Raw genomic sequence first — 92,066 nt, 5'->3', positions numbered from 1 at the left:
TGTACACTTTGCCCATACGATATTCCTACAAGAGTGGATTTCAGAACCAATCAGATCCTAAATCCATTCTCGCTCAAACTCACAAAATTAATCCTGACACTCCACTAGGCCATTGGACTCAGGCTGCTAAAGGCGTCATGATTTTGATTGAGCCAACTACTGCCGCCGGAGTCTTGGTTTTGACAGTGGTGATGTGTGTTGGATCTGCGTTGTTTGCTGTGCAAAAAGTGACTCGCGTAGATCCAGCGATTGTCTTTAAAGCATAAATCTTTAAAGCGTAGCTCTTTAAAGCAGCAAGGAGGCAAGCGCAGTTTGCATAACGCTTCCTAGCGGATGTGTAAGTATCTACATAGCTTTTTCTAAATATGGCTCTTCTTAAATCCCTGAGGAATGCCCTTGGGAAAGGAGGATGGAGCGATTAGACTAGAATATACTCGCTCCCACATCTGGATTTGGCCGCCCCCTAGGTGAAGCTAATTCTAGAATTCAGTTCTCCCTCTGCTTTGATGCCGCTATCGAGATTTTGACGAATGACAGCGATTGATTTTGACCGAATCCAACGACCTGGGAGCCTTTCTGCGGCTACAGTTACGCCCTGCCGCGAGTCTTTACTTCAAGATGCGTTGACCCAAAAGGCGATCGCGGCTTCTGGGGTGAGCATGATCTACCAAACGGGGACTCAAGCGTTTCATGCACTCAAGAATGTCAGCCTAACGATAAATGCAGGAGACATTCAATTACTTATGGGGCCTTCGGGATCCGGTAAGACCACTTTATTGTCAATTCTAGCAGGCATTCTCACCCCTACCGAAGGTCGTGTCTGTCTTTTAGGGGAAGAAATTACGCGGATGTCAAGTCGCCAATTGGCGGCATTTCGGTTGAACAACTTAGGGTTTGTTTTTCAGGGATTCAACCTCTTTCCTGCTCTAACCGCCCTGGAAAACGTGGAAGTCGCCCTGAATCTTAAAGGGATTAGAGGCCAAGCTGCCCGTCGCCAAGCGATGGATCTGCTGGAGCAAGTGGATTTAGGCAATAAAGCCAACAATCTGCCTCGGGATCTCTCCGGTGGGCAAAAGCAGCGGGTGGCGATCGCCCGTGCCTTGGCTGGCAATCCGAAATTGATCATGGCCGATGAACCCACTGCTTCCCTAGACTCCCAAAACGGTCAGGCTGTCATTCAGCTTCTACGGGATTTGGCGAAAGAGGGAGGAAAAACAGTGCTGATTGTGACCCATGATCCTCGTATTGTTGAAGTGGCCGATCGGGTCATTCATCTAGAAGATGGCATTCTACAAAGCTAATTTGTGATCCTGATTCCCTGAAACTTTCTAGTGAATCGGCTCGTTCTAAGGCGGGCCGCATGATTACCAGGCTGCTGACTTGTAGGATCCAGATTTCCTGCTCAAGAATAGAAAATTCTTATTTGATAGGGATTAAATTGGCTGGGGCAAGCTATTAATAATTAGGTACAACGATCAATGGTTGACTTTGTGCTCGATTGCGCCGAGGTTGTTTGATGCTGGATGCCCCACTGATTGACTTTTCCATTCCAGGATATTGCCTAGTTGAGCAGGTCTACAACGTTGCAGGCCAAGTGATTTATCGTGCAATTCGCAATCAGGATCAAGCACCCGTTCTCTTAAAGGCGATTCAGGTGGACTCGATCGCCTATTCAATCATTTATCAATTGAAGTACGAATATGAAGTGAGTCGGAAACTCAGTATTGCGGGGCTAGCTCAAGTACTCACGTTAGAAATGAGTGAGCGATGCCCCCTCTTGGTTTTGGAAGATTTAGGCGGCTATCCGCTAGCCCACTGGATCGAATCGGCTCCATGTTCGCTGGTGGAAATTCTTCAGTGGATGGTGAAGGTGGTTGAAACCTTAGGCCATCTCCACCAACAAAATATTGCCCATCGTGGTTTGGATCCCAATAGTATTCTGATTAACCCAACGACCGGTACTGTACAGCTTATTAATTTAGGGGTGAATACAGGATTACCGTTGGTTTCAGGGCGCTGGGAGGTTTCCCTGCCATTCCAGCATGCGTTAATTTATTGCTCTCCTGAACAGACGGGCCGCCTCAATCGGACTGTGGATTATCGGACGGATTTCTACTCTTTGGGTGTGACGTTATATCAAGTTTTAGCTGGACAGCCTCCTTTTGTGACGCAGGATCCCATTGAACTGGTGCATTGCCATATTGCCCGTCAACCCGTTCCGCTCCATAAACAAAATCCGGCGATCCCGATCGGCCTCTCGGAGATCGTCATGAAACTACTGGCTAAGACCGTTGAAGATCGCTACCAAAGTGCCTACGGTTTGAAAGCGGATCTGAAATATTGCCTGGAACAACTCGTAGAAACGGGGACGATTGCTGAATTTTCCCTGGGGCAGCACGATCGCTCAACTCAATTTCACTTTCCCCAAAAACGCTACGGTCGAGATCAAGAACTCACTTTACTTTTAGAATCCTTTCAGCAAGCAAGCCAAGGGCACCTGGAGTGTGTCCTCGTTTCCGGGGCGGCGGGTGTTGGCAAGTCCTTTCTGGTGCATGAACTTCAGCGATCGATTCTGCATAAACGCAGCTATTTCATCACTGGAAAATTTGACGAATTTCGCCAAGATGTTCCCTATCTTTCACTGATTCAAGCTTTTCAGGAATTGGTTCGCCAAATTCTGACCGAAAGTGATGCCCAGGTGCAGCAATGGCGAGAAAAGCTGAGCCAAGCGATCGGCAATAATAGTCAGATCCTCATTGATGTGATTCCGGAAATTGCTGTCCTTTTAGATAAAACGCCGCCTCCAGCCAAACTGGATGCCCTGGAAAGCCAAAATCGCTTTCATCTCGTCCTGCAACAATTTATTCGCATTTTTGCCCAAATAGAACATCCATTGGTGATTTTTCTAGATGATCTGCAATGGGCAGATGCGGCTTCTCTCACTCTAATACATCGTCTGTTAACGGAGCTCGATCAGGTTTCCTTGCTCATTATTGGAGCCTATCGCTCCCAGGAAATGAGGGAGGATCATCCCCTGCATTTACTCGCTTCATTGCCGATTACCCAGCCTTTGGAAATTCCTCCCCTCCATTTGTCCGAGACGGTTCAGTTGCTAGCAGATAGCTTTGGGCTGAGTCCGGAACACATGACCCCCTTGGCTGAGCTGCTGTTTAACCGAACTCAAGGCAATCCTTTCTTTCTCAACCAACTTCTAGAGTTTCTAGATAGTACGAAATTAATTACCTACGATTGCGAACAGGGTAGTTGGCAATGGGATTTAAACCGGATTCAGAACTTGGGGATCACCCAAAATGTTGTGGATCTGATGATTGACAAAATTCGGCGCTTACCAATGGCGACTCAGCAGTCCCTCAAGGTCGCCGCTTGCATTGGCAATGAATTTAGTTTGGGATTGCTAGCGGTGGTGCAGGGATGTTCACCCACTGAAATTGCCCAAACGCTTTGGGATGCCCTCCGGGAAGGACTACTATTACCCGCCAATCTGGGAGCAAATCGATCGATCGATTGGGCAATCTGGTTACTTCAGGAGCAACCCGAGGTTACTACGTTCCGCTTTTTGCACGATCGAGTGCAACAGGCAGCCTATTCCTTACTCCTACCGACCGAACGTCAAGCTTTTCACCTCAAAGTGGGACAAGTTGGACTTCGGCAAATGTTAAGTTTGCGGCAGGAAGATCAACTTTTTGAAGTTGTGAATCAACTGAATGCAGGGCGCGATCTGATCCGCACACCCGAAGAACGCTGGCAATTGGCCCACCTCAACCTAGGCGCAGGCAAAAAAGCGAAGGCTGCCGCAGCCTATGAAGCTGCCCGGAAATACTTTGCCATGGGCATTACCCTACTGCCGCTAGACAGTTGGGACCATGACTACGCCCTCACGTTTGATCTCCTCACTGAACAGTTGGAATGTGAATACCTTTGCGGTAATGGACAAGGGGCAGATGTTGTCTTTAACACATTGCTTGACCATGCCCGTAGTGATCTCGATCGGGCGGAAGTCTACGCTACTCAAATGGTGCTTTACCTCAGTCAAAATCGACGATCGGAAGCGATCACCTTGGGGCAAAGGGGTTTGATCCTACTAGGGGAGACGGTTCCACCCATCATTGATCAAGCCGTCGTTGAGGCAGAGCATGCTGACCTGAAACAGTTGTTGCAACAGTCTCTCGGAGAGCCGGACATTAGCCAGTTGGCCTTCCTGCCTCGGTCCCAAGACACTCACCATCGGGTTATCATGAAGTTGTTGCAATATTTAGCAGCGGCTTCCGTAACCCGCGATCGGAAGTTCTACCAGTGGGCTATTTTGCGCATGGTAAAACGAACCCTACGCGATGGCCTAACCGCCAATTCTGCCTATGGTTGTGTGGCCTATGGCACGATTTTGAGTGCCACCGAAGACTATGCCACTGCCCATGCCTTTGGCCAAGTTGCCTTACAGATGAGTGAACAGTTCAATTCGCTGCAAGGCATTACGCAATTTAGCTTTGGGGGATTGCTGGCTCACTGGCAATTGTCATTTCTGGACTGCCGACAATACTTACTGCGAGCCTTTCAGCAGTGTTGTGAAACCGGAGAATTTCTCTATGCCCTCTATTCGCTAGTGCTCCGGGCTGATATTACCTTGATGAGCGGGAGCAGTCTAGACAAGGGCGATCGAGATGTTCAGCAAGCCAAGGAATTTGCGACACAGCGGCGCAATTCTACGTTTATTAACGACGCGATTATTAAGCAGCAGTTTATTCGGAGTTTACGGGGAACGACCCAAGCCTACGGCAGCTTTAGTGATTCGGAAATCTCCGAGGAAGATCTGCTGAACCAGCTTCAACAGCCCAGCGAACCTCAAAACACCCTCAGTCGATACTATATTTATAAACTCCAGAGTCTTTATCTATTTGGGGAATACGAGAAGGCCCCAGCGATCGCGCAAGCTTCAGCACAGTTGGTAGATAGCCATTTTGGAGTTGCCATCGCAGTAGAGCATTATTTGTACAGTGCCCTGTTACTGGCAGCCCATTATCCCCATGCGCCCCAGCCCGAACAGCTTCAGATCTGGCAAGCTCTAGAATCCCATTGTGCTCAGGTTCAGAAATGGGCCACCCATTGCCCTAACAACTACAGTCATCGGTTACTACTAATCCAAGCTGAAATGGCGCAGCTACAGGATCAGGATTCGGATGCAACCACGCTGTACGATCGAGCAATTTCGGCGGCAAACGAACAAAGCTGTTGGTCCATTGAAGCGATCGCCTGTGAACAGGCTGCGAAATACCACCGCAAGCAAGGTCGATCTCGGCTGGCCCAATCGTATTTTCAGGATGCTTGTACTGCCTATAGCCAATGGGGAGCCTTGGCCAAAGTCATGCAACTTCGGCAGGATTGGCCACAATTGGCAGGCAGCAAACCTCAACGGGATACGGAAACCTGGTTTAGCGATCGTCTTTTCCCAGACTCATCTCAACAACCGTGGACTGCGCGATCGACCCAAACCTTAGATTGGATGACGGTGATCAAAGCCTCCCAAGCTCTGTCGAGTGAAATCGTTTTCAGCAGCCTGATGGAAAAGCTGATGAAAATTGTGATTGAAAATGCAGGGGCTGAGCGAGGACTGCTGGTGGTTCGGCGTGAGGGTGAATTGAAGATTGAGGCGGAGGGGCATGTCAACGCTCCACTCGATGGAGATGATCGGGCGGTGAGTCATTTCGTGGTCGATTGTGGCGATCGAAGAGAGGCCGATCTCAATATCACCAACAATTTCTCCCAGGAAATATCCTCAACACGGGCACTCTCAACACGGATGCCCTCCACATTAATTGCCTATGTGGAACGGACGCAAACCACGATCGTTCTGAACCATGCCGCAGTCGATGAGCGCTTCGGCAGTGATCCCTACATTCAAACGCAGCAAACCAAGTCCGTTTTATGTTTCCCGATGGTGTACCAAGGCAAGCTAACGGGGATTTTATATCTTGAAAATAATTTAACGTTGGGAGCCTTTACCCCCGATCGTCTAGCGGTCCTGAAGTTGTTGACGGCCCAAGTGGCAATTTCGATCGAAAATGCCAGTCTGTACAGTAATCTCCAGCGCTATTCCCAGGAGCTGGAACTACAAAATCAGGCCCTAGCAACCTCGCGCATGCAACTGCAAACCCAAACCCATCAGCTGGAGGAAATGCTAACGAACCTCCAGCGCACCCAAGCCCAGTTAGTCCAAACGGAGAAGCTCTCGAGCTTAGGGCAGTTGATTGCTGGCGTGGCCCACGAAATTAAAAATCCGTTGAATTTTATTGCAGGCAATATTGACTACGCTGATAACTATGTTCAGCAACTCCTACAGCTAATTCAACTGTATCAAGAATACTATCCTCAGCCAGTACAGCCAGTACAAGCTTTGATCGAAGCGATCGATTTAGACTTTCTACTGAATGACCTCAAGAAGATTTTTAGCTCAATGCAAATGGGCAGCGAACGCATTCACAATTTGGTAGTGTCGCTACGCAACTTTTCTCGCACCGATGAACAGGAGGTACAACAAGTAGACATCCATGAAGGGTTAGATGGAACCATCTTAATTCTGCAACCCCGGCTCAAGGCTACTCAGGAACGGCCTGCCATCCAACTGGAAAAACGCTATGGTGAGCTGCCGCTGGTCGAATGTTATCCCAGCCAACTGAATCAGGTGTTTATGAATTTAATTGCCAACGCGATCGATGCGATCGATGAACTCTGTCAACAGCGGACGTTTGATACCAACCGCGCGTTACCGAGTGTGATTCAGATACAAACGGAAGTGGTTGATCAGCAACACATTGCAGTTCACATTCGAGACAATGGAGCTGGCATGACCGAAGAAACTCGACAACAACTGTTTGCGCCCTTTTTTACCACGAAGCCGACAGGACAGGGAACGGGGCTGGGCCTGTCTATTAGCTACCAAATTGTGGTTGAGAAGCATCACGGCCATGTGAGCTGTGTGTCTGCGGCGAATGAAGGGGCAGAGTTTACAGTCACGATTCCCATCCGTCAGCCAGATTTGCCCCGATCGTCCATGGCATTACCCGTAGACACTCCATCTCAAACGGTGGGAAACTAGGGAGTAGCAGTCGGTGCTGTGGGGATAGCGTCAGTGGCTGGAGCGGTCACCGCAGGCGCAGGAACCATGAGAACTGGAATGGGACTGGTGTTTGTTTTTTGCAACAATTGCTGTTGTCTTGCTCGAAATGCGGCAGCGGCATCATCCACATTTTGCCGCTGTTCGATCGAGACAGCAGTTGGATCCACATTGGTTTGTCCCTGCATTGCACGGTGGATTAGGTTGAATAACCCGCTATTATCCCCGGTTCGATTACTAAAGGGATCACTCACTGTATCCGATCTAAAATCTTTTAGAGGATCCAAATCTGTTGCTGTTTGTGCCCGCAGAGATAGGCTGTTCCCCATAATCAGACCGCTGCTCAACAGGCAACCAAACATAAGACGGGCAAGATGAGGATAGGGTTTCATAGGTTTTCTGAAATAGAAACGGTGTTCAGTCAAGACGTTAGCGAGACTTTAGCAATGAGGTCTACAGTAATGAGGACTGCTGCAAGGGTGAAATTCCCACCCTCCTGATTTCTTCATTGTACTGAAGACTTGAGAGGACGAGAGGATAGACTTTCAAGAACTTGTAGGCAACGGGAATCTCTCGATTTAAGACTGGCAACTTAGGTCAGGAAGTTCCCAAGAATTTTGAGGAAATCGCCTGTTAACAACTGAAATATCTTAAAATCTGGAGATCCCTAAGTTTTACTCCCTATTAATTGCCCCTAATTGCCATACTTTCTTATCAATCTGATATTTCCTGAGCTAAATTCCCTTTTACGACTTAAGCTTCCCCTAAATTTAAGAAATTTCTCATGTAACTTTGGGGAAGTTTTATTTATGTAAAAAATGCAAAAAAGTAAATGGTGTTTCGACCTGTGAAGAGTATTTGCTTAGGGTGTGCAAAGCTGGTTACTGAACTGCTGATATGGCCTACTCCAATTCTCCTTCTGATCTTAATTCTTCCCAGAATTCCGCCCTGCATTTGTCCCCCGCGATTGTTTATCATGTCCGCAAACTTCTGCGCCAAAATTTCGATCGCCTAGAACCCGTGACCCGCCAGGTTTCTGGTGATATTGTGGATCCATTAAGTGATCTCAATCTTGTCATCGAACAACTCTGGCAAGATCAGGCGGTTATTCAATCCAAAATTGAAAATTTAGAATGTTTGAGTTTGCTGCATCAGTCTTTGAGTAGCCAGCAAACCTACCATGGGCCGCAATTGCGCCATCTCGAACATGAGATTTTTCAATTATTAGGTTTTCAGCGGATTGAGAATCAGCATTACCGAGCCACCATTCTTTTAATTGATGACTTAGAAACTGAACTGCTATTACTCTCTGCTGCCTTAAAGAAGCATTCCTACCGGGTTTTAACTGCGATGGATGGCCAAGCTGCGATCGCGATCGCCATGGCTGAACAACCCGACTTAATCATTTTGGATATTAAGCTACCGGGAATCAATGGCTATGACATTTGTACCCAATTTAAACAAAATCCGATTACGCAGGATATTCCCGTTCTCTTTATGAGTGGAATTTATGATGCTCCGGGTAAAGTCAAAGCATTTGAAGTGGGTGGCGTAGACTTTATTAGCAAGCCTTTTCAGGTTGAGGAAGTCCTTGCTCGGGTCAATCATCAATTAAATTTACGGGAATTGCAAAAACGATTGGAAGATCAAAATGTTCGGGTACAGCAGGAGCTTCAGGAACGCAGAAAGTTAGAAGAACGCTATCGTCATATGGTTGAACAATCGATCGATGGCATTTTTCAAACGGCTCCCGATGGGCATTTTCTCACTGTGAATCCAGCTCTGGCCGAAATCTATGGATACGATTCTCCTGAGGAATTAATGGCATCTATTACGGATGTGGGTACTCAGCTTTATCTTCAACCTGGACGACGGGAAGGCATCAAAACCTATCTCCAGCAGCATGGCCAAGTTTTAGGCGCAGAATCTCGGGTTCGCCGCAAGGATGGCCGCAAAATTTGGATTTCTGAAAATATTAGGGCCATCAAAGATGGTCGGGGCCAATTGCTCTATTACGAAGGAACGGTGCGCGACATTACCGAACGACGGCGTTTAGAGTCCATGATTTACCACCAGCGCAAACAGACTGAACGAATTTTGCAGAGCATTTTGCCCAAGTCGATCGCAGATCGGCTCAAGCACAGTTCACAAACGATCGCCGATAGTTTTGAAGAAGTTTCGGTTTTATTTGCAGATATTGATAACTTCACTGCATTTTCCAGCCGCATTGCTCCCACAGAACAGGTCAAGTTGTTAAATCAACTCTTTAGTGAATTCGATCGACTGGCGGAACAGTTGGGGCTGGAAAAGATTAAAACCATTCGGGATGTCTACTTTGTGGCCGCAGGGGTTCCGGAACCTAAAGCAGACCATGCGGAGGCGATCGCAGAGATGGCCTTGGGGATGCAAGCCGTGGCTGCCGCATTGCAGGAACGCTTGGGGGAACCGTTTCAAATTCGGGTAGGGATTAGTAGTGGTTCGGTGGTGGCGGGTGTCCTGGGCAAAACTAAGTTTACCTATGATCTCTGGGGAGCTCCGGTCAATCTGGCTAGCCGGATGCAATCCAACGGACTTCCTGGCAAAATCCAAGTCACCCCTGAAATCTACGATCGCCTGCACGACTGCTATTGTTTTGATCCTCGCGAGGTGATGCAGATTCAAGGGGTGGGCAAAATTATGACCTATTGGTTAACTGGGCGTAAAGCAGGATAGTCACCTGAGTAGGGTTCTAAAGCAAACAATCAGAAAAGAATCCCCAGACCAATTGCTCCTTGCCTATCCGAGCGATCGTTTAAGGAGGGGTTGAATGCTAACCAATGACAGCAGCGCAAAGCCTAACAAACCGCCGATACAGCCCAACAAAGAGACATTCCCCCAGGGGGCTTGCAGGACGATATCGCTCCAGTGCCAATGGGGATTGAGATAGAGATGGCGAATTGGTTCGATCGCGTAACTTAAGGGATTGGCAGCAGCCACGACCTGTAACCAAGTGGGCATAAAGGACAGTGGGGCGAGGGCAGTGCTGGCAAACAGCAAAGGTAAATTGACGACTAACAATACGGCAATCAGCTCAATATGGCCAGGTAGCGTGAAAGCTAATCCCAAGGACAGCGCGGTGACGGCGATGACCAGAAAGGCCAAAATGAGGAACATTAATCCCAAACCGGATAGCGTGGGAAATCCAGCCCCCAGCAGGCCACTCACCACAATAATGGCGACGGTTTGGACTAAACTCATCGTCATGATGAACAGGGCGGATGCAGCCACGATCGAGAACCGAGAAGCCAGTGGAGCCACCAGTAAACGGTTCAGAAAGCCAAATTCGCGATCGAACATGACGGGTAAACCAGAATTTAACGCTCCGGTAAAGGCCGTAAAGACAATCACACCCGCACCCAGGAATTGACCATAGTCTAGGGAGTTTCCTAGAAAATCCTGGGGGGCGTTCTGAAAGAGTGCACCAAACAAAATCAGCCACATCAATGGCTGTACCACCCCTGCGACTAACGTTGAAGGCCGACGCTTGAGTTGGATAAATAAACGCCGAGCTAAGGCAACTGTTTCCTGACCAAAGTCAAGTAGGTTAGCTGGTGGTAGAGTTGGCTGACTGGGATTGACGGGCGTCGCTGGGGAAAAAATGGACTGACTCATAGAACGATTCCTAAGAAAATTCCAGAACCCATGGTGAAAAAATACGCTGACTCAATTGGAAAATGCGCTGACTCAAACAGTGGGCAGACTGGCAAGTAATGGTTGAATAATAAACATCTCACCCATGGCTCAATCAAATTTAGACTTCAGATTTAGACCTCAGATGACGGGTTTGGTGGAATACCAGTCCACCGGAACAAGCACCAAAGATGGAACTCAGCGCCATACTGTAGGAAATGCAAGCCCAGAAACCCGTTGGAAGAACCGATTCCCGATCGCTTGGCAGCCCAGAGGTCTTGAAATGATGGTAAGCCAATAAACTCGCAATCGCCACCAATAACCAGGCGGCAAAAGACCCAAGAACTGACCACTGCTGGGCAACTTGGCGGCGGGGCGATCGACCCCCAACCGATCTACCCCCAACCACCGATCGACCCCCAACCGATCGACCCCAAAGTGAGATAAAAGTTGCCAGCAGACCCAGGATCAAGATTCCCGACAGAGGCAAAATTTGGGCAATCACCCATTCCAGGGTAAAAAAGAGCAGCAAGCCTATGAACAATGCGGTCGTTAGCCAAGTGCTTAGAGCACCCAGAAACGTGACCAACATGAGTTGATAGGTGCGTAGCGGCTGCGAGACGAGTAAGCCCACTACAAGGCCCGTCACTAAACTGGCTACACCACTCATCACAAGCATCATCCAGAGCTCGATATGTGGCATTAGGGCACTACTCAAATATCCCATTGGATCCTCAGGGATGGTGGCATACAGTCATTGTTGCCTATTTACCACCACTGTTTCTCATCTTCTGGAACCTAACCGGAAAATTGCCTAATCTTACTGACTTTAACCTTGCCGACTTTAACGCCGCATGGCTTGTTTTCGTTCTGCTTTGGGATCCCGACGGCCGATCGCGGCTAATTCCGCATCCATCAACGTTTGTCCCGTTGCCGCAAGGTACACGTCATCTAAGCTGGGTTTAGATTGCGCCAGACTAAATAATGGCAGTCCCGCTTGGTGGAGGGTCGATTGCACTAGATTCAGGGCATCGGGGCGAGAGTCTACCACTAAGTTTAAAGAATTTCCCTGTCCTGAATTAATGACGACACTGTGTATCCAAGGTAGCGTAGTCAACAATTGTTGAGCTTGTTCTGCTTCTTCGATCGCAGTAAATTCCCGCAGTTTGAGGGTAATTCGATCGCCCCCCAGTTGATGTTTCAGATGAGTAGGCGTGTCTGCTGCAATAACAGTTCCGCGATCGAGGATGGCTACACGATCAGCGAGGGCGTCTACTTCTTCCAGGTAGTGACTGGTCAGGACGATCGTCAGCCCCTGTTGTCGCAATTGCCGTAAAAATTGCCAAACCACCGTCCGACTTTCAATATCCAAACCCACGGTTGGCTCATCAAGTACTAAAACCTCGGGCTGATGCAGTAACCCCGCCGCCAGATCCAACCGCTTTTTTAGCCCCCCTGAGTAGCCGCTAATCAGTCGATCAGCCCATTCTGTCAGCCCTAATAATGCTAGAACTTCTTCAATACGTGGGGCGATGCTATGCCGAGGTAAATGGTAAAGAGCGGCCTGTAACGCCAATAATTCCCGGCCCGTCAGCAACTTATCAAGGGCGACTTCCTGGGCCACGTAACCCAGTTTTTGCCGGACACCCCGAGGATTGCTCAACGCGGAAATACCCAGGACTTCGATCGAGCCTGCATCGGGTTGCAGCAGGGTGCAAAGACAGCGAAGGGTTGTGGTTTTGCCTGCACCGTTGGGGCCTAGGATGCCAAAAATCTCCCCAGATTGGATCTCTAGGGAGACATCTTTGATCGCAGTGACTTCGCCGTAGTGTTTTTGTAAATTTTGAATGGAAATCGCGGTTGTCATGGCTTCAGTGCTATCTAGCAGTTTCCAGAGACGCTCTCTCCATTCTAGATCCCTAAGCAGAGAAGAAGGGTTGCACAAAAGCTAGGAGGGTGTGATCCAGGTGCTGCACGATCGGCAGACTGTCCACTACCATGCCTGCGCAGAGCAGCATCATATAGAGAATGGAATACTTAAACACCGATCGCGCAGTGAAATAGTCCCCTGGGGTTTGAATCAGTTCCCAGGATTTTTTCACAAACACAAGACCGAGAGCCAAGGCGATTAGGCCATAGGTTGCTCCCATTACACCCAAGGGATAGGTTAAGACCAGGGTAGTGGGAATTAAGGCCAATGTGTAATAGAGAATTTCTCGACTGGTAAATTCATTCCCTGCGACCACGGGCAGCATGGGAACTTTGACGATTGCGTAGTCTTCCCGAATCATCATTGCCAATGCCCAAAAATGAGGCGGTGTCCATAGAAAAATGATGGCAAAGAGAATCCAAGCAGTAATGCTTAAGTCTCCTGTGACCGCAGCCCAACCGACGAGGGGAGGAATTGCGCCCGCTGCTCCGCCGATCACAATATTTTGAGTGCTATAGCGTTTCAGGAAATGAGTGTAAATCAATACATAAAAAACAATGCCTGACATCGCTAAGCAAGCACTCAGCAAATTGGCAAAGGTCGCTAAGAGTCCAAAGGATAGCGTGGTTAAGATCCCCGCGAAAATTATGGCATCCCGAGGACTGACTCGACCTGAGGGTAACGGGCGGTTACGAGTGCGCTCCATGATGGTGTCAATGTCACGATCGTAGAGGCAGTTAATGGTATTCGCCGCTCCAGAAGCAAAGGCTCCACTCAATAGGGTGATCAGTGCCAACTTGGGATCGACTTGACCATGGGCTGCAATCCACATACTGCCCGCCGTCGTAATCAGAAGGAGCAAAATGATGCGGGGTTTAGTGAGTTGAATATAACTTTGGACAACTTGTCGCCAATCGCGATTGAGAGGCAGGGTCGTGAGGGTATCTTGCATAAATCCTGGCGTAAGAGAGATGAGCAAAAAATCGTTCGTTAGGAAGGAACGGAGTGCTATGGCGAGCAATCGATTGGTAAGTCTAGGAGTTGCACTGCTTTAGTCATTACTTTCAGAAATCGCATTCTGTGTGAGATATCTTGGGGTGCGCTATCTTGGTAGGCTTTGTTGGCGATCGAAGTCATTAGCGATCGGCCCGGTGATTCCTTTGCTAGGAGAACAATCGTCCAGACAGCAACAATAGAATCAATGCTGAGATGAATGGTATTGCTCCGTAAATGCAATTCTGTAAACTTAATGTCGCAAGTCCTAGATATCACAAGTCCTAGATATCACAAGTCCTAGATGTCGCAAGTCCTAGGGGCTTTGTTTGCTAACAAGCCGAGCGGTACGGAACATTGCAACCGTAAAAATCACCAAAGTTCCTAAGAGTGATGCACCAACCATTTGATGGGCCACGGTTAAGGGTTCCACCTGTAAATGTAGTCTAAAGGTCGCAACTCCTAACAGAAGTTGCATTAATAACAAAATTCCCGCCCCATGGATCACCTGCCGCAACCCCGGTGTAAGCACCTTCGAGCGCATGGCTAAAACCACTGCGACGATCGTCGCTATTGTCGCAGGGATAACACCAATGAGATGACTATTCATAACGGTGCAGAGTTGCTGCACCCCAAAGCACTGATGGAGCGCCCAGCGGGAGGCAACGAGTCCACCGAGTACACTTTGGAGATAAATACAGAGAACTGCCACTAAACCCACCCAGCGGAGCCGCTGAAATTTGTTAGCCTTCTGAAGTTCTTCTGCAAGGATCCCCTGCTCAGGAACAAAGGTCGCGCTGGGAACCAGCAACATGCCGATCGTTAAAAGAGTACTAAAAAATAACAACCCTGTCCCTAAATGAGCAGTAACAATGTCAAATCGCAGCAATTCCGTCACGGTCAATCCCCCCAGTACCCCCTGGAAGATCACAAGCCCCAAGGCAAAAGTCATTAACCAAGGAAGCCATCTGGGGCAGTCTTGGGGCTGGGATCGCCGATACCACCAAGTTCCTGCTGTGACCGCGATCGTCCCAAAGCCAATTACCGAGGCCACTAATCGATGGAACCATTCTAAAAAGACTTGTAAATTCATTTGCTGCGAAGGCAGTAGGGTGCCATAACACAGCGGCCAGTCGGGACAGGAGAGTCCTGCATTCATGACGCGAGTAGCGCTCCCTAAGGCCATTAGCCCCAACGTTGCGATCGCTAACCCAAAAACAGATCGGGTAATCCATCCTCTCTGCCCCAAGGTTTTTTTCATTGCATTATTTTTAACCAAAAGGTTTGGCTGTATCTGGTTTGTGGCTGCATCTGTCATGGCTGCATCACCTCCAACATCAAAACTACGATCCAAGATCAATCCAAAAAATTTGGCCAAGTTATTCCCGGTTTAATCCTTAAGTTTGAGCAATTTCAAAGCTTGGCTTATTTCAGAGCTTGAGCTTTGACCTTCCCCATCAATTCATCCCTTCGTTGCACCATTGTTACAAGGTCAATCACTATAAGGTCAGCTACAAGCGCTACAAGGTCAAATGTTGCGGGATAATTGTTTCAGAATGAGTCAGTACTCTCATTGGGGTAATCAACTTCTTTGATTTTAATCTGCCGGATAAGACTAAGACTTGCATCAAACCTTTAGAGAATCTTCAAAATTCTGTATTAAAAATTGAAATATTTCGTAACCATTGTTCACCGATCCTGAAGAAAAGCCTAAGGATTGCGAAGTTTCTCTACCCGATCGGAAAAGCCTGATCTACCTTAGTTAGGTAGTTATAGTTCGGTCGCTAGTGAGGCAGTCTATATAGGTTAGTTAACTATAGGTCGCCAACTTTCTATAGATAGCCAGCTAGATAGCCAACATAGGATGTCTAACATAGATGTATAGCTTACATAGCTTACATAGATCGATCGCCTAGATCGCCTAGGTAGCCAATTAGATTTAGATCGCTATAACGATTTAGATCGCTATAACTTGGATAGCTAGAATCGAGCTAGATTCAATAGCCGCGTGTGGCTTGATTTAAAAGACGCCATCGTCGCATAGGGGGAACGTATTGTGAAAATTCCGAGCCAAATCGCGACATTACTGGCTGGGATCCTGTTAACTCTTCTCAGTCTCTGGTACGGCTATAACCATCACCTATTACCGATCGCTGCTTCTGCCGAGGCGGAGCTGATTGATGATTTATTTAACGTCATGATGACGATCGGGACAGGTATCTTCATCATGGTTCAAGGGGCGTTATTGTGGGTGATATTTCGTTATCGGCGCAAACCAGGTGATGACAGTGATGCCAAGTATATTCACGGCAACATCCCCTTAGAGATTGTCTGGACTGCGATTCCAGCCATGATTGTTCTTGCCCTATCGATTTATAGTTTCGATATTTATGAACAAATGGGGGGCCTTAATCCCATGGATCATGGCAGTCACCTTGCCAGCGCCCATAGCGAAACCTCTATGGCTCCCCTATCCAATGCTGGGTCGGGCGCGGCAATCGCAGCCCCCCTAGAGACGCTGCCTGAGGTATCCACAACCGTCACTGGAAATGGAACCAAGGCCACCCTGCCGACAGGTGAAAACCCGAAAGGTGAGGACGTTGTGACCCCTGTCATTGTCCCCCCCGATGCCGTCACCCCTAAGGACGTTGTGTCTCCCGATGGGATGGCTCCTAATGTTGTGACGCCGAAAGAGGTTGCGGTTCCTGTCACCGTCCCTGCAGATGCTGTGAAGCCCAAAAATCCCACCGCTGCTCCGGCTACAATCCCTGCTCAAGATTCGGTGGTGGTCAATGTGAATGGCTTGCAGTTCGCTTGGTTATTTAACTACGAAGGAACTGATATTAGTGCTGGTGAACTCCATGTGCCCGTGGGTCGAGATGTTCGGCTCAATATTTCAGCAATGGATGTCCTGCACGCCTTCTGGGTCCCGGAATTTCGGGTCAAACAAGATGCCATTCCAGGGCGAACTGTTTCCCTCCGATTCCTACCAACGAGGGTTGGCGAGTATCCGGTCATCTGTGCTGAATTGTGTGGTGCTTACCATGGGGTCATGAAAACTAAAGTTGTGGTTGAGTCAGAGGATGCGTTCCAAGCCTGGTTAACCAGTCAGCAAGTCGCCAGTCGCCCAGAGCAAGATCCTCAAATGCAGCAGGCGATCGCGTTCCATACTGCCCATCTCGGCACTACCCATCTCAGCGAGGCCGACTACCTCGTACCCTATGCTAAAAAGCTCGGGGTGACGGTAGAGCATATCCAATCCATCCAAGCGATGCAGCAAATGCCCGATCCCCATTCATAATCCCTGGCGCAAGTTGCCGGTTTAGACCTGCTGACTGGACGAAAGAGGTACTGGCTTCAAGACTGATACTGGTTCCAATACTGACAAGCTTAGATACATACTGGCTCAGTCATACCCCCTGATCTCCCATGTCCATGATCTCCGCTGCTCCTTTCTACGATGTTCTGTAATCTATGACGATTCTCACCCCGCTCCCAGACAACACTCAACCCGCCAATTTACCGCCTCCCTCCAACTGGCGTAAGTATTTTAGTTTTAGCCATGACCACAAGGTCATCGGGATTCAATACCTCGTTACCTCCTTCTTTTTCTATTTGATCGGTGGAGCCCTTGCTGCGGCTGTTCGCACAGAACTGGCAACTCCCGCATCGGATTTTGTCAGCCCTGAACTATATAACAGTCTATTTACCCTCCATGGCACCGTTATGATCTTTCTATGGATCGTGCCTGCCACAGCGGGTTTTGTGAATTATCTTGTGCCCCTGATGATTGGTGCACGAGATATGGCGTTTCCTCGCTTGAATGCCCTCGCTTTTTGGATTATTCCTCCGGCAGGCATTTTACTCATGGCGAGCTTTTTCGTCACAGGAGGTCCTGCTGGGGCCGGTTGGACGTCCTATCCCCCCCTGAGCACGATGAGTCCCAAGGCAGGGGAATTAATTTGGATCCTCAGTGTTTTACTGCTGGGATCGTCATCTATCTTGGGAGCGGTTAACTTTGTCGTTACCATTTGGAAAATGCGTAGTCCCCAAATGGGTTGGAATGATATGCCCTTGTTCTGTTGGGCCAGTTTAGCCACCGGGATTCTGATCCTCTTGTCTACGCCCGTGTTAGCTGGGGCGCTGATCTTACTCTCCTTCGACTTGATTGTGGGGACTGCCTTTTTTAATCCCACGGGCGGCGGTGATCCGATCGTCTACCAACATATGTTCTGGTTCTATTCCCATCCGGCGGTCTACATCATGATTCTGCCGGTCTTTGGGATGATTTCGGAAATTATCCCCGTCCACGCGCGCAAACCCATCTTTGGCTACCGAGCGATCGCCTATTCCAGTTTGGCCATTTGCTTTCTGGGGCTGATTGTCTGGGCTCACCACATGTTTACCAGTGGAACCCCGCCTTGGCTGCGCATGTTTTTTATGTTCGCGACAATGGTAATCGCAGTACCAACGGGAATCAAGGTCTTTAGCTGGGTGGCAACCCTGTGGGGTGGCAAGCTAAACCTCAATAGTGCCCTTTTCTTTGCAATGGGATTTGTCTCCATGTTCGTAATTGGGGGGATTAGCGGCGTCATGCTTGCGGCGGTTCCCTTTGATATTCATGTCCACGACACTTACTTTGTCGTAGCCCATTTCCATTACGTTTTGTTTGGCGGTAGTGTCTTTGGGTTATATGCTGGGGTTTACCACTGGTTCCCTAAAATGACAGGCCGAATGATGAATGAAACGTTAGGTAAAATCCACTTTGCTCTAACCTTTATTGGATTCAACTTAACGTTCTTGCCGATGCATAAACTTGGTTTAGATGGCATGAATCGCCGCATTGCAGAATATGACCCGAAATATGCTGCGATCAATCTGATTTGCACGATCGGAACCTATATCCTCGCGGTTTCGACATTCCCCTTCTTAATCAATGCGATTTGGAGTTGGATTAAAGGTGAAAAGGCAGTCGCAAATCCCTGGAGTGGTCTGACCTTAGAATGGTCTACCAGTTCTCCGCCTCCGGAGGAAAATTTTGAGACTGACCCCGTTATTCTCTGCCATCCCTATGCCTACGGTAAACGGCCTCAAGTCCCGTCCTCTGGGACTCTTGATCCCGCTGCTGCTCCTCTGTCCACGTAATTCCAAATCCTTGAACCATGACAGGCTCAACTCTTGATTCTAGCCAAGCTGAACTAATCGTGTCTTCAGCGGAAACGGCCCACCATGCTCACCCGGATTATCGGATTACCGGGGTACTGGTTTTCCTGGTGGCGGAAGCGATGATCTTCCTTGGCTTATTTACCGCCTACCTCACTTTTCGAGCGGTGGCTCCCGTCTGGCCCCCGGAAGGCACCCCGGAGCGGGAACTGCTGTTACCGGGCATTAACACTGCCATTCTGATTGCCAGTAGCTTTGTGATTCACAATGCAGACACAGCAATTAAAAAAAATGATGTTAAGGGAATGCGTCTTTGGTTTGGCATTACTGCTGCCATGGGGGCTGTCTTTCTAGCAGGCCAGTTGTTTGAATATTTCAATCTGGAATTTGGCCTTACGACTAATCTCTATGCCAGTACGTTCTATGTACTGACTGGATTCCATGGCCTACACGTTACCTTTGGCCTACTGCTGATTCTGGCAGTTCTTTGGCGATCGCTGAAACCCGATCATTACAACAGCAAACAGCACTTTGGTATTGAAGCGGCAGAAATTTATTGGCACTTTGTCGATGTGGTTTGGATTATTTTGTTTTTATTGCTTTACATTCTGTAAGGCAGATTGAAAACCCTCCAAATTCAACGGAGGGAACTGCTGGAAAAAGCGGGGGAGTCCTTCTCTCCCGTTTTTTAATACCTATTTTTAAGACCTAGTAGATTCCCACTGGATGACAGTTTCACGACTATGGGACAGATCAATGCACTCCTGAAGTTGAGTCCTGTTACACAAATGCTTGAAGACAGAGTTCCTGTGGTACATTGACGTTGCATCTTTATGATCCATGGATTGAGCGGTTGTCTATGAATCTGCCTTTTATTCTTGATGTCATTATCGGCCTGTTTTTTGTATACCTGATCCTGAGTTTATTGGCATCGGAAATTCAGGAACTGATCACTACTTTGTTGCAATGGCGGGCAAAGCATTTGCGAGACTCGATCGAGAATTTGCTTGCAGGTGGAACCGAGTCAGCCGAAAACCAAAAAGTGAAGGCACTGGTGCAGTCTATCTATGACGATCCGCTGATTCGAGATCTCAATCAAGGGGCACGGGGACTGTGGGCCCAGGGATTTCGTAAAATCACCCAATGGATTTTTCCCAGTAATCGCACAGGCGCTTTTGGATTTAATCAAACTTCAGGGCCTTCCTACATCGCTTCAGATACCTTTGCCACAGCACTTTTAGAACGCTTGGGGATTTCCACCTTTGTGGATAAATTAATCGATGTCCGGTTGGATGAATTTATCAAACGGATTATTGGCGAAATTTCTATCAGCGACAGCACCATTACCCCTGCCGATCCATCTACTCTTGTGGGTATTTGGGACATCGCTTATGCCAGTGGAATTGACTTGACGACCTCTCGCAGTTTCCGCAGCTTAGTCGAAGATTTCTACAACGTCCAGCAGGATTATCGCAAAGGTTGTACGACTGTTCTGTTTTCTATCGATCGCCTAGCGGAAGCCCTCGATCGCTTTATTGCCAGCTACCCCGATCCACGCTCTGAAGATGTCTGTTATTTCTGCGATCGGGTCACCGCCTTCAAGCTCAACCTTTTTGGAACTAATAACGAACGCGCTATTCTGTCCGGGGGGCTCCAACCTACACTCGCCGATGTCGTGTCCTTGGCTGACAAAGGGTCTACCGTATATAAACAAGTTGCTCAACGATATACAGCTGCCACCACCCGAGCCTTAGCCATTAATGAACGGATCATGTACCAGACGGAAGCCCTCTTGCAGCAGCGGAGTGGCTTGGATATTGAGAGTATGGCGGAGCATCAGCCCTCCCAGGAAGAACGGGATATTTGCCGTGAGCAGGCCATTCGGGAATTGGATGAGGAAGAATACCAAATCTACCAGGACTATCAAGTCTATCAACGGGTGGAACAGGCATTAGATCAATTACCCAGTTCTATCCAACAGAGCTTAGCTGTCTTGGCCCGTCGTGCCCAGAACCGAGTGCAATCCACTCAAAATTCTGTGGAACATTTCCGCGAGGAAATTGCTTCGTGGTTTGATGATTCTATGAGCCGTGCCTCTGGGGTCTATAAACGCAATGCTAAAGGTGTTGCGATTATCGTCGGTATTGCAATCGCAATGTTTACTAATTCTGACACCTTTCATGTTTTTAATCGGATTGCCAGTGATGAAAGTTTGCGGAAAGTAATTACCGATCGGGCTAGCCAAATTGCCCCCTCCCCAGATAGTCGTCCCGATGCAGTGCGTCAGGATTTAGAGCGTTTAAAAGAAGATACGGAAGGAGTGCTGGCTGATATTGCTTTACCGATCAGCTGGAATCCGAGTAATTTAAGTCGTCAATTGGGTTGCCCCTACGCCCCCAGTACAACGGATTTGCAGCCGGGAGACGACAAAATTTATAGTTTGCTAACCCGAGATCAATGGAATGACTTGTATAAGGCTTGCTTAGGTATTACTTCGGTTCCAGAAAATACTTCTGTGCCACTTCAAGTGGCGCAAATGATTGGAGCTAAACCCCTCGGATTTTTCCGAATGGTATCTGGCTGGTTGATCAGTGGGATTGCCATTTCCATGGGAGCCCCCTTCTGGTTTGATCTACTGGGCAAGGTGGTCAACGTCCGGAATACGGGTGGCAAACCCAAAGACTCGAACAAAAGCTAGGGATAGGAACGGACGATCGCGGTGATTGATCGCAGTGATCTTCTGCACAACCAAGCTCAGGTTACAAGTTCCACTGCGTAACTTGCGGATGGCCAAGAAAGTTAGCATTTATCGGCAAATCTTGTCTCAGAAAGCAACCCAGCATTCGTTGTTCGCCATCCTTTGCAGCGCGATCGTCAATTTCTTGTTGCCCGCTTGGATGGCATTCCCCACGCGCATCCTGTTACTTTGGGATGTGGCCATGGTCAGTTTTCTGGGGATTACCTGGTGGATGATTGTGCGGGCGACCCCGGACACTATGCGGCAGCGGGCTCAACAGCAAGATGCTGGGCGGGTTGTCATTTTAGGGACAATTACCGCGATCGCTTGCATCAGCATCTTAGCCATTACCTTTTTACTTCGAGACAAAGGGCAGCAAGGTGAATTGTTAGTTCTGCATTTAGGACTTTCAATTCTCACGATCGTGGGCTCGTGGATGCTCGTCCATACGGTGTTCGCGCTGCACTATGCCTTTGCATACTACCAAAACGATGGGAAGCGACCTTCGCAAAAAGCCGCAGGGATCGATTTTCCCGGTGATGCGGAGCCTGATTATTGGGACTTTCTTTACTTTTCGTTTGTGATTGGCATGACCAGCCAAGTCTCAGATACGGCGATTACCTCGCGCGCCATTCGCCGCTTAGCTTTGGGCCATGGCATCCTATCTTTTTTCTTTAACACCACGGTGATTGCGATGAGCATCAATATTGTTGCAGGGCTGATCCAAGGCAGTTGATCGAGGGGTATCCCCTGTTTTCAAAGCGGTTAGGATGCCCCATGGAGATTTTTTGCCGAGGAGCGCTAATTTCGGTGATCGTATCCTGTTGGGAAGCGATAGCCCTAGAATAGGGTGATTTAGCTTCTCTCCTTCGGTCTTAACTGCGAATCATGTTCTTTCTGCCCGTTGTCCCCATTGCCCAAATTCCGATTCCCCCGCCTAAGCCCACCTCGCCGGTAATTGTGCGATCGATGCCGACAATCGCAGCCCCCAGATGGATCGATCGTCCCACCCCATCCCCCCCTACCAATATTCCCATTCCAGCCCCCAATTCTGGGACTTTAGGGCTGGGGGCACGCAGGGATGCTTGGCCCATGGGGCGTATCCCTCAATCGGGGGATGGATTCGTCAATGATGGCAATCAACCCAGAATTGCTCGATCGAACATTCTAGGGAATTTGCGGCTGGGCTTTCCCCTCGGCACGCCAGCGCCCATCACTTCACGCTTTGGTTGGCGCGTCCATCCCATTTTGGGGGAGCAGCGATTCCATGCTGGGATTGACTTTGGGGCTGCATCAGGAACACCTGTGCTCGCGGCGGCGGCGGGATATATTCAGACTGCTGAGGAAATGGGTGGCTATGGCCTCGCGATCGTCATCGAACATTTAGATGGATCATTCCAGACCCTCTATGGCCATCTGTCCGAGAGTTTCGTCCAGCCCGGAATGGGGGTACAGGCTGGACAGCTCATTGGCAAAGTGGGGAGTACGGGACTTTCCACAGGGCCGCATTTACATTTTGAAGTGCGCCAACGCCAGGGCGACGATTGGATCGCGATCGATCCCCTGCCCAAACTTCCCAGCAGTGGGGAAACACAAAGCACCGCTCAAGCCCTATTTAAGCAGCGTCAATTTGTGGAAGAGCGGGCTTGGGTGCAACGAATGACTGTGGAACGGTAAAATCTTTCGAGGAAACTTGACAACGCAAACCCAACTTGGAGCATCATGGCAGACGTGGCAGTTCGGATCGAAAAAGACAGCATGGGGCCGCTGGAAGTGCCCAACGATCGCTACTGGGGGGCACAAACCCAGCGATCGCTCCACTTTTTTGCCATCGGCCACGACACCATGCCAGCGGAACTGATTCGCGCCTTTGGTATTTTGAAAAAAGCAGCGGCGATCGTCAATCGCGATCTGGGTAAATTGCCTGAGGATAAGGCGGTTTGGATGATTCAGGCGGCAGATGAGGTGATTGCAGGTGCATTAAACGATCATTTCCCCCTCAGTGTGTGGCAGACGGGTAGCGGCACGCAGACCAATATGAATGCCAATGAGGTCATTTCCAACCGGGCGATCGAATTAGCGGGCGGGGAACTGGGCAGCAAAACGCCCATTCATCCTAATGATCACGTCAACATGTCGCAGTCGTCCAACGATACGTTTCCCACGGCAATGCACATTGCGGCAGCTCAGGCAATTCATGAACAGTTGCTACCTACTGTACAGAAGCTACGGGAAGCCTTGAATGCAAAAGCAAGTGAGTTTGACAAGCTGATTAAAATTGGTCGTACCCATCTGATGGATGCGGTGCCGCTAACCTTGGGACAGGAATTTTCCGGTTATGTGGCGCAATTAGATCTAGCCCTGCGGCACATTGAAATGACCTTGCCGGGATTGTATGAGCTAGCGATCGGCGGAACAGCCGTAGGGACGGGATTAAACACCCATCCGGAATTTGCCGATCGTTCCGCAGCGGCGATCGCCCAACTTACCGATTTACCCTTTATCAGTGCACCCAATAAGTTTGCAGCCTTGGCCGCCCATGATGCGATCGTTATGACCAGCGGAGCACTAAAAGCGTTGGCCTGTGCTTTGATGAAAATCGCCAATGACCTGCGCTGGATGGGTTCTGGGCCGCGCTGTGGCTTGGGCGAAATTACGTTGCCCGCCAATGAACCGGGGTCTTCCATCATGCCGGGGAAGGTCAATCCCACCCAATGCGAAGCGATGACGATGCTGTGTGTGCAGGTGATGGGCAATGACGCCACGATCGGATTTGCAGGCAGTCAAGGGAACTTTGAACTGAATGTGTTCAAGCCTGTGATGATCTATAACCTGCTGCATTCCATTCGCTTACTGTCCGATGGTTGTCGATCGTTTACCGATCACATGGTCGTTGGCATTCAAGCCAATCCCGATCAGATTCAGCATTTTCTTAGCAATTCGCTGATGTTAGTGACGGCGCTGAATCCCCACATTGGTTACGACAACGCCGCTAAAGTAGCCTACAAAGCCTACCAAGACAAAACAACGCTAAAGGCGGCCTGTGTGGAATTAGGGCTGCTCTCGGAAGCGGAATTTGACCAGTGGGTACGACCGGAAAAGATGATCTATCCAGGCTAGGGAACTATGGGGAGAGAGAAGTCGGATTGATTTTTCTCCCCCATTTCTCTCAAAAACGGGTAGGTAACGCCTTGATATCTTCAGTAATTGAATCGATTTGATTGACATAGTTGACCTTAATTTCTTCCATTAAGTCACTGATCAACGATTCCATTTCTTCGATCGACTTCCCTTTCTGCAATTCTTCCACCAGCACCTTGCCAAAATTCTTCACTAACTGGCTTAATAGCTCAGCGGCTTGGGTGTCTTCTAAGGCTTTGACGATCGCGTCGTAGGCTCCAGCCGTCACGGTGGCCACCAGTTGTTCATTAATCTGACTGGGAATGCCACCCATAATTGGAACGGCTTTAAAGCCTTTATAGAGGGGAGCTTGCTCTAATACGCCTTCTAAGCTGTGGCGAATCAACGCTTCTAAATCTGGTTTAATTTGCGGCAGGACTTGATACACTGTGAGCTTTAAAACATGGCTCGTCAGTTCCTTAATTTCATCCCGATCGTTGAGATCGACATAGGGACGATTCACCGATCGCAGCAGCCATTGGGACAGCGTCCCTTGCTGAATGTTGGCTTGCAGTTGATTAATCACCTGAATGATGACCGCTTCCGTCAGTTCCTCGGCAATATTACTCACAAAGCCTTGGGTAGCTTGATCGCGGATACGATCGAGGTGAATGAGTTCCGCTTGGTTTAAGCGAATTGCCACCGGAATGACCCGGAGCCACTGCCAAATAGGAATCAGCAGCAACAAATCATACCAACGCCATAGCATTGCATCCAGCCATTTCAAATTCCGGAATCGCCGGGTGAGATAAAATGTACGACCTAAGTATTCCAAGGCAAACAATGCTACAAAAGGTGCATCAAGAATCCAAAAAAGATTGGTAAATTCACCATTCTCACCAATTGAACGGTAATAGTTAGTGGCAATCAGTGGGCGAATTTGTTGGTTGAAAAATTGCATTTCCTCCCGCACATTCTTTTGTAGATATTCCTTACTCCAAAACACCTTGAAGGCTTCGCGGGAAGGCACATCACTATTTTTGCCGAAAACATGCTCGCGCACCCGATTCTTAATTTTCTCTAAGGTGCCGCTTTTGTTGGCAATTTTGAAAGGGTCAGTGGCGACCATATCGCTACTCTGTTCTCGCAGATCTTGGAGCCGAGCTTGTACCTGCGGGGACTCAATACCGCCCTGCTGCAATTCCTGTTCTAATTTATTGACCGTCTCTAAATATTTCTGAGTATCGCGATAGGGTTCAATGCCTTTGAGGGGGTCGTACCATTGAGTAATGGGGGGGAGGGGCACCGTAAAACTAACCGGGCCGATCGCGATCGTGCCTCGCAGCCAAAAGTCCCGCCACAGGACATAGGTAAGGTCAAACCCAACCAATCCTAAATTTGCAGCGGCAATAACTGCCATAATTCGCTCATACCACAAATTTCTGCGCCGTGTAGATGACCGCTGATTGAGAGGAGACACCATACCCATTGCCTACGAAAACACTCACGCAAATTTTACGCGCTTTCGATCGATTTGTTGCTACTTTTTAGCGGTTAAAATTTTTTGCAGTAGCCACCCTAGGCCGTCAGATCATTCCATCCTTCTCGTAGAGAGTATCCGTTCAATGGAGGATGTAATGTAGGGTAGATTGGCAATGCTATATGATCAAAAGTAATCTCACCACAGTGAGATCGAAATTATGAAAAGGAATTGATTATGCTGTTAGAAATGGCGGTGGGAGATGCCTATGGAGCGGGATTTGAATACGTCTCCCCGTCAGTTCTAGAACGGAACGATTTGTCCGGTTACCTACAACATCCAAAACATCAAATGGTGGCTGGCCAATACACAGACGATACACAGATGAGTTTGGCGATCGCGGAAGCTATTGTTGCGGAGGACGATTGGAATCCAGAGCAGTTGGCCGATCGCTTTGTTCAGGTATTCCATCGCGATCCACGACAAGGGTATGCCTCCCGATTTTATCAGTTTTTGCAGGCAACTTCCACGGGAGAACAGTTTCTTGCCAATATCCAGCCTTGGAGTGACAAAAGTGGTGCCGCCATGCGAGCCAGTCCGATTGGTGTGTTTTCCGATTGTGCTGAAGTCCTCGAAAAAGCAGCCCTTCAAGCCAAACTGACCCACGACACCCCCGCAGGCATTGCCGCCGCCCAAGCTGCCGCTTTGATGAGCCATTATTTCTTGTACCAAGTGGGATCCAAAGCTGAGTTAGGGGATTTCATAGAACATCAGGTGCCGGGGTATGCCTGGGCAGAGCCTTGGCGGGACAAAGTTGGGGAAAAGGGTTGGATGGCGGTGCGGGCGGCTGTGACGGCTATTTTGCACCATGACCGTCTCAGCGAAATTTTGCGGGCCTGTGTTGCCTTTGGTGGTGATGTGGACACTGTGGCGACGATCGCCCTAGCTGCGGCCAGCGGTAGCCCAGAAGTCACCCAGGACTTGCCCCAGCACTTGGTAGAGGGGCTAGAGAACGATCGCTATGGTCGGGACTATCTCTGTGCGCTAGATGCCCAACTGCTACAAAAAGTCTCGCTATCATAGAACTATTGACCCTCGTTACCCCCGTTGATAGCTGACCCATGCCACAGTTCAACATCCAAGCCCCCTTTGAACCCAAGGGTGACCAACCGAAGGCGATCGCGGCGCTTAAGCAGTCCATCAGCCAAGGCAATCGCTATCAAACCCTACTCGGAGCCACAGGTACGGGAAAAACCCACACGATCGCCCGTGTGATTGAGCAACTGGGCAAACCCACCCTCGTTCTCGCCCACAACAAAACCCTAGCGGCCCAACTCTGCAACGAGTTACGGGAATTTTTTCCCTACAATGCCGTAGAGTATTTCATCAGCTATTACGACTACTACCAACCGGAAGCCTACATTCCTGTCAGCGATACTTACATTGAAAAAACCGCTTCCATTAACGAAGAAATTGACATGCTGCGCCATTCCGCGACGCGATCGCTATTTGAGCGGCGGGATGTCATTGTAGTGGCCTCCATTAGCTGTATTTACGGTTTGGGAATTCCTGCCGAGTATTTAAACGCTGCCATTCCCTTTCGGGTTGGCGAAGAAGTGAATCAACGCCAAATTCTGCGGGATCTCGCCTCGGTACAATACACCCGCAATGATTTAGATCTTGGTCGAGGGCGCTTCCGGGTGAAGGGAGATGTTTTGGAAATTGGGCCAGCCTACGAGGATCGAATTATTCGTATCGAATTTTTTGGAGATGAAATTGATGCGATTCGCTACATTGATCCAGTGACAGGTAGCACGTTGCAAACCCTAGAAGCTGTCAATATCTATCCAGCCCGCCACTTTGTCACGCCAGAGGATCGTTTGGAAGACGCCTGCAACGCGATCGAGCAGGAACTGAAGGAGCGCCTAGAGGAACTGGAAAAAGAAGGTAAATTACTCGAAGCCCAACGCTTAGAGCAACGGACTCGTTATGATTTAGAAATCTTGCGAGAAGTCGGTTTTTGCAATGGTGTAGAAAATTATTCCCGGCACCTTGCGGGACGTGAAGCTGGAGCACCTCCAGAATGCTTAGTGGACTATTTTCCCGATGATTGGTTACTGGTCATTGACGAATCCCACGTAACCATCCCACAAATTCGCGCGATGTATAACGGGGATCAAGCCCGCAAGAAGGTGTTGATCGACCACGGTTTCCGACTGCCCAGTGCCGCAGACAATCGCCCCCTTAAAGCCGATGAATTTTGGCATAAGGTCAAGCAAGGGATTTTCGTCTCCGCTACTCCTGGCAACTGGGAACTTGAGATTTCCGACGGCCATATTATTGAGCAGGTGATTCGGCCTACAGGGGTGCTTGATCCGCAGGTGGTCGTACGCCCCACGGAAGGGCAGGTAGATGATTTGCTAGCGGAAATTCAGGAGCGGATTACCCTGAAAGAAAGAGTGCTTGTAACCACGTTAACCAAGCGCATGGCGGAGGATTTAACCGAATATTTCCAAGAGCGGGGTGTGCGCGTTCGCTATTTGCATTCGGAAATTAATTCGATCGAACGGATTGAAATCATTCAGGATTTACGGGAGGGTGTCTTTGATGTCTTGATTGGCGTGAACCTGCTGCGGGAAGGGTTAGATCTGCCAGAGGTTTCCCTCGTGGCGATTCTAGATGCGGATAAGGAAGGGTTCCTGCGGGCGGAACGATCGCTGATTCAAACGATCGGTCGGGCAGCGCGTCACGTCAAAGGTCAAGCGATTTTGTACGCTGATAATATGACCGATAGTATGGTCAAGGCGATTAGTGAAACCGATCGTCGTCGTGCTATTCAAATGGCCTATAACGAAAAGCATGGCATTGTCCCCACGCCGATCGTTAAGAAATCCGGCAACGCCATTCTCGCCTTTCTGGAGGTCTCCCGCCGCTTGAATTCCCAGGAATTGGAGCAGGCTTATGTCCAAGCAGATGATATTCCCTTGGAAAATATTCCAGAACTGATCAAACAATGCGAAGCCGCAATGAAGGAAGCTGCGAAAAAGTTAGAGTTTGAGGAAGCCGCGAAATATCGCGACAAGATTAAACATCTCCGCGACAAGTTGACCGGGAGCCGAACCTAGAAAGCTCGCAACCCGAAAAGATCGCAGTGGCGGCGACGCCTGTATTACTGGAACCCAAATTGCCGCAGAAATTGCCGCCGCCATCCGTGCCAATAATGAAGCAGTCTAGTGCATAGCACGACTGTACGTTGCCTCCACCTCGATCGATCACTTCTTCGCGAAGGTGTAGATGGTACATCGAGTTTATTGGGCTTGAACTTTCAGCCAACCGAACATCTGATCCACCGTTAGGCCCAACTCGATACCGGGTAAACCCAAAAGGGGGGCATCCCCGCTCAATTCGTCGGGTAAAGAACCTGGGCGATAAACCAACACCACACGTTCATCTGGGTCAACTAGCCAGCCCATCTGCCCCCCATGACGCAGGCTGTGCAAAATCTTACGAGTCACCTTCATTTGGCTCTGGTCAGGTGACAGAATCTCAATCATCCAATCGGGCGCAATATCAATTCCAGTGCTAGCAATGTCGCCATGCTCATCCATAGGAATATGAGCTTTTGCCAAGACCACCAGATCGGGCACGATCGACCGGCCTCCCACCGTACACCGCAATTCAGGCAAAGCTTCATAGGCTGAATCCAGAGCATTAATCGCACTGGCAAGACGTAATTGCAGACGGCTATGCTTTCCTCCCGGCATCGGTTTTTGGCTGGCTTCTCCCTGACTGAATTCCCAAGCAGGTGACTCTTCAATATAGGACAGTTGCAAAAACTGCTCTAGGGTGAGGGATTGAGGTAAGGCGATAGTCATGATAAGAAATCACACTTCCCTTGAACTTTTTGCATTGTAACGCTTTCACAGAATGGGCGATCGCTCATCACGACCCATCCTAGGATGCCTCAAGAGCTTGGCTGCGCCCCAACGTGGCCCATCTTGAGCCTCTTCCAACCAACCGCACCAAAGGCCGCATCCTGGCTGTGCCAATCCAAATCCTGGCTGTGCCAATCCAAGAATGCATTTTTTTCAGATTGTCATCACACCGTGTTATATTAAGATATGTAAACAAGATTTTCGTCTTTGTTACAAAACAGATCGGTTGACATGAGGCAACCGTGCCGTGATTGCAGAAATTGAACTATTACGAGGTTTGCATGTCATTTACGATTGACTCTGCTCGGAACATTTTTCCTGGAACCCTAGCAGCAGATGCGGTGCCTGCGATTAGTGCCCGTTTTGGGCAGTTGAGCGCCGAGGATCAGTTAGCTCTGATTTGGTTCGCCTATTTGGAGATGGGGAAAACAATTACGATCGCAGCGCCGGGTGCTGCCAGTATGCAGTTTGCGGAGTCTACCCTGGCTCAAGTCAAGCAAATGTCCTATCGTGAGCAAACCCAGTTCATGTGCGATCTGGCTAATCGTGAGGATACTCCCCTCTGCCGGACCTATTCAACGTGGTCACCGAACATCAAATTAGGGTTTTGGTATCAGTTAGGGCAATGGATGGAGCAAGGTTTGGTGGCTCCTATTCCTGAAGGTTATCGTTTGTCTGCCAATGCAGCAGCTGTTTTGCAATCTATTCGAAATGTAGAGCCCGGTCAACAAATTACTGTCCTACGGAATTCCGTGGTAGACATGGGATTTGATCCTGCTAAGCTTGGAACCTATAACCGTGTTGCTGAGCCTGTTGTGGCTCCCAAAGCTAATGATCAGCGTCAAAAGGTCACGATCGAAGGCACTGACAATCCCACAGTGTTGTCCTATATGGATAACCTCAATGCCAATGACTTTGATGCTCTGATTCAACTGTTTACACCGGATGGAGCCATCCAGCCTCCCTTCCAGCGCCCGATCGTGGGTAAAGAGGCTATTCTTCGGTTTTTCCGTGAAGAGTGCCAAAATCTCAACCTAATCCCTGAGCGGGGTGCTGTTGAGCCTGCAGCAGATGGCTATACCCAAATTAAGGTTACAGGCAAAGTGCAAACCCCTTGGTTTGGGGGTGGTGTGGGTATGAATATCGCTTGGCGTTTTCTGCTCAATCCTGAAAATCAAATCTTTTTTGTCGCGATCGATCTTCTCGCGTCTCCTAAAGAGTTGCTGAACTTGATCCGATAGGGTTTAAGTTTGGTTAATTAAGCGCGCTCTCTAGGAGGGCGCTTTCTTTGTATGCATACAACACACTAGGGAGACCGATCGATCGGGTGAATATATCATCACGTTGGACTGGACTAGGCATCGCAATCATACTAGTTGTTCTGTGGGGGACTAGCCTGGGTTGGCTTTTACAAAGTGAACACTTACCTTGGTTTGAAATTGTTCTTGGGATTCTAGGTCACACATTCTTACAAACAGGATTATTTGTCCTAGCTCACGATGCAATGCATGTAAACTTAGTCCCCCATCATCGTACTCTCAATCATTTAATTGGTCGATGCTTAATCTTGCTCTACGCTGGATTATCCTACGATCGTTGTCGCGAGAACCATTACAAACATCATCGTGTACCTGCTCAAATTGGCGATCCTGACTTTCATACTGAAGGCGACAGTCATCCCTTCCATTGGTATGTCAAGTTCATGAAAGAATATCTTTCGGTGAGTCAACTAGCACGATTGCTCGTTGGTTTAAGCATTTGTCTGCTGTGTATTGGACTGTCCCCAACTCGGCTCACGAATTTGATGCTCTTTGGGTTACTACCCCTCTGGCTGAGCTCTTTACAGCTCTTTTGGTTTGGCACCTATCTACCTCACCGCCATCCACCCCTACACCAGCGACACCAGGCTACAAGTAGTTACTATCCAGTGTGGCTCTCCTTTCTGACTTGTTATCACTTTGGTTACCATTGGGAACACCATAAATATCCCCGCACCCCTTGGTATCAGTTACCCGATCGACGACCGCAGTTTATCGACAATCTCAGGGTCTTATCCAAGAACCTTGTTAACATCGGTTGACTCTGGATAACTTCAGATTAATAAGTATAAATTACTATTTTGATTAGAAATTTCAAAATATCCCACTTAATGTCTTGTTTCCGGAAAAGGGGAGGCGGTAAGATACCTATACTTTCGGACTCCACAGTGGTTGTTTACGGTTGTTCCCGATCAGTAGCCATCTTAACGAGTAGCCATTTAACAAGTTAGGTTTAAGCAATGCAAGCGACTGGAATTAGTTGGGCTCCCACAGAAAAAACCATTGCAAAAGCTGCATTGGATTGTGCCTATGAACGAGAAACAGCCGCTCTTTTGCAGGAGGTACAGGATCAAGCACAAAATATTTTGTGTCTAGACGATCTATGGCAGCTACACGATTTTCTGAGTGCCCGACGGCACGACATTGAAGGTAAATATGAAGAGGATTGTGCCAGTTTGCTGTTTGGGCTAGCTCGATTGGTCAAGGAAGGTTGGCTAACCGGAGATGAACTCACTGGGTTATCTCCAGATAAGCGATCGAAGGTATCGGCCCTAGCGCGGATGTAAGTCCATCGGGCATTGCTGAATAACACTATGATTTCGTCAGATTGGCGACAAAGCCGCAAAGCTGTCACTAACTGTTTCATAGCCCAGTTCAGCAATGCCGTCCATCGCTTCAGGAATTAAAAATGGTACCTTGATAGGCTGACATTTCTCTTGCATTGAACACTGTCAGCCTAAAAGGCATTCTCGCCCACCTTCTCGATCACTGTGATCACATCAGTCGTTAGGTGATTAGACTAACGAGATGGTGCAGTAACGTAGTTAGGATTGCTCGTAACAGATTCCGTGACAGCATTGGCAATCACACCGAGAACATTAAACTGCTTCATGGATTCCATCGCCTTGGAAATATCCGATCGAGTGACCTGATCCAATCGTCCAACCATCAATACACCATCACAATGGGAGGCTAGCAGCATGGAATCCACCATCCCTAACACGGGTGGTGCATCGACAATCACCAAATCATAGCGATCACGGAATCGTTGCATTAATTCCTGCATTCGTTGGGAACTCAGAAGTTTAGCGGGATCATTCGGACTAGTGCCTGCGGTAATGATTGAAATATTACTGCGATCGTCACTGTCCATCAAACTCGCTAATCCTACGGTTTCCTGGCTTGTTAGTAAGTTGACAAATCCTTGATCATTCGGCAGATTCAGTAGTCTGTGCAAACTGGGACGCCGTAAATCTGCATCGATTAATAAAACCCGACGATTTAAGCGAGCTGCACTTAAGGCTAACCCGAGGGCGATCGTAGACTTGCCTTCTCCTGCTAAGGCTGAAGTCAGAACAATTGACTTTAACGGGCGATCGCGGCTGGCAAGCAACACATTTTGGTACAGTAAATCCATTGCTTCCCGGAAGGGTTGCCATCGCATCAGTGCGCCAATATCTGGCATCAGCGTTTGTTTTTGCTGAAATGGCAAACGCATCAGCAAGCTCGGCTCCCCTTCAATGTAAAGCCGTGGAATCATCCCCAACAATGGAAACGCCGTCTGACGTTGCAAGTCTTCTGAACGATGGACCCCATCATCCATCGCCTCTCGGACAAAGGCAGATAATCCCGCTAGGAAAATACCAGCCACAGCCCCCAATAACAGATTACGCATCAAGACTGGCCCCGTTTTAAATCCGACTAACGGCGCTTCTACAATTTGCCAATCAAACCCGCCCTGGGCGATCGACAATCCAATGTCCTGACGAGCTTTCAGCAATTCTTGCAGTGTCTGTCGCTGCAATTCCACTTGTGGCTCCAATTGACCATAGGTGGATAATAATTGGGGATAGCGGCTGAGTTCTGCCCGCAGTTGATTTTCTGCACCAGATAGGGAGAAATAGCGTGCTTGCGCCTGACTTAAATTAACCTGAGCCTCAATGAGTTGGTTTACCAACGAGGTGTCCAAAGTACTCAGTTGCCCCCCAGAGATCAGCCCTTCAGAACTGGCTGCGGCTGCCCGATCGCCCAATACCCGTTGAGCTTCCGTTCGAAGAAGCTGTACTTGTTTCTGTCGCTGTTCCGCTACCTGTTGAACAAAATCCGTATTATTTTTGAACCGTAGTTGTTGCTGAGCAAGGGAAAGTTCTGTCTTTTGAATTTCATTCAACAAGGTTTGATAACGGCCAGATTGACTCAATCGAGCCATCAATGCAGCCTGCTGGGGTTGGGTGACCAGTTGCTGCTGTAGGCCAGCATAGCGGCTTTGCAACTCACGAATTTGGCTAAGGTTACCTTGTAAATCCGCTTGAATTTTTGTCAGTTGATCGGATTTAGCTTGGGCCTGAACTTTGGGATCAATGAGTTCTTGATCTCGTCGGAATTTTTCTAATAATTTCTCAGCATTCTGTAAATCCCCATTTACGTTGGGTAACTGATCATCAATGAACTTCAACCCCCGCTTTAAGCGTTCTTTTTGCTGGGTAATATTGTAGTCACGATAGACCGTTTGCAGGGCAGTTAGCACATCTTGGGTCTTAAAGGGATTATCTGAAGTATAGGTAATTTGGAAAATTTTGGTCGGGCTAGATGATTTTTTTTCGCCTGATGACACCTGAATAATTTTTAAGCCTTGTTTCAAGGAAAATACGCTATTTAGATCTTGAATGTTGAATTCGGGATACTTACCATCTAATTTTGCGATCGCTTGTCGAAGCAAATCAGAACTTTGGAGCAAGCTAATTTGTGTGGCTGGATCGATCGACACTTCCGGGTCGGTAAATTCATCCTGTAACTTTGCTCCTTTACTTTTACCTTGGTAGGTCGGCTCAATCAGCAATTGCATATTGCTAACGTAGGTCGGAGTTTGCCGCAGGGTGACCAATCCGGCAATCCCCAGTCCTCCCAATAATCCTAAAAACAGCAAGAAGCGGTTACGCCAGAGAACACCAAAAAGCTGACCATAGCCAAGTTCTGGTTCAACGGGGGTTGGAGTGGAATTCAACTGGATAGAAGTCATACGCACCAAGGAAGTTCGATAGGTTAGCTAGACAACTGAGACTGTATCTATTCTTTTCTGCATCATTCACCCCATGCATTCCGGTCAGTTCTACCGATCACTATTAAAATCTGAATGACAGTCCCAATCATTTACCAAGACTTCACATTCTTCCCAGAAGTAACATTCCCAGAAGTGACAGATCACCCGTACCCAATGGGCTGTAGCAAAGCGCTGTCGGGCACAAGTTGAGTCAAGTTGAGTCAAGACAGCCCCTCTCGCTAGAGGACGCCTTAAGCCGCGATCGGTAACTGATTCAGCACTTTATCAACTTGGCCGAAGAAAGCATTTTCCGAGAAATGCTGGACTGCATGATCGCGAATCTTGGAATAGTTCCAGGCAATCTCACGGGATTTGAGCAGAGCCGTTTGCAAGGACTCCGGCGTTTGGCGACGGAAAAAGAGTCCGGTTTGTCCGGGAATCTGGGTATCTAGTACCCCCCCTGCCCCGTAGGAAATCACTGGAGTGCCGCTGGCGTTGGCTTCGATCGGGACTAAGCCATAATCTTCCAATGCAGCAACAATCACCGACTTTGCTGTGGACATTAACTGCTTGCGCTCGGCATCACTGACATGACCGAGGAACTCAACATTTTTCAGGGCTTGAGACTCTAACCGATTCCGTTCCGGGCCTTCCCCCGTAATGAGTAACTTCCAACCCAACCAATTAAAGGCTTCAACAATCACATCCAGCCGCTTGTAACTGATCATGCGGGCCGATGCCAGATAAAAGTCATCCTTGTTTTCGGAAAATTGGAACTGGCTGGTGTCGATCGGGTAGTTAATCACCATCGCATTACGGTGATAGATCTGTTGAATCCGTTGGGCGACGGTCGTGGAATTTGCAATATACAAATCGGGCTCTTGAGCGTATTTTAAATCCTGCTCCCGCATTAACCGGAAAATCTTTTCAATAAAAGGATAGAAATTTTGATAGTCGCCATATTCCCGCAAATAGGTTTGGGTATCCCATAAAAACCGAGTGACATTATGGCAAAAACAAATGTGGTAGGCATCGGAGCGTTTGCGAACCGCCTTTGCAAAACTAGTACTGCTGCTAATAATTAAATCGTAGTCTTGGAGATCGAGCGATCGAAAAGCCTGATAGTAAAACGGAGCCATCAGACGAAAATATTTCGTGGCACCCGGAAGATTTTGTAAGGCTGTTGTTTTAACTAAGCGATCGCTTAAGTCAATGCTTCTCTGTGGATCATACAAAGAAGTAAACACATCAGCCTCAGGAAAACGTTGGCAAAGCAATTCAAAAACACGCTCTGCGCCACCGCGTTGGGTTAAGTAATCATGAACCAGTGCAATTTTCATCACCAATTACCAGTAATTAACAGCTAGACTTTCAGAAACTGATATTTATGCGATTATGAACATAACAATTACAGAGAAAGCAAGATAAATCACGGGAAGGGTATGACATAAGTGCAATCATGTTAGAAAAATTTCATCAACACAATTACTCATATGCAATTACTCATGTGCAATTGTTATGCCAGCAGTTTTGAAATTCTTTAGGACAAGTGAAACTGGTAGGTGACCCATAGTTGGTATTATCGAAGATCGGAGTTAGACCAACCTAAATTTTCAGAGTTATTTATGAATTCTTTAAAATTAAACAACTCAGAGAATGAACCCTTAGATATACAAGATGAAGAACATTTTGAGCATCTTACTGGAATTCAAGGTGATTTCATTTTTCCTCCAGTTAATATCGTTAGAACATTACTTTTAAATAGCAAGCTAAAGCAGAACCTAGAACATCTATCGAATTCCAAAGAGCCTCAGGAATCCAAAAATTCCACTAAAGGGAGATAGAATGCTACCCACTCCTTGGGAGAAACTGGCAAATCCAGTTTTGCGAACCACAACAATATCATTGGGACGTAATGCTGGATTCCCAGCTTCATTAATCCCCTGGGCGAGATCGATCGGGATATCCCGTTTGGTTACACTACCGTTGGGATTGAGGCGAATCAACGTGACGGATCTCTTCACAGCATCACGGTTAAATCCACCCGCTGTCAAAATCGCTTGGTTAAGCGGTGTACTTGGTGGAACAGAAATGGCACCGGGTCGCTCCACTTCCCCCACCACATTGACCGTAATTTTATCGGGCGCAAAACTGGGATTGCCTAAATCAGGTAGAACACTCTCGCTCAAGGACGTAACAGTGGGAATACTAATCGTATCACCATCTTGAATGGGTAAGTCTTGCAAAATATCGCCCGACTTTAGCAATTTCCAGAAATCGACTTTGACTTTTTGTTCGCCTCCCGATCGGGTCAAACGGGTAATTTCAATATTGCGCAGATCGGCCATTTGCGTAATTCCGCCTGCGGTTTGGATCGCTTGGGTAACACTGGGGGTCAGTGAACCGCCACTATTGCCGTTATTGTTGCCTTCTGCCAGGGTATAGGGGCCGGGGCGATTGACTTCTCCAATCACCGCCACCTTGAGGGGCCGACTACTCCGGGTTGCAAAGTTAGCCGCAGACAATTGTCTGGACTTAGCTAAATCAATGCTAGATGCCGTCGGGATAATAATACTATCGCCATCTCGCAATCGTAAATCTTGGCGCGATTCCCCGGCTTCGAGTAGTTGCCACAAATTGACGGTAATTAACTGGTCATACCCTGGATTCATCGGCAGACGACGACGAATTTGCACCCGTTGGAGATCCGCTGCTTGGGTGGAGCCTTCCGCGAGTTGAATCATGCGGGTTAGATTGGGGACTCCGTCTGTTGCGCCAACGGTGTAAGAACCTGGGCGATTCACTTCCCCCGCGATCGCGACGGAAATGGGCCGTGCTGCCACCAATCCCATCGTCACCACCGATCGGGTCAGGATGGACTGAAACCGGACAGCAATCAGATTCGATGCCTGTTTAAGCGTTCTGCCCTGCACAACAACTGCGCCCACTTGGGGTAAGTTGACACTGCCATTGGGCAGCACAGGATATTCTCCACTAAATTCCGGAACATTAAAAAAGTCAATGCGAACACGATCGCCGGGACCGAGAAGATAACCGTCATCTTCTGAAATACCCAGGGATGCGGGTGTTACGGTTGAGGGTGGTTTTGTCCAGCCAGGACTAGTGCTAGCTTGGGCAGGTAAAACCATCATCAGACCGGAAGCCGTCAGACTAAAAACACTAGTTAAGGCTAATACGGTCGATCGAACGCTAATGTCTAGGACAGAGGACAGAGGTTGGGATAAACTACTGTAATGCATAACCGAACAGAGTCTAAAAACTGAGTGTTTGCTTGCAGTAAGATGACTTCAACGGTAGATAAAAAACTCAATGAATAAAAGATCTACACAAAATGTCTACCAAAATATCTTCCAAAAGCGACTTTTAGAGAAGATCTTGATAGAAGAATTGAGCAAAACCTGGATAAAGGGATGAGTCTGTGGGACATGGCTGAAGACAGAGACGGATTCAATAAGGACTCAATTCCGTTCGATGTCAAACAGTGAGTGGATTAAAGTTGAGTAGACTAAAGTGAGTGGACTGACAAAGCTAGAGCTTCTGAACCCTGCTTTCCAGAAATGTTCCGATCGGAGAGGGCAGAAAAATTTCCCTCGCTACGGGACTCTCACCGCAAGACTTTTTTAACCGGGCAAAATCAGGTCGATCGGGAATTGATCGATTGAGTATCTTCAGGAGATTGACATGGATCAGCAGGTTAGCACCTCAGTCACTATTAATCAGTACTGATCAGTCATTACTGAGCTTCCCGTAGGACTCCGGATGGTTTATCAAACTTCCATCAAAGGGTTGAGTGATTTTCCTGACGACAGTGCCTCACTTTTGTCAAGAAACCGAGCAAAGTGTCCTGATATTGCCTAGGATTGCTTGCTTAATGGAAGGAGCTCAATCGTGGCTATCAGCCCTAGCGATCGAACTTAGCGTGCTGGCCTTGGCTATTCATTCCCTGGTTGTATCCCGGCCTTCATCCATCAGGAGTAATCACCCATGATCCACAACCTTAATCTGGATGTCTTTTCCAAGGCAACAGAACCCTCAACATCCTCCAATGCCCCACTCACCCCTGAAGCAGCCGTTTCACCAGAGGAAATCCCAGGCGCAGAACCCCCCAGCCCAGAATTTCTAGTAACCAATGCCGATTCCGATTCTCAGGAAGCAACGGCCCTTGCCGAGGCGGGTTCACTGATTCCGATCGATACGACCCTGCATGACTATGACGAGTATCAGAATGACGGGACTGGCAACCCTCAACCTAGTCAAAGCAGTGACGCAATCTATGGAGATAAAACCTATGTAGATGTTGCTGCAACGGAGATTCCTGAGCCTCCCCAAAATCGCTACGATGTCCATCAGGACGGCTCACTAACCTACTTCCAGTACTACTTTGACCAAGAACAGCCCCCTTCAGGCGGCACAGACTACGCCCCCCAAACCTTTTCCACCTCAAAATTTCCCACCGGGGTCGTGGGTGCAGGGGTTCTAGCAGCGACGATCGTTTCAGGCTTTATGGTGGCTGAAGCTATGAAACAGCCCACCCGACCGCTGACCACGACAGCCCTCAAAAACGACACGCAGCCCCAGCCCAAAGAGGATTCTAAAACGCTGACACCTGCGCCTAGTCAACCTGAATTGTTGGCTCCGCCGAAAATGTTATCTGTCCCGCTGCCACCGCCCATCAGAACCGCCGTTGCTCCTACCTCTCCCAACCTTGCAGCGATTCCAGCCCCGATCGGAACCACGGGGATATCGGGTTCAGCCCTTGCAGCCAATCCGCAGACTGCTATGGGGAATGTGACCCTCCGTCCTATTTCCGTCGCCCCGCCAGAAGTGGTGATGCAAGCCGCAGCGGGCAGTGGACGAACAGGAACTCCGGTGGCCCAAGCGCCTGCGGCTTCCGGTACAGGTGAGGGTAATCCAGGCAATGTCGCCCTGACTCCAGCCACGCCGGAATCCTTAGCCACGATTGTCAGTTCCAACGCCATAGGCACAAATGCGACCAATTCTGTGAATAATCCTGGGGCAATCAATAACGGGCCGATCGCACAAAATCCGAATCCGATGAGCAGCGATAATCCTGCAATTTCGATCGAAACTGTGCCATCACTCGAGAATTCACTGAATCGTCCTGGTGCTAATTCTGTTGCTGCGCCAGCGAATCCTACAGCGACGCCTAGCACCAGCTTTCCTCCAGCCACAGATTTCCCCACAAAAACCTCGAGTAACGCCCTAGGCCAAACGGGCTTGAACCCCACCGGAGCCGCCAATTCTAACGGTGTAACCCAAACCCAGACGACTCCAGTCACGGTAGCCACTCAGCCGACGAGTATCCAACCATCCAACCTGACCGATCGCTCAGTCAAGAATCCCGTGATCAGTGAGGTATCTAGCCAACCGCCGTTAACGACGATGATGCCGCCTACGCAGGAAACCAAGATCCTGGCGACCACAAGCAATCCTGACATTTCCAGCCGCACCCAAGTTCTCAATGCCCTGCGCAGCCTCCAAGATTTTCTGGTCGTGCCCCAAAAGCTGGCCAGCACTGATCAGATTGAACTTTTGCCGCTGAATACGACCGCAGCCCAAGAAGCTCAATCCTCTCAGCAAGCGGGTTCATTTTCTGTCAAGCAGCTAAGCCAAGCAGATTATGTAGCAGCCTGGAAATTTCGAAATGCGTCAGACAACGATGCCATGGAAGTCCTAGGATTTCCGCCCCACGGCTTTATTGACTACAAGCAGCAGCAAATTGTCTTGCCCAAATTGGTCGTTGCCGACAAAACGATCGTCAGTGCAGCGAACTAGCTGAATGCTTTCGGTCAATTGCTCATTAACGCTAAACCAGACACAAGAACGAATCCCATCGAACGCTTTGATTGCTAGCAGAATCCATCTCGATCGCGGGATGGATTTTTTGCAAGGAAGATTTTAGAATCCGATCGATTTTGCTGATCAGCAAAACAGATCCGTAATCTGAACTGTGCGATTAACGATAAAAGGTCAAATTCTGGTAAGGTGAATCCTTTGAAAACCCCAGGATTCTCCGATCGTCTAGTTATCCCGTCTCTTGGTGATTTGGTTACTTGTTTATGAGTCAGTCAATGCGCTTCCAACAACTTTTGAGGATTCATCAACTAGCCCAGTGTCATCGGCTATGCCCGAGAATTTGGCCTAGAGATTGAAGACTACGGCGCACCCCCTGGGAACCTGACGTTTTACTTCAACAACCAGCACTACACCGAAGCCGATCTGGTGGAGGAATATCAGGATCTCCTGCAAGCCCATTCAGCCCGATTTAGCCCAACTGTCTGGTCAACCGACGGGGGCTAGCCATAGGGACTTCGATCGAACTTCAATCTCGCCTTGGATGAAATTAGCCTCAACGATTATCTAGACAAAGTAGACGCCGGGAAACTGATTCGATCGTTTATCTATGCTGGCTACCTGGGTGAATACGGACTCGAATCCCAAGAACAAACCAGCTTGCATTTCCTGTTAGTTAACTTTGACGAAGACTTAAGCCATCGTCCCCTTGATATTTTTAGCGATGAACATTACCACATCCTGGTTGGCAACGAAAAAATTGTGCAGCATCTCTGTCAGCGATTGCCCGGACAGTTGGAGTTGGGATCTCGCCCGGTGCGAGTGCGGCGTCCCGCCAGTACCCGCATTGAACTGACCTTCGATCGAGGCGGACGGGCAGAATCCCACGAGTTTGATTTTGCAGTCATTACGGTGCCTTTCCCAGCCCTGCGCGAGGTGGAATTGGATGAAAGCTTGGAACTACCAGATTGGAAACGCGCCGCGATCGCTGAATTGGACAACGGCAGCCAAGCCAAATTAATGCTAAGTTTCGTGGGCCAACCCTGGCGACAACACCACAGCAATGGCGCATCCTATTCTGACCTGCTGCACCACCAAGTCACCTGGGCAGGCAATCCCGCTAATGCCGATCGCGACCACGGCTTCATTGTCCATTGAGCTAGTGGTCACCTCGGAGCAGAATTAGATCCCTTAGCCTTTCAACAAGAAGCCCGCATTTTTCTCGATCAGTTCGATCGCATCTATCCCGGCGCAAAACAACAGGTCAGGTATGACGATCGGGAACACATTTTAGGGCATCTTGAACAGTGGACGTCCAACCCATTTACAAAAGGCTCCTACCTCTGCTACCGACCGGGGCAACTCACGCGATTTGCAGAATTCGAAGGCCAGCCTATTCACAATCTCCTCTTGGCAGGAGAGCACACTAACTTGTTCTACGAATGGCAAGGCTTTCTAGAAGGAGCCGCTCTTTCTGGTATCGCTGCCGCTCGTCGCATTCTTTCTTAATACGAGTGCGTCGTTATCCCTGTGTGAGTCAGTTCAGTTCGGTATTCCGTCAGCACCCCGCCGGGTAAATCTCCGTAAGATTGACTCAAGGGATCTGCTAGTTGGAAATTCTTCTGAAATCTACACACAATTCCTTGATGTTTGATGTATATTTAGAATTCTGTGCGTCAAACCCTATTGATTAACAAGTGGGTGTTAATTTCATCTAAATTTGTCGTCCATCTGCTGGTTGGCAGCAAAAGGCTCGTTCTATGCAACAGTACGATTTTTACGGTAGACACCTCTTGCTCAACTTTTCAGGCTGCGAAGCAGACCTGAATGATCTAGAAATGATCAAGCGAGATATGACCGACGCAATTAATGTGATCGGGGCTACGATTCTTTCCCATTTGGAGCATAAGTTTACTCCAGAGGGGCTTTCGATAATCTTCTTGCTTTCAGAATCTCACGCGAGTATTCACACTTATCCTGAATACAACGCTTGTTTCCTGGATGTATTCACGTGCGGCGAGACTATTTTTGTTGAACCTTTCGGCGACATTCTGGAAGAACGATGGCGGCCCCGCTGGGTTTCGCGACAGATGCAGGAACGTTTCGATCCGGCTCGGTTCGATCCCACGAAACTGGATGCAGAAAAGCTCAATTCAGTGCAGCTTGATCCCTCACAGCTCAAGTTGCCAGTTCTTAGTGGTGCGGTGAGGTAACCCCCGCGCTAGCTAGCTAGCGAGCTAGTTAAAAATCCGTTGACGCATAGGATGGGAGATACAGGATTGTGGACAAACTTGTCCCACTGGATCTCCCATTATTTATTGGAATGATTCAGCAATTCTCAGTATGGAACGAGTCTAATGGGTTTCAGCGATTTGTCAGTTTACAAATAATTGTAAAAGCCTCTTTGTGCAAGTCTTCCAAAGATGCCGTTTTTTAAAATGAGAATTGCTGGGAATGATTGAGGAGTGAATCAATTTTTCGGGGCAGCTTTACGATCGATCGTAATAAGACCAATGACGGCTATAGGCTGAGACAGCCCCTGTGAGCTTGTTGGATTCCCAAGGAAATTTGCCAAAATCTGGCAAAGCCCACCCGTATCTTAGAAGATAGAGTTATGGAAAACCGTAAGATAATGGCGCACGTTTAGGTTCGGATAGATCGGTTAAACGCAACAGGGTCAGAAAAGGGTTTGGCCTGTAGCTGAACCCTTTCCCAATTCCGCCCAACATTTGATCAGCGTTTTGAGCAGCCCTTGTAGGTTGATCACCCCTTGTAGGAGCTACCAAATTTATCAACAAAAACGTTATAGGCAAAGGGAAGTCGCCCCGGATTGCCTCTAACCTCAGAGGCATAGCCGACGGGAATAATCACCGCGATCGCGAGGTCAGGATCATTCTCAGCACCGATCGCAGCCTTGATTTTATCTTCTTCCCAACCATTCATAAAGCAGGTTGATAACCCTAACCCTTCCGCAGCCAGCACCAAATGGGTCGCCGCAATCATCGCATCCTTGATGGCGTACTCCCGGCCTTTGTCACCCAATCCCATCTGAAAGCGGGGAATCGCCAGCTTGAAATACTCCACGGTTTCTGCCGTCCAAGCCCCAGTGGCAATCCCTTGTTGATAGATGGGGGTTAAATCCTGCTTCCAAGCATTGGGATCCGCCGCAAAGACAAAAGTCACCGGAGCTTGCAATACCTGTTGTTGTCCGTAGGCTGCATCCGAAAGGGCTTGCTTTTGGCTGTCGTCTTGAATAATGATGATCCGCCAGTCCTGGAGGTTGTAACTACTGGGAGCAGCAACGGTTAATTCCACCAGTCGGCGAAGGATTTCTGGCGCGATCGGGGTAGATTCAAAAGACTTAATCGATCGCCGTTTAAGAATGACTGTCTGGATATCCAAACCCTCATCCTGCCGCGAACCATCTGCAGCGGCACTTTGGACTGCGCTGGCTTGGGAACTGCCGCTATCAACTGAAACACTTTGGTCAACTTGGGTCATGAGCCGTTCATTCACGCCGGGGAGAGAGTGCCGAGGTCATAGCTGCCAACTGGTTGGACTCAGCAAGATCCTGAATTCAACGAAAATAGGCATCCTACGCAGGTTTATGGCAAATCCTTTACGCAGCTTAACATTTTCATTCGCATTTTGGATGTGCCTTAACGGAGATTTTTCCGGAAACCTGGAAGCATATACAAACATTTTTGCTACAAATTTTTGCTACAGGTATTGGGTTAAATGTTGCGTTTTTGCGCGAAATCAGGATCAAAACGTGAGTCTAAGCGGCGCTTGCTGACGTTTTGCTATTAATATTTGCCATTAACTACTAGTAATTCGCAATAAGACTTTTGTCAATTCTTCCGATCAGTCAACTGTTCCTGAATCTCATCACTGTTCATAGAACCGTTTTATGACGTTTTATAATGAGGAGCGGCTCAAACACGAGATCAGTACGTTCGATCGATAATCCCTTTTCTCCAATGTTGTTTCCCTAAAGTCCCCAGCCGACCCGCTCCCTCAACGAACCGTGCCCTAAACGACCATGAGTAGGCCCACAATGCCCCTTCCCGAGACCCTCGCTAAAATTGTGCAGCGTTTTCAGAGAGTCACCGATCCGAAACGCAAATATGAGCAATTGATTTTCTACGCCAAAAAAGTCCCCCCTTTTCCTGAAGCAGACAAAACCACTGACAACAAGGTGCAGGGCTGTGTGTCTCAGGTGTATGTCACAGCCTCTTTGGTGGATGGCAAGGTGCAATTTGCGGGAGACTCGGATGCCCAACTGGTAAAAGGGCTGGTGGGACTGCTCTTGGAGGGTCTGAATGGCCTATCTCCCCAGGAAATTGCCAGCCTCACCCCAGATTTTATTCAAGACACTGGATTAGATGTCAGCCTAACCCCCTCTCGGGCGAATGGGTTTTACAACATTTTCAAGTTAATGCAACATAAGGCGATCGGACTGCAAAATTAAGTGCAGAGCGCTAGGCAGGTAAATCAGGGGAGAATGGGAATGACGACGCAGGATACGAGTTGGGACGGGGAATCTTTCGCAGAGGGTGAGAAGGCTGAGGTGGCAGAGGTTGATCAATCCGCAGAGAGTCAGCAACAGACAAACCCGATCGGTCAAGCGTCCCCGAAGGAGCCTGGGATGGACGGTATGAACCTCGAACAATCCAGTACCGACCAGCCAGCACCAGGTCAGTCCTCTTTCATCGAGCCTGCAACGGATGGGATCATGATTTCCTCACCGGAACAGGCGTCCCAAGCGCAGGCATTACCAGATCAGGAATTACCAACACAGGAACCCCACGTCCAAGAATTACAAGTCCAAGAATTACAAGTCCAAGAATTACAAGTCCAAGAATTACAAGTCCAGGAAGCCTCTAGCCAGGAAACCTCTAGCCCGCCTTCAGGGGATCTGCGAATTTACTACTGGCGCTGGGAAAAACAAACGATCGGGGTGAACTATGAAGTCTTTGGTCAGGGCTCCCCAATTCTGCTGTTACCCGCTTTGAGCACCATATCCCATCGCAATGAAATGCGAAGGCTGGGAGAACTGCTGGCAGAAAAATATCAGGTTTATCTACTTGATTGGGTTGGATTTGGATCCAGCGATCGACCCAAGGTGAAATACACCCCCAAACTCTATCAATCCCTGTTGCGCAACTTTGTCCAAGAAACCTTCCAAGAACCGATCGTGGTCATTGCGGCTGGTCATGCTGCGGGCTATGTCATGGAGCTAGCCCGCATGGAACCAAATCCTTGGTCTTGGGTGGTGCTGGCAGCTCCAACGTGGCGGGGGCCATTACCGACGATGATGGGTGAGACTAAGCGTGCTTGGTTTAAATTACTACAGGGGTTGATTAATCTGCCGCTCCTGGGACAATTACTCTATCGCCTCAACACCGCCAAATTTTTCCTCAACTTTATGATGCGGCGACATGTCTACGCCGATCGCGCCCGGATTACCCCAGCGGTACTTCAGGAGAAATTCAAAATTACCAAGGTCAAAGGAGCACGGTTTGCCTCGGCTGCGTTTGTCACAGGTGCCCTTGATCCGGTGCGATCGAGTCAGGATTGGCTGGCCTATTTCCAAGGGCGTCGGATTCCCGTATTACTAGTCATTGGCGAAAATATGCCGCCCAAATCCCGTGCGGAGGCAGAAGTCGTAGCCCATTTTGGTGGGGTGCAGATTTTAAGGATGCCGGGTTCCTTGGGATTACATGAAGAATATCCAGAGCAACTGTTTGAAGGAATTGCACCCTTTTTAGCAAAATATCTCTCTAAACGGAAAGATAATTAACCTCGATCGTTGACCTCGATCGTTCGCTTGAATCGCTAGCATAGATAGACCATCCTGTAGATAGACTGTTATTCCGTTAAGAATATTTCGTTATTTTTAGTTTGCTGACTTCGTTTTTTTGATGAGTAACTTTTGTATTGCTTAACTTTGTTGTTTAACCATTTCATATTCTAAAACCACTATCATTCCCGAACCTAACTTTTTGCCATGACGACTTTGACGGCAGATCAATTTCCCTATCCGTTGAGTGTTGCGCCCATGATGGATCGTACCGATCGGCATTTTCGATATTTCATGCGGCTGATTACCCGACGGACGCTGCTGTATACGGAAATGGTCACGAGTCAGGCGATTTTGCATGGAGATCTAGACCGATTAATAGGCTATGCGCCGGAGGAACACCCGATCGCGTTGCAAGTGGGGGGCGATCGGCCTACGGATTTGGCGAAATGTGCCCAGATTGCCGAAGACTGGGGCTATGACGAAATTAACCTGAATGTGGGTTGTCCGAGTAGCCGCGTCCAAGATGGCAATTTTGGGGCTTGCTTGATGCTGCAACCGGAGCGGGTGGCGGACTGTGTGGCAGCAATGATGGCTGCAACCAAGATTCCGGTGACGATCAAACATCGCATTGGCGTAGACGATCGGGATAGCTACGAAGACATGGTGAGTTTTGTTAAAACTGTGGCAGCGACAGGGTGTACGCGCTTTAGCGTCCATGCAAGAAAGGCATGGCTGAAGGGATTAAGCCCGAAGGAAAATCGTGATGTTCCGCCCCTGCGCTATGAAGAGGTTTACCGCTTGAAACGGGAATTTCCTAACCTGACGATCGAAATTAACGGAGGAATCATAACCTTAGTGCAAGCCAAGGCACAACTCCAGCACATCGATGCGGTGATGATAGGCCGCGCGGCCTATGACAACCCCTACTTATTTGCAACGGTGGATGCAGAGTTTTGGGGCGAGACGACGCCACCGTTAACCCGGCAGGAAGTGGTGGAGGCCATGCTGCCCTATATTGATCACTGGACTGCCTCGGGCCGCAAGCTCAATTCCATCACACGCCACATGCTACTGCTCTTCAACGGTCAGCCCGGAAGCCGTAGTTGGAAACGGATCTTAACCGAAAAATCCTGCATTCCAGGGGCAGGCATTGAAGTCATTCAGGAAGCCCTAGCAGCGATCCCGAAAGAAGGCTAGGCTGCTATAGATGTGAAAAGCAGGATTCCAGGGACTATCATCCTGACCCATTAGGTAGAACTTAGGATCTAATTGTTTGAGGAGATGGGGAAATTCGATCGCGGTTTCTGCAAAAGGGGTGAAATCTTTGTAGATGGGTTTTTCCAAAGATTGCTGTTTGAGGAAATTCAACAACGCATTCCAGTGAATCCGGAGAGTCGTTTGGACATCGCTATGATTAGGAGTAAAGTCAACGCCTTGGTGGAAATCATAGGTGCGATCGCAAAAACGTAGAATACAATTGCGCTGAGATAAATGTAAATCACAAACTAAAACGAAGTCTTGGGTCTCAGACTTGCGCTGTCGTTCGCTGCCTTTGCGTAAAATATCCGTTTCTAATACTTGCTCAAAAATGGGCAAATGGCCTTCCACCAGTTGACTCACTTCTGACCAGTTAAAGGTGAGATTGCCGATCTGACCTTCGCTATTTTGGCAAATCACAACGGCTTGGGGATCGTAATCCTGAATGTAGTGCACTTGGAATATTTGCAACTTTTCCAGAGAACTCACCGGAACCCAAAAGGCCGGTAATCCATTTTCCTGTAATTGCTTGCCATAAAAAGCCATTTCACCGATCGGCCCCATGCGATAGATGCGCCAACCCCGGTTGGGAATGTGTACCCGCGCCGTGTAAACGTCAATGCCAATAATTCGACTGAGGGTTTTCGCGGCTTCTTGACGTTGTTCTAGTTCGATCGCTTCTAGGACTAAAATTCCGGGTTCCGCTTGGTCAGGGGCTGCCGTCACTTGGGCGATCTCGGTTTTCCGGTAAGCTTTTTCAAGGTCATCAACCCGTTGTAAGCCCTGCCGTGCTTGGGTAATAATTTTTGGGATGGTGATAGTTTGTAGCAGTTGCTTATAGACTTGGGTCGCTGCGTCCAAATTTCCCCCAACTTCATATAGGCGTGCTCGATAAAGTTGCACCCAAGGATTTTCGGGATGGGCCTGCCAGAGTTGTTTAAGGATCTGGGTGGCAGTGCGATAATCCTGCTGCTCAAAGGCTTGGGCCACTTGATCGAGGAGAACTTGGGGATTAGTAGACATAATTCACAGTTCAAAATTCAAGATTCACAGACTACTTAAGATTCAAGATCCTATGGAAAAACAATAACGCTGCAAAAGAATGCACTAATTGGCGAAAAACTAATTGGCGAAAAACTAATTGACGAAAAACTAATTGACGAAAAACTAATTGACGAAAAACTAATTGACAAGCAAATGATGTCAATAAAAGTCAATCAAGGGTATCTTTCATGATTACCATGGAATTGACTCTTGCTTTTAATTGTGCATTATTTCTCAAAAATGGCGGAAATGATTGCCATGGCCACGACGGGAGCCGTTACCGCCCGCAGGATACGCGGCCCCAGGGAAACGGTTTGATAACCAGCTTGGACACCCTGTTCGACCTCAGCGTTTGTCCATCCCCCCTCTGGCCCGATCGCGATCACCAGGTCAGCTCGCTTTTGGGCATCGGATCCACCCTGTAATGGGGTCATCAAATGGGGCGAGTTACCCCGTCCCCAGCAGAGGAAATGGGATCCGGGGGGCTGTGCCTGGACAGCCTGTAAATGCTGCTTCCAGGCCATTGGCTCAGCGATCGTCGGTACAATCGCCCGTTCCGACTGTTCAGCGGCTTCCTGGGCTATTTTGCGCCAGCGATCGAGCTTGTTGGCACTGGGTTGGAGTAGAGTGCGGTCGCTGAGAATTGGCACAATGCGGCTGACGCCCAGTTCCGTCACTTGACGCACCACCTCATCGAAGGCATTTCCCTTCGGCAAGGCCAAGGCCAGGGTGACAGTGACGGGCAATTCCGATCGCACCGCCAACGGTTCTAGCAGCGTTGCAAGACCGGGTTGTTCCAGTTGGGCTAGCCAGTTGTCTCCCTGTCCAGTCATGGCAATGAAGCGATCGGTGGGTTGCAGCCGTAGGACACGGGTGAGGTAATGGGTTTGGTCTTGGGTGAGGTGAAGGGTGGGCGGCTGAAGTTGACCGGGGGTGATGACAATACGCTGGATTTGGCTCATCGGTGGGAAAGGAAACGGCGATCGAAGGTGCAATGGAGACTACGTTTAAACATGAACCCTTCCAATCCTACCGCTCTCGAGGCAGGTGGTTGAAACCACATCTACTCAAAAACTGTGCCTACTCAAAAACTGTACTGACTCAAAAAATGATCGGCTGCCGGACGTATCACACAACTGGCAAGGTAAAGCGCACAAACAATTTTTGCAATGAATGATTCTCCGGAAAAGCAATTATGCTGATGAAGATACCAGCATCCTCTTGCCCCCGAGGACATTTGTATGGCAGATGTGTTTATTTCCTATTCACGCAAGGATAAGGAATTTGTCAAAACGCTGCACAATGCTTTGGTTCAAAACAATCGCAATACTTGGGTTGACTGGGAAGATATTCCTCTAGCTGCTGACTGGTGGCGAGAAATTGAGCGAGGCATTGAAGCTGCCGATACATTTGTCTTCGTGATTAGTCCAGATTCAGTCACCTCAAAAGTTTGTCGCCAAGAGATTGACCATGCTGTCCAGCACAATAAACGCTTGGTTCCGATCTTGTGGCGCGATGATTTTGATATGCAGCCTGTACATCCCATGCTGCAAAAACATAATTGGTTATTCTGTCGAGAAAGTGATGATTTCGATCGTGCTTTTCAAGATCTCATTACGGTCATTGATACTGATTTGGACTATATCCGTGCCCATACCCGGTTATTAGTCCGAGCCATTGAATGGGAGCAACATCGTCGGGATGATAGCTTTTTACTCCGGGGTAATGATCTCAAAACTGCCGATCGTTGGCTCAGTCAGGGACTAGAACGGGAGCCGAAACCAACCCCATTACAAACGCAATATATTCTTGCCAGTGGCCAAGCAGAAACTCAGCGTCAACGCCAAGCCCGCATGGTATCCACGATCGGCTTTATTGGTGCGATCGGGTTAGCGTTGGTGGCCTTTACCCAATATCAGCAAGCAAAACAGCGACAACTTGAAGCTGAAACTGGACAAATGCTGGCTCTCAGTACCTCGGTAGATGCCTATCTAGCCTCTAACCAAGAGATTGAAGCCTTGATTGCTGCGATCAAACTAGGCCAGAAACTCCAACAGGTGAGTGATGTTGAACCTGCAACGAAAGAGCAGGCCATCAGAACTTTGCAAGAAGCCGTGTACGCCGTCAAGGAACAAAATCGCCTAGAAGGACATAGTGATTATGTGAGGCAGGCCAGTTTTAGCCCTGATGGTCAAACGATCGCGACTGCCAGTGACGATCGCACCGTCAAACTGTGGCGACGGGATGGCACGTTGCTCAAAACCTTTCAAAATAGCCGCAGCTATGTTTGGAGTGTTGCCTTCAGTCCCGATGGCCAAACCTTGGCTACTAGCGGTACGGACAGCACCGTTAAGCTGTGGGATCGTTCAGGGAAACTACTACGTACCCTTAAGGGGCACCAAGATGTAGTCACCTATGTCGTATTTAGTCCCGATGGCCAGACCCTTGCCAGTTCCAGCTACGATAATACCGTCAAACTCTGGAACCACGAGGGCAAACTCCTGAAAACCTTAGTTGGGCATTATGACCAAGTCAATAGAGTCGCTTTTAGCCCAGATGGTAAATACATAGCGACCGCGAGTAGTGATAGAACCCTCAAGCTATGGAACACGGATGGTACTTTGCTGAAAACATTGCGGGGCCATCGTCAAGAAGTTTGGTCAGTCAGCTTTAGCTCCGATGGAAAAACACTTGCATCCGGCAGCGGAGATAAAACCATTAAGTTATGGAAATCAGATGGGACACTCATTAAAACTTTAACAGGACATAGTAAAGGCATTTTAACAGTCAAATTTAGCCCCAACGGCCAAATGTTAGCATCTGGTAGTAGTGATAAAACCATCAAGTTATGGAAAACAGATGGTACTTTTTTGCAAACGCTGCGAGGCCATAACGATGAACTCACTGACGTCAACTTCAGTCCCGACAGTCAAACACTGACTTCAACCAGTTCTGATGGGACAGCCCGCCTCTGGCGACTCCATTCTCCTTTACTAACCTCTCTTTCTGGAAGTTCATCCCTGCTAGGTAGCATTCGGTTTGGCGCAGGAGGAGATATCTTTCTGTTTGAGCAAGGCGCAATTACACGCTGGAAACCGGATGGAACCTTGATTAAAACCATACCCATTAATCAGGAGTATAACGACAATAGCTTTAGTCCAGCGGGACAGTTCTACGCGCTGTTGAGTGCTCAAAACATTATTACGTTATGGCGTACGGATGGCAGCTTAGTTCGTGCCTTTCCCCAGTTACCCTCTCCTACGGATAATTTGAAATTTAGTCTTGATGGTCAAACCCTTGCCTCGCTCAGCCGACAAGATCAGAAGCTCATTCTGTGGAATTTGGAGGGAACAAAATTAAAAACGTTCCAAGGCCCGATCGAGTGGAATGACTACAGTCGCATCAGTCCCACGTTACAGGAAGTTCTATCGGTTCGGAGCAATGAAGCCAAACTCTGGCGACAGGATGGCAGCTTAATTACAAAATTGCAAAATTCCAGTGAGATCATCGATGCAGGATTTAGTCCGAATGGTGAGACGATTGTGACGACTAGTTATGATAAGGTTGCTAAACTTTGGAATCGAGATGGTAAATTACTTACCACGCTCAAAGGGCATGCATCGTTTATTGTTCAAGTTGCTTTTAGCTCAGACGGAAATCAAGTTGCTACGATCGCTAGAGACAACACTATCAAACTCTGGAAGCAAGATGGGACGCTACTGACAACCCTTAAAGTTGAAGGAAACTTATTGTCAATTGCCTTTAGTCCAGATAACAAAATGTTGAGCTTCGTTGTAGAGAACGCAGCCTATTTATGGAATATTTCTGATTTAACGGATTCAAAAGCGTTGATTACCAAGGGCTGCACACTTTTGCAGGACTATCTGGTTTCCCATCCCAAACGACTCCTAGAACTCGAAGCCTGCCAAACTCAACCCCAGGCTTTGATTGCGGCGGGTCAAGTGATGGCATTTGAGGACAATACTCCAGCAGCCGTGCAACTCTTTCGCAAAGCCCGACAACTCGACCCCAAATTGCAACTGGATCCCGATCGAGAAGCTCAACGCTTTGCCAATCAAGGTCAAGCGGAACGCCTCATTACAGAAGCTCAAACTGCAGCTTCAGAGGAACGCCTACAAACCGCGATCGAGCATTTGCAGAAAGCGGTACAACTCAACCCAGAGTTATCCCTCAATCCCACACAGGAAGCCCAACGTTTACTCCAGCAAGCCCAAGCTTCACGACTTGTTGATGAAGCGCAAACTCTAGCTCAACAGGGGCAAGTCAAACCTGCGCTAGAAAAATTTCAAGCCGCTGTGAAACTGAATCCAGATTTACCCTATGTGCCCGCAGAAGAAGTTCGGCTATTCCACGCGATCGGTCTCATCGATCAAGCATTTAGGCAAATACGGGGAAATAATATCCTTCCTGCAATCGAAGTCATTCAGCAAGCGGAAGCCTTAAATCCTCCCATTTTCAATATTCGCGATTCCTGGGCCTATCTCTGCTGGACGGGTAGCTTACTAGGCTATGCGGATCAGGCCATGAATGCCTGCGAAAAGTCTGTAAAGGCTTCTCCAAGCAATGGCGATTATCGGCAAAATCGCGGGGTGGCTCGTGCTTTGACAGGCGATGTTACTGGCGCGATCGAAGATTTACAAGCATTTGTAGACTGGACAAATGACGACGATCGTAAAATCAAACGGCAAGCTTGGATCGACAGCCTCAAAGCAGGTCAAAATCCCTTTACTCCCCAAATGCTCCAAACGTTACGCCAGAAAGAAACTTAATTCAAAAATGCTGACTCATTGGGTTTATCTGACTGTCCTATAGATAGCCAAGGGGGTATTGTCATTTTTTAGGTCGATCATTGCGAGCAATTACCCGATCGCCTGAATCCATTCTTTGACTTCATAGGCTGTCCAAATACCGTTTTGCCAGTAGGGGTCAGACTCCACTAGTTGACGCACGGTGGCTTCATCGGGCGCGTCGTAAATGCCAAACACTTGGGTTAAATCCTGGGTGGGGCCGAGGGTAATCAAAACACCGGATTCCTTTTGTTGATTAAGTCCCGCTAAATGGGCTTCTCGGTAAGGCGCACGGCGCTCTACTACGTTTTCACAATAGGATCCAAACAAGACGTATTTCGGCATAGGACACTAACCCAAACGAATACCCAATCACGATTCCAGACTTTTCAACAATAACGCAGAATGGCGGTGCGATCGTTAGCAATAGGCCACATTCATTGCCCGTTTGAGTTTGAGCCATTCCTGCACTGCGGTGCGATCGTTGGGATGAATGGGTTTGCCCTGCCGTTGGGGATAGCGGCTATAAAAAATGGCATCGGCAAGCCGTTCTTTCAAGGCTTCATCCTTGTTTGGATAGTACCAATCCGGCGTTCCACAGGCGTCGTTTGGGCTCGATTTTTCGTACCGTAAGCCCTGCTCAACCACTTCCCGAATAGCTTGCCATTCCCGAATATATCCCTGCTCATTCGATCGCAGTTTACGGCGGTTTAATTCAGGATTGACATTGTTGAACAGCCAATCCGTTACGCGATCGACGGACTGGCTTCTAGTTTCTGCCGTTGCGAGATTGGTGCTTCCCAACAGCAGTGCAATTGCTAACGTTCCATGGGAAACCATCTTGAGAAGCCATTGAGCTGATTGTTTTTGGAAATACATAGTTAGAGTCCTATTCAACGAGTAAGATTTCAATAATCCTAATCTGCTTTGGGTATCAGATTAATGTAAACACTATTAATGCAAACACTATCAATGTGCTGAATTCTAAGGTTTACTTAATTCCCCAATTAACAACCCCTAAGGCTGCTTTCTCTCGGCTATCGGTAGCATTCCACGCACGATAAGGCCCATAGGTCGTGACAGACATTTTTTTGCCACTGCTTCGATCTTCAAAATACATCAAGCAGTAACCATCGCCACTACAGGAATTCATCTCCGGAATTTCATCACAGACCGTCGCCGCTCCTCCAACATTTTCCTTACAGTCGGGACTGGGTAGAGGTGTCCAACCCTGCTGTAAAACGGTCGATCGTAAGTCTGCATAGGGCATATTTTTGTACAGGATGGCTTGCAGATCGGACTGAGTGTTGGAGCTAGACGTAGGGGCTGAATTGGCTTGTGATGTGGCTTGCGAATCCGCTTGCGAAGTCGATCGTAATTCCTGGGTCAACTGCCAGCAGCCATTCCGATGTTCAAAAATATAAGCCCCCGGCGCGCCATAGGTGCGGCCAAAGCTGCCCTCTTCTCCATCATCCACCCACTCCGCCTTCACATAATCCACCCGAAAGGTATTGCGATCGACCTGCCGAAAGTCGGTTTTCACCCGAGTCTTCAATTGCTCCTCAGGACTTAGATTGCGGGTGGCTGCATCGCGATAGACATAGCTCATATCGATCTGACCGATCCGAAAATCATCGTAGCGATCCTTAGAAATCGTTTCGATGATGAGATCGGGATTGTCATAGTCGCGTATTTCCACTTCGTTAGCAGTGTAAGCATCCCGCACCACCTGTTGCCGGATAAAGTCTGAGACGAACCCTCTACCATCGTCACGGGCACAGACGGTGGGAATTGGCTGGCTGCGATCGTTCCCAGCACGACTCGCATCAGCCAGTTGTGTAGTCTTAGCTGAATTCTGCGCAGAATCTTTTCCAGGAACATTATTGGCTGTGGAATCCGAGGCTTTTGTAGGATTCGCACTACAGGCTCCTAGGAGAACAAACAAGGTCAAGGGGAGCAGTTTTTTAGGATTTATCATAAAGCTCTCTCTGTAAGTATCTCAGTCACTGATTTTTCAACTGATTTTTCAGTGGTCTGCCGTCTACAAGCGGTTAAAGTTCATCTTCTGGAATGGCACCCTGACCTCAGTAAGCACGATCGCATTACGCCCCAAGTTTCTATCTCCCAGTTCTAGTCACTCATGCAATCCTATCTTCGAAAATTGCGAAACCTACACCTACGATCCTCAAGATCGGCTTGTACTTACAACCGATCGCTTTCTCCGACTAGGGTAAAGGCTGCCCAGTCCCTGGGTTTGGGATATTGCTTCATGGTGTCCAGCATTGCTTGTCGTAGGGCTTGGGCTTTGTTGGGATTGGTGGTGAGATGGCGATAGAAATGATCCATAAACACACTGGTGGAATTATCGTTAACGGCCCATAGGGAAACCACAACACTGGGCACCCCAGCCGCAATCAGCGATCGGGACAAGCCAATTACGCCATCGCCTTTGATGTCTCCCCGTCCCGTGTCGCAGGCACTCAGTACCGCTAAGTGAGCCGTTAACTTAAGATCAAAAATTTCGCTGGAGGTCAGAAAGCCGTTGTCTGAGCCGCTGGGTGCAAGAGCGATCGCGCCTGGAACTTTGTCTTTGTTTTGGTTCAGTAAGCCATGGGTTGCTAAGTGGATAATCGAAGCCGATTTCATTTGATTGAGAACCGTGGATTTTGTGGCTTGTTCTCCGATCAGCGGTTGGGTGTTCAGCAATTTGGCAATGGCGATCGCCTCTTGGCGGGCACCCGGTAGATTCGTCAAGGGAGCCCCTTCAAAGATCGGCATTTTGGGATCACCAACAACCAAAGGAGTCCCTTTTACCTGAGCTTTTTTGGCTTGTTCACGGGTCAGTTGCAGGGTTTGGATGGACGGGGCAGTGGAGAGAGTATGTTTTTCAATTAAGTAGCGTCCCTGTTCATCTTTCAGAGCGGGGAATGGGACAAAAAAGAGTTCGCCTTGGGGCAGGAAGGTGACCCGTTGACTCGGATCGGTGGGCAAATCAGCGGAGATCGGCGCGACAAGGGCTTGATAGAGTCGTTGGAGATCGGTTTCTGGCTGGGTGGTCGATCGTGGTGTCGTTGGTACCGTGGAAATCACCGCGATCGAACCTCGGCTTTCTGCAACCAGTTGTTCGATCGACGCTGTTTTTGCCAATTTTGAAATCTGGAATTTGATGTCTCCATTGGGTTTAATCACCCAAATATATAATTGCTCTGTATCAATCAATGAATACTGCACCAATGTGGAATTTTGCGTTTTAGCAATTTGACGAATTTCAGTTAACTTTAGCGGTTTTGGCAGGGTCTTAAAATCAGGAACTTGACGCCCTTGCATCCGTGCAAACAGCAGTTCTACAAGGACTTTTGCTCTGGCTTCTTCTGCAACTTCCAACGCATCTTCAACACGATTTTGCAGAACTAAAATCTTTTGGAGTTCTCGATAATCAGATGCTTGTAACTCAGCCATGTTAATTCTTTCAGAATCTGTTGCTGGCTTAGACGAAGAACCATAACCAACAGCAATTCTAAAGTCTTCATCATAAGTCAAAATATCCCGAAATGCAGTTTCAGCTTGGGCTAGTTGATTAGCACGCAAAAATGTGTAACCCATCTTACGCCGAATTGCGACCTCAAAGCTGCCACCATAGCCAGATCCTTTTTTATTTTTCAGATCTAATGCTTCTTCATAAGCTTGAATCGCTTTTTGGTAATCTCTACTTTGTTGATAAGTATCGCCTAGATACATTAATGATTCACGATATTCGTAGAGCAGATTGACAGATAAATTTGACTTCCTTAAAGAATCTTCGTAGCGTTTCTGCCGTGCTCGATAAATGTCAAGGGCCGCTTGATGGTACACGATCGCCGTAGAAAATTCGCCACGGGCAGCATAGAGACGTCCCAACAAGTTCAGAGTTTCCGCTTCTGCGGTGGTGTCTTGGTATTCGCGAGTAATGATTAACCGTTGCTTTTGGCTATCGATCGCTTTTTGATGTTCTCCTAGCACACCATAGGTTCGGCCCAAGTTGGCCAAGGCGAGAGCTTCCCCCCAACGGTTTTTAACGTCTTGGGCAATTTTCAGCCCTTGTTGCGAGTAGCGTAGTGCTTTAGTTGCCTGTTCGATCGACTCTGGGGATTGACTAAAATCAGTGGATAACATTCCGCTTTTCCATCGGTTATTTTTTCGTTCATCCAATGACTGATAGGACTTGCCCAACGACGTTAAAATTCGACCTTCCGTCCAACGATCGTTGACTTCACGGGCAAGCGTTAACCCTTGATTTAAAACTTCAAAGGCTTTTTCATTGCCTGCATGTTCATCGGCATAGCATTGACCAATCCCTGCTAAGGCGCGGGCTTCACTCCCACGATCGCGCAATTCACGAAAAATCGGCAAACTAGGCGTGTAAGCTTCATCGATCGCCCGAGAACAGTTACTGCGCCACAATGCAAAAAAGTCTCCCATCTGAAGTAACGTGTTGGCTTCTTGCTGGCGATTTTTCAACTCGCGCCATAGCTTAAGGCTACTTTGAAAAGCATTATAGGCTTTGCCAAAATCTGAAGATTGATAAAAAATCCCTAAAGTTCTAAACGTCTTCGCTTCATTCACTTTATCTATAGCGTCTTGGGCAACTTTTAAACTTCGTTGGTAATACTCTACTGCTTGTTCCTTTTGTTTCATAACTTCATAGGCAATACCAAGGTTGCGCAGGGTATTAGCAATGCTACCTTGCCTCTTTAGCTCAATGTAAATTGCCAAGCTTTGCTGATGGAACTCAATTGATTTTTGATAATCTTTCAGCTTGTAGTAAACAATTCCCAACCCTGATAGGACATCGGCTTCGTTTTTCCGTCTCTGAAGTATTGTTAGAATAGGCAAACTTTGTTGATAGTATCCGATCGCTTGGGAAATCTGGTCAGGCCAACCTGCATATAAATCACCTAAATAGATTAAGGTGTCGGCTTCCATCCTACGATCTCTTAATTCCCGCCCAATGGCTAAGCTTCTCTGAAAGTAACTCTGAGCTTGGTTGAAATCTGACTGTACCTGATAGATTAATCCAAGGTTATTTAGCGCAATTGCTAGACTTTCTCGATCGGCTGCTTTTTGAGAAACTTCAACGCTTTGCTTATAAAATTCAATTGCCTTATCAGGATTCTTTTGGGCTTCGTAGAGTACTCCTAAATTATTTAACGTTCTTCCTTCACCCCGCAAGTTTTTGACCTCACGAGCGATCGAAAGACTCTTTTGGAAAAACTCAAAAGCTTTAGCATGATCCTTGAGACCATAATATGCCCGTCCAATGTGGCGAATTGCTTCTCCGATCGCCTCACGATCTTGAATTTTGTTATAGATAGCTAGCGCTGCTTGAGAAGACTGTAAAGCCATATCATACTGTTCAGCCTCAAATTGCTTGATCGCTTGTTGTAATAAACGATCGGCCTCTGCTTTCCGGGCATCAGATGTTTGCGCAGTTGCGGGAGAGATTCCGAACGGGGCTGAGATCGGCAATCCTCCACCCATTGCTACGATCGACAGAAAGACCAATGCAAACTTGATTGATTTAAATCTTACCGACATAGTCCAAACACCACTTCCAATAACGATAGCAGGAACAATTGATCACTAACGAATCAATTAATAAAATTAATCTTGTCTAGGTTGAAGTTTAACCCCTTGCAAGTTGCTGGTCACTTTGCCCACACAGTTTACCGTTGCAGCTAGTTTACTGTTGCTCTTTAAATTCACTCCAGCATCAATATCGCGAGTTTCAGATAATCGATCGACGCCCCAAAACACGCTATACGTCGTATCACCATTAGGCACATCCACCGCATAACTCATCCACCGTCCCACCCCTTTCCATTGCCAAGTTGAAGCCCGATCGCGCGGAACCTGAAGCTCTAATTCTGGTGTCTCATCAGGACGCCCAAAGGAATACTCGATCGTGGAGTCGGTTTCATAGAGCAAAATCTCTTTGCCATTCTCCGTCATACAGGAAAATAACAATGCACGGTTCGCCCCAGACGGTGGCATGGGCCGGGTCGAGGTGCTCGTCGATTTCGTGACCCACCCTTGCTCAGAACAGCTTGCAATGCTCCCCTTCGGCTTCATGGACGCAAGACACCAGTAGACCCGGCCATCGTAAACTACACCCGCTTGAACCGCCTGTAAACTATCCAGCGATCGCCAGGGTTGTTCGCCCCCTTCGGAATAATATCGATAGCGATCGCCCTGCACTTCCAAGCCTTCATCCGTATGGCCTAGCCAGTAGTTCCCCTCAGCGATTTTTGCTGTGGCAATTTTGGTCGGGGTATTTTGGGAACTTTGGGCATTCTCCGGCGTTGCTGAAGGGGATTCCGTCGTATTACCACGGGTTTCCGTCGTCGTGGGTGTCGGTTCTGGACTGCTAGAAGCAGGATTAGACCCCGTCCCTGTCCCACAACCCACGGTAATTAACCCAAGACAACCCGCTAAAAGCAGACCTGCGATTCTGAAGGAATTGGATTTTGGAGCGTTGGAAGTCATAGTAGATGAGAGGATTGGAGCAACATGAGGCAATTTTAGACGGTGAACCGGGCATCCAAGCGCAGTTACAACCCAATTTAAAACTGATCGAACTCCATTTGAATCGCACCATCCTGACTGGGCGAAATTTGCACGATCGTCTGATCTTTCATTGAAACAAAGGCAAAGGGCCAACCGCCATTGGCTGATTTCATCTCAGCATACAAAGGATCAAAATAGTCTTTGGTTTGACCGTGGGGAGCGTAGGGAAAATTGACATAAAAAACCGGATAAGTTCGATCGTTACACAATTGCACGGCAATAATTTCTACACCTCGCTGAATCATCACCTCTCTCGTCGGATGCTGCCAGGTTGCTAAATCCACTCGTTCACAGCCCTTAGAAAGAATCCCAAACAATTTAGTATTGGGCATGTAGGGAAGGGGAACCCCTTGAAGCGTAAGTTTTTGGGGCGTAGAAGTCTGGGTAGATTCGGGGATGGATTCGGGAGACGGAGGCAGTGTTGGAATAGTAGCCGCGATCGTAGGGGATGGGTTTAGTAATTGTGGTCGAGCACAACCCATCGTCAGCAGACCCATGCAACTGACAATGCTGCTAATTAAGGTGAGTCGAATAACAGACTGAATGTTTTTTTGATGATTCATACAGAATGAAACTCTCTCCCGTCGGACAGCATAGGATATTGCAAAGCGATTCTTAGAAGGAACAATTTTTGGATCAACCATTAATCAGCAGGGAGTTCTGGAGCACTGCTACGCACTTGCTCAATGTCGATCGCGTCGATCGGCTGTAATTGACGTGATACGGCTAAGTTTTGCGTGCGGATGAGTTGCTTGCCGCCCCCGTCTGGATTACCTCGGTATTCCTCAACAATTCGTTTACCCGTTAGGAAGTTACGACTATCTCGAATTTCATTTCCGTTAGCCCGATCGTAGGGATTGACATCTTCACCAATCAGAACCAATTGGCCAGAGGGACGATCGATCCAGAAGCGATGCACGATTTCCACGGCACCTCGGCTGCCTGCAATTTGTTTCACCAGCAACACATCCTCCTCGATTTCGATACGGATATGGCCTCCCTGATTGGTGCCCAACGGTCCCGCGCAGCCCCCACAGAAGAGCAGATTCGGCGCATGGGCTAGCTGTTGCCAACCGGAAGAAGTTGCAAGTAAAACAATTAAATCAAACTGTCCATCCTTCGAAAGCTTCAGCACTGCATCGGAGCGACGATCGCCATTCAAATCCCCTGAAATTTGTTGCGACAATTGCCAGCCTGCGGGAATAAAGTCGTCGATCGTGGCTTTAGTGGACTGGGAAGACCCTGCCTGGGCTACCATCTTAGCGGCTTTCGTAGAGCTTTCTGGATTGGCCTCCGCTGAATTGGTCGCTTCAGTAGACTCCTGCCCTTTTTGACTGGTAGCGGGGATCTGGGAGGTACCGTTGGGATTCTTGGAATCGCTAGGATTGCTGGAATAACTGGACAGGTTGCCTTGCGCAGAAGACTGCCCACTGGAACCTACAGGACTTCCACACCCGATCGTCAGGAAACTCAGCAAAACTGACAGCATGCTGACTTGTACGATCGATCGTCCAGATTGTAAGGATTTCGACATTTCCGCTGCTACCACCATTTGATTCCTCTCCTCCCACCACAGCTCCGCTGTACTGACTTGCATCTATGCGGTGCAACCCAGCGGTAAATTCGTAATTAACGCAATTTGATACACCCTAATCTTGCCCAAATCCGGATTGATAAGCCAACGATCGGCAAAATCTTAAAGCTCCGTAGCCTAACCTCCGTTAATCTTCGCCGTAGATGATCTTCCTCAATTGAGCGACCCAACTGATACTAGCCATACAAAAGATGCTAGCAATGCAAGAAACGGGTCTCTGAGCAATACTGCTCCATAGCCCATCCCAGGGTAGAACTTATGCAACATACAACCGCAACATACCGCCGTCATACCAAATCAATTTGTGATTGCAACCCATAGTGACCCAATTCCTCCTTAATAAGGGAGCATTTGAGAGAATCATCAGATTTTCCCGCAATCCCATTAATGGTCTCTACTTTTTCAGTTCTTCCTTTTTTAAGGAGGCTAGGGGGATCGGATTTGTAGCATTAGTCAATCAATTTTGCTCACTCTTCGCTGAGCCAACGATCGCAGCCTCTTGATCGCGCAAAAACGCACGGCACCTCACGCAATTACTCCGGTCATTGTTGTCAAGGTAGAGTGAAACCCTCTAAAGACTCCAATAACTTGGTAAGCAGCTTTTTCGGCTACATTCTATTTGAACTGCCAAAGCAATCACTGCAAGCTTGATCGTAATTAGCGTTGTCTTTAATCTTCCAGAAGATTGCCAAATCGATAGCCTTTACCATATACCGTATGAATCAAGGAGTCTTCACCGGGTGCTTCAATTTTTCGTCGTAGCAATCGAATTTGTGCAGCCAATGCATTGCTGGCAGGCTTTTCATCCGCAGCCCAAAGATGTTGGGAAATTTGCTCATGGGTCAGCAACTGGTTGGGTGACTCCATCAAGTAGGCTAGCAACTGCGTTTCTTTTTCCGAAAGTTCGATCGATCGACCATTGCGAGAGGCCAGTTGATTTTGCACGTTTAACTCTAAACCGTCAACGCTGAATGTGGTGGGGAGAGCCGTTACTGGCACAGATTCCACGATCGCCGGAGGCCGTCGCAAGAGTGCCCGAACCCGTGCCAACAACTCCCGCAACTCAAAGGGCTTGACTAAATAATCATCCGCCCCCGCATCCAAACCTTCCACGCGATCGTCGATCGTATCCTTCGCCGTTAGGAATAATACTGGCGTCACATCCCCCCGCGATCGCACATGCTGACAAATTTCTAGCCCCGACTTTTGGGGCAACATCCAATCCAAAATCAGTAAATCATACTGACCTTGCATCGCTAATCGATCGCCTCGATCGCCATCATAGGCCACTTCAACCTGATATCCTTCTTTTTCCAACATACGACTCAGCGGTTCCGCCATTTCCGCTTCGTCATCTACCAGCAGAATTCTCATCTTAGGCTAGGATCATTTTCTATACCCTACACCCTAATTTTCCTCTATGCTCACCATTGCGCTAGCCAAAGGCGAACTTCTCAAAGAGAGTATTCGACTGCTCAAATCCGTCGGCCTAGACTTCAGCGCCTTCCTAGAGCCCGGATGCCGCCAATTACAAATTGAGGATCCAACAGGAACCGCTCGTGCTTTACTCGTGCGCAATGGCGATGTTCCGGTTTATGTTGAATATGGACAAGCTCAACTGGGCATCGTGGGCTACGACGTGTTACGGGAACAAACTCCCAACGTAGCCCATGTGGTGGATCTTAGGTTTGGGGGCTGCCGCATGTCCGTAGCCGTCAAAAAAGACAGTCCCTATCGATCGCCCCTGGAATTACCGATGCATGGGCGTGTAGCCTCTAAGTTTGTCCACTGTGCCCGCGAGTATTTTGAAAGCTTAGACTTACCCGTGGAGATTGTTTATCTCCATGGCTCTGTGGAACTGGGGCCAATTACCGGCATGTCTGAGGCGATCGTGGATTTGGTAGCGACAGGCAATACTCTCCGGGAAAACGGGTTAATTGAAATCGAGACCTTGTTTCATACCACGGCTCGTCTGATTGCCTATCCACTCAGCTATCGGCTCAATACCGACAATGTCCATGAATACATCGATCGCCTACGGGCACAAGTCGCTCAACCCGCTGGTGTGTAGCCGAACCTACCACTGCGTAGATCCAATGCGTAGATTCAATGCGTAGATAATCTGTTCACCAGAGAATCTGCCAGTGTAATACAGCGCATTTAAGTGAATTAAGCGTAGGCTGGACGATCGATCCAATTAACGGTTCGCAACCAGGGCCAAATTCCGGTTTGACGGCGAATGGCTACTCCTCGGCTACGGCGACTCACTACTTTTTTCAATTCAGAAGTCGTAAAGCTGTAGCCGAGTTGATGGGAAATTTGAATAAACTCATCTGGAGATTGAACTGCGATAAACCGATCGCGTATCCCCTGATCTTGAGCAACTGCGCTCAGAAATCGAGTAGCACTTTTTACAGACATTTGATAAGTTCTCCTACGAGAGGTACCGGGTAAAGGAGGGACAAATTCCCAAGAATGCCGAATCAAATACCGTACTTTTCAATTGATTTTGTCTAGCGAGATCGAACCTTCGGCATCAGTAATTAAAAGTACTGGATTGGTATAAGAACAGTATGCCCAATCTACGTAAGTAGTAGCATTTTCATTGCAAAAAGTTTATAACTTCTTCGTAAAGCGCTCAACATTTTCGCCACAGACTCGTCAAACATACTGACTGAGTCGGCAACTCAAATCCATCTAAAGACAGATAGACAAATTCTCTAAACAAGTCAATTAATTTGAAATGCTAGAAAATTTACGGAATCCCCCCCTACAGTCCCAGGTGCTCTCCATTGAAATGGAAGTGGAACCCGGCCAACCTACACAACAGCCTGCCGCCTATTTAGCGAAGGGAGAAGGCCCACCTCTCTTGATGCTCCATGGTTTTTTGGGCGATCGCTCCTGTTGGATTCCGACCATGGAAAAGCTATCTTCCCACTTTCGCTGTATCGCCTTAGACTTACTCGGCTTTGGTGAGTCGGGAAAGCCCGCTATTCGTTACGACATTGCCAAGGAAATTCAGTTTGTCCACCAAGTTATTGACCAGCTATCCCTTGATCCTTGTTATATCCTGGGCCATTCCTTTGGCGGGTGGGTGGCAGCAGCCTACGCGATCGCCTATCCCCAAGCGGTGAAAGGACTGTTTTTAGCTGCTCCTGCGGGGATTCGAGATGATGAATTTTGTGGTCGTTATAACCACCTACGACCGCTTCTGTGGCCCCATCCAGTGGTGGACTGGGTGCTAGCAGGGTTACGTCCCATTGCAGGATTGATCAATCAACAAAAAGCTATGACAACGATTAGTTGGGCTAGAAAGGAACTCCAAGCCCAACCCGCAGCTCGCTCGTTTTTACTCGATCGCCTGCGGCCAGAAGACGCTGTAGATACGGTAGAACAAGTCATTCATCAGATTCAGGCACCCACGGTTGTGATTGCGGGCGATCGCGATGATACGATTCCCCTTTGGCACTGCCAAACCTACGCCGATCGCATTCCCAATGCGCAACTCATTTGTCTACCCGAAGCGGGCCACAACTTACCCCAAGCCCATTCAGCCACGATCGCAGAATTCATTCACAATTTTGTGAGGGATTGTTCTCTCCACGAAGAAGCAAGCTAAATTAGGAAGTCCTGCCGATGATCTTCTATGCAAGAAGCTTCTACGCAAGATCAGATAACATGCCTATGAGATGCTTTTTTAATGCGGAACACTTTCCTAATTTAGCCCTATCTAGTTTTATCCTTGGGTAGTATTATCCCGGAGACAGTCTGACCCAAACTAGGTTGAAAAACTTGTAAAACTAGCTTGTGGGACGGGGTTGACACCGTAGGAGCAGGGTTGGTAGCGCTGTAATCAATCCCCGTTATCTGTTCTATCCGTAAATTTACGGATTCTCCTGCGTTATTTTAAAAATTACTAAAGGCAGGGTTTTCGCTGATTATACTCTGGTGAGGTTGAGGGCATACTAAGCTATGGAAATTAGGTAGAGGTTCGGGATCAAGGTTTCCGATCTTCTTAGATCTGAAATTTGTTATCCTGAATCCTGAGATCAAGCACCATTCAGCTGCCTATTTGAACCTAATCTGAATCAATTGTCATTACTATTGCTGAAGATACTTTTACTGTTGCCTCAGATACTTTCACCCTATGTTAGGCACTGCTAACTTCTGATATTTTTACAGTCCTAGACATGGATCGAGTCCACCTAATTGCTACAAAATTGCTACCAAAAAATTATCTTTGGCATTTGCATTGACAGAAGTAACTGTATTAACTTCTTTTTGGGGTTTGGGTAAACTATCTTTTATAGAGAAGCTTACTCACCTTCTCCGGAAATTGGCTCTAAATGTCCAAGAAGGTAAAGATTAAATTACAACAAAATAGGTTGAGTTTATGTTTAATGATAAGTTCAACGTTACGATTTTGTTCTGATTTAGTTTTTCTGAATCTACCTACGATCGGTGTAGGAAATGTGAACCTTCAAGGTTTCTACTGGAAGGTCACCACGATCGTTTCTGTCAATCTACCGAAAGACTTTATGCTCCATCTTTTGCATAATCTTTTGCATAAAGTATCTTGCGTAAAAGTCTGTGAATCTAAATTTCATTGATAAATTTTAACTGGTGCACGAAAGGAACCACCCATGGCGACTGAAAGATGGAGAAGTCACTCGGAAACACTGGGTTTGCCAGTTAAAAGTGAAAATGATTGGCTATTAAGAACAGTCCTAGAAAATCTGAATGATGGCATTATCGTAACTGATCTGGATAATCAGATTCTTCACGTTAATTCCAGAATTGCGAAGCTAGTGGGCTTTTCTCCCGCAGATATGGTGGGGCAATCAGCCCAAAAATTCCTGTCTATGATTGAGGGCTGGCTCTATTTCTGTACCACGCCCGATCAAGTTCCGACCAACCGATGTGAATGGAAGGAAGGACAACTGCGTCGGAAGGATGGGCGACAATTTTGGGCGGAGGTCAATTCAACGCTGCTCTATGATAGTAATGGTCAAACGATCGGTAACTTAATCACCGTCACCGATATTACCGAACGCAAATGGCTGGAAGAATATTTGCGATTACTAGAGTCCGTTGTGGTCAATGCCAATGAAATTGTCATGATCACCCAATGTGAAACTGGAGATGATCCGCTGGATTTACGGATCGTCTATGTCAACGAAGCGTTCCTGAAGGTGACAGGCCATCGGGCTGCCGATGTGATTGGGAAAACGCCCAAAATCCTAATCGGACCAGAGACCGATTGGGAGGAAGTGAATCGTGTCCGAACCGCTATGGTTCAACTGGAATCTGTCAAAGCGGAACTCTTGTTACATCGCAAGGATCACAGCTGTTTTTGGGCAGATAGCAATATGGTGCCCATTCGCAACGAGCATGGACAAGTGACTCATTTTGTCTCAGTCATGCGGGAAGTCACCGAACGGAAGGAGGCAGAAAATCAGCTACGCCGTAACGCCTTCTATGATTCGCTGACTGGATTATCCAATCGCTTGATGTTTATGGAGCGTCTGGCCCAAGTTGTGGCCCGTCGGGATGCTGATCCAAACTATCTATTTGCGGTGCTCTTTTTGGATCTCGATCGCTTTAAGGTGATCAACGATAGTCTTGGGCATATAGTTGGCGATCAGTTGCTGATTGAGATTGCCCGTCGCCTCGAGGGCTGTGTGAAGAAGACCGATCTGGTCGCACGGCTGGGGGGGGATGAGTTTACCATTCTGTTGGATAATATTCAGGGCGTGGAATCGGCCCATCAAGTCGCGGAACGGATTCATCAAGAATTGGGTCGATCGTTCCTACTGAATGGCCATGAAGTGTTTACGACCGTCAGTATTGGGATTGCCCTCAGCACGACCAACTTTGAGCACACTGAAGATCTGCTGCGGGGAGCCGATATTGCGATGTATCGTGCTAAGGCTCTGGGTAAAGCCTGCCATGAGGTGTTTGATACAGAGATGCACAGCCATGTGATGGCCTTGATGCAACTGGAAAATGACCTACGGCGGGCGATCGAGCGGGAAGAGTTTCAGGTTTACTATCAACCGATCGTCTCCCTCACCACTGGGCGGGTAGCGGGGTTTGAAGCCTTAATTCGGTGGCAGCATCCCGATCGAGGCTTGATTTCCCCAGCTCAATTTATTCCCTTAGCAGAAGAAACCGGACTGATTATTCCCATGGGCCACTGGATCCTACGGGAAGCCTGCCGTCAACTGGGCCGCTGGCAAACCCAATATCCCCACCATCAGCCACTTTCAGTGAGTGTCAATCTCTCTAGCCGCCAGTTCTCCCAAACTGGGGTCATTGAGATGATTAACGAAGTTCTGCAAGAGTCGGGACTTCCCCCCGCCTGTCTCAAACTGGAAATCACCGAGACAGCCATCATGGAAAATACAGCATCTGCGATGGATACGCTGTCAAGGCTGAAGGCCATGGGCGTCAAGCTATCAGTGGATGACTTCGGCACGGGCTATTCCTCCCTAGGCTATCTCTACCGCTTCCCGATGGATGTGTTGAAGATCGATCGTTCCTTCATCAGCCGGGTAGACATTGATGGGGAAAAGCTGGAACTCGTCCGCACGATTATTACCCTGGCTTGGAATCTAGGAATGGAAGTGATTGCGGAAGGGGTGGAAACCACAAAGCAATTAGCACAGTTGAAGATGCTGAAGTGCGAGTACGGTCAAGGCTATCTTTTCTCAAAGCCAATGTCGTTCCAGGATGCCGAAAAATTCCTCGATCGGACAAATCCGCTAGAACACCTCGCCCAGTTGTTTCCTGTAGATCATCGATCGGACTATCGATAACACATCTAGGAGGTATTAGGGAACAGCGCATCAATAAAATCCCAATTGGGTAGGGGTAGGAGAGTAAAAGGGTAGGAGTGTAGGGGAATGAAGAGGGGATATTATTTCTTTGCAAATCCCTTAGGGGTTCGGTCACGGGAGACGATCGAAGATCTTTCCCTCCGCTCAATTGCCAAAAATATCCAGTTGATAGTCCGGGGCAGCGGTGTCAGAGACCCGATCGACGCGATCGCTCGGTTTAATTGTGGATTTGCGGGATCGGGTCGCCCTAGGCGCAGGGATCTGGGAATCATGCCCCTGACGTAAGCCAACGGCAATTTTGCTGTGTTGTTCAATCTGTCCCATCACCTGTTTGGCGCGGGCAATCACCGACGGCGGCAACCCGGCTAAGCGTCCCGCCTCAATGCCGTAGGAGCGATCGGCCCCCCCCGGCTGAACCTGATGCAGAAAGACAATTTGATCGGGCAGTTCCTTTACAGTGACCTGATAATTGGCCACGTTGGGTAGGATAGACGCTAGCTCATTCAACTCGTGGTAATGGGTGGCAAAAATCGTTCGGGCCGTAATTTCCTGGGCCAGATATTCCGCCACCGCCCAGGCGATCGACAGGCCGTCAAACGTCGCCGTGCCCCGGCCAATTTCATCCAGCAGCACCAGGGAGCGATCGCTGGCATGGTTCAAAATATTGGCCGTCTCATTCATTTCCACCATAAAGGTTGATTGCCCCGTTGCCAGGTCATCCACCGCTCCCACCCGGGTAAAAATGCGATCGCACAGGCCCAGCCGTGCTGATTTGGCTGGAACAAAACTGCCCACCTGCGCCATCAGCTGAATCAAGCCCACCTGCCGCAGATAGCAGGATTTGCCGCTGGCATTCGGCCCCGTCAGGATGATTAAATCCGGTGCTGTGGCTGCTGGCGGAGATTTCTGCGACTTTTGGGCTGTTGGGCTTGGCTCCGTAACCTGTCCTAAAGTGGTGGAATTGGGGACAAAAAAGCCAGCGGGTAAGGACTGCTCCACCACCGGATGGCGACCTGCTTGGATCATCAGGGTGCGATCGTCGGTCATGTCCGGGCAGCAATAGCCTTGATACACTGCAACTTCGGCAAGTCCGGCCAGCACATCCGCCGCCGCCACGGATCGCGCCACCTGCCGAATTTCCTCCGCCTGTTCCCCCACCTGCGATCGCAACCCAACGAAAATGTCGTATTCTAAACGACCCAATTCTTCCTTAGCAGTGAGTAAGCGGTTCTCGCATTCCTTGAGATCCGGAGTAATGTAGCGCTCCTCGTTGGTCAAGGTCTGCTTGCGGATGTAGTCCGGCGGTACCTGGTCGGCCTTGCTGCGGGAGATGCTGAGGTAATAGCCAAAGGTTTTGTTGTAGCCCACCTTGAGGGTGGAAATCCCCGTTTTTTCCCGCTCGGTCAGTTCCAGACTGGAAATCCACTGCTGATCCTGTTCCACCTGTTGCCGCCGATCGTCCAGTTCCAAATTCACCCCAGGCCGAATTAGCCCGCCTTCCGTCAAGCTCAGGGGCGGTTTTTCCACGAGATGACTCCGCAGGAGGTGAGCCAGTTCTTCCAGGATCGGCGGCACCGTTTGCAGGACTTGCAGGTAGGGCGATCGGGCCTGGGCCACGAGGGCGGCTAGGGCAGGCAGCTTTTCCAGGGAATCCGCTAGAGCGACGAGATCGCGCGGTGTGGCTGTGCCGGAGCCCGCCCGTCCCGCCAGCCGTTCCAGGTCATAAATTTGTCGCAGTAGCTTTTGGATATCCTCCCGCAGGATGCCGTCGTCCACCAGCTCCCGAATCGTGTCCTGCCGTGCAGCAATCCCTAAGCGATCGAGGAGCGGTTGCTGGAGCCAGCGCCGCAGGGCACGGGATCCCATGGGCGTAATTGTGCGATCGAGGGCCCAGAGCAGGGAGCCATGGAAGGTGCCATCCCGCTGGGTTTGGGTAATTTCCAAATTGCGCCGGGTCGAGCCATCCAGCACCAGAAATTCCGTCAGCGTATAGGTGGCCAGCAATTGCAGCGGCACCTGTACCTGGGCTTGCCCCGCTTCCCACTGCCGTTCCGACGTGCTTTCCAAATAGTCCAGTAGCCCCCCCGCCGCCCGCACTGCTAGGGGTAACGTTTCGCAGCCCATGGCCTCCAGCGATCGTACGCGGAACCGTTGCAGCAGTCGATTGCGGGCCTCTGCCTGCACAAAGCCACTCTGGGGCCGCAGGGTGTAGCAAAATTGCGACGGCAGGCAACTGGGCAACTGTTCGCTTCTTTCGCCCGGTCGCAGCAGGCCGACCAGATCAGGGGCATTGGTGGGATAGAGCACCTCCGCCGGTTGTAGCCGTTGCAATTCGTGGGTCAGTTGTTCTAGCCCAGTGGATTGGGTGGTAAAAAATTCTCCGGTGGAAATATCAGCGTAGGCCAAGCCCCAATGCTGATTCGCCACGACGACGGCAGCCAGGAAATTATTGCGCCGCGCATTCAGCATCCCCTCTTCCAGCAAGGTTCCCGGCGTAATTACCCGCGTCACTTCCCGCCGTACCAGTGTGCCCTGGGCCTCTGCGGGATCTTCGACTTGATCACAGACCGCGATCGCGAAGCCCTTTTCCACCAATTGGGCACAGTAGCGATCGAGGGCATGGTGGGGAATGCCAGCCAGAGGAACGCGCCCCACTTCCTTGCCACCATCTTTGCTAGTGAGCACCAGTTCCAGTTCCCGCGCGATCGTCACCGCATCCTGAAAGAAGGTCTCAAAAAAATCCCCCACCCGATAGAGCAGCAACGCCTGGGGATACTGATCCTTCATGTCCGCATAATGCCGCATCATCGGCGTCAAGGCATCCCGATCGACCGATCGATGATCAGCATATTTCACCGCATGTTTAATCAACCGTTCCGGTAAGCCTTGGGTCGGATCGATCGCATTGGAGGAATCAGGAGGAAGCTGGGACATAGCAAGGCAGGACAAGGAAAAAACAGGACAGAAATCAGCCAAAAATAAATCGTGATTCCCACGATCGGCATTTTCACCACTCTAGAACAATTCCACCAGCAGCCAAAACCCAGTTACAAAAAACGCCCCCTCTACCCTTCTACCCCTTCCCCTAGAATTTTCTCCAATCACCATCCCCGAGCGAAAACCGCGTGCGGTAGGATAGCACCTATGGGTTTACAGTTTCCGGTTGAAGCAATTACCGTGCGGCCTGCCGAGATTAGTGATACGGCTTGGGGCGCAGATTTACTCTTTTCCGCTGGCAAGGGGCTGTTTAGTTATGTCTTTGCTTCCACCCCGGAAAAAGCTCAGGCAACCCTCCACCAGGCATTTGCTGAGCCAAACCATGCCTTTAGCTATGAACATACGCAAATTATTGAAGTCAACGATCGGGCAGCGGGTCTGATTCTGGGCTATCCCGGTGACCTTAAACGGAAGCTGGAGGAAAATGTGCAGGGCATTATGGCCCACCTTTTGCCCGTCACCCGTGTGCCTAGAATTTTAGTGAATTTGGCTGACCTGAGTCGCATTAAGCAAGAGGTCGATCGGGATGACTATTTTGTCTTGAGCCTCTGCATTGCACCGGAGTTTCGCAATCGTGGCCTTGGCTCGGCCCTGCTGCAAGATACGGAACTAGAAGCCCAAGACCTCGGCTGTCAGCACATTTGCACCGACGTGACTTACCAGAACATTCCCGCTCGTAAGTTGTTTGAACGGCTGGGCTACACGGTCACATGCAGCAAAACCAGCCATCGCTTTGAAACCATGACCGATGCGGGGGGACTCCATCGCCTAGCAAAAAATTTGGAGACTCGATCGTAATGGGGCGTCAGATACCGCTAGACCGGACTTCGGAAGGAAAACCGCTGTCGTTCCAGACCCGAGTTTGGCTCAAGCCCATGGGCCTCGCGCTCTTGGCAGGATTACTGATGAGTTTGGCCCCTGCGCCGCTCAACCTCTGGCCGATCGCTTGGATCGCCTTGGCCCCGCTCTGGGTCTTGGCAGTGCAGGGTCGTTGGAAGGTTGCAGCATTATGGGGCTTTGCCTACCACGGCATTTCTCTGTTTTGGATTACGGGTTTGCATCCATTAACTTGGCTGGGACTGTCCTGGGGGACTAGTGTAGCGATCGTCACCGTAATCTGGCTCTTCATTACAGGTTGGGGCGTGGCGACGGTACTGGTTTGGGCTGGGGCAATGGCCTGGATGGGGCGGCAGCAGTTTCCTACGGGCCTTCGGGTCTTGGCTGGAACAGCCCTCTGGTGTGCCCTGGAAACGCTGCGGAATCATAGTCCCCTCGATTGGACGACCCTGGCCTATACCCAAAGTCCCGGCAATCCTGTGATTCTGCACTTGGGGCAACTGGCGGGGCCGATGGCCGTGACAGCCGCGATCGTGGCAGTAAATGGGTTACTGGCTGAAGCTTGGTTAGCAGGAAATTCTAAACCCTGGATATCCTGGCTGTTGGCATGGAACTCCCGATCGCAGACAAAAACCAAATTCCTGCGCGCGATCGGGCTACTCCTCATCAGCCACGCGATCGGGTTAGGGCTGTCTTTCCAACCTTTGGAGGCATCTCCGAATACGGCACTGTCTGTCGGAATCGTTCAAGGCAATGTCCCAACCCGCATCAAACTATCGCCCCAAGGAATTCAGCAAGGACTACATAATTACTCTCTGGGCTATCGAATTTTGGCGGATCAAGGAGCTAATCTGATCATCACGTCGGAAGCCGCAATGCCCTTTGAATGGCAAGACCGATCTCCGAGCGTTTTGGATCAGGTGCTGTCCGATCGCCAAGTGCCCTTAGTGCTCGGTTCCTTTGGTCAGCGCGGCGATCGGACAACCCAGGCAATGCTCATGCTTAATCCCCAGGGGCAGATTCAGAGCCAGTACGATAAGGTAAAAGTTGTGCCGTTAGGCGAATCTTTACCCTTTGAAGAGATCCTGGGCAAATTTATCGGTCGTCTGTCACCGATTCGCAGTTATTTACTGGCCGGAGCCGCCCATCAACGCTTTGTCACACCCTTTGGCAATGCCGCGATCGGGATTTGCTATGAGTCCGCCTTTCCAGAACTCTTTCGGGATCAAGTCCAAGGGGGCGCACAATTTTTAATCACCGCGTCCAATTTAGATCCCTACAGTTCCGTGCTCATGGCGCAACACCAAGCCCACGATCTGATGCGGGCGATCGAAACCGATCGCTGGATCGTGCGGGCAACCAATACTGGGTATTCCGGCGTCATTAATCCCCACGGTCGAATCCTCTGGCGATCGGCAGACCACGAATTTACCGTGCACCGAGCAACCATTCACCGTCGCCAAACCCAAACGCTCTACACCCGCTGGGGCAATTGGCTCACGCCTGTCCTACTGATCTTGAGTAGTATTTGGATTCTGCAGCAGCTGAAATTTAGCCCGATGCCATTCAAGTCATCTAGCCATTCTTCGAATTAATTTTGCTTGAATGATTATGCAATGGCTAGCACAGCAAAAACACCGCCCTGAGTTAGCTTGAGCGATCTCACACGGCTTCAAAAAGAAGCTCTGATCTGACTCCTAGCGCTGGGATAACTGTGTGTCACTGCAGAAGTCCTGCGGCATTGTCCCATTTTCAGGTTTACCCATTCACGCCATGGCGCGATTCTGACTCACTGCACTACTTCAGGTTTAGTCCGATTTTAGTCCAGTCGGCTAGTACAGCAATGCTACTTCTGATCCACGTTATCTTTGTCTCATTCTGATCTCATTTTCGCGATCTCATTTCTGAAGATCTGACGTCTACTTTCAATTAAAAAATTTGGCCAATGTAATTGACATTTCACAATCGAGGATTACTGACAGTAACACCATTGGAATCGGCGTAGAACTCTTTCAAGCCCACATTTAGCCCAATTACTGAATGATCAGGATCTGGCAACTGAATACTGGATCACTTGGTCTTTGGGTTTCAAGCCAGAGCTAACCGAGACAATCGAGCCGAACAGCCCACTGCCTCGCCATATTGGAATCACTCATTAGCTCAACGATCTGCCGCGCCTTCGCCAGCTTGCCAAAGCGAAGATAGATGCCAATCCACTGGGATGCCCGTTGATTATCGAGGGGTCTAGTCGTCGCGGAGTCTTGCTGATAGAGGCTCAGGGCCTTATCTAGACTGCGTAACAGGGTGACTGAATCAGCGCTATAGGTGTATATAGTAGTCTGCGTGGACCAAAGCTCTGCCTGGGCCTGGAGCGATAGTCCTGCCTGGGCCTGCCAATCAGCAGCGAGTTCCGGTTTGCCTGCAACAATGGCTGCTTCGACAATTCTTTGGGCGATGCTAGGCTGGTCCGCGACTCCTGCGGCCTTCGCTTGAGCAACGAAGCGGGAAATCTCCGCCGCTAAGTCAGGAACTGAGGTATTCAAGACCATTTGCTTAGCCATTTCTTGAGCCCGCAGTTCTGGATTGGTAATTTGTTGGAGATAGGTGATCTGCAAGGCCGCGAGGCGAGCGGCACTTTCAGGTTGATCCTGGAGGCGAAGAAATTGTTCCACCCCTCCGAACCAGGCCAAGGGGAAATGCTCGTTGGAAATCAGTCTCCCCAACGGCACCTCTACACCTGAACTGAGACGCTGTTCTGCGATAACTGCTAGGCGGTCCGCTAGAGCCTGGGCTAGCGGTCGGGCAGCGGCAGATTGCCCCTGCTGATGTAAGACCTGAATCGCCACCAAGACATCATACTCTGGCGGTTGAGAACCAATAGCCATATCAATGACTTCCACAAAGGGAGGATCTTGCCTGATAAATTCAGGTGGGCTAAAAAAGTTGATGGGTTGTACGGGGGGTGTCTTCAATTGACTCATCGCCTGCTCACCCAGGGCGATGAGCTGCTGCGGTTTTCCTGCCCGAGCGGCGGCAACGGCCACCCACAGTCGCCACGACGCTTGCACATCAAACGTGCCCGCTTCGTTACGAAAGACTAAGGGACTCGGAATGAGTTGCTGGGCTCGGTCAAACTGTTGGGCTTCCACCGCCATGGCAATCAAAAATTCCGCTGCTTCCGCCTGAATCTTAAGTTGCTCAATCAACTGAATGAACTCTGATTGATAGCCTTCAACCTGGCTCAGTCGATAGAGGCTTTGCCCCCAACCACTACCACCTGTAACCTGAAATCCGTTGAATCCATAGGGGGTATTGAACTTTTGCTGTTGGCCCTGGCGTCCGGCGGCAATGAGCTGAGCGATCGCTGGAGCCGTTTCCTGGGGGCGTTTTTGTTGGCGGGCTTCTCCGGCGATCGCCAACCACATCTGCGCCCGCATCTGCGCCGGAGCCTGGGACAGTTGTCGAGCTGCTTGGGTTGCTGTGGTGACGCCGCCTGCCTGGACAAACTGGATGATGCCTTGGGTGGCAATTGCCTCTGGAGTTGGCTCTGGATTCTGGCCTGGGTTCTGGCGGGGGGCATTGCCCAGCGAAGCGAGGGCCTGGTTGAACAGGGCGATCGCCGGTTGATTCTGTTTCCTTCGTAAGTAGGCCGCTGCAATGCGGAACTGCTGCTCACTGCGCAGGGTGACCGGCTGAACATCGCGAGCCAGGGCGGCGGCAAAGTCGAGCTGCTGGCGTTGTAGGGCATCATCGATGAACTGCAACCACAGTCGGCGGGAGTCGCCACTGAGGGGGAGGGTGCTGGGTTTTCTGTTGCTTGGACGGCCCGCTTTGGGATTCGCTTGGAAGAGGGGGGCGATCGCCGCCAACCGCGCATTCCCCTCGGCGGGTTGGCCCAGGTCAAACCAAACCCCCGCCAAGCGCCACTGCACCTCTGCCTGGAGCGGTGGCAGAGTAATGCCAGCCAGGGTTTTGTTGGTCTGCTGGAGCAACGGCTGGCTGCGCTGTCGTTGACCCAGTTGGTGATAGGCTTGGGCCGCTGTGACAAAGGCACGGCTCTGGGCGTAGTTATAGCCGGGGGGCAGACTCTGGGCCAAACCCACCAGGCGATCGACCAAGGCTAGCCACTGCCCTCTCTGGGAGGCTGGGGTTTGGTCGATCCATCTCAGTAGGGTGGGGTTGCGCGTTACGAGATAGGGATCGGTGAGGCGATCAATCGCCAGCTGAGTCATCTGGGGCGTGGCCTCAGCCCTCTGGAGCATGGCCTGCAACTGGGGTAAATCTTCTGAGGTCGGAGCCGTCGAGTGCCACTGCAAGCGCGTCCATTGAGTAAAGCTATAGGCATATTGCTCGTTTCGGCAGGCCGCAGATTGACGCGTTTGGGCAATTTGGACCGGCTGGGCCGAGGCCGAGGGCTGGCTGGCGAGGCCAAGGGAGAAGCCAGAGGCAAGGGAAAGAGCAGTATGGCCACCCACTGTGATCCAAGACAAAATCAACCGACAGTATTTCATACAAGACTAAGGGGGGTGACCTAACTGACAAAAGTATTGCGGAGTGAAACGAAAGCGGGACGGGCATTGGAGTCTGGTTTAGGCCAGGAGTTAGCACACAACTAAGCCAACCAAAATGACTCCAACAACTCATCTGTATGATGCGCTGCAAATCGATCTACGTCAATGCGGCATCGTCTGGTGAGTATCCGTCACCTCCAGACCTTATGCTGGATGATGGTCGGTATGATTCAGAGCGAGAAGGTTCATCCGAGCGGTTTTGGGGTGAATGTTCCCAGCCGCGCCACGCCAGCGCAATCGAGCCAATGGCGGTTTCGGCGGTGTCTGGGCAATCGGCGGATTGAATTGGCTGCGGTGCATCAGGCATTGGTGGGTCAAGCCCTGGCCCAATGGGGCGCTCAACGGTTGTATCCGAGCTTGGATACAACGCTATTGTGGAACTGTTTCTGTGTGATCTGGGTGAGGGTGGTGTATCGGGGACGAACCGTACCCTTGGGCTTTCGGATCGTGGTGCAAGCCAGCAGTACGGTGCGGTTATGGCAGATGCAACGGGTATTATTAAATCGGTGGTCAAAGATGCGGTATTGCACAGCATTCCCCTTATATTCAACGGCTAAAACTCGTGACTAGAGGAGGTTTAGAGAATTGATTTAAGAAGAAATGGGAAGCAATACGTGAACAAAGGACACTGGTTTAATATGTCCGGTCGCTCGGTTACTCCCGTCCGATGCCGATGTGGTGTTAATGGCTGACCGTGGCTTTGGGTTCTTACGCACTTTTGGTGAATCGGTCATGCGACTGCTGAATCAGGGAGATTACATCCCGATCACGACCGATCGAGGGGAGGATGGATAGAAAGGGGGAACCGATTGTCCACCCAACGATCTAAATCTGCAATTTGCGATCGAATCAACCGATCGAACTCTTGGATCTGTTGCTCATCACGCTGTTTTCGCCCAGCAATCCAAGCATTGCGGAAGACTGTTAAATTTTTCAGCAACATCCCAATTTTCATACACCAATCCTCCTAGCCACGATCGCACAACTCTAGGTATCGTTGGCAAACCCTATTGTTGGCAGGGAGAAGCAGGAACTACTCAGAAAGATGACTGATTTATTTCAGCGACTCGACGGAAGCGTCTTCCCAAGCAATCGGAGCCCAGTGAGGGGACGAAAATCGGGTTAAATCCATCACATTGCGCTTGATCGTCGAACAGAAATTTTCCAAGGGCAGGTCATTGGCATCCTTCCCAAAGGGGTTTTCAATTTCGAGGCCAATTTCTTCAATCCCCAACAGGGTGAAGCTAATAATGATCACCACCGGAGCCACTAGCCAGCCCAAGTCTTTCACCATTTGGAACGGCAACACTAAGCAATAAATTAATAAAAGTTGCTTCAGATGAATGGCATAGGCCAAGGGAATAGGCGTTCTCAGAATCCGTTCACAGCCGCTCAGAGCGCCGACTAGACTATCCAAGTGAGCCGTCATGACATTCAGACGATGTTCGTTCAGATGGCCCTTTTGATACTGAGTTTGCAAATACCCCCCCAGCCAAAAGGTGATTTCGAGAGGCACATTGTCACTGCTACCCATCATTGCCAATTGCTCCCGCGCAAGGTAGGGAGCCAAGACCATCCCCATCGGTTCTTGGCGCAGGTGCTGTTGCGTCGCGATCGCGAAGGCGGGTAGGAGCTGGAGCGCGGCAACTTTTTCCTGGCGATCGATCCGACTGTGTTCCTCTACTCCAACCCAGATATGGCGACCGAGGTTACGGGCGCTGATGATGATCGTTCCCCAGCATTTGCGACCTTCCCAGAAGCGATCGTAGGCGGTGTTTGTCCGAAATACGAGAAGCAAGCCGAGAACGATACTAGGAATCAGGCTATCTTTCAACGGGAGTGCAATGGGTTTAAAGTCCTGATAAATCCAGGCAACCACTAAGGCAACAAAGCCACACAGCAGCGATCGGGGCAGGACCAAGGGCAACACTGAACCCCGCAATTGGAAAACAACTCGAAACCAGCGCTTGTTCGACATAACCATCTATAAAGCAATATTCAGACAGAGATCGGCAAACCCCGATCGGTAAACACCGATCAGTAACAATAAAGCAACCCACCAACAAAGCAACCCGCACAGCAGGGTGCAGCCCAAAGAACCTAATGACAACGGCCCCTAGGGATGGCTAACGACGCACTTTCCCTGTAAAACCAGCCGCTTTGAACTGTTCCAGCTTTAGGGGTTCAGGTTGGCTATCCGGCACCGAGACGCGAATTTCAAAGCTGCTGATTCCCGGCGGAAATTCATCTACGGATCCCAGTCTGGAGCGGTTACGAAGAATTGCATCGCCATTGGCATCGTAAATTCGACCGAAGACATCCGCATTGACCACCGTTTTGCCAGAGGTGTTGTTAGCTTTGCCTGTGATGATAAAACAGTTCGCCGGACGGGCCACCCCACCGCTGGTAATCGCTCCCTCTGCCTGATCCGGTGGGCAAACATGGTAGGTCAGATCAGACAGCGCCACTTGGGTCAAGGCCAAGGCACTGGGAGCCACGAAATTTAAGAGTCCCCAAAAGAATAAGGCGCAACCAGCAATAAACAGCGATCGCAGTTTCATATCTCCCCTCTCCAATGAAACCCAACGAGGTAATCTAGAAACGATGTCACAGGAAAATGTGATGAGAGCAACAGCAAGATTCCCCATTGGGATCAAGGCTAGAACTCATCGCAATCTCTTGCAATCCGGTGTTAGCGGAGACTTCAGGCAAGTTCATCCTAAGCTTACCCTGAAACAAGAAGGATGCAGAGGATCGATCGGGCTGCTACGCCTAGGACAGGGCTCCACCCGTCCAATTCAAGCGTCTAAACCGCAGTTACTCTGTTTCGATTCTTTTCTACTGCGATCCATTCACTGGTTACGATTAGAAACAAAATATTGAGAGCATTGGTGACGCCATGGGTACTGGGATAAATTTTGGAACGAATCCCCCAATCAAATTTGGGACGGATGGCTGGCGCGGCATTATTGCTGACGATTTCACCTTCAGCAATGTCTGTAAAGTGACCCGGGCGATCGCGACCTATTTGGAAAAGGCTTACTCCAAAGATCGTCCTGTCCTGGTTTGCTATGATCCCCGGTTTTTGGCCGATCAGTTTGCCTATACCTCGGCCAATGTGCTGGCGGATTTGGGTTGGACGGTGAAAATTGTCGATCGCGATTGCCCCACTCCGGTGATTGCCTACAACGCTAAGCACCTCAACTCGGCGGGGGCGTTGATGTTCACAGCTAGCCATAACCCAGCACCCTACTGCGGCATCAAGTACATTCCCGACTACGCAGGGCCTGCAACAACGGATATTACGGATACGATCGTCGCAGCGTTAGACACTGCCTCCGATGCACCGCCCACGGGCAAAAATAGCAGCCAAATTTCTACCTTTGACCCCAAACCGGATTACCTAACCTTCCTGTACTCGATCCTGGATGTGGAGCGGATCCGTGCTGCCAAGCTCAAGGTGAAGTACGATGCGCTTTACTCCACCTCGCGGGGCTACTTGGATGAGGTCTTGCAACACTGTGGCTGTGACGTGGAATCCTTCCACACCCATCGCGATGTGCTGTTTGGGGGCGGGATGCCGGAACCCAAGCCGGAACTGTTGGGCGAATTAATTGCTGCTGTCAAGCAAGACCAAGCTGATCTGGGGCTGGCCACGGATGGAGATAGCGATCGCTTTGGCGTCATTGACGAGCAAGGCAATTACCTGACGCCGAATACGATTTTGCTGCTGCTGGCCCGCCACTTGATGAAGAACAAGGGCAAAAAGGGCGCGATCGTGCGCACCGTCGCCACCACCCACCTGTTGGATAACTTGGCCAACAAGTACGGTTTGGAGCTGATCGAAACGGCGGTGGGCTTTAAGTACGTGGGTCAGCAAATGCGGGAAACCACCGTGCTGATCGGCGGAGAAGAATCCGGTGGTCTGAGTGTGATCGGCCACATTCCCGAAAAGGATGGCATTCTGGCGGACATGCTGGTGGCGGAAGCGATCGCCTACGAAGGCAAAGCCCTCAGCCAATTGGTGGCAGAAGCGATCGCCGATGCCGATGGCCCACTCTATAACAACCGTCTGGATCTGCACTTGACCAATGAGCACAAGGAAGCAGTTCTCAAAGCCTTTACCGCCAATCCTCCCAGCGAAGTGGCTGGCGTTGCCGTGAAGGAAGTGGGTCGTAAAGACGGCATCAAGCTCTACCTCTCCGAAGGAAGCTGGGTGCTGCTGCGTCCCTCCGGCACAGAGCCGTTGATTCGGGTTTATTTGGAAACCAACAGTGCTGAGAAGCTGACTCAAATGGGCCAGTTCATGGAAAACCTGATCCATCAAATCCAAGCCTAGTCCGATTCTGGGTCAACCATTGTCAGCGAGCCATTTGTTGGTGAACCTATCCATCGCCTAGGATACGAGGGACGTTCAGCTTGAGCGTCCCTTTACTGCGACAGGTCATTTTGCTAGGAGTTGTGACGGATCGTTGGCCAAATGCCATTGTCACTTTTGCGCCTGAGGAAACAATGAAACCCCCTATCAGACACACCATAACCGTCATCTTCAGTTCGATCGTGGCTCTCTGGACGATCGTCATAGCCGTGATTGCCATGCAAAACGCCGAGCCGATTACGCTGAAGTTTTTGGGTTTGGCATCGATTCCCATGCCCTTTGGATTTGTCTTTGCGCTGACGGTGGCGATCGGCATGGTTAGCACAGCTTTGCTCTGGCCTTGGTGGACAAGTGGGCCATGGCTCCCAAAATCCTGGGGCACCCCGCGCAAATCCCGTAAACCCTAATTCCGACACCTGTAAAAGTTCTGACGCCTGTGAATAACGTAGAGCCGTCATACCGATGACACGCTTCTACAACGAGAGTGACAATTTAAAACCCTATAGTGATGCGCAAGTTACTGAGTCTTGGAAATGGGTGGTCTTCAGCCTTTTCTTATGTCTCCTGTGACCAGCAGCCCTTTTCGTTCGCCAACTTCACTGCTAGTTGCTCCCTCGCATCATCACACTCGCGTCATTACAAATGCTTATGCATTTCAAACCCCTCATCATTGGCTCCACTACCGCAGTTATTAGTCTGATGGGTGTGGGAAGTTGGTATGTTTTTGTGGCCGGAGCGCCTCAGTTAGATCCACCAGCTGCAGAACTCAACACAAATCTGACCTTCAAGGTGGAATCTGTCATGAGCCGATCGCTCGGCCAGGTTCGAAAATATGGCGTTGTTTTGCCACCGGGCTATGATGCCACTCAAAAGACCGCTTATCCCGTCATCATTTTGCTCCACGGCGGCCATGGCACCGAACGGGACTACGAAGATAAAGCCCGCTTAACCTCGGTGTTGCATGATTTATACAGTCAGAAAAAATTGCCTCCGTCGATCGTCATTACCCCCGATGGCAATGATTTCCGTGGCAGTAGCGCCCTCTGGGATCCGCAATACATTGATGGCAAGCACGGCAAAGTCGCCACATTTCTGGGACAGGAATTGGTTCGCATCGTACAATCCCGTTACCACACACTGAAAGATCCACAATTTTGGGCGATCGGTGGGCTATCCTCCGGTGGCTGGGGCGCATTGAATATTGGGCTGCATTACCCTCAGCAATTTCGCACAATGTTTAGCCACACGGGCTACTTCGTTGACAAAAGTAGCCCGAACAACAGCCCCCAAAAGTTTGTGCAGAAGCTCCCCGAAGACCTGCGTTCCAAACTCAAGATCTATCTGGATGCTGGGGAAAGTGACCATAAATATTTGGAAGCAACCCGATCGTTTCACGCAACCCTCGATCACCTGGGTATCGACAATACTTTTAATGTTTTTCCCGGTGGCCATGGCATTGTCGGGCCAGATGTGGGTTGGAACTATTGGCATAAGCACCTGATGGACTCCCTGAGCTTCGTCGGGCAACAGTTCAAAACGGCGTTAGCCGAAAAAGCAGTCTCTCCCGTTACACCCACTGTTCCAACGTCTCCTTCCTCCTCTAAAAAGTCTGCCAATCGACCTCAATATGCCGAAATTACCGCGCTCCATCGTTAAGCTGGCTCGAACCCGTTCGTTTGGGTTATGGATAACAGCAGGGCTGACCAGTGCCATGGGGATCGTCAACTTGTTATCCGCTATTTATCCCAGTCTGCCGGAGCGACGAGGTATTTTAGAAGCCTTTCTCCCGTTTTACCTACGATCGGGGAGTCGGATTTTTGCTGCGCTGGCTGGGTTTATGTTGCTAGCCCTCGCTGCGAATCTACTGCGGCGGAAACGATTGGCCTGGGGACTGACGATCGGTCTTCTCATTATTTCTATCGTCAGTCACCTCATCAAGGGGCTAGATTTTGAAGAATGCATTTTAGCAACGGTGCTATTGGTGCAATTAGTTGCGATGCGATCGAGCTTTACAGCACAGTCCGATCGACCCTCGATCGCCCAAGGCATCCGCATCCTACTACTATCGCTACTGTTCACTTTGGCCTATGGCACGGTCGGATTTTATGTGTTGGATGATCGGTTTACGGTGAATGGTCAGCCGACCAACTTTGGCTGGATCCAAGCAATTTTACAAACCCTAGCCATGTTTTTTGTCGAAGATAATGCAGGACTTCAGCCAACCAGTCGCTATGCCGAGCATTTTGCCAATTCGATCTATGTGATTGGTACAGTCACTCTAGGCTATGCCTTTTTGATGCTACTGCGGCCCGTCTTGCTGAAGGCGAACTCTGCCTCTGCCCAGGAAAGACACCAGGCCAGACAGATTATTGATACCCATGGTCAAACTTCCTTGGCAAGGCTCGCGCTTCTGCCGGATAAAGCCTACTATTTCAGTCCCACTGGACAAAGTGTGATTGCCTATGTCCCCAAAGGCCATGCCGCGATCGCCCTCGGAGATCCGATCGGGCCAGAAGCCGATCGCAAGGAAACCATCCTGAGTTTTTGGGAATTTTGTCGGCGGAATGATTGGTTTCCCGCATTTTACGAAGTACTACCCCAACAGTTGCCGCTCTATCAGCATCTAGGCTTGCAATCTCTGCAAATTGGGGAAGAGGCAATCGTGCATTTGCCAACCTTTAGCCTCAGCGGAAAAGCCAATCAGAATTTACGAACAGCAGTCAATCGGCTGACTAAAACGGGACACCGCTTCGCCCTCTACGAACCCCCGATCGCCGATAGTCTGCTGCAACAGCTTAAAGTCGTGAGCGATGAATGGTTACGCCATAAAAATGGCTCGGAAAAACGCTTCTCGATCGCCTGGTTTGACGTTGAGCATCTGCGGCCTTGCTACATCGGTACGGTTTACAGCCGCAATGGAGAAATTGTCGCTTTTGTCAATTTGCTGTCCGGCTACCATGCCTCCGAAGTGACCGTAGATCTGATGCGCCATCGAGCCGAGGTAGAGAACGGCACCATGGAGTTTTTGTTTGTCTCCATGATTCAGCATTTCCAGAAGTTGGGTTATCAGGGCTTTAGTTTTAGCCTTTCTCCCTTGGCGGGTGTGGGGCGATCTCAGCAATCTCGACAGCTTGAAAAAGGGCTGAATTACTTTTTTGAGCACCTGAACCAGTTTTACAACTTCAAAGGCTTACACCAATTCAAGGACAAGTTTCGCCCTGATTGGCAACCCCGATATTTGATTTACCCTAGTCGCCGATTATTGCCAGAGGTTGCTGTAGGCTTAGTCCGGGTGGATTCCGGCGATCGACTCTTGGATTATTTCAAACCCGGTACCTAAAGCCTGAACAGGGGTAAGAACTCCAGCAAGGTGAAGAAATTGGCAAGGTTAAGAACTATGGCATTCTATAAACTTTTACATCATTAATTAAATTTTTACATCATTGATTAAACTTCCATTTCCAGCCCCTAAACATTGATTGCGAACCTCCATGATCCCCTCAAAAATCTGATAACTTCTCATAATCCAACCTATCCAGATTAAGGATGACAACTATGCAATCTCCCCGCAAGCACCTGGGTCAGTCGATCGGATTAGGCGTTCTGTTAGCGATGGCGAGTGTGGGTGTGTTGTGGACGGTTGCATCTTTCTAACCCAAACTGCCACTTACAAGGCTTTGTGGACTTCGAAATGCGCTTTGAAGGCATACATTTCTGCAACATGTCTGCGTGGAACTCTCAAATTACAAAGGCAAGGAATATCTCATTCCTTGCCTTTTTTTACAACAAATTTGTTCTAGATTTGCTTGATCGAAAACGGACTCAAGCTGAATTTTAAAATCTGAAAGGGCCTGAAGAACCTAAGCCTATTTACTCTGTGGCTCATTGAGTCCTTATTGCAACCTAGACTGCCTATTATCTAAGGCCAGTCAGATTAGCTCAACTAGCTTGGCCCAACTAGCTTGGCACACCTGTCTAAGTCTGATCCCTGCCTTAGCGCTCTAAATCTGACCTGGTTACTTAAATTGCAAGCGGTACAAATCCCTGGCCTCTAACGAATCCCTAAACCCGTTGTACCAAACTCAATCCATGGGAATCAGTACCACAGGTATTTAAGAGATGGTACTGATTACTCATCTGTCGCACTTGCTGAGATTCTTCTGGACTGGGTTTCCAGGGTTTGGGATTGCCATAGGCATAGTAGGTTTCCACACCATCGATCCCCACTTTGACCGCAGCAGGAATTAACTCCTCATGGGAGCGGCGATAGCGGGCAGGGTGGGCCAATACAGCCACTCCACCACTTTGGTGAATCGCTGAAATTACATGATGGGCTTCTGCACTCTCTCCTCGGGGAGCCGTTCCCGTCAAATATTCAGCGATCGCGGGATGGAAGGGATCAAAGGCATACCCCAAAATGTGAACCTCTACATCCAATAGATGAGAAGTAATTTCGGTGCCTGTCCACAGATGAGGAAGGGGTTTGCTGACATTCTGCGATTGTTGTTGCCACTCTTCAAAAAATCGCTTGGCTGTATAGAAACCAGAAATCTGGTGGTGATCGGTAATCGCAAAACCCACCAACCCAATCTCGAGAACTTGTTCAGCCAAAATATCTGGCCGAAGCTGCCCATCGGAGTGGGTTGTGTGCATATGGAAATTGTAGGTATGGGGACAACTATCAGCGTTAACTGAAGCGAAGACTTGACGAAGGGCTGCCAGATCCTGTGCTGCTGGCTTCTCGCTCGTCGAAGTCTGCGGAAGAACAACCGCCATGAGGTGCCTCAAAATGGTGTGTTTGGCGTAACAACGTTACCTAACTTTACTTTAGTCTACGCTTTTACAATCGGGGCGAGATGAGCATTTTTGCTTTCCTATAGTTGTATTTCGTTTTTACTATCAGTGCATTTATCCTAGGGAAGAACTGGTCAATGCACTGAACGACTGGCTAATCCTAGAAAGCTGGCCATCCCAAACCTTGGGTTCGTTGCTGCTTTGAGTTAATTTCCCTTTGGTTTTACCAAGCCATGTTCCAGGGCAAACCGAACCAACTCAGTGCGGCTATTGGTTCCCGTCTTGGTAAACAAACGACTGACATATTTCTCAACGTTCCGCACACTAGTCTCCAAGCGGCGGGCAATTTCTTTATTCATCAACCCGTCAACCACTAGTTCCAAAACACTTTGCTCTCGAGGTGTGAAGTCAATGTTAATGGGTGCGGCGGTGGTCTGTAGGGTGCCTTTCTGGGTCAGGAGGGCTTTAATTTCCTTAATTTGCCGCGCTAATTCTGCCACGTCGGGATTTTCAATATCCCCCGATCCTGCTTGGGCGGCTTTTTGTCGAGCCAAAATATTTTTAACGATCGCCACCAATTCGTCAGGATCAAAGGGTTTGGGTAGGTAGGCATCACAGCCTGCATCATAGCCCTGGATGCGATCGTTGGTCATGCCCCGCGCTGTCAGGAAAATCACAGGCAAGGACTGGAAGCGCGGATCATCTCGCAAGCGTTTCAACAGTTGGTAACCATCTACCTGGGGCATCATGACATCACTAATCACCAAATCCGGCAGAATTCGCTGGGCCACTTCCCAACCTTCATCTCCATTGGTGGCTGTATGGACAGTAAAGCCGCTGTCTTCTAGGTAGGCTTGAACGGCTTCGCGTAGTCCGGGTTCATCGTCTACCAATAGAAGTTGCTCTGCCATGATGATCCTCTCCCTGTTCAGTTCTTTTTAATTTCTTAATGTACTTGAGTTCTAGGGCGGTTGACGACTTTACCGTCCAGCTTGATCTTGGATGCGGCGGGCGTCTAACCATTCCTGGAGGATCAATGCAGCAGCTTTGCGATCGATTAATCCCTTGTTCCGCGAGGGCTGAATATTTTCCGCGTGCAGCAATTCTTCAGCGGCAAAACTGGTTAACCGTTCATCAATCCATTCAATCGGCAGATTTAAGGCCTTGGCCAAAGCTTTAGCAAACTTTTGGGTGTGCTTGGCCTGGGAACCGATCGTGCCATCCATTTGATAGGGTAAACCAATGACTAAAACTTGGACAGTCCGTTCCTGGACTAGCGTTTGCAAAATGCTGACCACATAGTCGAAGGATTTGCGTTCGATCGTCATCAAGCCCGTTGCTGCCATACCCAAACCATCACATCCCGCAACACCAATCCGTTTTTTGCCCACGTCCAAACCGAGGGCAGAGATTTTGTTGTTCACAATCTCGGATCCCAACTGTACCTACCTCGCCTTAACAGCAGGGATCCCCATGGTCATGGGGTGGGAAAAAGTCTTGGTTTGCACTCTCGGCGGCAGTAGGCAATTCTTTGGAGGGGCGATGTTCTTTCACAGACCAGTGGTTAGGCCGTTTAGACTCGATCGTGATGCGTCCAGGAACCGGCTTGCGCACGGGTTGTAAGCCAGGGATGACATCAGCCAATTGCAAACCTTCCAAAGCCGGAGCCTGCCGAGTTTCCCGCAGCTTGTGCCACACGGAGCGAGACATCAACAATGTATGGGCAATGCGTTCAGCCCCAATCCGTTCTAAGTAGGCTTCACGTTCGGGATGGTAATCCGCCGATAGAATTTCTAAGCTTTGCGAGGGTACCTCTTGGACAATCCGCGCCATTTGGGCCATCACTTCGGGATAGAGCCAAGTGTAGGCGGGATGTACCGTTAACTGGGCGGTGTGGGGCCGGGAGCCATCCCGACAGAGTTGCAGTTGGAAGTAGGCGATCGCGACTTTGCGCTGGGGTTCAAATACATAACCGCTAATGGCTTCAGTATTCGTTACCCATTGCTGGATTAATCGAACAAGGGAGCCCAATAAACTGGTTTTGAAGTCCTGGGGATGGCGATCGAAAACCTGGCGTACCAATGGTGGCATCGCCATATTGTCTAACTGGTAGAGCAAGTGGGCATCGGCATTGCTGACGGGTAGGAGATTGGGCAAATCAGGTTCCCGTTCGGCCAAGTCTTGAAGTTGCTCAGCAGCAATTTGCCAATAGGTCACTTGAGCTACAGGCTGAAAACCATTGTGACGGTAAAGACTCAGCCCAGATTCATCATTAACATCCAATTCTAAAATCCAAGTCCGCGCTTGCAGAATGGTCTCAAAACAATAGCGCAGCAGCAGAGAACCCACTTCATTCCGGGTCAGCACCGCATTGCTGGAGACGGCAGTTGTTCCTGCTTCCGCAACACTACTTTTGGCAACCGTTTCAGAGGGAGCACGATCGTTGGACGGGACGATCGTGGATTCCATCGCCACCCGATCGACCCGCCAAGTGGTTCCTGCATGGTTGAAGGGTGACACCTTAATCACGCCTTTGACCCGTTGTTCCACCTCTGCCACATAGGCGGACAGGGCATGGCGTAGCGGATTGGGAAACCAACTGAGAAACTTGAGCAAACCGTACCAGCGACTCAACGAAATCGGTTGCTCCCGCACCATGGATGCAGCAGAATCCGTCTCGTCATGCTCCTGCATCAACCGATCGACGGTATCCACATCACGGTAGTGCAGGGCACGAATGGACAGGTTTGTCGTCTGCCGAAAAGCTCGCATCATGGGAGAAGCCGTCCTGGATCCTTAGGGTGAGGGAGTGGGTGCTGGCACAGCAAGACCTGTAGTCGCGGCAGTCGGACGGATCAAAACCAGGGGGGTTTGCTCATTAGCATTTCCAGCAGGATTGGTAATCAATGCCTGAGTGAGGAATTTTTCAGATACGTCCGAAGTCGATGCTAATATCTTAACCCTTCGTAAATCATTCACGTCTACCACAGCAGCGGAAAGACCAGTTTCCCGTTGAATCCGATCGCACAATCCTTGAGGATCGGCGGGGCCAAGGACTACAAATTTATCGTAGGGCGGAATGGTTCCGGTCACATCGTCGATCAAATTAGCCTGCTCTCCAGCTAAACGATAGAACATTCCATCGATATGGAGCGGTTTGGCAATCGATCGGGGCAACAATTTGAACGGAGTACTGACGACAAAAGCAAAAAAGACGCGAGGGGCTCCCGCAATATCAATCAATGTTTGCAACCCGCAGGCTGTCGCCAAGCTGGAAGTCCTGTGGAACATGTAACACAGGCGTTTTGCCAACCAGCCGGGTTGAATATCGGTGTAGTGACGGTAGCGCCCCTGCATAATGGCAACTGGGGATTCGCCCAAGGTTACGACATCGCCTGGTTGGGCATGGGGCACCACATAGCGCTTGACCACTTCAACCGGATCATCCAGGCTACTGAGGAGGTGGGTTTTGACGGGTAGTAGTTCTGCATTGTCCGCCGATCGCCATTGCTTAGACCCAGTGGCATCCGGAAATTTCAGGGGCACCACAATATGCTTGGAGCGAGGGATCCGTCCTCCAGGGCCATAGGTCACAAAATGCACCTTGACCCAAACGGATTGCAAGCTGGCTAAATTCTCGCCACTAATTTCCACCTGAACTTCGATCGGTTCTCGTTTGCCCACTTCAATAATATCGCTTTCCCAGTAGCCATCATCGCGGGGATCAATATCGGGAAATCGAGAAACAATCCGTGTTTTGACATGATGCTGTTCGACGGGGTCTTTAGACAGGAGCGTCGCCTCTGCCCAGATTTCCGGCACCATGACATCCAGCCGTTGGGTTTGGTTGACAAACTCTAAATCCCCAATCAAAAGAATTCGATCGGCCTCTGCGACCTCTAGCCCCCATTTACCTGCCGTCAACTCTAGACGATTGCCAGCCCGTCGCCGATATTGTAAGTCCAGCCCGATCGCGGCCAACCCAAAAACCCCTAGAACCGCCAGAAGAAGCTCGAGAATCACAATTCCCTCAACCTGCCCAATAATCTTGGATAAATGCAATTAAATCAATGCAATGTTTGAAGATTATGCCTTAAAACATGGCTTTATTGACGCAGCATTCCAGACTTACAGCCGAGCCGCACACAAAGCCGCCCCAATCAAACCCACCTGGGAATTGAGCACAACGTGAATGGGGATTCTTTCTAATAGGTGACTCATGCGGCCTTTATGGCCAAATGCTCGTAGGAATTGGCCAGATTGCATCAAGGGCAGAATTTTTGCGGCAATCCCTCCAGCAATATACAGACCGCCATAGGGCAATAATTTCAGCGCTAAATTGCCTGCCTCGGAACCATAGGCTTCCACAAACAGTTGCAAGGCTTGCTGGCAGAGCCGATCGCTGCCTTCGAGGGCTGCGGTACCAATGATGCTACCGGGATCCACAGTTTTCTCAGACTGACCGGCCTCCGCTTCCCACTGGCGAATGGCATCAGCAATCTCCGGCGTTTCAGTGGCGTAGTTACGATCGCGCAGGAATTGATAAATTGAAACAATCCCTTGTCCCGACACCACTCGCTCTACAGATAGGCGATCGATGCCGAAGCGATCGATTAAGTAGCGGGACAGTTGATATTCGATCTCATTGCGTGGCGCAAAATCCGCGTGGCCGCCTTCAGAGCTAAACACCTGATATCCCCGATCGCTGTGGATCAAAAAACCTTGCCCTAAGCCCGTGCCTGCACCAATGACAGCGATCGGGGCTGTACTTTCCGATTCTCCTACCTGCAAGGTACATAAATCTTGATCCTGGAGCCCCAAGACCCCGTAACCCACAGCGGCAAAGTCGTTAATGAGTGACACCTTGGGGATATGTAGTTCCTCCGCTAAGCGATCTGCTTCCAATAACCACCCTAAATTTGTGAGCTTTGACGTATTGTTGAGCACCGGCCCCGCGATCGCAAAACAGGCTTTAGTAGGTGCAAGAGGCCGCCCGCCCTTAGTTTGTGCCGCATCTAGAAAGGTCGTCACTATGGGCACAAGATCGGGATATTCTCCACTGAGATATCGCATTTCATAGAGGGTTTGCCAATCCGCATCCGAGACTAGATCCACCAGTCGCAGAATGGTTTTTGTCCCGCCAATATCGCCAGCCAGAAGGAGAGTCATGGAAAAGATGCCTAATGAATCGCATCGTCATTGTACTAAGGATGAACATTGTACTGATGAACGTTGTACTAAGGATGAACGTTCGCCAAATGAATAGACCTCCTGCATGAATAGTGGAGTGATGTGCCAGTTAGAGCAGGAGGTAGGAGAATAAGAATGTTGCCCTCAACATTTCTGTGGAGAGAAGATGAGCTACCAAGACCTTGAGTCGCTGTCGGATGGTGAGTTCAAGCGCTTGTGCGGGGTGAGTCGTCCGACCTTCGCCGAGATGGTTGAGGTGCTGCGTCCCCATCTAGAAC

At 49.3% G+C, this 92,066-nt stretch carries 66 protein-coding genes and 2 pseudogenes; 33 read left to right on the top strand and 35 right to left on the bottom strand.

Annotated elements, in window-relative coordinates; translation table 11 throughout:
- From ACN4EG_RS07160 to ACN4EG_RS07150, 3 genes and pseudogenes are all read left to right on the top strand, one after another.
- Nucleotides 1-266 (top strand): annotated as a pseudogene (locus tag ACN4EG_RS07160) (hypothetical protein); the annotation flags it as partial.
- Nucleotides 267-530: 264 nt separating this feature from the next.
- Complete coding sequence (locus ACN4EG_RS07155; RefSeq protein WP_431628647.1) at nt 531-1,301, top strand: ABC transporter ATP-binding protein; 771 nt, start codon at nt 531-533, stop codon at nt 1,299-1,301.
- A 215-nt stretch (nt 1,302-1,516) separates the two neighbouring features.
- A complete protein-coding gene (locus ACN4EG_RS07150; RefSeq protein ID WP_431628646.1) occupies nt 1,517-7,111 on the top strand; it encodes a trifunctional serine/threonine-protein kinase/ATP-binding protein/sensor histidine kinase in 5,595 nt (1,864 codons plus the stop codon).
- On the opposite strand, the gene ACN4EG_RS07145 is transcribed toward ACN4EG_RS07150, so the two are convergent.
- A complete protein-coding gene (locus tag ACN4EG_RS07145; RefSeq protein WP_431628645.1) occupies nt 7,108-7,521 on the bottom strand; it encodes a hypothetical protein in 414 nt (137 codons plus the stop codon). The genes ACN4EG_RS07150 and ACN4EG_RS07145 overlap by 4 nt on opposite strands.
- Before the next feature lie 505 nt (nt 7,522-8,026).
- Between ACN4EG_RS07145 and ACN4EG_RS07140 the strand changes: the two genes are divergently transcribed.
- Nucleotides 8,027-9,841, top strand: coding sequence for an adenylate/guanylate cyclase domain-containing protein (locus ACN4EG_RS07140; protein ID WP_431628644.1), 1,815 nt, complete (start codon nt 8,027-8,029; stop codon nt 9,839-9,841).
- Between the two features lie 63 nt (nt 9,842-9,904).
- On the opposite strand, the gene ACN4EG_RS07135 is transcribed toward ACN4EG_RS07140, so the two are convergent.
- The 5 genes from ACN4EG_RS07135 to ACN4EG_RS07115 form a co-directional block, all read right to left on the bottom strand.
- On the bottom strand, nt 9,905-10,780 hold the full coding sequence (locus tag ACN4EG_RS07135) for an ABC transporter permease (protein ID WP_431628643.1): 876 nt from the start codon (nt 10,778-10,780) through the stop codon (nt 9,905-9,907).
- 139 nt (nt 10,781-10,919) lie between these two features.
- Nucleotides 10,920-11,501: a hypothetical protein gene (locus ACN4EG_RS07130; RefSeq protein ID WP_431628642.1), complete on the bottom strand. Its 582-nt coding sequence runs from the start codon at nt 11,499-11,501 to the stop codon at nt 10,920-10,922.
- Nucleotides 11,502-11,642: 141 nt separating this feature from the next.
- On the bottom strand, nt 11,643-12,665 hold the full coding sequence (locus tag ACN4EG_RS07125) for an ABC transporter ATP-binding protein (RefSeq protein WP_431628641.1): 1,023 nt from the start codon (nt 12,663-12,665) through the stop codon (nt 11,643-11,645).
- 52 nt (nt 12,666-12,717) lie between these two features.
- Nucleotides 12,718-13,680, bottom strand: coding sequence for a heme o synthase (locus tag ACN4EG_RS07120; RefSeq protein ID WP_431628640.1), 963 nt, complete (start codon nt 13,678-13,680; stop codon nt 12,718-12,720).
- Nucleotides 13,681-14,037: 357 nt separating this feature from the next.
- On the bottom strand, nt 14,038-15,039 hold the full coding sequence (locus tag ACN4EG_RS07115; protein WP_431628639.1) for a COX15/CtaA family protein: 1,002 nt from the start codon (nt 15,037-15,039) through the stop codon (nt 14,038-14,040).
- A 738-nt stretch (nt 15,040-15,777) separates the two neighbouring features.
- Here ACN4EG_RS07115 and ACN4EG_RS07110 point away from each other — a divergent pair.
- The 5 genes from ACN4EG_RS07110 to ACN4EG_RS07090 all read left to right on the top strand — a co-directional run bounded on the left by ACN4EG_RS07110 (nt 15,778) and on the right by ACN4EG_RS07090 (nt 22,357).
- On the top strand, nt 15,778-17,022 hold the full coding sequence (locus ACN4EG_RS07110; RefSeq protein WP_431628638.1) for a cytochrome c oxidase subunit II: 1,245 nt from the start codon (nt 15,778-15,780) through the stop codon (nt 17,020-17,022).
- Nucleotides 17,023-17,195: 173 nt separating this feature from the next.
- Entirely contained in the window at nt 17,196-18,866 is a 1,671-nt protein-coding gene (gene ctaD, locus ACN4EG_RS07105; protein ID WP_431628637.1) for a cytochrome c oxidase subunit I, read from the top strand.
- A 17-nt stretch (nt 18,867-18,883) separates the two neighbouring features.
- The gene (locus tag ACN4EG_RS07100) at nt 18,884-19,498 is read left to right on the top strand and encodes a cytochrome c oxidase subunit 3 (protein WP_431628636.1); all 615 of its coding nucleotides are present in this window, start codon (nt 18,884-18,886) and stop codon (nt 19,496-19,498) included.
- A 245-nt stretch (nt 19,499-19,743) separates the two neighbouring features.
- Complete coding sequence (locus ACN4EG_RS07095) at nt 19,744-21,582, top strand: hypothetical protein (protein WP_431628635.1); 1,839 nt, start codon at nt 19,744-19,746, stop codon at nt 21,580-21,582.
- An 88-nt stretch (nt 21,583-21,670) separates the two neighbouring features.
- Nucleotides 21,671-22,357, top strand: coding sequence for a DUF1345 domain-containing protein (locus ACN4EG_RS07090; protein WP_431628634.1), 687 nt, complete (start codon nt 21,671-21,673; stop codon nt 22,355-22,357).
- Nucleotides 22,358-22,496: 139 nt separating this feature from the next.
- Here the strand turns inward: ACN4EG_RS07090 and ACN4EG_RS07085 are convergent, their stop codons facing one another.
- Entirely contained in the window at nt 22,497-22,715 is a 219-nt protein-coding gene (locus ACN4EG_RS07085; RefSeq protein WP_431628633.1) for a hypothetical protein, read from the bottom strand.
- On the opposite strand from ACN4EG_RS07085, the gene ACN4EG_RS07080 reads away from it, so the two are divergent.
- On the top strand, nt 22,714-23,298 hold the full coding sequence (locus ACN4EG_RS07080; RefSeq protein ID WP_431628632.1) for a M23 family metallopeptidase: 585 nt from the start codon (nt 22,714-22,716) through the stop codon (nt 23,296-23,298). The two genes, ACN4EG_RS07085 and ACN4EG_RS07080, sit on opposite strands and share 2 nt — an antisense overlap.
- Before the next feature lie 45 nt (nt 23,299-23,343).
- Nucleotides 23,344-24,741 carry a class II fumarate hydratase gene (fumC, locus tag ACN4EG_RS07075; protein ID WP_431628631.1) on the top strand — a complete coding sequence of 466 codons (1,398 nt, stop codon included), beginning with the start codon at nt 23,344-23,346 and terminating at the stop codon, nt 24,739-24,741.
- Nucleotides 24,742-24,790: 49 nt separating this feature from the next.
- Here the strand turns inward: fumC and ACN4EG_RS07070 are convergent, their stop codons facing one another.
- Complete coding sequence (locus ACN4EG_RS07070; RefSeq protein ID WP_431628630.1) at nt 24,791-26,224, bottom strand: hypothetical protein; 1,434 nt, start codon at nt 26,222-26,224, stop codon at nt 24,791-24,793.
- Between the two features lie 234 nt (nt 26,225-26,458).
- Here ACN4EG_RS07070 and ACN4EG_RS07065 point away from each other — a divergent pair, with 234 nt between their 5' ends.
- Together ACN4EG_RS07065 and uvrB are read left to right on the top strand one after the other, a co-directional pair.
- Nucleotides 26,459-27,304: an ADP-ribosylglycohydrolase family protein gene (locus ACN4EG_RS07065; protein WP_431628629.1), complete on the top strand. Its 846-nt coding sequence runs from the start codon at nt 26,459-26,461 to the stop codon at nt 27,302-27,304.
- 38 nt (nt 27,305-27,342) lie between these two features.
- Entirely contained in the window at nt 27,343-29,346 is a 2,004-nt protein-coding gene (gene uvrB / locus ACN4EG_RS07060) for an excinuclease ABC subunit UvrB (RefSeq protein WP_431628628.1), read from the top strand.
- Nucleotides 29,347-29,529: 183 nt separating this feature from the next.
- Here uvrB and ACN4EG_RS07055 read toward each other — a convergent pair whose 3' ends face one another.
- Nucleotides 29,530-30,096 (bottom strand): Uma2 family endonuclease, encoded by a 567-nt coding sequence (locus tag ACN4EG_RS07055; protein WP_431628627.1) that lies wholly within the window; start codon nt 30,094-30,096, stop codon nt 29,530-29,532.
- Between the two features lie 341 nt (nt 30,097-30,437).
- Between ACN4EG_RS07055 and ACN4EG_RS07050 the strand changes: the two genes are divergently transcribed.
- From ACN4EG_RS07050 to ACN4EG_RS07040, 3 genes are all read left to right on the top strand, one after another.
- Nucleotides 30,438-31,397, top strand: coding sequence for an orange carotenoid-binding protein (locus ACN4EG_RS07050; RefSeq protein WP_431628626.1), 960 nt, complete (start codon nt 30,438-30,440; stop codon nt 31,395-31,397).
- Nucleotides 31,398-31,483: 86 nt separating this feature from the next.
- Complete coding sequence (locus tag ACN4EG_RS07045) at nt 31,484-32,236, top strand: fatty acid desaturase (RefSeq protein ID WP_431628648.1); 753 nt, start codon at nt 31,484-31,486, stop codon at nt 32,234-32,236.
- Nucleotides 32,237-32,434: 198 nt separating this feature from the next.
- On the top strand, nt 32,435-32,761 hold the full coding sequence (locus ACN4EG_RS07040) for a hypothetical protein (RefSeq protein ID WP_431628625.1): 327 nt from the start codon (nt 32,435-32,437) through the stop codon (nt 32,759-32,761).
- Between the two features lie 233 nt (nt 32,762-32,994).
- On the opposite strand, the gene ACN4EG_RS07035 is transcribed toward ACN4EG_RS07040, so the two are convergent.
- The 3 genes from ACN4EG_RS07035 to ACN4EG_RS07025 all read right to left on the bottom strand — a co-directional run bounded on the left by ACN4EG_RS07035 (nt 32,995) and on the right by ACN4EG_RS07025 (nt 38,495).
- Nucleotides 32,995-35,214, bottom strand: coding sequence for a GumC family protein (locus ACN4EG_RS07035; RefSeq protein WP_431628624.1), 2,220 nt, complete (start codon nt 35,212-35,214; stop codon nt 32,995-32,997).
- Between the two features lie 272 nt (nt 35,215-35,486).
- Nucleotides 35,487-36,575: a glycosyltransferase gene (locus ACN4EG_RS07030; protein WP_431628623.1), complete on the bottom strand. Its 1,089-nt coding sequence runs from the start codon at nt 36,573-36,575 to the stop codon at nt 35,487-35,489.
- Nucleotides 36,576-37,025: 450 nt separating this feature from the next.
- Complete coding sequence (locus tag ACN4EG_RS07025) at nt 37,026-38,495, bottom strand: polysaccharide biosynthesis/export family protein (protein WP_431628622.1); 1,470 nt, start codon at nt 38,493-38,495, stop codon at nt 37,026-37,028.
- A gap of 745 nt (nt 38,496-39,240) precedes the next feature.
- Here ACN4EG_RS07025 and ACN4EG_RS07020 point away from each other — a divergent pair.
- From ACN4EG_RS07020 to speD, 3 genes and pseudogenes are all read left to right on the top strand, one after another.
- Entirely contained in the window at nt 39,241-41,052 is a 1,812-nt protein-coding gene (locus tag ACN4EG_RS07020; RefSeq protein WP_431628621.1) for a hypothetical protein, read from the top strand.
- Between the two features lie 558 nt (nt 41,053-41,610).
- Nucleotides 41,611-42,579, top strand: a pseudogene (locus tag ACN4EG_RS07015) (flavin monoamine oxidase family protein).
- A 251-nt stretch (nt 42,580-42,830) separates the two neighbouring features.
- On the top strand, nt 42,831-43,283 hold the full coding sequence (speD, locus tag ACN4EG_RS07010) for an adenosylmethionine decarboxylase (protein ID WP_190575082.1): 453 nt from the start codon (nt 42,831-42,833) through the stop codon (nt 43,281-43,283).
- A gap of 550 nt (nt 43,284-43,833) precedes the next feature.
- Here speD and ACN4EG_RS07005 read toward each other — a convergent pair.
- On the bottom strand, nt 43,834-44,571 hold the full coding sequence (locus tag ACN4EG_RS07005) for a nitroreductase family protein (RefSeq protein WP_431628620.1): 738 nt from the start codon (nt 44,569-44,571) through the stop codon (nt 43,834-43,836).
- A 541-nt stretch (nt 44,572-45,112) separates the two neighbouring features.
- Here ACN4EG_RS07005 and ACN4EG_RS07000 point away from each other — a divergent pair.
- The 3 genes from ACN4EG_RS07000 (at nt 45,113) to dusA (ending at nt 48,073) form a co-directional block, all read left to right on the top strand.
- Complete coding sequence (locus tag ACN4EG_RS07000; RefSeq protein ID WP_431628619.1) at nt 45,113-45,541, top strand: SufE family protein; 429 nt, start codon at nt 45,113-45,115, stop codon at nt 45,539-45,541.
- A gap of 39 nt (nt 45,542-45,580) precedes the next feature.
- Nucleotides 45,581-46,873: an alpha/beta fold hydrolase gene (locus tag ACN4EG_RS06995; RefSeq protein WP_431628618.1), complete on the top strand. Its 1,293-nt coding sequence runs from the start codon at nt 45,581-45,583 to the stop codon at nt 46,871-46,873.
- A gap of 207 nt (nt 46,874-47,080) precedes the next feature.
- Nucleotides 47,081-48,073, top strand: a complete 993-nt coding sequence (dusA, locus tag ACN4EG_RS06990; RefSeq protein ID WP_431628617.1) for a tRNA dihydrouridine(20/20a) synthase DusA — start codon at nt 47,081-47,083, stop codon at nt 48,071-48,073.
- Here the strand turns inward: dusA and ACN4EG_RS06985 are convergent.
- A complete protein-coding gene (locus tag ACN4EG_RS06985) occupies nt 48,047-49,156 on the bottom strand; it encodes a tetratricopeptide repeat protein (RefSeq protein ID WP_431628616.1) in 1,110 nt (369 codons plus the stop codon). The two genes, dusA and ACN4EG_RS06985, sit on opposite strands and share 27 nt — an antisense overlap.
- A gap of 248 nt (nt 49,157-49,404) precedes the next feature.
- Complete coding sequence (locus tag ACN4EG_RS06980) at nt 49,405-50,139, bottom strand: 16S rRNA (uracil(1498)-N(3))-methyltransferase (protein WP_431628615.1); 735 nt, start codon at nt 50,137-50,139, stop codon at nt 49,405-49,407.
- A gap of 279 nt (nt 50,140-50,418) precedes the next feature.
- Here ACN4EG_RS06980 and ACN4EG_RS06975 point away from each other — a divergent pair, with 279 nt between their 5' ends.
- Nucleotides 50,419-53,967: a TIR domain-containing protein gene (locus ACN4EG_RS06975; protein WP_431628614.1), complete on the top strand. Its 3,549-nt coding sequence runs from the start codon at nt 50,419-50,421 to the stop codon at nt 53,965-53,967.
- A gap of 90 nt (nt 53,968-54,057) precedes the next feature.
- Here the strand turns inward: ACN4EG_RS06975 and ACN4EG_RS06970 are convergent, their stop codons facing one another.
- The 8 genes from ACN4EG_RS06970 to rppA form a co-directional block, all read right to left on the bottom strand.
- On the bottom strand, nt 54,058-54,330 hold the full coding sequence (locus tag ACN4EG_RS06970; RefSeq protein ID WP_431628613.1) for a YciI family protein: 273 nt from the start codon (nt 54,328-54,330) through the stop codon (nt 54,058-54,060).
- A gap of 75 nt (nt 54,331-54,405) precedes the next feature.
- Nucleotides 54,406-54,864: a hypothetical protein gene (locus ACN4EG_RS06965; protein WP_431628612.1), complete on the bottom strand. Its 459-nt coding sequence runs from the start codon at nt 54,862-54,864 to the stop codon at nt 54,406-54,408.
- 112 nt (nt 54,865-54,976) lie between these two features.
- Nucleotides 54,977-55,963, bottom strand: a complete 987-nt coding sequence (locus tag ACN4EG_RS06960) for a hypothetical protein (protein WP_431628611.1) — start codon at nt 55,961-55,963, stop codon at nt 54,977-54,979.
- 224 nt (nt 55,964-56,187) lie between these two features.
- The gene (locus ACN4EG_RS06955) at nt 56,188-59,559 is read right to left on the bottom strand and encodes a CHAT domain-containing protein (protein WP_431628610.1); all 3,372 of its coding nucleotides are present in this window, start codon (nt 59,557-59,559) and stop codon (nt 56,188-56,190) included.
- Nucleotides 59,560-59,625: 66 nt separating this feature from the next.
- On the bottom strand, nt 59,626-60,507 hold the full coding sequence (locus ACN4EG_RS06950) for a hypothetical protein (protein WP_431628609.1): 882 nt from the start codon (nt 60,505-60,507) through the stop codon (nt 59,626-59,628).
- A gap of 77 nt (nt 60,508-60,584) precedes the next feature.
- The gene (locus ACN4EG_RS06945) at nt 60,585-61,151 is read right to left on the bottom strand and encodes a hypothetical protein (RefSeq protein WP_431628608.1); all 567 of its coding nucleotides are present in this window, start codon (nt 61,149-61,151) and stop codon (nt 60,585-60,587) included.
- 80 nt (nt 61,152-61,231) lie between these two features.
- Nucleotides 61,232-62,140 carry a hypothetical protein gene (locus ACN4EG_RS06940; protein WP_431628607.1) on the bottom strand — a complete coding sequence of 303 codons (909 nt, stop codon included), beginning with the start codon at nt 62,138-62,140 and terminating at the stop codon, nt 61,232-61,234.
- A gap of 711 nt (nt 62,141-62,851) precedes the next feature.
- The gene (rppA, locus tag ACN4EG_RS06935; protein WP_431628606.1) at nt 62,852-63,556 is read right to left on the bottom strand and encodes a two-component system response regulator RppA; all 705 of its coding nucleotides are present in this window, start codon (nt 63,554-63,556) and stop codon (nt 62,852-62,854) included.
- Between the two features lie 46 nt (nt 63,557-63,602).
- Here rppA and hisG point away from each other — a divergent pair, with 46 nt between their 5' ends.
- The gene (gene hisG, locus ACN4EG_RS06930; protein WP_431628605.1) at nt 63,603-64,253 is read left to right on the top strand and encodes an ATP phosphoribosyltransferase; all 651 of its coding nucleotides are present in this window, start codon (nt 63,603-63,605) and stop codon (nt 64,251-64,253) included.
- Nucleotides 64,254-64,351: 98 nt separating this feature from the next.
- On the opposite strand, the gene ACN4EG_RS06925 is transcribed toward hisG, so the two are convergent.
- On the bottom strand, nt 64,352-64,603 hold the full coding sequence (locus ACN4EG_RS06925; RefSeq protein ID WP_431628604.1) for a Nif11-like leader peptide family natural product precursor: 252 nt from the start codon (nt 64,601-64,603) through the stop codon (nt 64,352-64,354).
- A gap of 322 nt (nt 64,604-64,925) precedes the next feature.
- On the opposite strand from ACN4EG_RS06925, the gene ACN4EG_RS06920 reads away from it, so the two are divergent.
- Together ACN4EG_RS06920 and ACN4EG_RS06915 are read left to right on the top strand one after the other, a co-directional pair.
- Nucleotides 64,926-65,801, top strand: coding sequence for an alpha/beta fold hydrolase (locus tag ACN4EG_RS06920; protein ID WP_431628603.1), 876 nt, complete (start codon nt 64,926-64,928; stop codon nt 65,799-65,801).
- A gap of 1,024 nt (nt 65,802-66,825) precedes the next feature.
- Entirely contained in the window at nt 66,826-69,000 is a 2,175-nt protein-coding gene (locus tag ACN4EG_RS06915; RefSeq protein WP_431628602.1) for a putative bifunctional diguanylate cyclase/phosphodiesterase, read from the top strand.
- 165 nt (nt 69,001-69,165) lie between these two features.
- Here the strand turns inward: ACN4EG_RS06915 and mutS are convergent, their stop codons facing one another.
- Entirely contained in the window at nt 69,166-71,955 is a 2,790-nt protein-coding gene (gene mutS / locus ACN4EG_RS06910; protein WP_431628601.1) for a DNA mismatch repair protein MutS, read from the bottom strand.
- Between the two features lie 210 nt (nt 71,956-72,165).
- Here mutS and ACN4EG_RS06905 point away from each other — a divergent pair, with 210 nt between their 5' ends.
- Nucleotides 72,166-72,816 (top strand): GNAT family N-acetyltransferase, encoded by a 651-nt coding sequence (locus tag ACN4EG_RS06905; RefSeq protein ID WP_431628600.1) that lies wholly within the window; start codon nt 72,166-72,168, stop codon nt 72,814-72,816.
- Nucleotides 72,816-74,450 (top strand): apolipoprotein N-acyltransferase, encoded by a 1,635-nt coding sequence (gene lnt / locus ACN4EG_RS06900; protein WP_431628599.1) that lies wholly within the window; start codon nt 72,816-72,818, stop codon nt 74,448-74,450. Before ACN4EG_RS06905 ends, lnt begins: the two co-directional genes overlap by 1 nt.
- 504 nt (nt 74,451-74,954) lie before the next feature.
- Here lnt and ACN4EG_RS06895 read toward each other — a convergent pair.
- Nucleotides 74,955-77,366, bottom strand: coding sequence for a hypothetical protein (locus ACN4EG_RS06895; protein ID WP_431628598.1), 2,412 nt, complete (start codon nt 77,364-77,366; stop codon nt 74,955-74,957).
- Nucleotides 77,367-77,591: 225 nt separating this feature from the next.
- On the opposite strand from ACN4EG_RS06895, the gene ACN4EG_RS06890 reads away from it, so the two are divergent.
- Entirely contained in the window at nt 77,592-77,996 is a 405-nt protein-coding gene (locus tag ACN4EG_RS06890; RefSeq protein ID WP_431628597.1) for a hypothetical protein, read from the top strand.
- Nucleotides 77,997-78,192: 196 nt separating this feature from the next.
- Here the strand turns inward: ACN4EG_RS06890 and ACN4EG_RS06885 are convergent, their stop codons facing one another.
- From ACN4EG_RS06885 to ACN4EG_RS06875, 3 genes are all read right to left on the bottom strand, one after another.
- A complete protein-coding gene (locus ACN4EG_RS06885) occupies nt 78,193-78,381 on the bottom strand; it encodes a hypothetical protein (protein ID WP_431628596.1) in 189 nt (62 codons plus the stop codon).
- A 99-nt stretch (nt 78,382-78,480) separates the two neighbouring features.
- Nucleotides 78,481-79,404 carry a bestrophin family protein gene (locus ACN4EG_RS06880; RefSeq protein WP_431628595.1) on the bottom strand — a complete coding sequence of 308 codons (924 nt, stop codon included), beginning with the start codon at nt 79,402-79,404 and terminating at the stop codon, nt 78,481-78,483.
- A gap of 148 nt (nt 79,405-79,552) precedes the next feature.
- Complete coding sequence (locus ACN4EG_RS06875; RefSeq protein ID WP_431628594.1) at nt 79,553-79,987, bottom strand: hypothetical protein; 435 nt, start codon at nt 79,985-79,987, stop codon at nt 79,553-79,555.
- Between the two features lie 338 nt (nt 79,988-80,325).
- On the opposite strand from ACN4EG_RS06875, the gene ACN4EG_RS06870 reads away from it, so the two are divergent.
- The 4 genes from ACN4EG_RS06870 to ACN4EG_RS06855 all read left to right on the top strand — a co-directional run bounded on the left by ACN4EG_RS06870 (nt 80,326) and on the right by ACN4EG_RS06855 (nt 85,144).
- The gene (locus ACN4EG_RS06870; RefSeq protein ID WP_431628593.1) at nt 80,326-81,765 is read left to right on the top strand and encodes a phosphoglucomutase/phosphomannomutase family protein; all 1,440 of its coding nucleotides are present in this window, start codon (nt 80,326-80,328) and stop codon (nt 81,763-81,765) included.
- A 173-nt stretch (nt 81,766-81,938) separates the two neighbouring features.
- The gene (locus ACN4EG_RS06865; RefSeq protein WP_431628592.1) at nt 81,939-82,211 is read left to right on the top strand and encodes a DUF1049 domain-containing protein; all 273 of its coding nucleotides are present in this window, start codon (nt 81,939-81,941) and stop codon (nt 82,209-82,211) included.
- A 241-nt stretch (nt 82,212-82,452) separates the two neighbouring features.
- Nucleotides 82,453-83,460, top strand: coding sequence for an alpha/beta hydrolase (locus ACN4EG_RS06860; protein ID WP_431628591.1), 1,008 nt, complete (start codon nt 82,453-82,455; stop codon nt 83,458-83,460).
- Nucleotides 83,432-85,144, top strand: coding sequence for a phosphatidylglycerol lysyltransferase domain-containing protein (locus ACN4EG_RS06855; RefSeq protein WP_431628590.1), 1,713 nt, complete (start codon nt 83,432-83,434; stop codon nt 85,142-85,144). Before ACN4EG_RS06860 ends, ACN4EG_RS06855 begins: the two co-directional genes overlap by 29 nt.
- A 722-nt stretch (nt 85,145-85,866) precedes the next feature.
- Here ACN4EG_RS06855 and ACN4EG_RS06850 read toward each other — a convergent pair.
- From ACN4EG_RS06850 to ACN4EG_RS06825, 6 genes are all read right to left on the bottom strand, one after another.
- Nucleotides 85,867-86,580 (bottom strand): PHP domain-containing protein, encoded by a 714-nt coding sequence (locus tag ACN4EG_RS06850; RefSeq protein ID WP_431628589.1) that lies wholly within the window; start codon nt 86,578-86,580, stop codon nt 85,867-85,869.
- A gap of 224 nt (nt 86,581-86,804) precedes the next feature.
- Nucleotides 86,805-87,509, bottom strand: coding sequence for a response regulator transcription factor (locus tag ACN4EG_RS06845; protein ID WP_431628588.1), 705 nt, complete (start codon nt 87,507-87,509; stop codon nt 86,805-86,807).
- Nucleotides 87,510-87,578: 69 nt separating this feature from the next.
- Nucleotides 87,579-88,022, bottom strand: coding sequence for a Holliday junction resolvase RuvX (gene ruvX, locus ACN4EG_RS06840; protein WP_431628587.1), 444 nt, complete (start codon nt 88,020-88,022; stop codon nt 87,579-87,581).
- Between the two features lie 31 nt (nt 88,023-88,053).
- Entirely contained in the window at nt 88,054-89,373 is a 1,320-nt protein-coding gene (locus ACN4EG_RS06835) for a GNAT family N-acetyltransferase (RefSeq protein WP_431628586.1), read from the bottom strand.
- Between the two features lie 21 nt (nt 89,374-89,394).
- On the bottom strand, nt 89,395-90,621 hold the full coding sequence (locus ACN4EG_RS06830) for a F420-0:Gamma-glutamyl ligase (protein ID WP_431628585.1): 1,227 nt from the start codon (nt 90,619-90,621) through the stop codon (nt 89,395-89,397).
- 105 nt (nt 90,622-90,726) lie between these two features.
- Nucleotides 90,727-91,767 carry a glucokinase gene (locus ACN4EG_RS06825; RefSeq protein WP_431628584.1) on the bottom strand — a complete coding sequence of 347 codons (1,041 nt, stop codon included), beginning with the start codon at nt 91,765-91,767 and terminating at the stop codon, nt 90,727-90,729.
- Nucleotides 91,768-92,066: the final 299 nt, after the last annotated feature.

Source organism: Alkalinema pantanalense CENA528, from assembly GCF_050753345.1.
Classification (GTDB): domain Bacteria; phylum Cyanobacteriota; class Cyanobacteriia; order Leptolyngbyales; family Leptolyngbyaceae; genus Alkalinema; species Alkalinema pantanalense.
Note: the sequence above shows the minus strand (reverse complement) of the source record. Positions and strands in the feature narration are given on the sequence as shown.

Bases quoted from the DNA above. Each gene is read 5' to 3' on its own strand.
- ACN4EG_RS06955 (WP_431628610.1), bottom strand. From the start codon at position 59,559: ATGTCGGTAAGATTTAAATCAATCAAGTTTGCATTGGTCTTTCTGTCG.
- ACN4EG_RS06980 (WP_431628615.1), bottom strand. From the start codon at position 50,139: ATGAGCCAAATCCAGCGTATTGTCATCACCCCCGGTCAACTTCAGCCG.
- lnt (WP_431628599.1), top strand. From the start codon at position 72,816: ATGGGGCGTCAGATACCGCTAGACCGGACTTCGGAAGGAAAACCGCTG.
- ACN4EG_RS06945 (WP_431628608.1), bottom strand. From the start codon at position 61,151: ATGAATCATCAAAAAAACATTCAGTCTGTTATTCGACTCACCTTAATT.
- ACN4EG_RS07035 (WP_431628624.1), bottom strand. From the start codon at position 35,214: ATGACTTCTATCCAGTTGAATTCCACTCCAACCCCCGTTGAACCAGAA.
- ACN4EG_RS07020 (WP_431628621.1), top strand. From the start codon at position 39,241: ATGATCCACAACCTTAATCTGGATGTCTTTTCCAAGGCAACAGAACCC.
- ACN4EG_RS06880 (WP_431628595.1), bottom strand. From the start codon at position 79,404: ATGTCGAACAAGCGCTGGTTTCGAGTTGTTTTCCAATTGCGGGGTTCA.
- ACN4EG_RS07050 (WP_431628626.1), top strand. From the start codon at position 30,438: ATGTCATTTACGATTGACTCTGCTCGGAACATTTTTCCTGGAACCCTA.
- ACN4EG_RS07030 (WP_431628623.1), bottom strand. From the start codon at position 36,575: ATGAAAATTGCACTGGTTCATGATTACTTAACCCAACGCGGTGGCGCA.
- ACN4EG_RS06875 (WP_431628594.1), bottom strand. From the start codon at position 79,987: ATGAAACTGCGATCGCTGTTTATTGCTGGTTGCGCCTTATTCTTTTGG.
- ACN4EG_RS07115 (WP_431628639.1), bottom strand. From the start codon at position 15,039: ATGACAGATGCAGCCACAAACCAGATACAGCCAAACCTTTTGGTTAAA.
- ACN4EG_RS06850 (WP_431628589.1), bottom strand. From the start codon at position 86,580: ATGGCGGTTGTTCTTCCGCAGACTTCGACGAGCGAGAAGCCAGCAGCA.
- hisG (WP_431628605.1), top strand. From the start codon at position 63,603: ATGCTCACCATTGCGCTAGCCAAAGGCGAACTTCTCAAAGAGAGTATT.
- ACN4EG_RS06970 (WP_431628613.1), bottom strand. From the start codon at position 54,330: ATGCCGAAATACGTCTTGTTTGGATCCTATTGTGAAAACGTAGTAGAG.
- ACN4EG_RS06960 (WP_431628611.1), bottom strand. From the start codon at position 55,963: ATGATAAATCCTAAAAAACTGCTCCCCTTGACCTTGTTTGTTCTCCTA.
- ACN4EG_RS06860 (WP_431628591.1), top strand. From the start codon at position 82,453: ATGCATTTCAAACCCCTCATCATTGGCTCCACTACCGCAGTTATTAGT.
- ACN4EG_RS06975 (WP_431628614.1), top strand. From the start codon at position 50,419: ATGGCAGATGTGTTTATTTCCTATTCACGCAAGGATAAGGAATTTGTC.
- ACN4EG_RS07005 (WP_431628620.1), bottom strand. From the start codon at position 44,571: ATGACCCAAGTTGACCAAAGTGTTTCAGTTGATAGCGGCAGTTCCCAA.
- ACN4EG_RS06825 (WP_431628584.1), bottom strand. From the start codon at position 91,767: ATGACTCTCCTTCTGGCTGGCGATATTGGCGGGACAAAAACCATTCTG.
- uvrB (WP_431628628.1), top strand. From the start codon at position 27,343: ATGCCACAGTTCAACATCCAAGCCCCCTTTGAACCCAAGGGTGACCAA.
- ACN4EG_RS06920 (WP_431628603.1), top strand. From the start codon at position 64,926: ATGCTAGAAAATTTACGGAATCCCCCCCTACAGTCCCAGGTGCTCTCC.
- ACN4EG_RS06890 (WP_431628597.1), top strand. From the start codon at position 77,592: ATGATTCAGAGCGAGAAGGTTCATCCGAGCGGTTTTGGGGTGAATGTT.
- ACN4EG_RS06950 (WP_431628609.1), bottom strand. From the start codon at position 60,507: ATGACTTCCAACGCTCCAAAATCCAATTCCTTCAGAATCGCAGGTCTG.
- ACN4EG_RS07145 (WP_431628645.1), bottom strand. From the start codon at position 7,521: ATGAAACCCTATCCTCATCTTGCCCGTCTTATGTTTGGTTGCCTGTTG.
- ACN4EG_RS07120 (WP_431628640.1), bottom strand. From the start codon at position 13,680: ATGCAAGATACCCTCACGACCCTGCCTCTCAATCGCGATTGGCGACAA.
- ACN4EG_RS06985 (WP_431628616.1), bottom strand. From the start codon at position 49,156: ATGTCTACTAATCCCCAAGTTCTCCTCGATCAAGTGGCCCAAGCCTTT.
- ACN4EG_RS06855 (WP_431628590.1), top strand. From the start codon at position 83,432: ATGCCGAAATTACCGCGCTCCATCGTTAAGCTGGCTCGAACCCGTTCG.
- dusA (WP_431628617.1), top strand. From the start codon at position 47,081: ATGACGACTTTGACGGCAGATCAATTTCCCTATCCGTTGAGTGTTGCG.
- ACN4EG_RS06995 (WP_431628618.1), top strand. From the start codon at position 45,581: ATGACGACGCAGGATACGAGTTGGGACGGGGAATCTTTCGCAGAGGGT.
- ACN4EG_RS07090 (WP_431628634.1), top strand. From the start codon at position 21,671: ATGGCCAAGAAAGTTAGCATTTATCGGCAAATCTTGTCTCAGAAAGCA.
- ACN4EG_RS06885 (WP_431628596.1), bottom strand. From the start codon at position 78,381: ATGAAAATTGGGATGTTGCTGAAAAATTTAACAGTCTTCCGCAATGCT.
- ACN4EG_RS06915 (WP_431628602.1), top strand. From the start codon at position 66,826: ATGGCGACTGAAAGATGGAGAAGTCACTCGGAAACACTGGGTTTGCCA.
- ACN4EG_RS07135 (WP_431628643.1), bottom strand. From the start codon at position 10,780: ATGAGTCAGTCCATTTTTTCCCCAGCGACGCCCGTCAATCCCAGTCAG.
- ACN4EG_RS07140 (WP_431628644.1), top strand. From the start codon at position 8,027: ATGGCCTACTCCAATTCTCCTTCTGATCTTAATTCTTCCCAGAATTCC.
- rppA (WP_431628606.1), bottom strand. From the start codon at position 63,556: ATGAGAATTCTGCTGGTAGATGACGAAGCGGAAATGGCGGAACCGCTG.
- ACN4EG_RS06845 (WP_431628588.1), bottom strand. From the start codon at position 87,509: ATGGCAGAGCAACTTCTATTGGTAGACGATGAACCCGGACTACGCGAA.
- ACN4EG_RS06865 (WP_431628592.1), top strand. From the start codon at position 81,939: ATGAAACCCCCTATCAGACACACCATAACCGTCATCTTCAGTTCGATC.
- ACN4EG_RS07085 (WP_431628633.1), bottom strand. From the start codon at position 22,715: ATGGGCCAAGCATCCCTGCGTGCCCCCAGCCCTAAAGTCCCAGAATTG.
- ctaD (WP_431628637.1), top strand. From the start codon at position 17,196: ATGACGATTCTCACCCCGCTCCCAGACAACACTCAACCCGCCAATTTA.
- ACN4EG_RS07095 (WP_431628635.1), top strand. From the start codon at position 19,744: ATGAATCTGCCTTTTATTCTTGATGTCATTATCGGCCTGTTTTTTGTA.
- ACN4EG_RS07070 (WP_431628630.1), bottom strand. From the start codon at position 26,224: ATGGTGTCTCCTCTCAATCAGCGGTCATCTACACGGCGCAGAAATTTG.
- ACN4EG_RS06925 (WP_431628604.1), bottom strand. From the start codon at position 64,603: ATGTCTGTAAAAAGTGCTACTCGATTTCTGAGCGCAGTTGCTCAAGAT.
- mutS (WP_431628601.1), bottom strand. From the start codon at position 71,955: ATGTCCCAGCTTCCTCCTGATTCCTCCAATGCGATCGATCCGACCCAA.
- ACN4EG_RS06905 (WP_431628600.1), top strand. From the start codon at position 72,166: ATGGGTTTACAGTTTCCGGTTGAAGCAATTACCGTGCGGCCTGCCGAG.
- ACN4EG_RS07000 (WP_431628619.1), top strand. From the start codon at position 45,113: ATGAGTAGGCCCACAATGCCCCTTCCCGAGACCCTCGCTAAAATTGTG.
- ACN4EG_RS07130 (WP_431628642.1), bottom strand. From the start codon at position 11,501: ATGCCACATATCGAGCTCTGGATGATGCTTGTGATGAGTGGTGTAGCC.
- ACN4EG_RS07040 (WP_431628625.1), top strand. From the start codon at position 32,435: ATGCAAGCGACTGGAATTAGTTGGGCTCCCACAGAAAAAACCATTGCA.
- ACN4EG_RS07025 (WP_431628622.1), bottom strand. From the start codon at position 38,495: ATGCATTACAGTAGTTTATCCCAACCTCTGTCCTCTGTCCTAGACATT.
- ACN4EG_RS07065 (WP_431628629.1), top strand. From the start codon at position 26,459: ATGCTGTTAGAAATGGCGGTGGGAGATGCCTATGGAGCGGGATTTGAA.
- ACN4EG_RS07100 (WP_431628636.1), top strand. From the start codon at position 18,884: ATGACAGGCTCAACTCTTGATTCTAGCCAAGCTGAACTAATCGTGTCT.
- ACN4EG_RS07125 (WP_431628641.1), bottom strand. From the start codon at position 12,665: ATGACAACCGCGATTTCCATTCAAAATTTACAAAAACACTACGGCGAA.
- ACN4EG_RS07080 (WP_431628632.1), top strand. From the start codon at position 22,714: ATGGGGCGTATCCCTCAATCGGGGGATGGATTCGTCAATGATGGCAAT.
- speD (WP_190575082.1), top strand. From the start codon at position 42,831: ATGCAACAGTACGATTTTTACGGTAGACACCTCTTGCTCAACTTTTCA.
- ACN4EG_RS06870 (WP_431628593.1), top strand. From the start codon at position 80,326: ATGGGTACTGGGATAAATTTTGGAACGAATCCCCCAATCAAATTTGGG.
- ACN4EG_RS06895 (WP_431628598.1), bottom strand. From the start codon at position 77,366: ATGAAATACTGTCGGTTGATTTTGTCTTGGATCACAGTGGGTGGCCAT.
- ACN4EG_RS07055 (WP_431628627.1), bottom strand. From the start codon at position 30,096: ATGACTATCGCCTTACCTCAATCCCTCACCCTAGAGCAGTTTTTGCAA.
- ACN4EG_RS07150 (WP_431628646.1), top strand. From the start codon at position 1,517: ATGCTGGATGCCCCACTGATTGACTTTTCCATTCCAGGATATTGCCTA.
- ACN4EG_RS06940 (WP_431628607.1), bottom strand. From the start codon at position 62,140: ATGGTGGTAGCAGCGGAAATGTCGAAATCCTTACAATCTGGACGATCG.
- ACN4EG_RS06835 (WP_431628586.1), bottom strand. From the start codon at position 89,373: ATGATGCGAGCTTTTCGGCAGACGACAAACCTGTCCATTCGTGCCCTG.
- ACN4EG_RS07155 (WP_431628647.1), top strand. From the start codon at position 531: ATGACAGCGATTGATTTTGACCGAATCCAACGACCTGGGAGCCTTTCT.
- fumC (WP_431628631.1), top strand. From the start codon at position 23,344: ATGGCAGACGTGGCAGTTCGGATCGAAAAAGACAGCATGGGGCCGCTG.
- ACN4EG_RS06965 (WP_431628612.1), bottom strand. From the start codon at position 54,864: ATGTATTTCCAAAAACAATCAGCTCAATGGCTTCTCAAGATGGTTTCC.